The following is a 109,257-nucleotide window of genomic DNA, read 5'->3' as shown; positions in this document are numbered from 1 at the left end:
CAATCGTCAGCCTTGTCGGGATCGCCATATTCGTCGATCCAGCTCGCGCCCGCCAGGAGCTTGGTGTAGCGGCGCATATCGATAAGCGGAACCGTGCAGAACAGCGCGCCGAAATCCTCAGGATAGCGGGTAAGCATGTTGGCGATCAGCAGACCGCCGTTTGAGCCGCCCTCGGCGGCAATCCGCCTCGGCAGCGTAATGCCCCTTCGCACGAGGTCGGCGGCAACGGCGGCGAAATCGTCATGGGCGAGACGCTTGCCCTCCCTCCGCCCGGCATCGTGCCACCGGGTGCCGAACTCGCCGCCCCCGCGGATGTTCGCCACCACACACGTGCCGCCGCGCTCGAGCCACAGCTTGCCGAGCGAGGAGTTGTAGGAGGGCAGGAGCGATATGCCGAACCCGCCATAGGCGCTGAGATGAACCGGGGCATCCCCGTTCCCATCCGCCGGACCGACCTGTGTATAGGGAATCATCTCACCATCGATCGATACTGCCTCGTGGCGCGTGACCACCAGGCCGGATGCGTCGAAATTCTCCGGGCTGCGCTTCAGGATTACTGAAGCGCTGACAGGCGGGGCGGCATTGAGATCGAATAGGAAAAGCTGCGGCGGGGTGATTGGATCATGAGCCCCGACCAGAACCTCCCCATTGGTCTCGTGATCTGCGGCATCGAGTGACCAGAGGTGAACAGTCCCTTGCACGGGAACGGTGTCCAGGGCTCGGCGCGTCCATTCCTGCGGGCCCGGCGTGAACACCTCGAATCTCGGAACGAGGTTCGCCAGGTAGGCGATAATGAGCTTCCCGTCATTCCAGAAGAATGACTGCAGACAGCGCCTCTCGTCCGGTTCAAACAGGGTACTGAAACGGCGTTCGCCGGCCAGCAAAGAGGAAAGCGAGATGCCGATCAGCGCGTCGGCGTGATAGGTCGTCCCGGCTACCGTCCATGCTGTGCGCGGCTTTACCGCCAGCCAATCGCCGAAGTTACCCCACCAGGCGTCCTTAGGAAGGTCGATTTCAATCTTCGGCCCGCTTTCATCGCCAATGCGGACGATCTGCTCGAAGCAGGCCAGCTGCTCGATGAACCACACGCGCTCGCTCTCGGCGGTACGGTCCAGATGGCCAGACACACCCAGGGTTTCGGAACCGGTCTCGAAGATTACCGGCGCGGTGAGGGGATCCGCGCCACGCTTCCACAGTCGCACGGTGCGCGCGTAACCGGAGCGGGTGGCCATGCCATGACCAAGCGCACTGGAAAGCAGAAGCGTGTTGGGGTCGAGCCAATCAATGTCACCCTTGGCCTCGGGGAGATTGAAACCGTCGGCGACAAAGCTCAGAGAGCTCAGGTCGAATTCGCGATGCACGACCGCGTCGCTGCCGCCGCGCGACATGCGCAAGACGGCTCTTTCGCGCGTCTCCGGCTCGATCGACGCGCCGCCCCAGACCCAGTCTTCTCCGTCGCTCGCCGCGAGGGCGTCCAGATCGACCAGTAGCTCCCATTGGGGATCCGCCTTCATGTAGGCGGCAAGGGTGGTCCGGCGCCACTGTCCGCGCGGGTTTCCGGCATCTTGCCAGAAATTGTAGAGGTACTGACCACGGCGCCAGATGGTGGGAATCTTGTCAGGACGGTCGAAAATCGCTGTCAGGGCCGCCCGGTCGCGCTCGAACTGCGTTCCCGCGAAGTGCTTCAGGGTCTTTGCCGACTGGCTGGCGGTCCACGCAAGTGCCGGTTCGCCTTCTACATCTTCAAGCCAAAGATGGGGGTCATCGTCGGGCGCATTCAGCGTTGGGCGGAAATCGAATTCGCTCATGTCCGAAAGACCTGAGGAATGAAGGAGCAATGGCTCTCGCCTGCTCGAGAAGGATCAATGTTTGCGGCGGCGCCCGCATGTTCGAAAAGCGCGATCATGGATGAGTTCTTCCCAGTCGGTGCGGCGTCGCAGTGCTTTTGCGCATAGGACCGCAACCGTCGTGCCAACTGGGAAATCCTTACGGAACAATGGGATCGCTCTGGCAGCGCTGTGTCAGATGTCAGACATCGTCGCGAATGCGACAACGAGCGTACCCCGTAATCACCGGATCAACCTCCGGCGCGAGCGGTGACACCGTGCAGCACTCAAGCAGGAGTGGCTGGGCTGTGGTCCAGCGGCAAAAAACCGGAGATTCCAGGAAAAGGGCTGGGCGCCGCTTGGGCGACCTGATGGTGCCCAAGCCCTGCCGCAATCTTGGCCTGCACCGTTCCCTTGATTGCATTCTTGAAGTCTGTCGATCAAGTCACCAAGCTGCATTCGGGCGAACGCATGGGACTCGTCCCTATGGCAACCTGGGCTGATGTCGGGCCGCCGTCCGATATGCAAGGTATAAGGGTCAGGAACAGGGAAGCTCCGGCTCGGCATCCTATCTCGGTGAGACGGCCAACGATCGGCGGTCTTTGGCTGACGCTGCGAGTTGTGCGCCCGCACCAAAGGCAGCGTGGGGCAAGTCTGCTTGGAAGAATCAGCTGCAGCAGGCGCTAGTGGGCCCCGGCCGCGCTCGATCTCCATACCGTCCGCAAAGAAAGCTCGGCGTGAGCACCGGCAAAAAGCGATCTGCGCGCCTCGCCGGTTCGTTTTGCGGTCCACTGAGCTGTCGGCTTAACCTGTACAACTATACAGGCTGCCATAGCGCGGAACTTGGCCTCCAATGGCGGAAATTCCCCCGAGGAGACCTCCATGACTGAGCTTATAGCGCCGGCGCTACGACAACTTTCCCACAAGCAGCGTGCAATCCACCGCCACGCCACTACGTCTCCAAGGAACCTCTTGAACGGGACGGATGAGCCGATCACCGATACGAAACCGATATCCTTGGCGTGCTCAGGCCGCGCTGGCTGTCGCTGCGCGGGTTCGACGGTGTTCTTGCTGTTTGCGCGCGCCTTCTGCCCTCCAAGGTGCCAATGGCACACTCTTCGACCAAATGGCGTCATCGGGGTCTGGTGGCCCCGGCGCCGGTGCTTTGCCAAGTGGCATAAACTTTCGACCCCCCTGGGGGCGGGCAGGGGAGCACAGTCGTGCCTACAGTTCTCGTGACTGGCGCGGACGAGGCTGATTGGCGCGATGAAAGATCATATGATTACACCGCTGGTCTGACGCCGCGCGAGTGGGCCTGGGAGTTCTTGCGCCGCAACCCAGCATTCCAGCGTGATCTGGTCGCTGCGCGCCAGCAGGCCCATACTCTGTCTAACCAACCCTTTCTCGACGTGGTCGCGTTGGCCGGTGACCTGTCGCGCTGGGGTGTCCTGTTTCGCCGAGTCTTATGGGCGAAATTCGCTCGTATTCTGGTCTCCGCTCTGGTGCGTCCATGTGCTGCCGGTCATTGCAGAACAGCTGTCCGCATCCTCGGCGACATTGCCGCTCGAACTCTCGGCGTTGCCATGTCGTGCGACGGTCCTGCTGGCGCCCGACAAGGGCCAGCATGTTCTTCTTCGCAATGCGGAACATACGCTCCAGCTCGCCGTCTCTGGCGCGGATATCTTGCGCCCTGTTTGCCTCCGCACCGAGGCGATCTGGCCAGCGATGCTTTCGAAGCCCCGTCTGAGGGCGCTCGAGTGCCTCAATGCTCTAAGTCTGGGTCAACACCTGCCCGCCCGCTTGTTTCCGCCGGAAAGACGCGGTCCGCGTTTGACCTTCGTTCTTCGTGCGCTCGACGGCTCACTTGCTGGGGCGTCACATCGTGAGCTCGCCGAAGCGCTGGTTGGTCAACGGCGCGTCCATGCCGACTGGAGGGATCCTCGCGATCATCTGCGCGACCGCATTCGCCGCGCCGTCTCGCGTGGCCGCGCCCTCATGAATGGAGGGTACAGAGATTTCCTTCTTTAAAAAGTGACAGTCCGCCCTGTGCGTCAGCCGGCGAACAGTTCGCAGATAGCGTACCATGTCACCATCAGTTGGTCCGGTCGGACAGGGCAGCGAACGGCCTTGCGGGTGCGCTCTGGTCAGGCGTCGGTCCAAACCGAGAGGCATGTTCGGTATTGTCCGATAGCCGACAATGTCGAGTACGCAACGTAGAGGAAGCCGACTCTCGGGTGTTTATACGCTTTTTGCCTTGGCACAGTACATGCATGCTATTCATCAAAACAAGCGGACTGAGTGGTTCCCACCATCACGAGAGTCGCTGAATTACGCCACCTCCCAAGGCGTACCCGGCCCGGCAGCGAGCTCAGTCTCCTGCCGGGCATCCGTGTTCAGACCTACTCGCGTTCAGAACTTCAAATTAGAGGCGCAACCTTTCGCGTCCGGCTATGCGAACTGGTGCTGAAGAATTGTCAGACTTCGAGCGCGGTCGTTGTGGCTCCGTATTCACGGCAGCGACTATTTCGGCCATTGCCAACTCAAGATCCGCCTTTGGAGTAAATGTGGAAAGGCTCACTCGCAGCGTAGGCTTAGCATCTTCATAGCTGACCCCATCGTCGCAGCACATGCGACGGATCGGTGGCGCCAGCGCGGCAGGCGCAACCTGTGGAGAGACAGATTCCGCGCATCGCCAAGCGCTCGACAATCGCATCGGCGTCACACCACGCGATGGTCAAAGAGCACGTATTTGGAAAGCGCGGTGCTCGAATCCCAATAAAACGTACTTGCGGCAGGCGGATTGCCAGCTCCCGTTCAAAGTTGTTTCGAAGCGCTTCGATGCCACTCGCTACACGCAGCCGCCGAGCCGCCTGTTTCGCGGCAACGGCCAGTCAGGCGGCTGCTTCGCTGTTCAGCGTTCGCGCCGTCGCCCGTCCTCCTGTTCACCATAAAAAAGCGGTTCGAAGGGCAACCCCTCCCTAATGTACAACGCGCCCACGCGTTTCGGGGCTTGGAATTTATGCGCCGATAGGGAGAGCAGATCGACTTCGACGAACTCGTCTGTCAGATCGATGGGTATTCGACCAACAACCTGCGCGGCGTCCATGTGTAGGATTGCCTCCGGAGCGAGGCGGCGACGATATCGGTCAAAACTCCAATGGGTTGAACGACACCCGTCTCGTTGTTCGCAGCCATGACAGAAACGAAGGCGGTGTCGGGCGTGAGTGTCGCAGCGAACGCATCTGGCTGGTATCCAACGGCCACTGCCCCAGTCACCGGCGCCAAATAGAAAGAAGCGAAGACGAAGCCCCCATAGCCGACTGCCATCCATCAGTTCCCACGTCACACGGAATTGGGCCAGCCTGGCGTGAAGAAGATCATTGAGGATGCGCTGCGGGCGGCCGGCCTTATGCGCTAGGCGACTGCGCAAATCGCTTGCCATCGTCTATGCCGGCCTGCCGGTCTCTCCCTTCGGGTAGGTGGCATCATTGCGTCCCTCAGCCGGGGCAGCGGCAGCGGTATCTTAAATGGTTTTCACGTGACCTTTGGCTCTGCCAAGTCTCAGCCAAATTTTCACGTGTAGAATCTCGCATACGGGTTGCAAAATCGCGCTGTTTGTCGACAGTCCTACGGTGGGCCTGGTCAACCTTTGATGCTATCCCGACGTCTGGACCATGCAGTGGAATGCTAGAACAAGGGGGGCGTCGCTTTTGCGCCGTAGTCAACGTGCGCTCCTGGCGCCCGAAACAGCCATCGCGACACGTGTCATTTAACGGCGAGATGGGTTCACGCAAGCTGTCGGACTGCTTTTCAGCGGAAGGACTGGATAGCGGGCATTCGTGCCCAGCACCTAGTCTTCCAGCGCAAATTCGCGCCGGATTACAATGTGCAGGAGTCGCGTTGCACGACGGCACACGGCCTGGGCCGTATGTCTAAGCCGTGAGCGTCTTGCTAGTTGCCATCAGAATACGTTGTCATCACTGCGAAATGGTCAGATCCATAGACTGACTTTATGGCCACCTCGAATTTCGAGGAAACGGCGGCCGGAACGGTGATGTGGTCAATCGCTCTGTCAGCAAACGCGTCATCATCGTACGTCCTGCCAAGTTCCTTGGTCAGAACCTTCCACGGAGCGCCCCCGGTCAGACCCAGTTCAAGGATAGGCAGGGTGTCGTCATAACCATCACCAGCGACGCAGGCGTTGACTGGAAAGGGCATTTTGGCGCAGCCGTAGTTGGCGAGATTGGAGTCGTCGAATGTCCTGCCAACCTTCCCGGTCTCATACGAAGTGTTGAAATCGCCCGCTATGACAACAATGCGACCTTCGCTGGAGGCCGCTCGGGCTTGCTTCTCGACTGCAGCGATCCGACACAAAGTACATTGTGGTCGTTGCCAAAAACGACCGATAGACCAATCGCTCGGATCATGTGACATCCCTCTCAAAAACCTATAAGCAAGACTGCGCCCACCAGCCAGGGGTGGCAATAGCGCGTAAGCAGTAAGGTCTTTGCTTTCGCGATGACGCGCCGGTCTGACGACTTCAACCCTCCTGCTGCTCGATCTGGAACCGACGCAGGTCGTCGGCGGTCGCTGTGTCTGGTGAACGGCCGAGGAATGTCGCCAGGCGTCCGATATCGCGGAGATAGTTGCGCTGCGTCTCCCGTGAGAAACGCCGCATGTTCATGTCGTCGATCAGCCGCTGACGAAGTGGACTGATAGGTGCATCGAGAGCGGGATGGGTCATGGTCAGGCTCCTTGTTGAAGAAGCCCGTCATGCTCTGCCGCCGCCGAACAACGCTCAATGCAGGAGCGACGACCGGTCCCTGATCTCTACCTCAACCGCAGGCGCCCTCCCGCGCAGCGGGTTCGTTCTTCGGCCCGAAGCGGTCGCCATGTTATCACACGACCGGGTTCGCGATTTATCGAACAGCTATCAGATCAGGAATTTCGTTCTCCCAGATACGCCTTCACGATTTCCAATGCACAGACTGCGCTCGTATGGGCGGCATAGTCCTGGTAAGTATCGTTCTTCTCCGAATTGGCGAAGTCGCAGACGGACTTCACTACTAACGGGAGAGGCCTTGGTGCTGGCATCTCCGCCGCCGTTGCGTAGACGGCGTAAGCCTCCATCTCGACGGCCACCACTTTTCGCTTCGCGCTAGCGAGCTCTTCGAAAAATCCATCATCAGCCCGTACGGCCGCCCCTGACGCCATCGCCCCGATTTCGACGTTTAAGACGCTGTTGATCTTCTGCTTCGTGTATCCTCGGCGAATTTCGTCCAACCTCGCTTCATCCGCCTTGATAGCTTCAGCATGCTTACGAAGCATCGGATCCAAAGCGATTTGAACAGGATCGGGAGCGAAACGGAGCGCTTCCCCTTCCTTCTTGTGAAACTTGCCGCTCCCGTAGTCCCAGGAGATGTTGACCACGACGACGTCGCCGAGTTGAATATCACCTTCCCTACCTGCGCATATACCCGTCATGACGACGAGGCGCGGGCGGAAGGCGGCGGAGACTTTCGAGACCGCGGCCGACGTGGCCACCATCCCCATCTGAGCGGCGTGGCAGGCGACGCACCTGAATGTCCTTCCCTCCACGGTGAAGCTTCCCACCCAGTATCTAGTCGGGTCGGTGACACGTTGGAGCTCTTTCCAGCCGCAGTCGAGTGCCAATACCGCTTCGAGCTCCGGGTTGGCGAGCGCACAGACGAATGCAACGTCGTAGTCGTAATCTTGGCCCAACGTGGCCGCTTCGACCGAGGACTTGATATATCGCACCTTGCTGGTCAGTTGATCGATCCAATCGGCGGACTTGGTGTCGAATTTGAGGATGGACCAGAGGCCATTGTTGAAGTCCGCTTCGGATTGGTCGCGGGCATCGTCGTACGACGTAAGCCCGACAATGTACCGGGGCCTAAGGTAAGTGGCCCTAGCCAAGATGTCGCGGAGCAGTGTCTGGCCGCCATCTATCTCGGCCTCCGCCAGTCTGGCTTTAGGTATCATGAGGTCCAGAATGAGCAAATCGAACTGGGTTCTGCGCATTTCCGAGCTAGCGTCGTACGCGTTCGTCACATGCGCGATATCATCCGTAGACGGCACGCCCGCTTCAAGCAGCACCTTGGAAACCGCAGCAGCTTTCGCGATGTCATCATCAACAATCAGGACTTTCATTTCAATTCCAAGCCTTCGATCATCGTTTTCAAACTCTTCTCCCATTCGTTGATCGAAGCATGGTAGTAGACTGCTCCGACATAATGCTCAGGGAATTTCAGTTTGAGGTCGGCATCCAGGTCGTTCAGCCCCGTTACGTTGGGAGCTTCGCCGAAGCTCTCGAACTGAGTGAGGACGATAACTTTGCTCCTACCCGACATCCTGGCCATCTGACGCAGGAATTCCTTTCCGCCGAATGCATGCATACGCCCATCCGGGTCCGGCCCGCTGGAATCGTAGTTCGGCAACGTCATGTCGAGGATCACGAGATCGGGGGTCACGCGCTTGGCCTCACGCAACCCTGTGACAAGCGAGGCGCTGTGTATCACCTCGTCGTCCGCGAAATAGGAATTGAGGAAATCAAGGACCCTGCGCCGCTTGTTCTCGTCGTCTTCAACTACCAAAAACCGCATGATCTCGCTCCTCTGTGGGCTGGCGAATGAACCGGAAGCTGAATTTCAGTTTACAGAAAAATCGTCCGCTTTCCTCGTCAACTCCGAACACAACCGGATCGGGAGCAACCGAGAACGCCATGATTTTGGCGAGCTTGGGGAAGCCGGTACCGCCTTCTCCACTGACGTCCTTGGAGACATCGGCGCTCTTGAGCTTGGTCATCGCCTCCTCTATGGCCCGTCGATGGCGGGATATGTCACGGCATTCGCTCTGGAAAGTTAACTCCAAGACGCCAGGATCGATTTGCTCGAACTCGATGTTGACTGCGGGACGGTCCAGGTCCGCATGTTTCGCCACATTGCCGAAAAGTATGAAGAGCGCGTCAGTGAAAACGGTGAGAGCGTTCGTCATTGGCATATCGAGTTGGCCTGACAGCTCAACATCGGGGTCGAAATTGGGATTGAGGCGACGCACCATCTGCTTGCCGATTTCCACCAGGACGTCGATCCGCAGCGGGGCGCTCTCCACGGCCTGAGGCACGTCGAACCATTCCGCCATTTCGTTGAGTGCATCATGGACCCCGGTCCGCGCGCGGACGAGAGCATCGTTCAGCATGGGCAGGCTCGGAGCGTTCGTTGCTTCGATGAAGTGTTGCCCCAATTCGTCGAACAACAAATCGAATTCCTGCCTGAGATCAACGCGGATGTAAGTCTGTACGGTCCCGAGAACGTTGCCCAGGTGGGCCCAGTAGATTTCGAAAAAGGTATCTAGGAACTCGTCGAATTCGAGGATGCTTTGCGCTTCCGCAGAAAACCCCATGACGACCGCGTCGGCAAAACGGTAACTGATAAGTCCCTTTGGCTTCTCCACTCGCCGTATCTGCACGAAATCGGAGGAGAACCGCTCTACGAGCATGTCGTATTTCTTGGAGAAAGCGCCAAGACCTCTGGATACCCGGTCCGCATTGTCATGGCCTACCAATGGCTCGAGGAGTTCGTACCAATGGTCGTTCGCCGCGTAGGATCCCCCGGATGATACGCTGGTCAAAAGGTGCTGTTCCTGTGAAGGGCGTCTTAGCTGGCCCGAGATGGTGCCATGGCGTATCCTCAAGCTCAGATAGCTGTTGATGCCATGCCTGCTGTTGAGACTGCTTTCCCGGCAGAGCTGATCTAGGATTTCTGCGAACAACGCCGAGACCTCATTGTCGGGTATCTCATACGGCTTGGTATCCGAAGCCCCCGAAGCGAGACGATCGAGCATCTCCAGCAAATATTTATCCGAGACGGTCTCCATTCCCGCTTCGGTAAGGGCTCGGAAGCGATCGAACTTGCCTCTGAGATTTTTTCGGGCCCAGTCCCGTATCAGCTCCTCGTCCATGGAAATCTTGCTTCGATCCAGGGACTTGATTGCCTTAACCACCTCTTGGCGGCGCAGGATGAGCTTGATCTCTTCGTCGTAGACTTCAGTCCGTTCTGATGACAACGATTTGAGGGTTGCCAAGATTGCTAGCCGTTCCTCATCCAGCTCGAACTGGTTCCCGTAGGTGAGCGAAAGGCTCAGCATGTCCTCCGTGCAGATCGCCCACAGCAGAAAAATCAGTTTATCCACGTTGTCGACACGGCTCGGTTGCAATTCTGAAGGGCGGAGCACGCCACTGTCATCGAGGAACCGCTCGACCGCGTATGAAAGTGAAGACCTGAATTCACGGTCGAAATTCTCGGCCAGAAGCCAAGTTGCCAGCGCCATGTTCGTGGAGCCGGAATACCTTCCAACGGTCTGATCATCGAGGCGCGTGGCGAGGCGCTCGAGCGGCAGCCATTGCAGAAGGCCGTTGTCACGTCGATAGAGCTCGGCGACTAGGTCCACAGCCGAGTTGATCCTGCCCGACGCCAGAAGTCCCTCGATCTCGCACCACGTTGCGAGCCGGGTAGCCGGAAGACCTCCGGATCGAGCCGTTTTCAGCACTTCCACCATCGAAGGGTTATCCTTGGCCCGTGCCAGCACAGACATCGTCCACCAAGCTTGAGAGCGGTCTTCTATCGCGCCAGGTTGAAGGGATGGATCGAAGCGGTGAAAGTTGGCCACAAGGGCCGGGCATCCTGCCGAAGTCGTCAGCACCCCGGCGTAGTGAGGCACCAGCGGATCTGGAAGGTATGGGATTATGGTAGGGTCGTGGTCGTTGTTGGCCATGAACCTACGTCGTTGGGTGGAAGCGTCGGCCAGCGAAGACGGAGTGTCCGACAGCCTTGATATCGCTGTGGCGAATTCTCCGATATTGAAACGAGGAAAAAGAACCGCATGGCGCAGAATATGCTCTCGAGCAGTGTCCAGCTTTTCGGGGCGCAACTGTACATCCGCGATGGACGCCGCCAAGTCTTCGGAGACGTTTTCGACCTTGGGAGCAAACCCCAGGTTTGAGGCGAAATGAACCTGGTGCAGATTTCCTGCAGCCGGAAGTCCTTCGATGCCGAAGCCGATCAACCTCTCATCGAACTCGAAATCGACTGCGTCGAAATTGTCCACGGCTGCCAAATTGCCCATGAGATATGAAAGCTTGAGCACCCTGATGTCTCCAATTTCCGACATCAGCGGCACTACGTATTGATAGAGTAGGCCAGCGGTAGGGCGGCCCTCCGCAGCGCTCACGCGCGCCAGGTGGACCAGGCATTCATAAAGATCCAAAACCGACAATGTTTGAGCCTGCGCCAACATCTCGGCTTCGTCGCCGTCCTCGATGTCGCTGTTGGCGAGTTGGTAGTTGAGAAAGCGCTTGCCAGGGGCATCGGTCCACACCCGATGTATGTGTCCAGCGATCTCAGAAAGAAACCTGCTCGGATTCTGGTCGTTTTCAGAACGGACCCCAAACCAATAAGAATAGAAGAGGGCGGCGACCGATGCACCACCCGATGTCTGCGACGCGATCCATGACTTCTGCGCTTCAAGTCCATGGACCAGACTTGTTAAGGCGATGCGCGCCGAAAGCATTTCTAGCGACCAACAAACCTCGCCGTTGATCTCGTCAACCAACCCGATTGAGTCTTCGTAACGCGATTGCTGAAGGCAATTCTCAAGGTTCTGACGCAGCTCGACGTAGCGGCGTACCTTGTTCAGCACTGCCCGCAGAGTGCCGAGCGCCCAAGCCAATTCGCGTTCCAAGGACACGGCAGCCAGTGAAGGCACCGAGCTGATTTGTGTGAGCGCTCGGGGTACAAGCCCATCTAGGGGTGAACGATGACGCTGGCTGCGAACGACCCAGTAGGCAATGGTGGGCAAGGTGCCAATAGGTGACGAAGCCCTCAAGTGCGCGATGGAAATCTTCGGGTCGATCCCACCCCTGACCGCGTTCCGCCAACCGGAATGAGGGGGAGGAGGTCTTTTTCTGCTTAGCGGCAAATTGAAGTCCTCATCGAAAGAACTTCGATTACATTTCAAACTACATCAATCAAGTGTGCTGCACGATGTGCTCGCGCAATTCCACAGTGGAATTTGAATGATCAGAATTTCCAGATCATGCAAGTGGCTCAATATGCAAGAGGGGCAGTCCTGATGTCCGCTGCTGGCGCAGCATGCCAACTCACCAGAGGGGCTGAAGTCCGCTCGTGGGGAGCCGGTCGCCGTAGTCTCTGCGTCCAATAATCAGGATACACGTAGTTTGCGATGCCGACATTGATCTATGCAACCCGCACCGTCTCGACCGGCCCAAGCCTGCCATTGACCCGTCTTTCGCGGCGCGACGTGCGTACAGCGGGAATTGAGCGTATCTAAAAAACGCCGAGAGTGTTATTGCTTTTCACTATGAGCAGAGCCAGACCAACAAGAACAGCGAACCCAATCCGTTTCGAAGACCTTGACCCAAACGTTCGAGGACCTGGTCCGTGAGTTGATCTATGACATCCGGGAATGGCAAACGATAGAGGCCACGGGCAAGGGCGGGACGATGACGGCTTTGATATCAGAGCCTACGAACGCGCCACGACAACCACCATTGACGATGACGGTGACGAGGTTGTCCGCCCAATAGACGGCTACGCGTGGATGATCCAGTGCAAGCGCGAAAAAGCAATTCCCTAGCAAGATATAGAAAAGCTTGGAGGACATCGCTCCAGACAATCCGCCATACGGGTATATCCTGGCTGCCGCGACAAACTCCTCGAAGAAGGCTTACGATACCTTCCGCGATGAGCTCACCAAGTTAGGCGTCTTAGAATTCTATCTTTGGGGCAATGCGACGCTCGAAACCGAGCTCCATCAACCGAAGAACGATAGAATCCTATTCACATTCTTCGGGATATCGAACGTCCTGCGCAGAAGATCACGCGCTACAGAAATCAGGTCCGAAGTCACAAACAAGAACCGCGTTGTGCGAGTGCTTGGAAATAGCCCCGCGCTCTCTTGGATTCTAGCACGAGACTCGAAGGCAGGCGCTATCCGTATGAATCCAAGTATGCGGATTTCGCGAAAGACCCCGTTGGAAGGGCTTTGAGGTTGTCGAACTTCACCCACGTGGCGTGATCGTATTGATGAAACGGTGCTATGCGTACTTTGACGAGTCGGAGAAGACCTTTGATCTCGCTGAGCCACCTATAGTGCTTCGAAAACCCATACGATAGAACGCGCGACACAGGAAGCGACCGAGAAGAACGAGAGAAGCCTGATCTTGTCAGGAATTATTGGAAAGGCTGCGTCAGAAGAGCCAATAATGTTTCATCTAAAGGGCATCATTCGTTACGAGGATATGCTTGAGATCGATGATAAAGGCGATAGCTGGAATGAGGTTCCACACATATTTGTCGACTTCGTCGGTGGGTTTCCAGTGTCCGGTACGCTTGTGTGCTTAGAAAAGGGACAGCGGGAAATCGGGCTAGATGGTTTCTCCCGAGAGGCTGTCTTCCCCAAGTCTTTTCCCGAACCAGAGTTTGGAAAAATCTACGACGAGGAAGGGCTGGCGTTGCCCGAAGGGCTCTGTGAACGATGTGAACTTCCACGGCGGCGACCTGGATAAGCTGTTCGATGTTGACGGACGATTTGCGCACCTGAAACCAAGCGATGTTGCTGTCGTTCGGTTCGGACAAAAAGACGACCGTTTCGTCCAGATCACTCATCGGTACGAATTGTCGAGCGGCGATCTAATACGGATCACCCCCAGATGGTTTGGCAGGTGAAGCAACACATCGGTCGAGATCCATTGGCGGATGATGTGATCCAAATCCTGGAGTGCCGCAGCTGTTACAAGCAACAATGGGAAGGCAAGCATTAGCCTTGCCAAACCTTGGCGGGCATTAGATCAACGCGGTGAATGGCCGCTTTCGAGTAGAGGGTCTGGAGACGTGAGCGACCGGGATTGGGCGCAAAGCTGTCGCCCGTCGGACGTCGCTCTTGGGTCATGATTTTCCCTTGATCTCCCCTTTAGGAAAGGTCTGCAACAGGTCGGAACAGGTAATCGCGTCGGACGGCTTGAGCTGCCCCGTGATCTCAATCGCGAGCCCGGCTTAGCCACCACCTTGCCGGCGTTGCCCGCGTTTTGTTTCCGTGAGCGGCAACACCTTTCGGCGTTCTTTCATGTTATCCGATGACTCGCATCGTGACGCTGAAGGGCTGAGCGAACTCTTGCCGCCCGATGCTCAACATGCCCACCTCCTTCTTGAGAGGGTGTCCACGTATCGTCGACCCGTCACACTTCAGCGCGTTTGACATCCACGAGCATATTGCAACGCGTTGCACTTCATTTTGGTGTTGAAGATGCGCCGAGTTCTGAGGCGACACTCGAATAGCCCGCTACCTCGACCCAGCTTTTCGTTTTGCTGCTTCGCTTTCGATCCCAGAAGACAGCTCGCAATCTTCTCAGAAATATCCTCGATAGTGCGCTTGCAAAACCGGCAGAAACAGCAGCGTCGATGGTAGGTCGCACTCAGCCACTGAAAGCGGTTTTGCAACGGGTTGCACCAGGTTGGGGCGCTCGGCTAAGGTGCCAATTTGTGCCAAATGAACCCCCAATCCATCTACATGCAGCCCACAATTGTTCACATTGGCACCGATTTGCGAAATCTTAGGCGCGATCTCTAGCGTCTATCTCTTTGAAACTGTTACTATTTTCTCGCAGCCAGCCTGACCCATTCGCTGGTAGCCTACTTCGGCGCGCGAGACTCTTCGGTCGAAGACTCTTGCTCCATAGGGTCAAGACCCGCCTGCATTGGGCTACATGGGTGTACTTCGACTAAGTTGTCACGCTTATCACTTCTTTTCTGGATGCGGCAGCTGTTCCTCCCGATCATTGCTCAGGTTGACGGCCGCCATGCGGAACGTAGGGGGAGCGTTCGGTCTTCGTGTAGAGGTGCGTTCGGCTTATTGGTTCACTATGATCTGGTCCAGATCGGCAAGGCACTCGACCACGTGGTCCGGTCTGAATGGAAACCGCTCTATGTCAGCCAGTTTGGTGACCCCAGTAAGCACAAGGGCTGTCTTCAGGCCCGATTCCAGCCCGGCGAGCACGTCGGTGTCCATGCGGTCACCGACCATGATGGTATCGACAGCTCGCACTCCGAGCCGGTCGAGCGCGTTACGCATCATGAAGGGGTTCGGCTTCCCGACGAAATAGGGCTGGCGGCCGGTGGCCTTCTCGATTAGTGCTGCGACTGCACCGCATGCCGGATGGGAGCCCCGCTCGGTCGGGCCAGTCGCATCCGGATTGGTGGCGAGAAAGCGCGCGCCCTTCGCCACAAGCTCGGCGCCAGTTGCGATCTGCTCGTAGTGGTACGAAGTGGTGTCTCCGAGGACCACGAACTCGGGGGCAAACTCCGTTATCCGGCAGCCTGCCTGCCGCAAGGCCTCTACCAGACCGTGGTCGCCGATGACATAAGCAGATGATCCGTGCTTTTGCAGTTCCACGAACCGCGCAGTGGCGAGCGCCGATGTGTAGATGTGCTCTGGCTGCACGGTGAAGCCAACCGCTCTTAGACGCTCGGCGTGATCTTCGGGCGTGAAGCGCGAGTTATTGGTGAAGATCTGAAACGGCTCACCCTTGGCGACTAGCCCGGCGACATAGTTGACCGAGCCAGCAATCGGTTGGCCGCCGCGGACCAGGACCCCGTCCATGTCGAGCAGATGCGCTATAATCATTGGATCTCACCCCTCAATGTCTCTCGTGGATGCGCGGCCTGGGCACGTCTAATGTCACTGTATCTTCTCCAGGCCGGAATACCGGCGACTGTAGCGATTCAGAGCCATGCGCGAAGGGCGCTCAATTGCTTGTGCGGCAATAAGGAGGTTGCGGCGTAAAAAGTGTCCGCAACCGCTCGCCGTGCGGACGCGCTGCACCGTTGGGTTGACGACATTCGCTGTGTCAGCGCATCTGATGGACGATCGCGTTCTAGTTCGCGTGAACCACCTGGCGAGACGTTTCTCTGCAGAACCATCGTGATTGACGGCACCACAGTGATCCAGCATTGTCTCGCGCCGCGGACGCAAACACGCCGGAGTCTTGGCGAACTTTCCAATGGTCGGACAGCCTATCGAACGATTTCGAGAGTCGCTCCCGCGCCCAAGGTGTGATTCAGTACCGAATATTGACGCCGACCGCGAGTGGTTTACCCGTTCATTTGTTTTCGCGTTTCCGCCAAGTCAGGGTAACAGTCGGGCGCCTGCGATGTCCCTTCGCGAAGAGCCTGACCCGTTCAAAAGCGCTAGGCGCCGAGCTTGGGCCGCGGCAACAGAAGAGGAGTATTGCCACTTAGGGCATTTTTTGAGGCAGAGCCCGAGACACTTCATTTTGGGGGCGGCGGCCGGGTATTGATGCTTGGCAGGAGTGAAGATAGAAAATGGCAGCGGCCGGCGTTGCAAAGAAGGGAAGGCAACAGGGCAGCGCTATGACAAGGGCGAGCGTCGATTCAAGCACGTCGGAAAGGGCGCTCATCCCGTGTTTGAATTTCACGACAGCGAGCCGAAAACGTGGGTTGGAAAATGCCCCTCAACCCTATCTGAACGTGATCGGACAAAATTACTAAATGAGGCAATTGGGGCGCCGAACTGTGATCGGCACCTGCCCGTTCCGAAGAAGCTTTTAACAGGGGACATTTATGAGGCCCAAACGAGCGATTGCGGCCGAACCTATCAGGATATCCATATAAGGGTGAGCTGTCGGCGGAGTGGATCTCCGGGTACTTCTTGATGCTGTCGCCCCGCACAGATGAGATGCTTGCCGCGGTTGGATAGGATGAGCAACGTACCGTCAGGTACCGGCGCCTTGGCTCGTCGCCGCAGAGGCGGTTCAACGTACTGGGCTCCTAGATGCACACTTAAGGCGCGCAGGCCGGGGTCGCGATAGACGACCCGAACCAGCCGCAAGCAGGTTCGCCAAAGCGCTCGATCACCCCTTTGGTTCATTCTGAGCCGGAGGTGTCCATCCACACAGAGATCAGATTCCGCCTATGCAGAGATATTTCATTTCGAGGTAGTCTTCGAGCCCGTGGCGGGAACCCTCACGCCCGATGCCGGACTGCTTTATCCCGCCAAAGGGCGCCGCTTCCGAAGACATACGCCCCGTGTTGATGCCAACCATGCCATATTCCAATGCCTCGGCCACGCGCCAGACACGCTTCAGGTTCGAGGCATAGAAATAGGCGGCGAGGCCGTAGATCGTGTCGTTGGCCTCACGCACAACCTGATCCGCCTCGTGGAAGCGAATGATCGGCGCCAGCGGCCCGAAAGTCTCCTCTTGCGCAACCGCCATCATGCTGGAGATTTCGGTGAGGACTGTGGGTTTGAAGAAGGTGCCATCCTTGCCGATACGTTCGGCCCCGCATCGAATTGTCCCACCCTTGGCAACGGCATCTGCGATGTGGGACTCGATCTTGGCCAAAGCATTCAAGTCGATGAGCGGTCCGACGTCCACTCCGGGGGCGAAGCCGTCGCCAACCGACAAGCACCGGACTTTCTCCACGAACTTCTCAACGAACTCATCGTGAACGCTCGATTGGACGTAAAGGCGGTTCGCTGAAACGCAAGTCTGGCCGGCGTTGCGGAACTTCGCCTGGATCGCGCCGTCAACCGCAGCGTCGATGTCGGCGTCATCAAAGACAATGAAAGGGGCATTGCCGCCGAGCTCGAGGCTGACCTTCTTGATCTGGTCCGAGTACTGGCGCATGAGCAGCCGGCCAACCTCGGTCGAGCCTGTAAAGCTGATCTTGCGGATCTTGGGATTGGAGCAGAGTTCGCGTCCAACGCCAGCACCTTCGGACGCATAGATCAGGTTGACGACACCGTCTGGAAAGCCGGCTTGATGCGCGAGGGCGAACATTGCGCCTGCCACGAGCGGCGTCTGTTCAGCAGGTTTGAGCACGATCGCGCAGCCCGCCGCCAAGGCCGGCGAGATCTTGCGCGCCACCATCGACGCTGGGAAATTCCATGGCGTAATCGTGCCGACCACACCGATCGGCTGCTTGATCACCAGCATGCGACGGTCTGTCGAGGGTGCGGGGATCGTCTCGCCATAGATGCGATTGGCTTCTTCGGCGTACCATTGCAGATACGCGGCCGCATGCGAAACCTCCGACTTGGCTTCGGCAAACGGCTTGCCCATCTCTGCAGTGAGGATGGCGGCAAGATCACCGGCGTGGTCGATGATCAGCTCATGCCATCGCCACAGAACGTCACTGCGTTCTCGGGCGGTCAGAGCCGCCCATCCAGGCTGCGCTACGTAGGCCTTTTCGATCGCAGCGCGTGTCTCCTCCACACCCATGTCGGGAAGTACTGCCAGCACTTCGCCGCTCGACGGGTTGAGGACCTCGAATGTCCGCTCGCTAACCGGCGTGCCGAGCGCCGGCAGGCGATCGATGGCGCCAAACAGGTCCGGGGATTTCAGGTGGCGGACCATCGGCAGGCACAGGGGCAATACTGAATTCCTCTTAAACGCTGCGGATCGTATGTCGGCAGGCGTCGGTGCATATTCCGCGCCTAGGGTTGCTTATAGGGCCTCGGCCTGATGGCTGGTAGACCATTCCACTCAACTTGAAGGGGAGAATTCTTGAGGTGTTGTGGTCGATGGCTTGCGGTTCTCATTAAGTGACAACCTGAACAATGGACATCGGCTTCCGCCCGCGCACCCAGGAACGCGAACTGGGCTGCCGGGCTCATCCTTTGCCCCCAGCGTAGGGCCGACGACCATAATGGCGGGCTCGGCCGGAAGCAGCTCCGCCGTTGCCCTGACTTGATCGAGCATGACCAGATCGATCAGGCTGCGCGGCGCTGAGTGTTGTCGATGCCGAGCTTCTCGAGCTGCGATTCGACGAGCGGGGCTGCAATCGAGCTGGAGGGATCCAGTTTGTAGATAGCATAGGCGCCGATCGCATGTTTCTTGGTTGTCTCAAGCTCGGCCTCCATCCTTGAAGACCAGGAGACGACTTCCATGTTCTTGTATCCGGCCGTGTCCGATTGAAGACGTCTTAGGTTCGTAACCCGACACAACTGACGCGCCGGCATCCCGCCCGCGTGGCACGAATGCGTAGTTTTCTCCTTTTGATCGCGCTCGTCGGTGGTACGTCACTTGCACGGTGACAGTTAACGGCCGAGGCCTAGAGAGTTGTTCCTCTCGATCAACCAACTGCGGAACGTGACGGTGCGCAAACTCAGGGAGTAGCTGATGCGAGTAGTCGTCGTATAGATCCATGATCACACCGGCATGATCAATCGGTTCGGACAGCCGCGCCCGGAGGTCGACAACCGCGGCGAGGTCGAAAACATGACCGCGGTACTGCGAGATGGCGGCCACCAGACGCCGCGGTACTGCGAGATGGCGGCCACCAGACGCCGCGGTGCGACGGCGATAAAGAACTGCTCGCTTCGCTCGTGCGTTTTATGCCGCCCATCCGCAGGCCCGGCCCTCGGGAATCGCCTCCAACATGCGTACGGTATTCATGCGTACGGTATTCAGGGCGAGAAGTGGTCTCACCCACGTTCCCGCCATGCCCCGGCGGGCATCCCGTACACCGGATCCGGCCCGCCCCGGCATGGGCTAGCGCTCGACAAGATCATCGCCAAGAGACTAGCTCGCGATGCCGGCGTGCCGACGCCGCAGTTTCGCGTGATGGTTGCGGCACCGAGAGTGCCGGCGAGCTGCGATTCCGCCACGAAAGTAGGCAGCATTCTCGATCCGTGTTGATGGTGCAAGCACCTCCATCAGAACTCGCTCCAGCGCCAAATGGCATCAAAGTTAGAGCCTCGCCATCTCGACAAAGGTAGTCAAGGAGTTCGGACATGCAGCGCATTTCAGGGCTGGGCCACAACCGGGGAGAGGTCGTTGGGCCAAAATCTCGCGAGGAGTTTCAACGAGCGCTAAAGATCACGCCCGGCGGCAGCATGCGTGCTGCGCAGTTCTTCGCTCCCCACCCGCCCTATGCTGTGGCAGGAGCGGGCAGCTGGATCACTGACGCGGACGGCAGCAAGGTCTTCGACTGCGCAAACAACTCCTTCTCGCTCATTCACGGCCATGCCTTTCCGCCGGTGATCGAGGCGCTGCACAAGGTCCTGGACGACGGCACCGCATTCGGGCTTCCGACCACAAGCGAGACCAGGCTCGCGGAAGCAATCACGACGCGTTCGCCGAAGCTTGAGCAGGTCCGCTTTACGAGCTCCGGCACCGAGGCTGTTATGTTCGCTGTCAAGGCCGCTCGCGCTATTACAGGGCGCCCGATGGTTGCCAAGTTCGAGGGCGCATATCACGGCGCCTATGACTATGTGGAAGTGAGCCTTGATTCTGCACCAGACAACTGGGGCGATTCGTCGCCTAACAGTGTGCTCTATGCCAGTGGAACTCCCGCCTCCACCGCCGCGGATGTCCTTGTCCTTCCTTACAACGAGGCCAAGTCGTGCAGAGAGCTCATCCGTGCACACCATGAGCGCCTCGCCGCGATCCTTCTCGATCCAGTTGCTCCCCGCGTGGGCATGGTTCCGATAGAGGCGGATTTGCGGGAGGTCATCCAGGATTGCTGTAACCGCTACGGCATCCTGCTTGTGGTTGACGAGGTCGTTTCTTACCGCGTCGGTTTCCGTGGCGCCCATGACATCTTCGGCTTTGAGCCGGATCTGGTCGCTTTGGGCAAGATCATCGGCGGAGGTTTGCCCGTTGGAGCCGTAGCGGGGCCTGCGTCGCACATGGCGGTCTTCGATCACACCAGGGGCAAGCCAGCCGTGTCCCACGGCGGCACGTTCAGCGCAAACCCGCTCAGCATGACAGCTGGGCTGGTGGCACTGCAATCATACACGAAGGATGCCGTGGCCCGCCTTAACCAGATGGGCGAAACGCTTCGCAGTGAAGTCATCGAGCAACTCAGAAGGCGCGAACTCCCCGCGCACGTTACCGGCGCGAGCTCCCTCTTTCGGCTCCACCTGAAGACTGAAGTGATCCGAAACTACCGGACGTCGTTCCCGAGCGCGTTGCAGAAGGCGGCGCTCGCAAAGGTGCACCGTGCAATGCTGGAACGGGGTTTTCTGATGACGCCGAATTGCTCTGGCGCGCTGTCGACCCCGATGAGCGAGACCGATATCCAAGATTTAGCCGCAGCGCTCGTGGATGCCGTCCATGAAGTTTGGAAGCAATCTCCGTGGGACTGATCGAGCAATGGTGGAAGCGCAGCTTCGCGGCAGCGCTCGCGCGGCGGCTTCGCCGATACGCACGACAATAACGTCGAACGGCGCACCGACGACCGTTGCCATGTCGAGAACACGCTGCAATTCAAAGGGCGGTTATCGGAGCCGCTCGCACCCGGTTCGACAAACTAAATTCGACCGTTAGCTGCCAATTGCGCTTGGCGCAGTATGGCAGCGCCTGGCGCGGCTGGTCCGGGATCGACCGGTAATTGTCAGCTTGCCTGCCCGTGCACACGCGCAAATCGAGGGCCGCGCGCAACGACGCCCCATCGGCTTCGCGGTTTGACTGCAGTGAAGAGGGTTGCGTTCGTTTTTCACCGAACCTCCAGCATTCCTGCCGTTTTCTGAGATTTTGCAGGGTTGGTTTGCGGCGTTTCCGAGTCCTTCTACCCAGTGTGATTTGTTTTTGCTGGGAGCCCGCTTCCTGCACAATGGCCCGGACCTGCGCCATCAAGAAGGCTCCCATCGCGTCGTTGTAGAGGCCAAGCTCCTGCGTGGCCTTCAGCGAAACAGAGTCTTGGCCCATACGGGTGACGATCCTTCGCGCAGAAAGACTATGGGAACATCATCAAGAATTATGATTCCAATGTGAAATTTTGGATTATTGATAAAGAACTTGTTCTTTCACGACAGAGAAAAGTTGCAAGTCCGCAGCATCGATGACTTGTCACCTGTCCCCACGAGTCCTGGCGCTTCAAGAACCGCGCCTGATCACCCTTCAGCTGCCAAGCGCGATCCGCGCCCGCCCGGGCTGCGCAACCTTGACCAGCTCCGCCCGGGCGAACGCTGACGTCGCACAGTCCATAAGGGGGTCAAAAAATTGGACGCGGATGGGAGGCCGGATTGGGAAAAAGCGCAAGCTCAAACTCGAACGCTATATGGCTAGGCGGTTCAGCCAATAAGGTGTTTGGGTCTGAGAGCGGAAACCGTCGTATCAGTAGATCGATCATCTACGCAAACCCATCAATGCGTTCGTGGACAATCGCGCGCATTTGCTCGGCCATCTTTGCGCCTTGAGAGCCGTCTGATAGAGGCGGCGGCAATTCGAGGTGGTTGAGAGCGCGTGAGAGGGCTGCAACGAGATCGTCGATGCTGCTATCCGCATCGACTGCCTTGATGCCAGCCGTGCTCGCGAAAGCCTTGAAGTCGGCGCGCCGCAGACGATCGTCCTTGTCGTTCAGCTTGAGGGCCATCCGGTCTTTTTCGAGATGTGGAAACACGCGAGTCGTGACCGCGTCGTAGAGCGGAGCCATGCGGACTGATCTGAACTGCGCGCTGCCGGGCTCTGCGATTTTCAGCAGTGCCATGTTCTTCAGGTGCATGTCGCCATCGGCGATCAGCCAGGCGAATAAGGATCGCTTGAGGACAAGCAGGACGTCGTCTTCGGGGGAGGTCGATAGCGGTCTTAGTGCCCGCGCGATTCGCTCCATTGTGCCGTCGTATTTTGCTTCCGTGGGCACACCGAGCACTGAGCAAAAATCCTCAAGCGCCAAAAGGCGCTTGTCGTCAAGGCTCGTTCTGATGTCGAACCGCTCGACGAGGAGCGCCGGAGGCATCCCGTCAGGCATGGGGACGAGCGCCGTCGCGGGCGTCTTGAAACCGGCCGCGCTGCCCAAAGCGAGCGACTGCCATTCGATAACCGGCAGGGCCTCAAATCCACCTGTACCGGCAGGCTTGAGGATGTGGGTGAACGGTTTGCCGGTACTGGGGGAGAGAGTACCGTCGATATCGAGGAACATCGGCGCTTTGATCTGAACGCCCGATAAACGGGGCGTATCGGTACGCTCGAAAATCTGCGCCAGATTGCGCTCGAAGCTCTGCTCCAGATCGCCCCGACCCGGCCCTGCATACTGGCCAGTGAAGATAGAATTTCTAGTGAAGCCAGTGAGCCGGGTTAGCAGGAGGTCGGGCGGCAGGGCGGAGAGATCGCTCGCACGCTCGACGATGGTGATGTTGGACATGTAGCGTTTGCCCGAGCGCAGCGTCGCGCGCTCGTCGCGGTCATTCAACACCGACTCAAGCCAGCCTTCAGGCAGCAGCGACAGAATGAAAGGAGGGAGCTTGCCCGGCGTGGTCTGGCGAACAAGTGGCGGGCCATCCTGATCGTCTGGATTCCAGCGCCACTCAAAACCATCATGTTTGAGATTGCCGAGCGGAGCGCCGTGCCACGCTACGATCAGATCGAACGCGGCTTCATTGCGCGCAGGCTCTGCGGTCACTGGACGGCGGAGGAGGAAGCGCTCAGCGTGCTCGCCTTCGCGATACCACTGGTTTTCGCGGGCAAGCGCCCATGTCGCGTCGGCAGCGCCCTGGGCGCTGCCGTATTCTTCTATGAGGCGGTTCGCGATTGTCTCGCGCATCGTCTCATCGATGGATGCAGCGTGTTCGCTGCGCAGGCGGAAAGCTTCGAGGAAGCGCTGGCGCATCGAGGAGACGTCGATCCGGAATTCTCCCATGCCATCATCGACATTCGCTTGAGCGACTGATGGGTAGTCGGGAGCTGCGTTCTGAATGATTTCCAGCGAGCGCAAGCGCGTGCGCTGTATTCGTCGCCCGCTCAGGAACAGACGGCCATCGCGGGTCGGGCCGAGAAGGACAGCGCTCGCCGCCGAGAGGTAAGCGTTGGGATACAGGTATTTGGCGATGCGGACGGCGTGTTTGAGTATCGTGGCCTCGATATCCTCCCCGGCATCGACATAGATGCCGCGCATTAGCTGGACGAGCTTGCCCGTTTCAGCCTGATAGTGGCTGCGGGTTTTATCGATGTTTTCCCCGACGAGGTGAAGGGCCATTTTCTAACTTTCTCGCATGTGAAATACGGGAAAGTTAGCATGCCGAGCTCCAGATGTTAAGAGAATTGAACTTTCGCGTATTTCAAATACGCGAAAGTTAATACCTTCTCGGAACCTCGGCGGTCTCTTGCTCGGCAATCGAACCGCCGGGCGAGAACCTGGTCTACGAGGGCGAGCAGGCAGAAATCAAGGCGTGCATTCTGCCGCACCATAGTCGAATCAGCCAAACGTATGTGGGCGGAGTCCTTCAGCAACTATTCCTAGAGCGCGAGATTATTCGCTGTCACGGGCACCAGCTAGCCGCGGGCCAACGCCCATAATGGCGGGCTCGACCGAAAGCAGTTTCTTCGCCGCCGCCCTGACTTCGTCGAGCGTCACCTGCTCGATGAGGGCCGGGCGGTGCTGGATGTAGTCTATTCCGCGCTTGTCGAGCTGCAGCCTGAGAAGCGTGGCTGAAATCGCCCTGGAGGAACCAAGATTGCTCATAGCATAGGCCCCGATCAGATACTTTTTGCTCGCTTCGAGCTCGGCCGCTGTTGGCCCGGTGTCCACCAGCTCCTTGATTACTTGTCTAATCAGGTCGAGTGTCTCCGCCGCCCTGTCGGCGCGCGTCGACGTGGTCACGACAAGCGTGTTGGAATGCTGGTGGCCTTCCAAACTGGAGGACACACCGTAGGCCAGGCCACGCTTTTCCCGCACTTCCTGGAACAGACGTGAGGTGAATGGCGAGCCTCCGAGTATATCGTTTATCAGCTGCGCGGCATAGAATTCCGGGTCGCTGCGTCCGACCCCGGGAAACGCCAGCTGGAGCGAAGTCTGGGGCAGGGCGTATGCGACCAACGTCCACTGGCCGAGCTTCGGGGTGACATCAGGTACCTGGGCGAGCGCCTGCTTCTGAGGCAAATCGCCGAACAACTGGTCGAGCCTTGCACTCAGAGTTTTGGCATCGATGTCGCCGACAACCGCCACGTGCAGCCCCTCGCGGGCGAAAGCGGCCTTGTGGAAGGCGCTTAGATCGGCGGGCGTTATGCGGGCCAGGCTTTCCTTGGTGCCCTCGGGCGGCCTCGAATACGGATGCGCGCCGTAGAGCCTGCGCCGCCATGCATCCCTGCCGATCGCGTGAGGTTCGCGCTCGTTGGCAATAATGCCGGAGAGAAGCTGAGCGCGGATTCGGTCAAAGGGTTCCTGATCGAAGCGGGGCCTGTTCAACGCGAGCCTGATGAGATCGAAAGCGGCGTCCTGGCGCTGGGAAAGCATGCGCACTGAGCCATAGATGCCGTCAGGCCGTGCGTGGAAGCTCATCTCAGCGCCGGCATCATCGAGCCGCACCTGAAAGGTGTCGCCGCCGTGATCGCCTGCGCCCTCGTCGAACAAGCCGGTCATCAAATTGGCAAGCCCCTCCTTACCGGCCGGGTCTTGGCTGGTGCCGCCGTCAAACACGAACTGGAGCGTGACGATCGGCAGCTTATGGTCTTCCACCAGCCAGGCGGTGATCCCCTTTTCAGATTTCACCTCCTGGATGTTCGCCGCAGCACGGGCGGTACACGCTGGCAGGGTGAGGAAGAAAATAGCAAGGCAAAGGACGGCCAGCCAGGAGGCGAGGCGCCAGCCTTGTCCAAAAGGAGAGGGCAATGCTTGTGGAATGGCCCGGAATTGGTTCGTCATCATATCAATTTTCCTTGGGCAGGAGATAGCCGGTGGTCGAATGGTCGGACACGAGGTAGCGGGCGGCAACGGCCTTAACCTGATCGGCCGTGACCTTGCGGATGCGGTCCGGCCATTCCTCGACGTCTTTCACATTGCCGCCTGTGGCAAGCGTGGCGCCATACATGCCAGCGACGGCGGCCTGCTCGTCATGGGCGAAGATGAACGAGCGGATATAGCGGTTTTTCGTCTTCTCCAGTTCGTCGCTGGTGATGCCGTTCCTGGCGATGCGCGCTATCTCGGCGTCGACTGCGGCCTCGACATCCGCAAGCTTCGCCTTGCCGCGCGGCCAGCCACGGATGCTGAACTTGCCAGCATCCAGCATGGTGCCCTCGAAATCAGCGTCGGCCGCTGCGGCTATGCCCTGCTTCACAACGAGCTCCTGGTACAGCCGGCTGCGGTTGCCCCCGGCGAGAATCTGTGCCAGCAGGTCCAGCGCCTCGGCTTCGCCGGGCTCGGCGGTGCGATAGGACGGCACCACCCAATATCTGGAAAAGATGGGGACCGAAACGCGGCCATCCCTTAGCGTCAATGTGCGCCTGGTGTTCTGCACCGGCTCAGACGGGCGTTCGCGTGGCGGCAGATCTGGTCCACGCGGGACCTTGCCATAGGTCTTCTCGGCCAGCGCCTTCACGGCCTCGGGCTCGACGTCGCCTGCCACCACCAGCACGGCGTTGTTCGGCCAGTACTTGTCATAAAAAGCCACGGCGTCGTTGCGGTCCAGCTTCTCGATCTCGTGCATCCAGCCGATCACCGGGATCCGGTAGGGTTGGCTCTGCCAGAGCGTCGTGACGACCTCCTCATCGAGAAGCGCCTCCGGATTGTTGTCGACCCTCAAGCGACGCTCCTCGCGGACCACGTCCCGCTCGGTGTTGATGACGTCATCCGTGAGGGTGAGATTGCGCATGCGATCAGCCTCGAAGCTCATCATCTGCTCCACTGCCGAGGGCGCCACTCTTTCGTAGAAGGCAGTATAATCGTAAGAGGTGAAGGCGTTTAGCGAGCCCCCGATCTCCGCCACCGCGCGGTCCAGCTCGCCGGCGCCGTGATTGGCCGTCCCTTTGAACATCAGATGCTCGAAGAAATGCGCGATGCCGGATTTGCCCTGAGGCTCGTCGGCACTGCCGACCTTGTACCACAGCATATGGGTGACGATGGGCGCGCGGTGATCGGGTATGACGACCACCTCCATGCCGTTGTCGAGCAGGAAATTCGCTATGTCATAGGCGGCCGCCGGAGACGGCGCGGTCGTCAGAAATGCCAGCGCGGTCGCAAAAAGTGCGCCCCGCAGCCAAGCAGACGGTGGCTTCGGTTGTGGTGACCGGGCGATGGACAAAGTTCGCACGGAAGTGAGTTGTCCCTCAATTTGAAGGTGCCGCGTCCCTGTCGCCCCCACTGGGAGAAGGTGGATCGGTGGGCAGCGCCGGTCCAGACGAGCCCTCACAATGCTGCCAGGCCCGGCTCGGATGTCAGTTTTGAGTAGGTCGGCGAAAGGTGGGGCGGCATTTTTCTGGGTGGGGATCATGGGACGACTCTCCTGCGTGTTTTGCATGACCCCGCAGGAACCGTGCCAGATGAGAAAGCCGTTTCGGCGATGCGATTCAACGGTCTCTCTGTTGCGTACCTCCGACATTGTCCGACGTCTGACACCGCCGAATGGGGGGCGCTTGCCGCTTAAAGAGGTGGCTACGTGAACTACCCTTAGGACAGCGGCGAAGATGGTGGCGTCAGCGCGCGCCCGTAGTTGCTGGTCGTCCGCGTACTCTTGCTCACATCGGCCGATCGCAGGTCCCTAACAGGACTCCAAACCAGCGATAGACGCGGTTCTGGAATTTACCGGAGCGTTTCAGAACTTGTGTTTGCCATTCGGAGCGCCAGCGCGGGAGACGCTGTCCGCGACAGGCGGTCATGATGGAGCTTGCGAGCCGCTTTAGCGATTTGACCGGGCTTTTGCTATTTTAGCTTTTGCTGCCCTAAAGTCTCGGATATGAAGCGGACCTGGCTTATGGCCTGCCTACATTGAATTGTTACAAAGGAATACGCTATGGCGACTGGAACGGTGAAGTGGTTCAACAGCACCAAGGGATTCGGTTTTATCCAGCCTGACAACGGAGGTCAGGACGTTTTCGTCCACATTTCCGCTGTCGAACGAGCGGGCCTTTCGACCCTTAATGAGGGCCAGAAGATCAACTATGAGGTCGAACAGGACCGCCGTACTGGCAAATCATCCGCTGGCAGTCTCAGCAAAGCTGGCTGACCTTTTTCTGCTTCTGCCCGGCAAGAGCCGGGCAGAAGTGCCACTGACCGCGCCATAGGAGCGGGCAAGAACACGGATCCCCGCCGACTGGGGCAGCGGATTGTAGCAAGCTGCTAAGTTCTACTGCCACACGATGTTGCAAGCGAAGAGGGGCGGGTCCCAGCCCTCTTACTTTCCGCAGCAGATGTTTATCGCATTCTCGATCGAGCGTGCCGGGGAATGAACGAGCAATTCAGCCAGCCTCCAGCGATCGACACCTCCTGGATCAAGAGGGCAGGGTACATTGGCCCTGAGGGGACCTGGACCCATCAAGCCTCGCTGGACCTCTTTGGTGACCAAGTTGAACTCGTTCCGTTCAGCCACGGATTGTTCGAAGCATATGAGAATGGCTGCGTCGACGTTGCATGCGTCCCAGCTACGACCTCTCTGGTCGGAGCCACTCCCTACCTCGACCAAGTCTTGAGCTTGAGGTCTCCTACGATTATTGCCGAGTACCCGAAGGTCCTGAGCTACAGCCTCATGGCCAGCAAGGATGCGAGTTTCTCGAAGATCGCTAAGGTGGTGGGCCACCCCGTGGCTCTGCAGGAGGTGGCCGGGTGGCTCGACGAGAACATGCCCAATGTCGAGCGAGAGAGCCGTCGGGGATCGACGTCTTTCGTGGCAGAGCAAAAATCTCCCTCGATAGCAGCATTTGGTCCTGCGCTTGGTGCCAAGCTGTACAATCTGCAGATATTGCGAACAGGAATTGAAAAAGGGCTGCATAACGCTACGCGGTGGTGGGTGCTCGGGCGCAGGACCCCTGCGCCGACAGGTTTTGACCGGACAACACTTCACCTCCGCGTTTCAGAGCAAAATTTCAGTTGTGTCCTGAACAGGTTCTCGAATGACGATTTAGCCGTTCTCAATGTCTATCAGCGTCCGACCTGCGAGCGGCTAGACACCCATCAGTATGTCATGGATGTCGCTGGACACGTTTTGACGCACCCGGCGCTGGCCGCGTTGCCGGAGATTGATGGCCTGAGAATTCTCGGATCGTACCCACGTCGCTATTAGTTGTGGCTAGGCTAGGGTAGTTTCCGTCCATAACCCCAAAACTGTTGATCTTATCACTGACGAACAAGGGGCTGCCGCATCGAACCTGATGCGATGTACACGTAATACCGCGCGCCATGGACGAGATCATCGCGCCGACGACTTGTCGTTCCCGCCCAGTTTCTTGCCTGCGAAACGGTGGTACTCATGGGCACAGATGTCGATCGGCCGGACATCTCGCAAAACCAGTCACCGTTGTAAGGTTGTAATGCGTTATCGGCCGCACACTCCTCCATTCGGAAGGTCAAACACTTCAATCCGCCAAGGGGTGCCGTGACCGGGGCCTGCGGCAGTTTTACGAGCGTGCCGTTTGGCACGAGCTTATCGCGTTGGCTCCCCTCACGCTGCTTGGCTATGCTTATGGGACAACCCGGTCGACAAAAGCATCGAATGCGGCAGCAACAGCGCGAATTACGAAACGATGCTCATGCCGCACCCGGATGAGACCGTTTTCGATGTCCACGATCCCATCCTCGGCCAGCTTCACCAAGCGATCAGCAGCCGAATCGAGAAGGCGAGTTGGATCGAATCCATAGGCCGCACCAATTGCCGGCACATCGGCCTGCAAATCGCACATCAGCCGCTCGATGATTGCGGCTCGCACGCGGTCTTCGTCTGTCAGCCGGTAGCCTTTTGAAGTCGCCAGACGGCCAGCTGCTATGTGCCGGCTGTAGGACTCACGTGTCACCTCGTTCTGGACGTAACCCTCGCCGACCCGCCCTATAGCCGACGCGCCGAAACCAATCACAGTTTTGCATGTGTCGGCCGAGTAACCCAGCGAGTTACGCCGTAGCCGACCGCTGGTCTGCGCCAGCGTAAGTTCGTCGTCCGGCAAGGCGAAATGATCGAGGCCGATCGCACGGTAGCCGGCCGCAACCAGCGTCTCTGCCACGGCGGCAGCCTGTTCGGCGCAGGCGACGCTGTCCGGCAGCGCAGTCTTCTCGATCAGGCGCTGATTCCTTATCACCGATGGAATGTGGGAGTAGCCGAACACCGCGAGCCGGTTGGGACGCATGGCGACAGTCGCCGCCGCAGTCTGGACGCAGGACTCTACCGTCTGGTTCGGGAGACCGAAAATGAGATCGAAGTTGATGCCGCTTACGCCATGGCGGCGCAGCTCTTCGACGGCAGCGGCCGTCTGCGCCTCGCTCTGGACCCGGTTGATCGCTTTTTGGACGATCGGGTCAAAGCTCTGCACCCCGAGGCTCGCGCGGCTCACGTTCGCTGCTCCCAACGCTTCGGCGATCTCGACCGTGAAGGTGCGCGGATCAATTTCGACGGCGATCGTAGCGAGCTCCCTGAACGCGAAGCGGCGGCGCAGGAATTCTATGGTGTCCAGGAACTCGGCTGCCCCGATCAGGGTCGGGGTTCCACCGCCGAAATGCACGTCGTTCACGACGAGCCCCTGCTGCACTTTCTCCGAAACCAAACGGATCTCGTTGCGCAGAACGTCCAGATAGTTGAGGATCGGCCCCTGATTGCGGGCAATCGTGGTCGGGAAGCCGCAAAACCAGCAAATCGATCGGCAGAACGGAATGTGGAGATAGAGCGACACCGGATCGTCAGCCGGCAGACCTCTTAGCCATTCCTCATAGCTTTCGGCGCCGACCGCTGCGGAGAACTCCGGCACAGTCGGATAGATGGTGTACCAAGGCAGGAGAGCCTCGCGATGTTTTTTCAGGATAGAAGTCTGCAACAGTTTCCCTCCCAAGTTGATAACTGTCCTCCTTTTACCCCTGCGATCTCCTGTGTCTCTGCGCTATGTCAATTCCATTCCGCTTCGCGCCGTGTAATCACACCGTGCAAGGAAAAGGCGGGATTTGATCCCGCCTTTCGATGTTTCGCTCACATCATGCCGATCGAGCCGCCAGCCCCACAGCGGGTCTGGATGAGGAAGTCACGCTGGTACCTTCTTTCTGGACCGCTTCTCCGGCGCCGAGACTTCAGGCTCTTTCGGTTTGCGGCCGAGCCCCATCGTCTTGGCCAGGGCAGAGCGCGCAGCCGCGTAGTTCGGCGCGACCATGGGATAGTCCGCCGGCAGACCCCATTTGGCGCGATATTCATTAGGGCTCAGCCCGTAATGGGTCGACAGATGACGCTTTAGCGATTTGAATTTCTTCCCATCCTCAAGGGAGACAATGTAGTCCGGCGTCACCGATTTTCTGATCGGGACCGCCGGCGTCAACACCGTCGGCTCTTGTGCCGAGACGCGACCGGCCGCCGTGCCCTTCAAAGCTTCGTGCACTTGGCCGATCAGGGCTGAAAGGTCCGCCACCGGGACGGGATTGTTGGAAACATAGGCTGAGACAACATCTGTGGTAAGCTGGATGAGGTTGTCGATGTTTTTGAAGTCTTCTTCTGGCATGAAACTCTCCGGTGGATTGGTCTGCGGAGCGTCGCTTCTAGTGGTGATTTCCGGTGAAAGCAACAAATGTCACGACAGGATTGTTCGTTGCTCGTCCAAGATTGAGGTCTATAGCACCACATCACACGGTCGTGACACTGATCTGCCTGGTAGTCGCTGTCCCATAACTGCGCCAGTATCCGCCTTTCCGTTCCGATCTCGTCCGTTTGAATTGCAAAAGGAAGACGCAGAAAGCTTGTAAAGCACCATGAGCCGTGCACTCGCAGGGGGCAGAAAAGCTTGCGCGTATGAAACAGGTTGGCGTGGCGGCAGCATGTGGCGACGGGCCACGGAACCGACCAAACCCTCAGGCGAACAACAGCGATTGCGCGCGCTCACCATTGGAATCCGCCGTCGGGGCGATGAATCGCAGTTCCTGTTCCCGGCGCTCGATCGGCTTCGTCGGCAGGCACGATTCCCTCGATCCGCTGATCTAGCGCAGGGCGTTCGCAAGCCGCATGTGGAGAATGGTTTCCGTGCACATCGTAAGGACTCCATTTATGAAAATTCTGTTCCCTGCGGTGGCTGTTGCGCTTGTGGCAGCCACAGCTTTTGCTGCGCAGTCCATTCCGCCAGACCTCAGAGAAACGGCACTGGCCACCTTCAAGCCCTTGCCATTCACGCCGGCGCTCGCCAACAACCCGAGCACGCCCGAGAAGATTGCCCTCGGCAATGCACTGTTCTTCGATCCACGCCTCTCGTTCTCAGGCGTTTTCTCCTGCAACTCGTGCCACAACCTGGCCACCGGGGGCGACGACAATCGTGAAACTTCGATTGGCCATGGTTGGCAGAAGGGGCAGCGCAACGCCCCGACGGTGTTTAACTCTGTCTTCAACAAATCACAGTTTTGGGACGGTCGCGCCGAAGACCTGAAAGCTCAGGCCAAAGGGCCGATACAGGCCGGTGTCGAAATGGCCAACACATCGCATCGAGTGGTCGAGACGTTCAGATCGATGCCGCAATATGTGGAGTGGTTCCATTCAGCTTTCCCGGATGAAGCCGATCCCATCACCTTCGAAAACGTAGCCAATGCACTCGCAGACTATGAGACGACACTGGTCACGCCGGCCCCCTTCGACGCCTTCCTCAATGGCGATGAGACCGCCATCGGTCCCAAAGAGAAACAGGGCCTGGCCCTTTTTATCGAAAAGGGCTGCTCGTCCTGCCATTCCGGTGTCAATATTGGTGGGGAAGGCTATTATCCATTCGGCCTCGTTGAGAGGCCTAGCGCCGACGTTCTGCCGGAGAACGACAAGGGACGATTTGCCGTCACCAATGTACCAGAGGATTCCTATGTTTTCCGCGTGCCGCCGCTGCGCAACGTAGCAATCACCGCGCCATACTTTCATTCGGGCAAGGTCTGGGACCTGAGAGAGGCCGTCGCTATCATGGGCACCACCCAGCTTGGCGAACAGCTAACGCAAATCGAAATCGATAGGATCGTTGCCTTCCTTCATTCGCTGACCGGAAAACGACCGGAGATCACATATCCCATCTTACCGACTGAAACGCCCACAACACCTCGGCCTCGATCCTAGCCAGTGGGAAAGCAGACGATCGCGGCGGGCCTGTGAGCATTTCCTTGCCCGATCTGGGCGAATTGCCACGAGCGTCGCCGATTTGGCCGCGATACGACGCCGACGATTGAGCAGCGCACGTTGGGGGGAGGAGCCACTGCTTTTGCACAGCGATGCCCCTCGCGCGGAGATCGACGGCAGCCAGGGTGGCGTCCCGTCAGTACCTCCGCAAAGTCACATCGGCCAATCGCCCTGCCAGTCCATCACCACCTTGCCCGAGCTGCCGCCGCGCATCGCATCGAATCCCGTCTGAAAATCGTCCACGCCGATGCGGTGGGTGATCAGCCCACTGACATCGAGCGGACCCTGCACCAGCGCGATCATCTTGTACCAGGTCTCGAACATTTCGCGGCCGTAAATGCCCTTGAGATGCAGCATCTTGAAGATGACCTTGTTCCAGTCGATCTCGAAGCCGGTCGGCGCGATGCCCAGAATGGCGATCTTGCCGCCATTGTTCATGGCGTCGATCATGTCGCGGAAGGCGGGTGCCGCACCCGACATTTCGAGGCCGACGTCAAAACCTTCGGTCATGCCGAGCGCCGGCATGACATCGCGCAGCTTTTCCTTCGACGCGTCGACCACATGCTGGACGCGAAGCTTTTTCGCCAGCGCCAGCCGCACCGGGTTGATGTCGGTGATGACCACTTTTCGCGCGCCGACGCATTGAGCGACGAGTGCAGCCATGATGCCGATCGGCCCAGCGCCGGTGACCAGCACGTCCTCGCCGACCAGATCAAAGGACAGTGCGGTGTGAACCGCATTGCCCAAGGGATCGAAGACTGCGGCGATCTCGTCGGGCACGTCGTCGGGGATCGGCACGACATTGTGCTGCGGGATCGCCAGATATTCACCGAAGGCGCCGGGCCGGTTGACGCCGACGCCGAGCGTGTTGCGGCACAGATGCCCCCTGCCCGCCCGGCAATTGCGGCAATGGCCGCAGACGATGTGGCCTTCGCCCGAAACACGCTGGCCGATCTTGTATTCGGTGACCGCCGCGCCGAAGTCGGCGACCGTGCCGACGAATTCGTGGCCGGTCACCATCGGCACCGGCACGGTCTTCTGCGCCCACTGGTCCCAATTGTAGATGTGGACGTCGGTACCGCAGATCGCGGTCTTCTTGATCTTGATCAGAACGTCGTTCGGGCCGATTTCCGGCACCGGCACTTCTTCCATCCAGATGCCCGGCTCGGCCTTGGCCTTGACCAGCGCCTTCATCATGTTCGACATCAGATGCTCCTTACACCTTGGTTGGTTCTACTCCTCGCCGCTCCTCCGGTAGCCTAAACAACGGAAAGGTAGGCTCGGAGAGCACATCCTGAGATCTTTGGATCGATCGTAATGTTGGCGGCTGCCTTTGTGTCGAGCAACACTTCACCGCGACCCGTGCGCGTGAAAACCTGTTCCAGCGAACCTTAGCGGAAGCGGAGCAAGCGCCATGCCAGATGCAGCCAAGTTTCAATCAAGCGATGAGGAATGGTCGCAGCTTGCGGTTAGGCGGTATTGCTATTTTGTCGATGTCCGCCACATGCGACCGATGCTCTCGATGGTCGACCTCGCCGCCGATATCTCGATGTGCCGGTGCACCGGCGGCATCGTTCGCCCTCGGTGAAGTGTCTGTTGACCGCTGGCGGTGTGAGAGGCAGAAGCTCATGGACAAAGCCGCCTTCCTCCATTTCGTGGCGAAATCATCCGTCTTCGGACGACCAGAAGTGCTTCCAGATCCTGTCCGCCGCTGAGTCGTCGAGCGGACCTTCGGCTGGACGACAAGGGTGGGGGCCTCGCACGCGTCGACCGACTTGCGCGCGGCTTTCGATGGCGTCCTTTCTGCCTTAAATATCCGCAAAGCCCGCGGGTCACATGTTTGCCCGTCACAGTGGCCCAGCGGCCTGCGCCTGCACTTTCTCCCTTAGCGCGCGTGCTGCAGCGACCATGTTGATGAGGGCAGGGCGGACCTCCTCCCATTTCCTTGTTTTGAGGCCACAGTCCGGATTCACCCACAATTGGCCGTCCGACAGTCGCTCGCGGGCAAGTTGGGCGAGATGCAATATCTCGCCGATCTCCGGGACACGTGGTGAGTGAATGTCGTAGACGCCAGGACCGATTTCGTTCGGATATTTGGACTTGGTGAAGGCGTCCAGCAGTTCCATTTTGGAGCGCGACGTCTCTATCGAAATGACGTCCGCGTCCAGTTCATCGATCGAGTCGATGATCTCATTGAACTCTGAATAGCACACGTGGGTGAATTTGGGTCGCGTCCTCTACGCCCGTCGAAGCGATCCGGTAGCATTCGACAGCCCAGCCGAGATAATGTTTCCAGTCGGACTTCCGCAGGGGCAAGCCTTCGCGAAACGCGGCCTCATCGATCTGGATCACCCTTGCGGCAGCTCTTTCAAGGGCAGCCACTTCATCGCGGATGGCAAGTGCGATCTGGCAGCAGGCCTTGGCGCGGGGTACGTCGTCGCGAACAAAAGACCAGTTAAGAATCGTCACTGGGCCTGTGAGCATGCCCTTCATTGGCTTTTTCGTCAGCGACTGGGCAAATTGCCACCAGAGAACCGTCATCGGATTGGGCCGCGATACGTCGCCGAAGATGATGGGAGGGCGCACGAGCCGGGAGCCGTAACTTTGCACCCAGCCATGCTGGGTGAAGGCGAGGCCGGACAGCTGCTCGCCGAAATGCTGCACCATGTCGTTGCGTTCAAACTCGCCATGTACCAGCACGTCCAAACCCGATCTCCTCCTGCCAACGGACCGCCGCCTCGGTCTCCTTCTTCAGGAAGGCCTGGTAGTCGATATAGCTCAGCCGGCCCTTCGCATGGGCGGAGCGCGCCCTGCGCACCTCGGGCGTCTGCGGGAAGGACCCGATGGTCGTCGTGGGGAACGGCGGCAGGCCGAGCGTGTCGGCCTGGATGCTCGAGCGCTTGGCAAATGCGCTCTTTCGTTGCTTCATGACGCCGTCAATGCTGCTAACGCGCCCGTGGACGAGCGGATCATGGACCTTTGCAGACATTGCGCGCGCGGCGGTCGCCTCTTCAGAAGCCTTCAGCGCGCCTGCTACGGCCTCCCTGCCTTCGGACAAGGCTTGGGCCAGCACGAGCAGCTCTTCAGTCTTCTGGGCGGCGAATGCCAGCCACGAACGGAGGTCTACATCGAGCGCGGTCTCCATCCGCAGGTCCATCGGCACATGAAGCATCGAGCAGGAAGGCGCAATCTCGACGCGATCCAGCGGCCACCCGGCAACGACCGGCTTGATGCGGTCGAGAATGGCAGCCAAGGTTCGCGCGCCAGACGTTGCGGCCGTCGATCAGGCCAAGTGAGAGCACCAGATCCTTCGGTGCGAGCCGACCAACCGTCTCCAACTGCTCGGGAGCGCGCACGAGGTCGAGATGCAGGCCCGCCAGGCGCAGCGAAAGCGCGGTCTCGAGATTGTTTCCCAGCGGCCCGAAATAGGTAGCCAGCATAATTTTCAACTTGGGCGCGGCTTTCGACAGCTGCCCATAGGTGAATTCGAAGGCAGCTCGTTCGTTCGGGTTAAGATCGAGCACAAGGGCCGGCTCATCAATCTGCACCCAGTCGGCCCCCGAGAGCTCCAGCCTCTGCAGGAGTTGCTCGTAGACGGGCAGCAGGCGCGGTAGGAGCGCTATGGGATTGAAGCCCTGGTCGGGAGACTTCGCCAGCTTGAGGAAGGTCACCGGTCCAAGGATGACCGGGCGTGTATGGATGCCGAGCTCTTTTGCCTCCAGAAAGTGATCGACTGGTTTCGCCGGCGAGAGGGCGAATGTCTGATCGTCGCCCAGCTCCGGCACGATGTAGTGGTAGTTAGTGTCGAACCATTTGGTCATTTCCATCGCGGTTACGCGCTGCCCCTGAACTGCATGCCCGTGACTGGCGTGTCCACAACCCGCAGTATCGCCTTGCGTCCCGCGCGCCATCGCGAAGTAGATGTCAAGCGGGACCTCGCCGCCCGTCCAGCCGTAACGAGCTGGCACGGCGCCGACCATTGCTGCGGTGTCGAGCACATGGTCATACAGTGAGAAATCGTTCGACGGGATTTTCGACACGCCGCGGTCGTGCTGCTCGCTCCAGCTGGCGGCACGCAGTGCCTTGGCCGTCGACACTAGGTTGGCAGCAGACGATTTTCCGGACCAGTAGCTTTCGAGCGCGAATTTCAGTTCTCGCCGGCGACCGATACGCGGCACGCCAAGCGTTGCTATGGGAACTTGCTGGGAAACATTCATTCCATACCCCGATGGTTGGGGCGGGGACAAGGAAGGCGCTAGCAGGCCGGCATCAACGCCGAGCTGCCGCGGCCACCAGACACCCCGCCCGTGGACGTTGTTGGCCGTGGCAGGTCTCCTGACTCGCGGGTCACAGCCTCTGCCCCGTCTTCCCGGGGCAGTTCGCCCTAGTGACATTGATGGGTTTGGCTCGCCGCTTACATTTGCGGGGCAGCGCCGGCATTGCACCGGCTTCCCTCTTAGCTCCGCTACGGCAACGCCTTGCGGAGAACCACGACGCGCCGACAATCGCAGCAGCCCCCTTTGTCAATGACGTATAAAGAAATGTTTATGTGTTTATGTGAGCCGTTCACCTGCGGCGTGTTCCCAAGTCGCAGGTCGCGGGTAGAGCTGAGCCATTTGCGCCACTCTCCGGTTTGCGCAGGCTGTGCCTGGTCGCTCGGGCAATCTGTCAATTGTACGATCCCGGCTCAAAACGACCTTCGTCAAAAAGGGCGTGTTGGCCATCATGATCGGCCGGCAGTACTGGCCCGAAGTGTGACAACGTTCCTGAGCCTCAAGAAATCAGAAATTTGGAGAAAACCGCCATCCTTCACGGACGGGTACGCGACGTTTACCCGCGCTTGTCTGGACAGCCTGCAAAACGGGAAGGTGGGCAGCACTTCGCGGAAATGCCCCCTACAGCAACCCCGGCTGCTCAGCCTCTCGTCGCAGATTCTGCCGTGGCCTGGGGCCGATCTGCTGGATCACCAATCCGGCCGCCAGTGAGCCAAGGTCGCCGCAGGTCTGCAGGTCGCGGCCTTGCGTGTATCCATGCAGGAAGCCGGCGGCATAGAGATCGCCGGCACCCGTGGTGTCGACCAGTTCCTTGATGGCGGTCGCCTTGATGACCACGGTCTCGTCCCCGCGCACGATCACCGAACCTTTTTCCGAGCGGGTCACGGCGGCGATACGGCAATCCTTGCGGATCTGCGCCAGCGCCTCGTCAAACGACGATGTCTGATAGAGTGACTTGATCTCGTGGCTGTTGGCAAAGACGATATCGACCGTGCCCGAACGCATCAGTTCGAGGAACTCGTCTCGGTAGCGATCGACGCAAAACGAATCCGACAGGGTCATCGACACTTCGCGGCCTGCCGCGTGCGCCAGCATCGCCGTTTGGCGGATTGCTTCCTTGGCGCGCGGCGGATCCCACAGATAGCCTTCGAAATAGGTGACCTTGGCGCCAGAGGCCTTGTCGGCCTCGACATCCTCCGGCCCGAGCTCGACGCAGGCGCCGAGATAGGTGTTCATCGAGCGCTCGCCGTCAGGGGTGACGAAGATCATCGAGCGCGCCGTCGGCGGCTCACCCGTGAGCGGCCTGGTGTCGAAGGCAACTCCCTGGGCATGGATGTCGTGGGCGTAGATTACGCCGAGCGTGTCGTTCGAGACCTTGCCGAAGAAGGCGGCGCGGCCGCCGAAGCTGGCGACGCCCGCCGCCGTGTTGCCGGCGCTGCCGCCGGAGGCTTCGATAGCCGGGCCCATGCGGCTGTAGAGTAGCTCGGCGCGCCTCGTGTCGATCAGGTTCATCGCGCCCTTGATGATGCCGTTCGTCTCAAGGAATGCCTCGTCGCACTGGGCTATGATGTCGACAATGGCATTGCCGATGCAAAGCAGGTCATATTTCGACATCAGTGTCTCCGCCAAAAACCCGAGCCGGCTTCTCGCCACGCCGGGGCCGGCGTGTTTTTGGCGAGTGTGGAATGGGTCGCCCTACGCCGACGCATCCAATACCCGCGCATCACGCAGCTGCCGGTCCTGCCTCACGCAACAGGTCGTCAGCTCTGTCCGTCTTTTCCCAGGTGAACTCCGGCTCTTCGCGGCCGAAGTGTCCGTATGTCGCGGTCTTGCGGTAAATCGGCCGTAAGAGATCAAGCGCCTTGATGATGCCTTTCGGCCGGAGATCGAAAAGCTCAAGGACGGCGCGCTCGATCCTTTTTTCATCAATCTTTGCGGTTCCGAATGTATTGACGAGGATAGAGACCGGCGCGGCGACACCGATCGCGTAAGCAAGCTGAACCTCGCACACCTCCGCCAGTCCGCTGGCAACGACGTTTTTTGCGACGTACCGCGCCGCATAGGCGGCCGACCGATCAACCTTGGACGGGTCCTTGCCCGAAAAGGCACCGCCGCCGTGACGCCCCATACCGCCGTAGGAATCGACGATGATCTTGCGTCCGGTGAGACCGCAATCGCCGCGCGGCCCACCGACCACGAACCGGCCTGTTGGATTGACCAGGAACCTTATCCCCGTCGTATCCAAGTCGTGGGGCAAGACCGGCCTTATGATCTCCTCAATGACGCCTTCGCGGACCGTGGCTTGTGAGACCTCCTCGTCATGCTGCGTCGACAGGACTATGGTATCAAGCGCTACCGGGCGCAAACCCTCATAACGGACGGATACCTGTGATTTAACGTCCGGGCGAAGCCAGCCAAGGCGTCCGGTTTGGCGCACCTCTGCCTGTTTTTTTGTCAACTCGTGAGCAAGTTGGATTGGCAACGGCATCAATGTTTCGGTCTCGTTGCACGCGTACCCGAACATGAGGCCCTGATCCCCCGCTCCATGCTCGAGATCTTGCCCTCGTCCCTCGTCGACGCCCTGGCTGATGTCAGGCGACTGCTCGGTCAAGGCCAAGATCACGACGCAACGCCGGCCGTCAAAGCCGATCGCATCGTCGTCATATCCAATGTCCAAAATGATATCGCGGGCAACTTGGCTGTAGTCGATCTGCGCGTGGCTGGTGATCTCGCCAGCCAGAACGACCATCCCTGATTTCACCAACGCTTCACAAGCAACGCGAGCCTTGGGATCCTTGAGAAGGATCGCATCGAGCACGCCATCTGAGATATTGTCGGCCATCTTGTCGGGGTGTCCAGCGCCGACGGATTCGGAAGAGAACACGAATTTTCTGGTCATGGGATTTCCTCGCTTCAAACGTTGGAAATAGATGTGACAGTTGATCAGGCCGTCTTACCTGTCGGAGATGCCCGGCACGTCGAACGCAGCGCAGAAGTCGGCAACGTCTCTGCGCACGCGGGCATGGACGTCCGAATCATCGGGCTGGCGGCAAACCAGGTCGATGAAAGCGGCAATCTGCAGCATTTCCGCCTCGCGCATGCCCACAGACGTCACTGCTGGCGTGCCTAACCGAATGCCGCTGGTGAGCGCGGGATGGCGCCGGTCCCCCGGCACCATGTTGAAATTCGTAATGATACCTGCTTGCGACAAGCGCTCGGCATAGGCTTTCCCGGACAGCGGCCGGTCCCTAAGATCAAGGATCAGCATGTGATTGTCAGTGCCCCCCGTGACGAGTTCATAACCTCGCTCCAGAAGGGCCTGGGCCAGAGCCTTGGCGTTGTTGACGATCTGCTGACCGTACACACGGAAGGTTGCATTCCCTGCTTCGTGCAGAGCGACAGCTAGCGCGGCAATCGTATTCATATGCGGTCCGCCCTGGAGGAGAGGGAACACGGCACGGTCTATGCGTTTGGCCAGATTGTGTTTGCTTTTGGAATGGTAGAGCGCCTGATGGCGGTCTTCATTCCTTGACAAGATGAAGCCACCGCGGGGGCCGCGGATCGATTTGTGAGAGGTGCTGGTGACAACATCGCAATGGCTAACGGGATTCGGATGCACTCCTGCGACAACGAGACCGCTGATGTGGGCGATGTCGGCCACCAGATAGGAGTTCACCTCCGAAGCAATTTCGGCCATTGCCTCATAGTCAAAGATACGCGGATAAGCAGTTCCGCCGACCCAAATGAGCTTCGGTCGTTCCCGTTTGGCCGTCTCGCGCAAACGGTCATGGTCAATCTGCTGCGTCTTTTCGTGCAGCCCGTACGGAACTCGCTGATAGTCAGTGCCAGAGAAGTTGACGGCCCAACCGTGCGTCAGATGCCCGCCGCCGGGGAGGGTCAAGCCCATCATCTTGTCTCCCGGACACAACAGCGCTCGACAGACAGCCTGATTGGCCGGCGAGCCGGAATAAGGCTGCACGTTGGCGTGTTCACAGCCGAATAGCGCCTTCAATCGCTCGATGGCGAGGTTCTCAAGCTCATCGACAATCTCGTTTCCGGCGTAGTAGCGCGCGCCGGGATATCCCTCGGCATACTTGTTGGTGAAAATAGACCCGGTCGCTTCCAACACCGCCGAGGACGCGAAGTTCTCGGAGGCGATAAGTTTGAGGGTCGTCCGCTCCTGGCGCTCCTGTCTTAAAAGCAGCTCGTGAACGCGAGAATCTGCGACAGCCAGGTGAGGCCACTCGCAAGTGTCAAGCTCCGCGATGGCGCCGCCAGTCGAATTGTTCATATCAGCTTCGCGCTCCATTGGGACTAAGTTTCAGGACAAGCAGGCGGCCACCTTGGACCGCGCGCCCTGTATCGCCTCCAGGCGCTGTAGGTCTTGTCTGTGATGGCCATCGCCGTGGGGCAGGAGATCAACTAACAATGAACCAAGCCGCCGTCCGAGCCTCCTGCTTCGAGGTGGTACGAAGGCCAGGGGCGATGTTCGTTGCCGAGAAGAAAGCCGGCTCTGGCGAGCTGGCGCACGTGTGCGACCACGTGCTCGCGAGACAGACTCAGAACTTCTGCTAGCTCGCAGACGGTCAGGTCCGCATGCGCACAAAGTCCCAGGATTCGAAGTCGATCAAGATGAGCCGCGGCCTTTAGGCGCCTGACCAGTGTCATCATCGGCCGGCACTCCTTGTATTGACTTCCTCCATTTGGCGTCCTCCCACTCTTTCAGAGGCAATCTTGCCGTCCGACGAGGTCAATACGCCCGACCGCATCGCAGATCGTTTCCGATACGTCACGGTCTCGACCCGCAGCCCAAATGATAGGCTCAACGTACATATTCTCAGCGGTTTAGAGTGCTAAAAGTCCGCGATTTTCTTTGAAGGATCTGTTGCGACACGTGCATACCGGATACGCCCCAGCACAACGGCGGCTGCGCGGTAAGGCCGGCTTGCGAAGATGCGGCGTACGGCCGAGGCCTTCATGCGCCGGTCGCCGCGCGATGGGACGCTCAGCATCGACGGGGATGAAATCCATCTTGTCCATGGCTCCGATCTCTATCCCGATGGACCACGTCCCAAGGAAACCGATATCCTGCTCGAAGGCGTCGCCGTCCACGGCGAGCTCAAAGCATGGCTGCGGCGCAAGGCTCAATGCGGCTGACGATTGGCTTCCATTGATTCTCAACAAGTGATACAAATCCTCGGACTGTAACCCTTTAGTTCCTAGATTTCGTATCAATGCCAGAGCCCGCTCCCCAGCGCCAAATCGCCCACGCACTTCTGACAGTGCGCGGAATCGCGCGTCTCGCGGAGCTTCGCAACGCCGGCGTAACAGCGGCCACGATGAGTCGCATGGAACGGGATGGGGAGGTGCTCCGGCTCGCACGCGGGCTCTACCAGCTCTCCGATGCGCCGCTCGACGCTAATCATAGCCTAGCCGAGGCTGCCAAGCGCGTACCCAAAGGCGTTGTCTGCCTTGTGTCAGCCCTGGCATTCCACCAGCTGACGGATCAGCTTCCGAGACAGGTATGGCTGGCCATCGGCCAGAAAGACTGGGCTCCCAAACCCGACGGCACACCCATTCGCATCGTGCGTTTTACCGAAAGTCTGCTCAACGACAGCGTCGAAACTCATGTTGTCGAGGGCGTGACCGTAAAGGTCTTTGGGGTTGTCAAAACAATCGCGGACTGTTTTCGATATCGCAACAAGATCGGCCTGTCGGTGGCGATCGAGGGCCTCCAGGAAGCGCTTCGCCAGCGCAAGGCCACGCCCGGCGAAATTGCCAGGCAGGCTGAGCGTGGCGGTGTCGCCACGGTCATCCGGCCGTATATCGAGGCGCTGACTGCCAATGGCTAAAGAGATCAAGAACATCGGCGCCTCAGTGCGCGCACGTCTGCTGCAACTCGCCAAGGTAAGTGGCCAGACCCTCGATCTGGTTCTGACCCGCTTCGCCCTCGAGCGGCTGCTTTTCCGGCTTAGCCAGTCACCCCACGCCGACCGCTTCGTGCTGAAGGGCGCGATGCTGATGATGAGCTGGTTCGATGATCCGCACCGCGGCACCCGCGACCTTGACCTGCTGGGTTTTGGCGATCCGAGCGCGGAGCCGATGCTGGCGACGTTTCGGGAGGTCCTGGCGCAGGACGCTGGCGATGGCGTCGAGTTCGACGCTGACCGACTCCGGGTCGACCGCATTCGCGAGGAGCTGGAGTATGGTGGGCTCAGGCTGCGGACGACGGCCTCGATCAGCGGCGCCCGGGTCAGCCTGACGATCGACATCGGCTTTGGCGATGCGCTGGAGCCTGGTGCCGAAGAGCTGGACTATCCTTCCATGCTCGACTTTCCCATGCCCCGGCTGCGGGCTTATGCGCGGGAAACCGTCATTGCCGAGAAATTTCAGGCGATGGTGGCGCTGGGGCGGGCGAATAGCAGGATGAAGGACTTCTACGACATCTGGATTCTTAGCCGGTCCTTCACCTTCGACGACGACAGGTTGCCACGAGCGATCGCCGCCACCTTCGCGCGGCGCGGAACGGCGATACCTCAAGACCTGCCCGATGCGCTGACGTCGGCCTTTGCCGAGGATGCGCAAAAGCAGCGACAGTGGCGCGCGTTTGTTGGAGAAGTCGCTCACGATCCGGGTGATCTTGGGAACGTCATTAGAGATGTAGCTGCATTCCTTATGCCCCAGGCAGCCTCAGCAGCGAGCTTGGGCCAATGAGCAGCTTGATTTCCACTGTCGGATTGTGGGGAGCGGACAAGGCGTTCGCGCTGAGTGGATGTACGCCCCATCAGCACGTCCCTAGTCCGATCGAGCTCACTTCTCTGCTCCAGAGCGCGTATCGGGTCCAACGTTCAGGCCAGTATCGCTCGCGGCGGCCGTAGCGAGAGCCACTACGACCCGAGACGATGGGCCGGTCGCAAATGAACCGGTCGAACTGTCTGGGCGATACTCATTGAGATCCCTCCCTGGGATGCACGCCACTGGCCAGGATTCTCACAGCAGATTGTCCGATTGCTGCGCATACGTAGGGCCGGGCGGGGGCACAAACCGGTAGACGTTTTTCAAAATGCAATGTGTGTCGCTATTTCTCGGCTTCAGACCGATCGCCTCCCAATCGCAGATCGGCGGTGTCCTCGGAGTCTTTTGGGATCTGGAGGGAGATGCGCCAATCGTTCGTTTTTCGCCGGCGCGAGGCGAATTCGACGCGCTGGATCGCGGCCATCTCGTCGGATGCGTATTCGACCTTGTGCCCCTCATCGAGAGTGATCTGCTCGGCCTCTGTCCAAAGTGCGACGGTGAGGAGGACGTCACCGAGCACGCAGGGGCCGTTGGTGGTTGTGAGGGTGACTGAGCCAGGATAAGGAAAGCATGCCGTCCGGAACGCAGGCGGTTGCGCCTTATGAATGCCGTCAAACGGATCTGCGGCCTCTTGAATTTGGTCCCACAGATCGTTTAGAGACCAAGTTGTATCGGACTCAGTGTTGCGAAAGATCGGTGCGAGCGGGTCAGTATCCTCCGGTAAAATGAAATCGACGTCCTGGGGACTGGGAACTTTCCAATCGAGCGAACGAAATCTCCGGATGCCGACCTGTGCAATGGCACAGGCCCGATGCCAAAAGAGCACAAAGTCCAGTCGCAAGTCGAGTTGATTTCCGCAACCGTAATTTCCGAAAGTTTCCGCAGCGAAATGCCCGCATGAGACGCGACAATCTGAGCCTCTGGGGAAAAGCCAGATACACTGACGGCAATGGTTCGATCCGCGCCAATCGAAGACTTCTTTGTGGCTAGCTGCTCGATCCAAGTTACGTCCTGGGTCTTTCGCCAGCCTCGACATTCGATTGTAACAAGCATTTCGGTGCTGCCGACCCGAGCACGAATGCTTGCATCCACTTCTCTCATCCGACCGGTGAGTTTGCAGCGAAGACGATCCGGCGACGTAACGACCAGGCCCTGAGGTCCGGCGTCGGCCTCAATCCGCGCGACTAGGCATTCGAACTCGCGCGATTCCGGGTCCCGACGCCGCGCGGTCATCCTTTGGCACCGCCCTTTGTCCCGGCGTTCAAGAACATTGGGAAGAAGCTGATCTGCTTCTTGATCTTGATCACGTCATCGACGCCAATTGTATTGGCCTTCCTCCGCTCACCTCCAGCGGGGGTTATGACCTCAAGGTCCGGATTCTCTATGATCGCCGCGTGCACATCGTCCGCATGTGCAGGTGTGATGTTGTGGATGCTCTCATGGAAGTCCATGACGGACATGGCGTCCCCGGATTCCGTGATCAGGCGTGGAATATCCCCGAGAAGCTGATTCTTCGCCGAAGCTCGACCGCTGATATCGAAGAGATAGAGCATGCCTTCATGATGCTTTGGATCATAGGACAGCATGTTAAGGCCAGACCGACCGAAATGTGCCTGTAAGCTGGCGTTGTCGTGGAGGACATTGTTGTAGACCTGCCTAGCCCGATAGGCGACTTCGAAGAACTCGTTCAGATACTCGACGCGTAAATGCAATTTTGGGCAGGCTTGGTTTGCCTCCGCTTGCATGGCGCGACGTGCGTCCTCAAAAGCTCGATGACTTCGCGGCTGGCGTCGTTGAATACGAGGAGGCATTCAACTTCGACAGCGCCAAGCCCTTGGACGGCGCGCTCGTGTTCACCGCCTCGAGGGCTCGTTTCAGTTCCTCGATGAAAATCAACGGCGATCCAGGTGAGCCGCACTGGTAGCGCCCGCCGCCAGCGAAACCGTCGACGATAGCAAGGCGAAAGCGCTCCTGCTGAGGCAGCCTGCAGCGAACCGTCAGGTAGTCGAAGACATATTCGCGCAATATTTTATGCTTGCGGCGAGAGTGTTCCTCCAGCTTTGCTCCGTCGACCCATTCATATCGTTTTTCGACCACCTAAACTTCCCCCCGCCGGATGTTATTCTACATTGCTACCGCGTCCTGCGGGGTAGTCGGCATCTCGTCCCAAGTCTGGCCCCGATACTCACGCCCGTTGGCTTTCTTTGAACGCTTTTTATTGTCCTTGCCCCAGGTTCCCCACTGCTTGAAGAAGAAGGCGGTACCGGCCGTCAGGCATTGGCCGTAAATTTCATCGATCCATTCTTCCCTGATCGGTCGAGCGAATTTGCCGCTTTCACCTCCTACGATTGCCCAATGGATGTCACGGAGATCGACGGTGCCAACCGATCCAATCAGAGGCTCAAAGGAGATGAAGCGAATGGTCGCGGGTGCCTGGCGGAGATAGTCGACTCGGCTCACGACGTCCGCGTTTTCAATGCTCGTGCCCAGCCAGACATTGGGCAGGATGTCGCCCATCTCCACGTCAGCACGCCATCGGGCGTGACGACATCAAAGAGGAGGCTGGGTCCTCCGAAATTTCAGCGCCCACAATGAGTTCGATATCATCGGGCTGCACACGCGTTCCCTACGCAAATTGCTTATAGAAAGTATGTCAGGTGCTGGCGAGGGTCAAGGCCGCACCGGTCTTCGAATTGGCGCGGTGCTAGCACTCCCGAATCGTGCCAACTTGGCGCTGCCGGGCCGCTCGGACGAGGTGAAAACTCCCGCTGCGAGCTTGGCCCGGGAGCGCCTACGACCTGGTGCTCCGAGTGGACCCCGCCAACGGGTCGGTTGCAGCCGTGGCATCCCTCCCTTCGGAGAGCTTCAGCAACGCAACTCCGGGGCTGCCAACACCCGTTTTATTTTTGGGTATTTGAAAAAACACCTTGCCTGCTATATTGCTAAAATCGATTTTTGTTAAACGGGACCTGCGGAAATCCCGATGACGAAGACAGCTGTACGTATGCGTCGCGGCCAAGAATCCGTGGGCAAGCGAACGAGAACCCTTCCCAAACTGGCTGAGAAATTGCAGATGCGTCGCTTGGCCAGGATTAACGCCGTCCTGCAGAGGGCGGAAGAATCCGGCCTGCGCGCTGAGAAGGACGGCAGAATTACGGGGCGGTGAGTGCTGATCTAATTAAGAAGGCCAAAGCTCGAACCGGATTGACATCTGATGCCGAGCTCGTCGAATTTGCGTTGGCCAATGTGGCTCTGGAAGACGACTTCGGCGAGACCTTCAGGAAAACACGGGGAACTGTGGATCCGACGCTGAAGCTCGAATTGGCCGATTTCGACTTTGGTGCGGCCGTAAGATGGTCGCGATTTGATTCCCAAAAACCTTGAGCCGCGGCCCCGACATGGAGCTGCCGATCATCGGCAACCTCGTCGGGCCTGAAGTTCAGGGCGAAGGCGGCAATGACTCGGGCCATCTTCCGCAGTCGCCCGACCCGGGATGCCTCATTCGTCCACGCAGGACGGCCCCAAGACCTGCGGCAGCCTTGATCCCGTTCCAAAAAAGCTCAATTCAGACTTCCGGTTATGCACAGGCAGGCCGCGTCATAATTTGGATGGGATATAGCGTCCAGATTTGGCCATAGCCGATCTTGAACTGTTCTTTCTAATCAATACGATAAGAGACAATTCGGTCAGAACTCGAATCTTCTCTCTGACAGGAGCTAATGCCATGGAAGGGGTCACGCGGGCGGTTCAAATGCGTACGAAAAGAGCCAAGGAACGTGCTTTGCTCACTTCGAAGGAATTCGTTGGCTCTGGAAACCCTGCGGCAGCCGATCAAGCTCTGAGCAGACTTGCCAAAAAGGGCGAACTGGCGCGCGTCTACAGGGGAATGTACACGCCCTACAGGAAGACGCCGTATGGATATGTGCTGCCGGAAGTGGAAGCCGTCGTGAAGTCGTACGCTTCCTTGTCAGGTGAGAAGGTCGTCAATACCGGTGCTACGGCGGCGAACCAGCTCGGCCTGACGACACAAGTTCCGGTTCAAACAGTCTTTCTCACGACCGGAAAGTCGAAGAACCTGAAACTTGACCGCTGCACAATACGCCTCAAGCACGCGCCCGCCTGGATCACGAGCCTGCCAAAGAACAGGTCGGGCGAAGCCATCCGGGCAATCGCGCACCTTGGCCGAGCTAACGGTGTCCACTACGCGAAGTTGCTCAAGAACAGACTGACACCCGAGGAATGGACTCGCGTAGTCGCCCTCAAGGGGAAAGTGCCAGCTTGGGTCCATGCGGCGATCTCGAAAGCAGAAAATGAGCGGTGAACCGTTCTTCGATTTGAAACGGGGCCAAGAAAGAGACGCTCTTCTGGACCGCTTCGGCAACATTGGGACGCGAGCCGCATATTCTTGCGAGGCGTGCCGCGCAAGCGCAGGCACGGACGAGAACTATTTGACCGTACCGCGGCAAGCAAAAGGGACACGCCCAGGTGCCGGAAACAGAAACGCCCGTATTGGCTGCACGTCGACCTGATGCGTGCCGCAGGCCAAATATCCAGGAACGCCTCATCGCCGGACCTCAGCCATGTACCAGGCCGGGCCTGCTCAGGATCACGTGACGGACCGCCTCATAATAACGGACATAACGGCAGCCTTCAGGCGCCATACCGGCGGATAGAAGACCTGGCGCCGGTCGAGAAAATGGAAGCCGCCGGAGGTCATCAGCGCCTTCAAACCAGCTGTGGCGCTTTGGCCATAGCAGACCGAAAGCGCGTCGACCGGCAAGCGGACGGCGCCGACGTTCGGCACATCGAACACCGCCTCGGCCCATTGCCAGCGGTTGAAAACATGGACGCTGACCCCGTGACTAGGCCGAGCCTGTGCGCCGACGCCGCGAGTTGTTCCAGTGCGAGCGGCTCCATCCCTCCAGCCGTCAATTTGCCGTCGGCGATCCGCAGATCCGCCATATCGATAGCGAGCGGCCCCGCCCGCCCGCCGCCCGGTCCACTGGACCAGAGCGCGACCGCAGCCGGCCGGAGCGACAGGCGCAGCAGCGCGCGCGCCGCCATCAGCGTGGCGTGGCCGACGAAATAGGCGCTGTTTGAGGCGCTCATCGGGGAAATAAACGAGGGCGTCCAGCGCGGATGCGTGCCAGCGCGTCCTCCCTGTCCTGCGGCGTCGTATAGGGCTCCTCGGTCGAGACGAGAGGCATCTCGGGCCAGTCGACGATCCCGAAGGCGCAGTCGTCCGGCACCCGGCCGATGATGTCCGCGACCATCACCGCCTGCGAGGTGGTCAGGCCCGTGCCGATATCATTGCCGTTCTGGCGCATGGTGAGCCGACCGGACGGATCGAGCGACAGAGTGGTCACCGCTGCCTCGGCTCCGGTGCCGTAATCCTTCTGCACCTGCGCGAAACCGATGCCATAGCACTTACCCGGATTGGCGGTATCGAACGCCGCTTTGTTCGCAGCGCGATCCCTCCACAACGGATGGGCACGGGCCCGCTCCAGGATCTCCTCGGTCCTTAGCGCCTCACCGGCAATGGCGCCCTGCCAGTTTTTCATGCCGGTCTTGAACGCGTTCTTGAGGCGAAGCTCGATCGGGTCGATGCCAAGCAGTTCTGCCGCCTCATCGACCATCATCTCGGTCGCGGCCATGGTCTGCAGCGTTCCGTACCCGCGCGTCGAGCCGGCATCGACAGCGCGCGAAGCGCGGACCTCGACCGAGAAATCGCTCTTCGGCAGATAATAGATGCTCTGCGCCGCGCCGGCCCCGACCTTGCCAACGTCCAGCGAGAAATTGCGCCGTCCTCCGGCATCCGTGCGATGGTTGCCTTTCATGATGCGGAAAGCGTGCGTGGAGCGATCCACGACAAGCGTGTTCTCCATCCAGAAGGCATGGCGCTTCAACCCCATCTGGAACTGCTCGAACCGATCGTTGGCAAGACGCACCGGCCGCCCGTCGCCATAGAGGCCTGCCAGGATGGCGTAGTAGGGAAAGATCGAATGATCCTTGGTACCGTATCCGACCGTGTAACCGATCGAAAGGTCGAGCGCCTTCACCGCGAACCGCGATTTCGACAGCATTTCCAAGGTCGAGGTCGCCACCTCATAGGGCGATTGGGTCGCGATGATTGCGTGCAGCGTCGAACTGCCCGGCTCGAACCAGGCATTGCCATTGTCGGGTTCCATCGCGGAGGCGTCGATCGACTGCGAGAAATAGCTTCGCTTCAGGACCAATGCGTCGTCGCCGGCAGCCGTGATCTCACGCTCGATCTCGCCCGCCGCCCACATGGCGCGGGCCGCCGCATCGCCGCTCTGATCCGGCTTCGGCCAGACGACCTGATCGCCGTCGAAACTGCCGTAGATCGTGGTGCCTTCGAGCGGAGCATAAATGTCGGTTTCATCCGATGCCGCGCCGCCGATGCGCACGAACCGGCTGGCGCCGTAATGCGGTGGCGTGTCGTAGCCGGCGGCCGCCCCCCAGCGCACGATGCCCTTCGCGGAACGGACCAGCCGCTTGGCCGCGTCGAACCGCGCGAAATCGTTGTAGATCAAGAGCGCGACCGGCTGACCGAGCAGGCGCGGAATGCGTCCCTTCGGCACCAGGAACATGTCGCCATAGAAGCCGGGAGCCGTCGTTTCCGGCGGCGCAAGACCATCGCGGACAAGGTTTTCGCCGGCTATCAGTCGGTCGGGCTTGAGATCTTCGCCCAGCACCGAGAGGTCCAGCCCGTCGAACGGGGCGTCGACCCGGGTGCCGCGGATCAGGAAGGCGTGGCTCTGTTCCTGCGGCCAGCCCGCTATGTCACGGGCGCGAAAATCGCGGGTGAAGGTCTTGTCCCCGGTGACCTTGGCCACGGCGTCCATCCGAAAACGCGGCCGACCGTCCGGTCCGATCCAGTTTGGCGAACGGCCGGGCGAATTGGCAATGAGCGCAGCCGATGCGGGCCGACCCAGAAATCCGATCTTGACCGCGATCCCCGCGCCAGCCGCCGCTGCGATGAACTGGCGCCGCGAAAAGCTGCCGCTCATGCCGTCTCCCCGAACGGCCCATAGCCCGACCCCACACCCGGCCGGCTCGTCTCACCTGTATATTCCCGACTCGGGGCCGTTCCGCCATTCCGGCATCGCTGACAAACGGAACGGCCTTGCCAGATCATGAAAATCGCCGGGCCTCTTGTACAAGTCCGCAAAATTGAAGCGCATGACTTCTGCTTCGGGTCCGAGTGTCCTGATAGACATGTCCTCTGTTGTGAGCCCTTCCGAAGGATATGGTCGAGCTCAATGTGGTCGGGCGACGCAGGCTGGCTTGTGGTGGTGTGTCGCCAGGCCTCAGGGCTCCCGTCAATCCCAGCAGCGTTGGGCGGTTTCCGGGATGTCCAGTCACGTTTGCAACGCGCGTGTTGGAATCGGTGAATCTGCGACACATTATCGCCACGGTTTGGCCGCGGAGTTGCCGCAATATCCCACGACATAGCCGGCGTTGCCTGAGACGGTTCGGTCCGGCAGCGGCCCAATCAAGCCCCCCGCCCTAGGGTCAGTGCCGGATCGAACCACTCTCTTCTTGAGGGACCCAGGTCCGAGCCCCGAAATGCGCTCAGCAGAAGCAAGCTGATCCGCTTCATTGATGCGTGGTCTCCCAAATTGCACAGGGCGGCAAAGACCTGCACAGCAACAATGGCTTGAGGCGCGCCTCGGCTTCAGGTGAGAGGCAACTCTGGCCGGCTCTACGATGCCTTCGTTGTGAGAGGCTCCTTCAAAGTAGCAAACTGATGCCGGTCGCTAAGCGGCCCTGCATACCCGTCGCCGCTGTCGATGCTCCCATCATAGTTGGTGTCCTCAACCGTGCCTGATGATCCAACGATCTCGTCGATGTTGCAGTGATCGTGGTAGATCTCGGTCTCTGTGCCTTGGCTCTGGCTGTAGGTCGGCTCCCCATTCGCCAGGTCGTGATGGAATTCAATATTGGAACCGTGGACAGCCGCGTCTCAGGCTTTCCCACGCGAAAACACGCTGACCGTCTAAGTTGCTCTCCGCATCGGGTTCAGGACGTGAGATGCCACTTTGTAGGATTGACCTCTAACGATATCCGGCCTGCGTCCCTCCGTTCCAACCTCTGGCAGCCAGAAAAAGTCGACAGCGCGACCGACGCAATGATGCCTGTCATGTTCATTCCTGGGTTCCCCTCTCAGCGGTTCCGTGCAACATTTGAGGACCATGTTGCACTGAGCGTGCCAAAAGAAAAAAGCTTTCAACTACACGGTTGTGACCACCAATGTTCAGTCAGACCTCTGACATTGTTGCTCAGTCGACACTGACGTACTGGCGGGCCCCAGGGCTTGGGATCTTCGGTCGGGACGACGCAAGCCCAGAGACGACTCGGCTACGAGGCGCGGGGGCATCGGCAAAAAACGTCACAAGTACCGTACACATGCTTTTTGAGAATACATCATTGCGGTCGGATCCACTCGAGATCTGGAGTGACAGTTAGCCTGCATCGTTTGCCTTGGCGGCGCAGAAATGTGGGTGGTAATCGCGTGCTAATGCCGACCGCGACGGTAAGCTGAAGCGTCTTTGAGCCTTGATAGTGCGTCAATTCAGGCTGTGCCCATGAACAGGATTGATATCGGCCAGGATGGATGTCTGCATTCCCACGGTAATGCCAATCGCGTCTGCAAACAGAGCGCGACGGCGCCACTTAGACCCTCATCCGTCGAACTCTTTGGACCCGACCGTGTAGGACCATGCACAGTTGGCCCCGGACAGGAGCGCGAGAAACTGACCGTCTTTGGGGAATTGAAATTTTCTGTGAGTCCTGCACCGTCCAGGGGCGCGGAAGGCGAGGGGATGTTGCAGCAAAGGAAGTTAGTCGATGGCGCCTGCATCAATGCGGTTGGGGCGCAAAGCTGCGCGGCAGTTGCAGCCTGTCAAGGTGGCGCTGAAGTATGCCGTCCGTTCCGAGGTGGCTGCGCCAGGCGACTCCCGTTGAGAAAACCCGGGCACAAAGGGATTACAGATGTCGCGATCGCCCAGCCGGCGGTTGGCTCGCCAGCGGCTGGTGCTGACGACCGCGGCACTCACGGTCGATAGGCGGCGGTCGAGGACGGGGTGGGATTGCGCGATGCCGCGCTATCCGCCCGCGCGATTTTTCCCCATCGGACCTTTGCTCCTCGCCTGGCGCCGGTTGGGTCGGGAAGCCACCGACCTGCAGCAGGAATGCCTTGGTGGTGGCATGGTACAGCGATGCTATTAGCGCGGCCCTGCTCAAATTGCCGATCAGGTCGCGACTGATTTCCTTGCCAAGCAAGCAGGACAGCTCGGCCGCGGCTGATCGAGCCGGAGTGGGCGATGGCCGTCATCGAAACCCTCTCGAGCATGCAAGCCTGCATTCAAAGGAGAAGCTGCTGCGGGGGACATCATGCCGGCGTCTTGCAAGTAGGCGAAAGAGTCGGCGACGGCGCCCTCAGGCAGAACCCCACTCATCGCATTTGATGCCAGCCTCATCGTATTTTCTTTGGCTTAGACGGGCTCTTGGGGACCCTCTGCGAGACTACAACTGTAACACCATATTGGTTTAGCAGATCAAGCTTCGGTGGTAACCTCATGGGGTAGAGAAACGACTTTGGAGGCCGAGGAATGGATCGCGATAATGAACGGGCACGCGCAGCTGCAAGTTCATCCCAAGGAGTGGGGAAACGCAGTACCCTCCGTGACGTTCCAGAGGGGCCATTGAGCGATGTTGCAGAACGGCTAGTAACCGCTAACCCGCGCGACACAGCGCGAAATCTTGGGGGCTTCAAAGCCCTCGGGACGCACGAGCGAACAGCCGTTCGGGGCACTCAACCCGGGCCAGAAACTGACCTCGCGACATTTGAACGGCGGGCCAATCAGCTCGGACGATCAGCCATCGATCTGGCCGAGAAATTGACAGCCGAATTGGGGTACCAGCCGGATAACGTAGCATTGGAGCAAGTCCAAGCGGCTAGTAATGTAGGCCATTTTCTAGGGCCCCAGAAGCAGAGTGCTCTTGTTAATCGCATTGGCAACATGGACCCAATGGAGCAAGCTCTAGGGGTTATGTTTGTGGCGCAAAACTTCAGTAAGTTTAATGACCAAAATAAATCTCGTATTTTTGAGCAGGCCATTGAATTGGCTGCTGATCCTCATCAGCACCACATGGTCAAGGCGACCGCCCAAAATGCTATTGTCACCGCGTATCACCAGTTAGACGCAAATCAACAAGCGCAAGCTAACTCACTTCCCGACCTGCATGGCCTGTTGCAGAACATGCCTCCGCCGCAGCATGCAGCAGAGGAACGGAGTGCGAATTTGGACGGCCACATTGCAGCTATTGCGGCTTCAGTCCGTGATACAGTAGGCCCGCAAACCTCCTTTGAACAGCTGCGGCGGGGTGGTCAAGTCGGGCAGTCCATAAGCCACGCCTACAATCACGCTCGCGAGGATCTAATGGCTGCCTCCAGAAGCAGAGATCGCTCCGGCCGTTGAGGTCTCGGCCATGGTACAGTAACGCTTTCTCCCCGAATTCCGTTCACGGCCTTGCCATCTCCAATTCGCTGGCCGTTGATGTACCTGCCTTAGGGGTACTTTCAGAAAACACGTCTGCCGGGTGGTGCATGCAAGCATCGCACCACCCGCTCCGGCATCGATCTGTCGAGCGGCGACATCGCGCGACGTCGCTCCGGTGTCTGAAGCAAGCGCAGCATTAGCTACGCTAATCCGGCAATGGAACAATGCCTTCAACAAAAACGACGCCCCCCAGCATAGCCATTAGCATCGCGTGCTCACTCACCTTGGGCTTCTGCGCGGCAAGTCTGTACGCAACGTTCCGCCATGGGGGTAGCGGCGAGGCTTTGATGACGTTTGACGTCCGTGCCTTTTGGTTCGAGACGCCCTTCTATCTGGGTTTCGCAACTCCCGTCTTCTATCGGGGCGTAGCTATCGTGCTCGCCACGTCGGCGGTCGTCTTACTGATTCAGCAGATCGTATTGCGGCGCAAACTCGAACATCACGGGACGGCGCGCTGGGCGCGAGTGGATGAAATGCGACGCACCGGATATCTGCGACGATACCGTAGCGTGACAGGGCCGGTATTTGGGAAGACGAGTGGCCCTTTCTGGCCTGGCTACTACCTGACCAATGGCGAGCAGCCTCACAGCCTCATCGTTGCACCGACCCGCGCCGGCAAGGGCGTCGGCATAGTCATTCCAACGCTCCTTACATTCAAAGGCTCGGTGATAGCTCTCGACGTCAAGGGGGAGCTCTTTGAGCTTACCTCGAGGGCGCGCAAAGCCGCAGGCGACAACGTGTTCAAATTCGCGCCGCTGGATTCGGAGCGGCGCACCAACTGCTACAATCCGCTGTTGGATCTTATAGCGCTGCCTCCACAGCTGCAATTCACCGAAGCCCGCCGCTTGGCCGCAAACCTGATCACGGCCAAGGGGGAGGGCGCGGAAGGTTTCGTCAGCGGCGCGCGAGATATCTTTGTCGCGGGGATCCTTGCCTGCATCGAGCGGGGCACGCCAACAATCGGCGCCGTCTATGACCTCTTCGCCCAGCCGGGGGAGAAGTTCAAGCTCTTCGCGCAACTCGCCATGGAGACCCGGAACAAAGAGGCACAACGCATCTTCGACGACATGGCGGGGAACGATACAAAAATCCTGACCTCCTACACGTCCGTCCTCGGCGATGGCGGGCTCAATTTGTGGGCGGATCCCGCTGTAAAGGCGGCGACAAGTCGCTCAGATTTTTCGGTCTACGATCTTCGCCGTCGCAGAACGTGCATCTATCTTTGCGTCGGTCCGAACGACCTTGAGGTGATCGCGCCTTTGATACGCCTGTTCTTTCAGCAAATCGTTTCAATTCTACAGCGGTCGCTGCCCCGCCAAGATGAAAAGAACGAGGTTCTCTTTCTGCTCGACGAGTTCAAGCACTTGGGTAAGCTGGAGGCGATCGAGACCGCAATTACGACTATCGCGGGCTACAAGGGGCGTTTCATGCTCATCATCCAAAGCCTTTCGGCACTGACGGGGGCTTATGGAGAGGCTGGCAAGCAGAATTTTCTGAGCAATACCGGCCTGCAAGTGTTCATGGCCACTGCCGATGACGAGACTCCAACCTACATTTCCAAAGCCATCGGTGAATACACGTTTGAAGCCAAGTCGATTTCCTACAGCCAGGCGCGAACGTTCGATTGGAACATTCAGAATTCGCATCAAGGTGCACCGCTGTTGCGTCCCGAACAGGTTCGGCTGCTCGATGAAGACTACGAGATTGTTCTCATCAAAGGCCTGCCACCATTGCAATTGAGGAAGGTGCGATATTTTTCGGACCGCATCCTTAAACGCATCTTCGAAAGCCAGACAGGCGCCCTCCCGGAGCCGGCACCCTTGATGGAAGCTCATCCAGATGACACTGACGGTTAAGCGCCAGTCTCGCGTATCCCGTCCCTCGGCGATCAGAAACTCCACTACAGGTGAACGGCTATGGGAATTTGCATCTCCAAATCCTCCGGATCGACTCGACATGCGGAAGAGTCGCCGCGAGAATCCACGGCAGCGCTGAGGGTCTCCCTGGGCACGCCTGCCGACAGGTTGCGACGGGGCGGAGATGCGCCTCTGGAGCCACATCAGATCCAGCAGGCCGCCTATCATACGGGAGCGTGTGTCGTCGGTGACGACGTCACCAGCCCGATAAGACTCGCGACAGCGGGGCAAACAGTTCACGACGTTCGCCTGCTGCTCAAGCATGGCCGGGGAAACGTTAAGGTGGACGACATTCCCTCTCACGGCCACAACAGCATCGGATCGTCGGTTGCAATGATGGGAGCAGACCACAACATTAAGGTTGCAGTGGCCGTAGTCATGGGAGCGGCGTGCTGCAATCAGACCGCTCCCCTTTCCGCTATCGTCCACGCCCCACACATGGCGGCCGACGAGCAGAGTATGACCTCTAGTGCTTCCGTGTCAATGAAAGAGATAAACGACCAAGGTGATGAGATCCCAGTCAAGACGGGTCACATTTGGAACGAACTGCGGCGCGGAAGCCGCGACCCGAGGTCGACCGTGGTTATGGATGCCTGGGCCAACGGTCCCGCTGTTCGGTTGAAGGACAGCGTATGGAGCGGAGTGCCGGTCAAGGAAGGTCATTGGTCGATGGACAAAAGCACCGCCGAATTCCTGAAAAACCGTGTTGAGGGGTTAATTCCGTTCGTGCATCCGGACGCAAATGAACAAACTGCCAACGATTTGCGCCGCAAGCAAAACGCACCCGTATCGTGGGAGAAATATGCAGAAGTACAGGTGATCTCACCCGAGTTCGCCGATAGTGTACGCAACGCATTGTCCCGTATTCCTGAAGGCCAACAAAGGGAAATCGCATCACTGATGATTCAGGAAGCCTACGGAATGGATCCTTCCTCGCGCACGCACCAAGACGCAGTGGGATCAGTTCTGGTGGCCGCCAACCAACTGGACTCGCTGCCCCGGCCTCCTGTCGAGCCGCCGGAATTGGCGGCGTATCACCAGTTCGACGCAAATCAACAGGCCCAAGCTCACGCAGTTCCCGGCATGCAAGATATCTTGCCGCACATGCCTCCGCCGCAGCATGCAGCAGAGGAACGGAATGTGAATCTGGACGGCCACATAGCAGGTCTTGCGGCTGAAGTCCGTGCGACAGGTGCACAAATCTCCTATGAACAGCTGCGGCGGGGTGGTCAAGTCGGGCAGTCCATAAGCCACGCCTACAATCACGCCCGCGAGGATCTAATGGCTGCCTCCAGAAGCAGAGATCGCTCCGGCCGTTGAGGTCTCGGCCATGGTAAGTGACGCCTTCTCCCGAATTCCGTTCACGGCCTTGCCATTTCCGAACGTTCGATTGGAACATTCAGATTTCGCATCAAGGTGCACCGCTGTTGCGTCCCGAACAGGTTCGGCTGCTCGATGAAGACTACGAGATTGTTCTCATCAAAGGCCTGCCACCATTGCAATTGAGGAAGGTGCGATATTTTTCGGACCGCATCCTTAAACGCATCTTCGAAAGCCAGACAGGCGCCATCCCGGAGCCGGCACCCTTGATGGAAGCAGACGAGGGGCTTTTGGCAGAATCTCAACCCGATGAGCAGCTGCGCGGATTGGCGTAGAACTTTGACGATACAGTTTGATGTGAGGCTAGTATGAACCCGCGAAATAGTAACCCATCCCGTGTAACAGCTTTGTCGCAGGTGCAGGGCGCCGGCTTGGAAGAGGGGCAAGCGGACCAGGCCCGGCAAGTGGGCTATAACCAGCACCTTGCCGAGGCCCGCAGGCTGTTGGATCAAGCTGACGAGTCGCCAACGAATCCAGAAGAGGTTCTGCGACTTGAACAGGGGTTCCGCGAAGTGCTTCAGCGACGGCAGGATGATCAAGCCGCCTCGTCTTTTTTTCAGCGACCCAGGAATGCCCGCTCGACCGGGTGACCTCAACAGCATCGTTGCCGACGCTTTCGCAGCCACCGGCTCTGGGCACGCCGGAGTTGAGGCCGCCGCCCCGCCGCGGTTAGCTGCCAGCCAACAGCAGATTCGGCCCTGGCCGGAAGCGCTTGACCAGGGCAACCAGTTGCCACCCGAGCGGGTCATCATCAACAATGAACATTCCACAGCGCTGTTGCGGCCAGCGGAGAGGCAGAGGGCCCTGAATACGCCGCAAGCCGCCGCCATTCAGCAGCCGCTGATGCCATTGGAGGAGGTACCCGTTCAAGGGACAAGGTCCGAACACATCGGAAGGCCGCATGCGGAGGCCGCGCCCTCCGCAAGGTCTGAGAAGCCCCCCGCTGCGATCGAGGACTCTATAAACGTTTCATTCGCCGTCCCCAAAGGCTTCTCCCATGGGACTCAACGCGTCCCAGAGGCGATGCTCTCTTTCCGCCATGGCCCCTTGCCGGATGCGGGCCAGGCCCGGCAAGTGAGTTTTGAGCAGCACGTGGCCCAGCCGCGCCGAGCCGATCCGGCTCCTGTCGCGAGTGGCGCCCGTGCTACCCGCTATCCCCATCTGTCCGACGAACACCGGGACGTTATTGATAAGGCGATCACTCACGCTGCGGTTCAGCAAAAATATAGCGAGAGCACGGTCCGAAAATACACGTATTCACTTCGCCAATTGGCGAATGATCTCGGCGCTCGTGGCCAAGCGACGGATCTAAAAAATCACCAGTCCCTGGTCGATCACGTCGATGCTTTCTATCCGAAAAACGACGGCATAAAGAGGGCGTTGAACGTCCTGCGTGCGTATCATGAGCCGGGCTATTCAGCGACTGTCGGGCGGCCAGCGCCGGTGCCCTCAAAAGCAGACGCGCATGTCTTTGAACAAGTGACCAGTGACAGCAGGTTGGCCCCAAGCAGCCGTGCTGAGTACGGTCGTAGTCTTCGCAGATTTTCTAAGGCGCTTGAGAGTTGGGGCCTGACGATCTCTGGGCTGGATCATGATTCGCGGATCGAATTCGCCGAGACGTTGTTTCCAGACAAACGCAATCTCATCTTCGCGTTGCAACGGGTTCGCGATGCGCGGCACCCGTGCTACCCGCTATCCCCATCTGTCCGACGAACACCGGGACGTTATTGATAAGGCGATCGCCCACGCTGCGGTTCAGCAAAAATATAGCGAGAGCACGGTCCGAAAATACACGTATTCACTTCGCCAATTGGCAAATGATCTCGGCGCTCGTGGCCAAGCGACTGATCTAAAAAATCACCAATCCCTGGTCGATCACCTCGATACTTTCTTTCCGAAAAACGATGATATAAAGACGGCGTTGAACGTCCTCCGTGCGTATCATGAGCCGGGCTATTCAGCGACTGTCGGGCGGCCAGCGCCGGTGCCCTCAAAAGCAGACGCGCATGTCTTTGAACAAGTGACCAGTGACAGCAGGTTGGCCCCAAGCAGCCGTGCTGAGTACGGTCGTAGTCTTCGCAGATTTTCTAAGGCGCTTGAGAGTCGGGGCCTGACGATCTCTGGGCTGGATCACGATTCGCGGATCAAATTCGCCGAGACGTTGTTTCCAGACAAACGCAATCTCATCTGCGCGTTGCAACGGGTTCGCGATGCGGAGTCCGCGTCAGCCGGGGGTCTCGAGACGGCCCGGAGGCTGTTCGATCAAGCTGACGAGTCGCCAACCAATCCAGAGGAGGTTCTGCGACTGGAACAGGGGTTGAGCGAAGTGCTTCAGCGACGGCAGGATGATCAAGCCTCCTCGTCTTTTTTCAGCGACCCAGGGATGCCCGCTCGACCGGGTGACCTCAACAGCAGCGTGGCCGACGCTTTCGCAGCGGCCGGCTCTCGGCACGCCAGAGTTGAGGCAGCCGCCCCGCCAGATCGGGCTGTTCCTATCGCCGGCGCATGGACACGTTCCTGGCGGCGTGTGGGTAACGCATGTCCGCTGGATGGAACTCGGAACAATGGACGGGATCATCGGCTGCGTCGCCGCCGGGGTAGGGATGGCCATGCTACCTCGGGGGGTCGTTCAGGATGCGGCAGCCGACGGACTGGTCATCATACACCAGCTACCTGACAATCTGCGGTCGGCGCCGACTGTTTTTGTGACGCGGAGCGACGAGTATCTCTCCGCGGCACTTCAGGCTTTCATGGCGGTGGCGTCTGAGGCGCATTCACGGCCTCAGCCGGAAGGACCAGAGCCGGCCCGACAATTGCAGCGGGCTTAAGAAAGGTGGAGCAAAAACAAGGGGTCAGTCAGACCCAATCGTCGGCGGATCTTGATGGCAGATCGTAGGGGTCCGTTTGCCCAGAGATCGCCTACGATGCTGGAAAGGCGCTGCATGCTGCTGCAAAAGCAAGGAATGAGCACGGATTGGAGCACAATGGCTGGCCAGGGTGCGCCGCTTGCGCGTGCCATGCCCGCGGCCAAACTCATTTCGACATCGGTTAAGGAGCTTGAGGTCAGCACTGCTGCTCTTAAGACCGAGGTTCAACAATTATATCGAGATCAGTAAGTGTGACTGTCGTCGACGGTGACCCGCAGCAGCCGAGTGCCCCATCTGTGGGATGCCTGCGTTTTGGGAAAACTTGGACAGTCACACGATCTTCGCATGATCGCTGAGGGTACACCCGCCGTGGGTCAATAGCCTATCAATCGATCGTGGAAGTTTACGGCACCCAAGGCTGGCGGAGGAGCTGTTCACAGCCCACTGAACCAGTTGGAGCCCTTGTCTTCCCAGTAGCCGCCCGGATAATCATTGGCGACGAACACCTCTAGGATATGCTTGGGTTCTTGAAGCCGAGCTTAGTCGACACCCTAAGCTTCATCGGTGAACGATATTTGAGCGGCAAGAATCCTTCCCGAAATCGAGCGACAGGATGGTTTGCGGGTGCAGTGCTGTCGGCACATCGATACTGGAATAATAGCGGTCCGCATTTGAAGCCGACATATTTGGCTGTCATGTCCGCGCCAACATGCTGGAGGAAGACGCTCAGAGGAATACCCCTCCACTCACCGATCGCGCTCCAGCCCTCGCAGGCTCCTTGATCCCGCGCACAATTCGGTTGGCAGCATTCTCGACTGTCTCCGTTCGGCTACACGGCTCAGGATGCAGGAACTGCTGCTCGAGCAGTTCAAAACGACGGTCGTCTTCGTCACGACATCGACGAAGCCTTCCTGCTTTCGGATCGAATCATCGTCATGCAGGGCACAGCCAGGTCGCATCCACGAAGAAATCAATATGGCCTTCGAGAGGCCGAGGACCACGGACATCATCGCGTCCGGCGAGTTCTTGCGTTTGAAGCAGCGTTGCCTACAGCAGCTTCGTAGCGACAGGCGGAGAGATACCCTGGCGCGGCTTTCACCTCTTGGTTAATTGGAGCTGTGCTTCGCGGATTCCCTTCTCGGCTAAGCCCAACCACGAGCGCGCCTCGGCTGATTCCAGCGTGCGTTTGGCGCCGCATCCCGCTCCTAAACCGTCAACTCCTTTTCCATGCAGCTAACGCAATGTATTTCATAATTATGGCCCGTCGCCCGATTCCTCTCACGGCGTTACCAGAACCGCGCTCGGCGGGCTTCGGGCTCGAGAGCCGCAATACGCGAGGGCCGCGTCGCGCAACAGCCCTTGAAGCCTTCGGCGGCGAAGCGCTATGCCAACGCCATATGCAGCTCTTGGACTTGCCGGTCTGCCGGATCATGTCGACGGTGCCGACGTCATCGTCGGTCCAGCCGGTTCGGAGCCGCCTCAAGAACATGGAAACCTCTCAGCGGGCTATCTGTTCGACGGGAGCAGTGTGTCGCGCGGCCCTGCCCGACCACCGACCCACGACGGCATCACACGCTTCTCGCTGCCGCAGATTCCGGAAGGTCCCGACACAAGGCGGGTGATCGCGATGGATTACATCTTTATGTCAGGCATTCCGGCGGCTTCGAGCGGCCGAGCAAGGCGCACGACGACCGGACAGACGCCTTCCGCATCGCCTTCGATATGCAGTACCAGGGCAAACGCATTCCGCTGGAACTCGGTTCAATTTCACGCTGATGAATGACGGCGCCTACTGGCATGCGCTGGAGCGCTTTGCCGCGAGGTCTGCACCAAGCCCGATGTCGAGTGCATCAGCTATTGCGACTATGTTTCACGGCGACGTGACGGCGAAAAGCAGACGTCGGTGGGCGGCTGACTAGAAGCGCTCGCCGCCCGCCACGCTCAGCTTACCGGCTGATCCTCAAGGCGCAAGCCGGCTCGCTCCCGCTCCAGATAGGCCTGGTCGATTTCCGGCAGCGGCGCCCCTTCAAGCGTCGCCTCGAAGGCGCGCAGGCGTTTGTAGATGGATATCAACTCGACGATGGTCGGCCAGGAATTCACGAGATATTGGAACGAACTGGCGACTTGGGAAAACGCGGTGACAATTTGCTGGAAAACGCCAAATGTTATCTTGCCAAGAGCTAAGGTCGGAACAAGAAGGAAGGTAGCAAAAACCTTGTCGACTTGGAGATAGAGATAGCGGACCATGTCGAAGTAGACATAATGAGCGTATAACGTGAAATAGTTCTTGCGAACATTTCTGAAAAGCTCGGCCAGCGTTGGTGGCTGCGCGCGTGCCTTATCGTCCTCGCCGAGGACAAGTTCCTTGCGCAGCGCGGCTTCAACCCGCTGATTGCGAAATTCCAACCCGGGCAGCCTGACGCCGACGACTGCCAGCAAGCCGGTGCCAAACAGCGACCAGGCGATCGCCGCAATGACCAGCGGATAAGGGATTGCGCCGACGATTGGAAGCGTTGAGACATGGAGAGAAAGGGAGGCCAGCAAGGGCAGGAATGCGATCAGGGTCATGATGGAGTCGACGAAGTTAACTCCGAGCCCCTGCATTGTGCCGGAGAAGCGCATCGTGTCGTCCTGAACGCGCTGCGACGCCCCTTCGATATGGCGCAGCCGCGGCCAGTAAGCGGAAAAATAATCGTTCATCGCGGTGCGCCAGCGAAACACATAGTGCCTGACGAAAAAGCCGTTCAGAACGGCAATGCTCATATAGACCAGGGCCAAGGACAGAAACTGCCATACGCCGTAGTAAAGCTCGGCAGGGGAAACGGAGCCCTGCGTGGTGAGTGCCCTCTGCACCATGTCGTAAAACATGCCGCGCCAGTCATTGAGCGCCACGCTGAGCTGGACGATGAAATTGGTGACCAAAATGATCAAACCAGAGCCAAGGATCGACCAGTTCTGCCAGCGATGCGGGGAATACAGCGCCCAGAAAAGGTAGAATACGCCCATACCGGCGAAGACATATCCGTAAAACCAGAGAAATGCCGGCGTCAGGAATCTTATCGGGCTGATAACTGGTGCTGCCTGCGGGTCGACCGGCGGCATGCCGAGCATCGTGCCAAGGTGCTCGCCGCCGAAAAACCACAGGAGGACGAGCAGAAGGCTCCAGACGGCGGCCGAGACGAAAAAAGGCTTCGGCTGCGGGAAGAAGGATACGAACACGTTGGGGAAACTCCTCGGTTGATGCGCAAATCAGCGGCGTTGCTGTCAGCGGGCGGTGACATACGCCAGCTTCGCCATTTTGCTAAAATCGTCGTGTCAGTAGTAGACGATGATGTCGCCGACGGCCTCGCCGGAGATCTTACGCGCTGCGTCGGAGGCAGTCTCAAAAGAATCGTCAGTGATCACCACCACATGCTCGCCCTTCGCACCCGCAGACGGACCGCTGTAGAAGCTGCTCACCGGGCTGCCAGACTTTGCGGCGGCGTTGTTGACGAAGTTCGCGCCAAAACCGTCGTCGCGGCGGCCCACCGCATCGAAGGCGAAAGTGTCCTCCTTCGCGTTGAAATCGCTGATAGTGGTAATGTCCGCCGTCCCCTCGACTACTCCGTGGATCGAATTGTGGAACTGGAGCAGAAACGTGTCATTGCCGGCCCCCCCGTCGTCACCCACGTAGAGGAGATCGTCGCCGGGACCGCCGAAGAGCTTGTCATGATCCTCGCCGACGAGGCGCGGTTGGAAGCGGCCGTTGTCGCCGCGAAGGTAGTCGTCGCCCGTTCCGCCCCAGATTCGGTCATTTCCCTCGCCGCCGATGCCGTGATCATCGCCATCGCCACCTTCGATCTGTCATTGCCGCGACGACCCTCAAGCCGGTCATTGCCCTCGTCACCCGCCATCCAATCCTCGAGATCGGTGCCGATGAGCCATTCGGGACGCGAGGACCTACCCTCAATGATGTTTGCCATCGCAAATACTCCTTATGATGCAACCCACCACGCCACCTGGCGCCCTCATATTCCTCATCAGATAATCGGGGAAATCGAATTGTTAGATAGAAAGATTTACGGGATGGATGATGTGTGGCATCGGCTTCGTCCTTCTGCGTAGCAGTTGCCGGTCTCGGTGGCGGCGGGCGACGCTGGCTACTCAGCCGACGGCGCTCGTGCGCCAACAGGAGGCCCAAGGATGCGGTCGTGGCCGCCCTCGCAGCAGGCAACACGCGGTACACGCCCGTGAACGCTGCGCCGGCGCTGCGCCAGGCCATCATCGCAAAGCTCCGTTGCGACCTCGATCAGGTGACGGTTGGGACCGAAGCAGGTCATCTACAATGCCTTGGTGGCACCGTCGGCGAAAGCGACGAGGTCATCCTCCCAGCACCTACTGGGTCTCGTATCCCGACATGGTGTTGGCCTGCGGCTGAACCCCGGTGGTCATCCGATCCCGGCGCCCTCCGGAAAGTGCTCATCCGGATCGTCGGCTTGACGCCCAACGACTACCGGCGGCGCTTTCGAAGCCGCCCGTTGACGATCTCCTGAACGACCGCTTTTAGGCCGTGCAGGAAATCAGCATATGTGCCCCGACCCCGAGTGAGGGATGGGTGGCACGCTCCGTCGCCAAAATGCAAGATCAGATCAGATTTCGATCAGGATCTTGCCGACTGCCTTGCCCCTCTCCTGTGCCTCATGCGCTTCGGCAATGCGGTCGAGCGGCAGCTTCATCGCGATCTGCGGCCAGTAGGCCCCAGCCGCCACGCAGGCGGAGACCTCTTCGACTGCCTGGCGGAACGCATCCTCAGGGATCGTGTAGAAGAACACGAAGCGGAAGGCATAGCCCCCGAACATCGTCGATAGGAACGGCATCGACAACCTGACCGTCGGATCCTCCGTCGCGTAGGCCGTCGCGACGCCGCTCGGAGCGAGGCAGGCGATATCGGCCTCGACGTTGGCTGCCAAATCGACGTCGACGATACGCTCGACGCCACGGCCGCCGGTCGCGGCCCTGATCCGTTCAGCGATGTCTTCCTGATGACGGTTGATCACGAGATCGGCGCCCGCCGCCGCTGCAACCGTGGCTTGCTCCTCGCGGCTCACGGTCGCCGCGACCCAGGCGCCCGCCCATTTGGCGAGGAGGATGGCCGCCGTGCCGACGGCTCCCGCGCCGCCCTGGACGAGAACGCGCTTTCCGCGCAGATCACCATCGGCGAAGAGGCAGCGATGGGCGGTGATGGCCGCGATGCCCAGTGAAGCCCCGACATCAAACGACGCATTCTCGGCAAGAGGGGCCGCATGGGAGGAAGGAACCACCACGAACTCGGCCGCGGATCCGAACGCCTGGCCTGTCTGAGCCTTGAAAACCCAGACCCGTTCACCGATCCGCTCCTCGGACACGCCCGGCCCAACCTTGTCGATGATCCCGGCCGCATCCTGATGGGGAACGACACGGGGAAAGGGCATCGGCCTGCCGCCGAAGCCCGTTCTCGTCTTGATATCCGAGGGGTTCAGGCCGGAGACGGCCACCTTGACCCGGACCTCGCCGAACTGGGGCTCGGGATCAGGAAGAGAACCTATCTGGAGGACGTCCTTCGCGGCGCCCTGCCGGTCGTAGAAAGCAGCTCTCATTCTCGGTCTCCTGACATTTGCCAATGACCAAAGGGATGTCGATGCCACAAGTGTTCTTGCAAGTAGGCAATATTTTTGCCTATAGGTGTATAAAGTACATCATTGGAGCTTCGCCTACAACTGTGCGGTGGAGGTGACGGTCGACGTGGCCGGCGGAAAGTGGAAACCGCTGATCATCTACGAACTCCTCAACGGCCCCCGACGTGGTGAACTCCGGCGCATGGTGGGCGAGCCGAGCCAGCGCTCCATCACGATGCTACTCCGACAGCTCGAGACCGACGGCGTGGTCGAACGCCAGGTCTTTGCCGAAGTGCCGCCCCGCGTGGAGTACTCCCTCACAGAGTTCGGGAAGACGCTCGCGCCGGTCCTGAACGCGATGAAGGAGTGGGGCGAGACGTTTGCCGCCCGAAACGGCCTTGTTTGCGGGCCTGACGGCGAGGCACTTGAGGTCGCCCGACCGCGTGCATCCGCCGATCGGGATCACACATCGTCAAGGCGCTCGTAGAGGGCCGACAGGATCGAGGCCAAGTGCCATTGTCGGTTCGGGTGCATCTCCCAAGGCCAGCTTCGTGCCTCCGCCACCCTAAGAGCGCGGCACCGCCTGAGGGGTGGTCTGCCCGCGTTATATCGTCTCTGAGCGTGAGTTGATCGGCTCACCCATCACGGTTCATCAAAGAGGGCACCACTGCCAACGTGATTGCGTTTTCTGGAACATCGAATGGTTCAACAAACGTTGGCTAGCCGATCGAGATCCTGATCCTCGCCGTTGTAGGCATCGACGACCCGCTCCATACCGCTGTCGTTCTGGACAACCGCGCGACCGAGGGTGCCGAAGAACCCGGCCAGTTCATCCGTGCCGGTGAAAAGCTCAAAAAGCCGCGCCGCATCTGCGTTGCCGGTTTGCGCCTCCAGTTCCAGAGCAGCGGCGATCGCCTAGAACTTGATGCCTTCGTTCGACTTGTCTTCTTTCGCCGCATGGTGAAGCGCTACGAGCTCCCAACCGTCATTCATTACCGGCGCGCCCGAACTGCCCGCCTCGGTGTCCGACCGATATTGGACGACCTGGGTGGCTTCGAAGGCGTCGGGTTTTCTGGACATCACCGGCAGGATGGCCAGACCCTTGATGCCCCAGTCCGCAGCGCTCTTAGGCACGGGGCCGGCGTCGGCCGTTCCACCGCCATTTGCTGCTCGTACGAAAGATTTGCTTGCGCTAATCCGCCATCTGGTCCCCCGAATCAGAAGTGATGCGCAACCTATAATCGTCGGAAACGACGGAAATGTTACCGTTGTGCAGATGGTCGGCCAAACCGCTACGTCGGCTTGGACTATCCCCAGGTGGCGCCGGCTGCGGCAACGTCATCGCCGTTCCTTTCGCGGTTCATGGGCGTGTCTCGCAGACCTGGCCGTGGCCTTCAACGCGTCGATGGCGATGATCTGGCGCCGCGAGAGGAGACCCGTGACCTGCGCCATGGCAGCGATTGGCATTGAGCTTGCCGGCAAGAACGACGATGGGTTTGTCCTCGCCGAAGGACTCACGGTAAATGCCCTTCGGCCGACAGGGCTCACGCTCATCCGACATCGCGTCCCAAGTTAAGTTAGAGTACCGCGTCGGACCCATCAGCGGTCTGTATCTTGTCTTGGACTCCGTAGAATTTGAGCGGAGCCTTTGTAGTGTTGTTTGGTGTTTGTTCGCCCAAAAGTCGCATAAGATTTCAGTGAGGGAACGTCGGTCTACAGATTTGTTCCCCAGAGGGGCGCGAACCTTGTGCTCACCTGTTCATCGACGGCTCTCGGCGTGACCCAGAGAGCTGGGAGAAGCCTATGCGAGACTACAAGTGTAACACCATATTGGTTTAGCGGATCAAGCTTCGGTGGTAACCTCATGGGGTAGAGATACGACTCTGGAAGCCGAGCAATGGATCGCGATAGTAAATGGAAACGTGCAGCTGGAAGTTCATCCCGCGACGGGAGGAGGGGCCGAGGAACGGCGTAACCACCTTGACCTTCCGGACGGGCCACTGACCAATGTTGCAGAGCGGGTAATAACCGCTAACCCGCGCGGTACAGCACGCGATCTTGGGAGCTTCAAATCCGCCGAGAGGCAAGCGCGACGTGCAGTTCAGGACGTTGCACTTCTTTCTGCTCGATGAATTCAAGCACTTGGGTAAGCTGGAGGCGATCGAGACCGCAATTACGACCATCGCGGGCTACAAGGGTCGCTTCATGTTCATCATCCAAAGCCTTTCGGCTCTGACGGGGGCTTATGGCGAGGCTGGCAAGCAGAATTTTCTCAGCAATACCGGACTGCAAGTGTTCATGGCCACTGCCGATGACGAGACTCCGAACTACATTTCCAAAGCTATCGGTGAATACACATTTCAAGCCCAATCGATTTCCTACAGCCAGGCGCGACGTTCCATTGGAACATCCAGAATTCACATCAAGGTGCACCGCTGTTGCGTCCCGAACAGGTGCGGCTGCTCAACGACGAGTACGAGATCGTTCTCATCAAAGGTCTGCCACCATTGCAATTGAGGAAGGTGCGATATTTTTCGGATCGCATTCTGAAACGCATCTTTGAAAACCAGACAGGCGCTCTCCCGGAGCCGGCGCCCTTGATGAAAGCAGACGAGGGGCTCTCGGCAGAATCTCAACCCGATGAGCCGCTGCGTGGATTGGCGCAGGACTTTGACGATACAATTTGATGTGAGGCTAGTGTGGACCCGCGAAATAGTAATCCATCCCGTGTAACAGCTTCGTCGCAGGTGCAGGACTCCGGCTTGGAAGAGGGGCAAGCGGGCCAGGCCCGGCAAGTGGGCGATGAGCAGCACCTTGCCGAGGCCCGGAGGCTGTTCAATCAAGCTGACGAGTCGCCAACCAATCCAGAAGAGGTTCTGCGACTTGAACAATTGAGCGCAGGGCTTGAGCGAGGGCAGGATCAAGCCGCCTCGTCTCTTTTCAGCGAGCCAGGGATGCCCGCTGGACCGGGTGACCTCAACAGCATCGTGGCGGACGCTTTCGCAGCGGCCGGCTCTGGGCACGCCGGAGTTGAGGTCGCCGGCCCGCCGTCGTTAGCTGCCAGCCAACAGCAGATCCGGCCCTGGCCGGAAGCGCTTGGCCAGGGCAACCACCTGCTACCCGAGTGGGTGATCATCAACGACGAACATTACACAGCGCTGGTGCGGCCAGCCGAGAGGCAGAGGGCCCTGAATACGCCGCAAGCCGCCGCCATTCAGCCGCCGCTGAGCGAAATCGGCAATTCAGGCGGCCGCGTGCCGATGCAGCCCCTCGTGCAGCAATTGGGTGAATTGCCATTGGAAGGGGTACCCGTTCAAGGGAAAGGGTCCGAACACACCCGAAGGCTGCATGCGGAGGCTGCGCCGTCCGCATGGTCTGAGAAGCACCTCGCTGCGATCGAGAACTCCATAAACGTCTCATTTGCGGTCCCCAAAGGCTTCTCCCATGGGACTCACCGCGTCCCAGACGCGATGCTCCCTTTCGTGGACCGCCACGACCCCTTGCCGAATGCGGGCCAGGCCCGGCAAGCGGGCTTTGAGCCGCACGTGGCCGAGCCGCGCCGAGCCGATCCTGTCGCGAGTGGCGCCCGTGCTACCGGCTATCCCCATTTGTCCGACGGACACCGGGACCTTATTGATAAAGCGATCGCCCACGCTGCGGCTCAGAAAAAATATGACGAGAGCACGGTTCGAAAATACACGTCTGCACTTCGCCGATTGGCAAATGATCTCGGCGCTCGTGGCCAAGCGACTGACCTAAAAAATCACCAATCCTTGGTCGATCACGCCGATGCTTTCTTTCCGAAAAAGGAGGAAATAAAGAGGGCGTTGAACGTCCTCCGTGCCTATCATGAGCCGGGCTATTCAGCGGCTGTTGGTGCCTCTGCTACCCGCTATCCCCATCTGTCCAACGAACACCGGGACGTGATTGACAAGGCGATCGCCCACGCTGCGGCTCAGCAACACTATAGCGCGCAGACGCTCGGAATATACACGTCTGCGCTTCGCCGATTAGCGAATGATCTCGGTGCTCGTGGCCAAGCGACTGATCTAAAAAATCACCAATCCCTGGTCGATCACCTCGATACTTTCTTTCCGAAAAACAGGGACATAAAGCCGGCGTTGAACGTCCTGCGTGCGTATCATGAGCCGGGCTATTCAGCGACTGGCCGGTGGCCAGTGACGGCGCCCCCAAAGGCAGACGCGCATGTCCTGGAACAAGTGGCCAGTGACAGCAGCTTGGCCTTAACCACCCGTCTTATCTATGGTCGTAATCTTCGCAATTTTTCTAAGGCGCTTGAGAGTCAGGGCCAGACGATCTCTGGGCTGGATCATGATTCGCGGATCAAACTCGCCGAGGGGTTGTTTCCAGGCAATCGTTATCTCCGCTTGGCGTTGGGACGGGTTCGCGATGCGAAGCGCGCGTCAGACAACAGCGTGGCGGACGCTTTGGCAGCGGCCGGCTCTGGGCACGCCGGAGTGGAGGCCGCCGCCCCGCCAGCGTTAGCTGCCAGCCAACAGCAGATCCGGCCCTCGCCGGATGCGCTTGACCAGGGCAACCTCCTGCCACCCGAGCGGTTCATCATTAACAATGAACATTCGAGGGCGCCGTTGCGGCCGGCGGAGAGGCAGGGGACTGATAATCCGCAAAGCATCGCCATTCAGCAGCCGCTGAGCGAAGGCGGCCGCGTGCCGATGCAGCCCCCCATGCAGCAGTTGGGTGAATTGCCATTGGCAGGGGTACCCGTTCAAGGCCCAGGGTCCGAACACATTGGAAGCCTGCATGCGGAGGCCGCGCCCTTTGCAAGGTCTGAGGCGACCCCCGCTGCGGTCGAGGACTTCATAAGCATCTCATTCGCCGTCCCTGAAGGCTTCTCCCATGGGACTCAACGCGTCCCAGACGCGATGCTCTCTTCCTTGTACCATTATGGCCTGTTGCCGGACGCGGACCAGCCGGAATGGAACTACGAGATTAAAGGTCACGGCTACACCGCCCGGAGGCCAGAGGGAGGCAACGACGTTTGGCTTGTCGATCGCGGTGCGATGAGGGAAGCTGCAGTGGCGGCAGTATCGGCAAGGGCTCCAGGACACGCCTTGCCTGCGACCGCGAGGCTGTCAGACACCTATCGCGGTGTTCCGTTGGTCGATCTGACCACCTCTTCCGATGCACGGATCGGAGCTTTTCCGTCAGGCTCGTCCAACCTCCCCGAGGGGGCGGTGCTCGGCGCCGACCTGCTGGGCGACGCCCATATCCACAGGGATTACCGGTTGCTGGAGCAGGACCTGCAGGAGGCCCACCCAGCGCTCGCCGCCCGAACGCGGCTGGTGGATCCTTTGGTCTCCCAGCAACTGCGCCGTCACGACCGGGACCCGCAACTTACATTGCTGTCCATCTATCATCAAAACGACGTCGCAGCCGACTTCGTGTTCCTGCCGGTGAACAGTGGCAATCCCATGGCTATGGTGGAGAATGATGGACGCAACGAGCATTGGTCGCTGCTGCTCGTTGATCGCCGCGACCCGGAAAGAGCGGTCGCCTATCACTACGACTCCATCCATCAGAGCTATGGACGGGGATACAACAACGCGCCTGCACTAGAGCTCGCAGCAAGACTGGACGCGACCGCCCTGGTGACACCCGAAATGGCCCGGCAGAATAACGGTGTTGATTGCGGCGTCTTCGTGGTGGACGGCACGCGCGCGCTGGTTCAGAGATTGGCGAACCAAGAGTGGCCAGTCCCGCAGCTGCCGCTGGACCTCAACGACCTCGTTGCCGATCGGCAGGCGCTGCAAAACCGACTGAGGGAGGAGCGCTTGCCGCACGAGCTTGCCGCAATCCCCGCGGACGCTTTTGCAACAGCTGGGTCGCAGGTGCAACACGCCGTCTTGCAAGAGCAGCAAGCCCGACAAGTCGCGCCAGCGCCGTTTGAAAGGCACTTGGGCAAGTCGCGCGAGGCCCAGGACGAGCTGACGCGTACACTTGACAGGAACAACCTCGTGAACAGCGGCGGCGTCATCATCAACAATGAACATTCCACGGCGCTGTTGCGGCCAGCCGAGAGGCAGAGGGCTCTGAATACGCCGCAAGCCGCCGCCATTCAGCCGCCGCTGAGCGAAATCGGCAATTCAGGCGGCCGCGTGCCGATGCAGCCCCTCGTGCAGCAATTGGGTGAATTGCCATTGGAAGGGGTACCCGTTCAAGGGACATGGTCCGAACACATCGGAAGGCTGCATGCGGAGGCCGCGCCCTTCGCAAGGTCTGAGGCACCCCCCGCTGCGATCGAGAACTCTAACGTCTCATTCGCCCTCCCCAAAGGCTTCTCCTATGGGACTCAACGCGTCCCAGACGCGATGCTCTCTTCCGTGGACCGCCATGACCCCTTGCCGGATGCGGGCCAGGCCCGGCAAGTGGGCCTTGAGCAGCACGTGGCCGAGCCGCGCCGAGCCGAACCTGTCGCGAGTGGCGCCCGATATCCCCATCTGTCCGACGAACACCGGGACACTATTGATAAGGCGATCGCCCACGCTGCGGCTCAGCAAAAATTGAGCGTGAGAACGCTCCAAAATTACAGGCGTACACTTCGCCGATTGGCGAATGATCTCGGCGCTCGTGGCCAAGCGACTGATCTAAAAAATCACCAATCCCTGGTCGATCACGTCGATGCTGTCTTTCCGAAAAACGAGGATATAAAGGCGGCGTTGAACGTCCTGCGTGCGTATCATGAGCCGGGCTATTCAGCTACTCGCGGGTGGCGAGTGCCGGTGCCCTCAAAGGCAGACGCGCATGTCTTGGAACAAGTGACCAGTGACAGCAGCTTGGCCTTAACCACCCGTGCTGCCTATGTTAGTAGTCTTCGCAGATTTTCTGAGGCGCTTGAGAATCGGGGCCTGACGATCTCTGGGCTGGATCATGATTGGCGGACCGAATTCGCCGAGGCGTTGTTTCCAGGCAACCGCAATCTCCTCTCCGCTCTGCAACGGGTTCGCGATGCGGAGCCCGCGTCAGACAGCATCGTGGCAGACACTTTCGCGGCGGCCGGCTCTGGGCACGGAGTTGAGGCCGCAGCCCCGCCAGCGTTAGCTGCCAGCCAACAGCAGATCCGGCCCTGGCCGGATGCGCTTGACCAGGGCAACCACCTGCCACCCGAGCGGGTGAACAATGAACATCCCACGGCTTGGCGGCCAGCGCAGAGGCAGAGGACTGATAATCCGCAAAGCATCGCCATTCAGCAGCCGCTGAGCGAAATCGGCAATTCAGGCGGCCGCGTGCCGATGCAGCCCCCCATGCAGCAGTTGGGTGAATTGCCATTGGAAGGGGTACCCGTTCAAGGGACATGGTCCGAACACATGGGAAGGCTGCATGCGGCGGCCGCGCCCTCCGCAAGGTCTGAGCCCCACGCTGCGATCGAGAACTCAATAAACGTCTCATTCGCCCTCCCCAAAGGCTTCTCCCATGGGATTCAACGCGACGCGATGCTCTCTTCCTTGGACCATTATGGCCTCTTGCCGGATGCGGAAAAGCCGGAATGGAACTACGAGATTAAAGGTCGCGGCTACACCGCCGAGAGGCCAGAAGGGCGCAACGACTTTTGGCTCGTCCATCGCGGTGCGATGAGTGAAGCTGCAGCGGCAGCAGTACCGGCAAGAGCTCCAGGACCCGCCTCGCCAGCGACCGCCAGGCTGTCAGACACCTATCGCGGTGTTCCGTTAGTCGATCTGACCACCACCTCCTCCGATGCACAGATCGGAGCCCTTCCGTCAGGCTCGTCCAATCTCCCCCGGGGGGCGGTGCTCGGCCCCGACCTGCTGGATGACGCCCATATCCACAGGGATTACCGGTTGCTGGAGCAGGACCTGCAGGTGGCCCACCCGGCGCTCGCCGCCCGAACGCGGCTGGTGGATCCCTTGGTCTCCCAGCAACTGCGCCGTCACGACCGGGACCCGCAACTTACATTGCTGTCCATCTATCATCAAAACGACGTCGCAGCCGACTTCGTGTTCCTGCCGGTGAACAGTGGCAATCCTTTGGCTACGGTGGCGACTGATGGACGCAACGAGCATTGGTCGCTGCTGCTCGTTGATCGCCGCGACCCGGAAAGAGAGGTCGCCTATCACTACGACTCCATCCATCAGCGCGATGGACGGGGATACAATGACGCGCCTGCACGAGAGCTCGCAGCAAGACTGGACGCAACCGCCCTGGTGACACCCGAAATGGCCCGGCAGAATAACGGTGTTGATTGCGGCGTCTTCGTGGTGGACGGCACGCGCGCGCTGGTTCAGAGATTGGCGAACCAAGAGTGGCCGGAACGGCAGCGGCCGCTGCACCTCGACAACCTCGTCGCCGATCGGCAGGCCCTGCAAAACCGACTGAGGCAGGGCCGCTTGCCGCACGAGCTTGCCGCAATCCCCGCGGACGCATTTGCAGCAGCCGGGTCGCAGGTGCAACACGCCGTCTTGCAAGAGCAGCAAGCCCGACAAGTCGCGCCAGCGCCGTTTGAACGGCACTTGGGCAAGAAGCGCGAGGCCCAGGACGAACTGACGAGTACACTTGACAGGAGCAACCTCGTGAACAGCGGAGGCGTCATCATAAACAATGAACATTACACAGCGCTGTTGATACCGGCGAAGAGGCAGAGGACCGATAATCCGCAAACCCTCGCCACGGGGCGGCAGGCGAGCGACGCAACCACGACGCCCATCAAGCAAGCCTCCGATCAAGCCCGAGCGGACCTCATGGCTTCCTCCAGAAGCAGAGAGCGCTCCGACGCGGGGCGTTGAGCTCGATGTCCGGGGAAGCAGAACAGCTCTTTGGCGACGGAGAGGCTGATGCGATCTCCGGACCGGTAGCTCTCGCCGTAATTGATCAGGCTGGCACTGTTGGCAGGCGATTGTAGGCCTGGAACTCGCCGATCGCCAGCCAGGCGCTGAGACGATCGCCGACCTCAAGATCGAGGACGATGTCCGCGGCCGATCGGCCAATGAACGCCGTGCGATGCGTCAGGAAAATAGCCGCGCTATTGTCGCCGATCTTGAACCTTGACTGCGCGAAAAGCTCGGCCTGATCAGTCAGAAGATCAGGCTCGCCGAGGCAATCCGCTACACGCTCTCACGCTGGGAAGGCCTCTCGCGCTTCCTTGACGACGGCCGTATCGAGATCGACAGCAACACCGTCGAGCGCTCAATCCCGCAAGAACGCGCTCTTCGCTGGCTCGACGGCGGTGCCGAACACTGGGCAGTCATTGCGTGCTGATCGAAACCTGCAAGCTCAATGGTGTCGAGCCACTCAGCTATCTCGCCGACGTCCTCACCAGGATCGTCAACAGCCATCCGAACAGCCAGATCAACGACCTGCTGCCTTTGGCCGACATCCGGGCGCCCGAGCTAAAGGCGTGGCCTGAGAACACCGCTTACGCTTGATCAGCCTCGGCCAATCTCAAGAATAGCTGCTGTCACGCGGCCAAGGTACCTCCGTAGCTAACGTCTACGTCAGCGTTGAAGAAGTACCCTGCACCACGGCATGTCTTGACTAGGCGAGGATTGGCCGCATCAGCCTCCAGCTTTCGGCGCAAGCGCATGATTAGGACATCGATACTTCGATCGTACACCTCTTCTCCACGCACACGGCTCGCGAGCAAAAGCCGTTCTCTGGATAGTACGTTGCGGGGGTTCTCCAGAAATGCGATCAAGAGATTGAACTCACATGCGGTAAGCTTCACCTCGCCACGCTCCGCACAGATCAGTCGCCGCTGCTTCACGCTGAGCTTCCAGGCCCCAAAGCGAAATGAGCGCTGATCTCTGGTTCGCGGACTAGACATGCGCTCGCGTAGCGCTACTCGAATGCGGGCCAAGAATTCGCGCATCCCGAAAGGCTTGGGAATGAAATCGGTTGCGCCGAGCTCCAGTGCAACCACTTTTTCCGCCTCATCAAGCCGGTCGCCGCTGATCACTATGATAGGAACATCCGATTTTGTCGCCAGATTGCGGACGATCGCAAGTCCATCCTCCCGGCCTAGGTTAAGGTCAACAACCACGAGATCGACTGGCTCATGTGAAAGAACATAGTCAAACTGCTTGCTATCGTGGACTGCGGTTACCTTCAGGGCATGCATCGTGAGATACTCGGCGATGAGGCGCCGCATTGCGGCATCATCGTCAACGACAAGAACATGTTTCAACGGCTCACCTTCAATTTTGAATCCCCTTGTCTAAACCTGATGCCGAGCAACCCTGGGGCACCGACGCAGAACAGCTGCCCCTGATACCACTCGCCGTTGCGTGAGGCCAATGTGAGGCCGTGCTCGTCCTGGTCTTTTCATCCATAGCGAATTGCCCGCATCCAGGCAGCCCGTGGCCACCAGACAGGTCCAAGCACCGACATGACCCTGCCGTGTGGTCCTTCCGCTTTTTCGCTTCGAGCTCCCCGTTGGTGCAGACCTGCCAATACCACTCGAGTTCGACCTCATGGATGCCAAGTTTTCCTGCTATGCCCTTGCATCCTCGTCATCCTGAAGTTTGCGGACCTGGATCATCTCGACATCCTCCGGCTCGTGGATCCGGCTCGGACATGGTTGAGCAGCGCGGCGTTGGTTGATCGGAGAGGCGGTCGGCGGAAGAAGACCGTGATTCGCTGCAGCGGGCTTGTGCCAAATAGTATGTCTCCTGCCAAGCCGGCTTCGTCCAAGGTGGCCAGCGGCCTCAAAGCTGTTTCGGGCGGCCGGCAGGTCGCCGGTTGCGGTGAACGTCCGGGCTTACATTTCTCAGTTACTGCAGCTCCTCCATCTTGAGCGTGTCACTATGCTTGTCCATTGCGCCGTCGGACTCCGTTAATGGCGTGCGGTTTTCTGCCGATGGGACTGTGCATGATCCACCCGTTGCCGGCGGCGACCGAACAGCTGAACCAGGCTCGCACCAGGATGGGCTGCGCCGCCACGTATTCCCAGTTGAGCCTCGCCCCCGCGGATTTGCGCCTTCGAGCCAGCTTCGCGGACCAGCTCGCGTCTCAAGCAATGATTTGAGTGTGCAGGGCCGCGCATGGCTGCTCTTAAAGCACCGGCAGCATACCGGCACAGTTGGGCTGCTTTATCGCCTTCGTCGATTCCCCACGGTGATCCCGAGCCTGAACAAACCCGCCAAGCTTCCCATTTTGTCCTTGGCTTGGCGCTGACAGAAGATCCCATCACCATCCATGACGACGAAGTCGCGGGCCCCAGTCCAGGAGCAACGGACGGCGGGGACGAGCAATCCTGCACAGGAGTCATCATACCAAGATGCTCCGGATGTCGCTGGCTGATCGGGCCCGCGCCACCCACGCATGCGCAAGATGCTCACCCATGCTGACACGAACACGGTCTTTGCTTCAGTTGAAACCGAAAAGCTGAAATTGAACATCACACAGTAACAAACCTCCCTGATAAGCGCGTGCCGGACAGGGCCAGAACTCGTCCGGCGGCTTGGAAAGGTAGGTGATAGGGAATGTTTATTGCAGCTTGGCCGCTGGCCATCGTCCTGTTGACATCCATGTCACTCCCAGCCGATCCCGCGCCACTTTCTCCCCGTGAGTTCCACAGCCTGTCGCGCAAATGCGCTCCATGGGTTGCGCCGTCCACCCTCGCCGCGATTGCCAAGATTGAAAGTGGCTTTGAACCACTGGTGGCTCATGACAACACCACAGGTGAGCAGCTTCGCTGGATGGATCACCTGGAAGCCACGCGAGGCATCAAGCACCGCCTCGAAGCACAACATTCTGTCGACGTTGGATTGATGCAGATAAACAGCAACAACTTTCCCATGCTCAACCTCACGCCGGAAAAGGCTTTCGAGCCCTGTGCCTCGCTTTCGGCTGCCGCCCACTTGCTTGAAAGCCGGTATGCCGGCGGCACGAGTGCTCCGGCGCAGCAACTTGCGCTTCGCCGTGCCATCTCGGCCTATAACACGGGCGACGTCACGCGTGGCTTCACCAACGGTTATGTACGCAAGGTCGAGTCGGCCGCAAAGGACATCTCAAGTCTCCTCGAGCGAACGCTGGAGCCGACCGCTCAAGATGTGCCAGACCTTGAGGCAGCCGGTCCGAAAACCGTGCCCCCTCTGCTCGAACAGAGCCAACAGACTAATGAAAAGCAGCCCGCACAAGAATCGTGGGACGTTTGGGGCTCCTATCGGCGAAACCGCTCCGGGGCCGATCCCTCCGGTCCGACAGGCAGCCAGGCTGCGGAAGAGCCGGAACCCTCGAACCCGAACAAACTCGTATTCGATTGAATCATGGAGATGCAATGATGAAGCCACTCAAAATACTTCGTACGTTTAAAACGCGTGTTCCTTCGCCTTTTTCCATGCTGCGCATGGCGGCTGAATATATACCGGCCGCTGCTGCAGGCGCGGCGTGGACGGTCTTCTCCAGCGGGCCAGCCGCGGCTCAGGTGACCGGAGGGACGGATCCCGCCAAGATGGTCCAGAATATCTGCACCTTCATACTTGGCCCCTTCGGACAATCACTGGCCGTGCTCGGACTCGTGGCCATCGGTATTTCTTGGATGTTCGGTCGTGCTTCACTTGGCCTGGTTGCGGGTGTCGTTGGAGGGATCGTCATCATGTTCGGCGCCAGCTTCCTGGGCAAGGCGCTCATAGGCGGTGGCTGATGAGCGACCGGTTGGAAGTGAGCACCCTCTATGTGGCGGCGACACGCCCCGCACTGTTCCTGGGGGTGCCGCTGACGCTGGCCGGATTGCTCATGATGTTGGCTGGGCTCGTCATCATTATCCTTCAGAATCCACTCTACGAAATCGTGCTCGTGCCACTCTGGTTCGGAGCACGGCTGGTTGTTGAGCGTGACTATAACGCCGCAAGCGTCGCGCTTCTCTATTTGCAGACTGCCGGCAGAAGCGTGGACGGGCCGGTCTGGGGCGGCGCGAGCGTCAGCGCCAATCCGATCAGAGTGCCGAAACGCGGAAGAGGAATGGTGTAATGTTTGGCGCCAGTGGCAGGACCGAGAGATCTGGCGAGATCTACCTTCCGTATGTTGGTCATCTAAGCGATCAGGTCGTCCTTATGGAGGACGGATCGATCATGGCCATGGCACATGTGAACGGGCTGCCGTTTGATTTGGAAGACGCTGAGATGCGCAACTCGCGCTGCCGCGCGTTCAACACTCTCTTGCGCAACATCGCCGATGACAATGTCACGCTATACGCGCATCTTGTGCGAAACAACGATGTGCCAGAGCCGGCATTGCGTCAGTTTCAAAGTGCATTCGCTGGCAGTCTGAGCGAGGTCTACGAGAGCCGTGTGCTGTCGGGCAAGCTCTTTCGCAACGATCACTTCCTCACTGTCATCGTGTTCCCCCGCACCGCAATCGGCAAGATCGGCTGGCGCATTGCCAAATCCCCCAGGCGCAATGACAACGATCTGGCCACACAAATACGAACCCTGGAGGACCTCTGGCAGATCATTGCTGGGTCACTCGGCAGTTACGGTCTGCGCCGGTTGGGTGTTCGTGAGAAAGGCGACGTGCTCTTCACGGAAATCGGTGAGGCGCTTCGGCTGATAATGACTTGCCGGTTTCTCCCGGTTCCGATGGTTTCCGGCTCACTTGGCGCTTCGATCTACACTGACCAGGTCATATGCGGGAAGCGGGCGCTGGAGATTCGAAGACCCGGGGATAGCTCCGTGGGGTCATTGTTTTCGTTCCGTGAATATCCGGCGACGACGCGGCCAGGCATGCTAAATCCGTTGCTGTCCGCCAACTTCCCGCTTGTCCTCAGCCAGAGCTTTTCCTTCCTCACTCGGCCACAAGCTCATGCGAAGCTTAGCCTTAAGTCCAGCCAGATGACGAGCGCCGGCGACAAGGCTCTCACCCAGATCAATGAACTTGCCGAAGCAGAGGACGCACTGGCTAGCAACGAGTTCGTCATGGGTTCACATCATTTGAGCCTGTGCGTCTATGCCGACAGCCTCAACAGCCTTGGAGATCGCGCAGCAAATGCCCGCGCAAGGCTGGCCGACACGGGTGCCGTTATCGTCCAAGAGGGTATCGGCATGGAGGCCGCGTACTGGTCCCAACTTCCGGGGAACAAGAAGTGGCGCACGCGCCCCGGGGCGATCACCTCGCACAATTTTGCCGGGCTTGTCTCTTTTGAGAACTTCCCAAGTGGTTCCACTTCCGGCCACTGGGGCAAAGCGGTTGCGCGCTTTCGCACGAACGGTGGAACTTCTTTCGACTACATCCCGCATGAGAATGACGTCGGTATGACGGCGATATTCGGACCCGTCGGCAAAGGCAAGACGACGCTGATGACGTTTATCCTCGCGATGCTTGAGCAAAGCGTGGTGGATCGCGATGGTGCCATCGTCTTTTTCGATAAGGACCGGGGTGGTGAACTGCTGGTGCGAGCCACCGGAGGGACATATCTAGCGTTGCGCAGAGGCGCTCCGAGCGGCTTGGCCCCTCTGCGTGGACTGGACAACACCTCCGCCTCGTTGGACTTTCTGCGCGAATGGTTGATGGCTCTAATCGAGAGTGACGGCCGTGGCCCGATCTCGCCGGAGGAAAGCCGTCGACTGGAGCGTGGCATTGTTCGTCAACTTTCGTTCGAACCCGTCATGCGCTCAATTGCGGGCCTGCGCGAATTCCTGCTGCACGGCCCCTCCGAGGGCGCTGGAGCGCGGCTGCAGCGGTGGTGTAGAGGGAATGCACTTGGATGGGCCTTTGACGGCGATGTCGACGAAGTAAGGCTGGATGCCTGCATTACCGGCTTCGACATGACGCAGCTCCTGGAATTTGAGGAGGTCTGTGCGCCCGCCGCCGCGTATCTTCTGCATCGCGTGGGCGCTGTTGTCGATGGGCGTCGGTTCGTCATGAGCTGCGACGAATTTCGCTTCTATCTGCTCAACCCCCAGTTCTCGGCTGTTATCGACAAGTTCTTGCTCACCGTCCGCAAGAATAATGGGATGTTGATACTCGCAACGCAGCAGCCTGAACACGTGCTTGAATCGCCTCTCGGAGCCAGTCTCGTTGCGCAATGCATGACGAAGATTTTCTACCCATCACCGACGGCGGACCGGGGTGCGTATGTCGATGGCTTGAAGTGCACCACGCAGGAGTTCGAGGCAATCCGCCAGGGAATGGCAATTGGCAGCCGCAAGTTTTTGCTCAAGCGCGACAGCGGGAGTGTTGTTTGCGAATTCGATCTCGGCCAGATGCGCGAGCATGTAGCCGTACTCTCGGGGCGGGCCAACACCGTGCGCTTTGCCGACCAGCTTCGTGACCAGCACGGAGATGCCCCAAGTGCGTGGCTCGACGAGTTCATGGCTCGTTACCACGAAGTTCAAGACTGACGGAGGAATATTCATGAGATTTGCCAAGCTTGCAGCAACAACGCTCGCTACTTCCTTTCTGCTTAGCACACAGGCCCGGTCGCAATTTATTGTCAGCGACCCAGTAACAGAAACACAATCGGCCTTAACAGCGGCTTCCACTGCGGCGATCCTTATAAAGTCAGCCGAGACGCTCGCTACCACGATCGAAATGGTGGAGATGCTAACGTCGTCATTCGGTGTCACGGGACTGCTGGGCGCACTGAATCAAGGAAATCACTACCCGTCGAGCAACAAGCTGGAGGGGCAGATGTTTGATGCTCGGGCGCCAGCTTCGATTATGGCGCGTAACATTGCGCAGGACTCAGATCGGAGAGTCACCGGCACCGATGCGGAAGGGAAACTGTTAGAGGAGCAAATCGCTGGTGCCGCCAATGCCGCAGGTCTTGCAGCCGACACTCTGGACGTAATGGACAAGCGCCTTAAGGCTAACGACAACACGCTTGGTCAGCTTTCCAGCTCGAGAAATATTGTGCAGGCCACGGTGACCAATGGTCTGGTCCTCAAGCAGATTCACGATGCGATCATCCAAAATGCCCAGGCCACGAGTCTGCTGACGATGGCCACTGCACAAGCAAGCCTTCACGCCGCAGAGGAGGCCGCGATGCAGCGTCGCGAACGCCAGAAGACCGCTCGCATTTTTGGCGTCCTCCCGTAAACGACGCTGAGTTCATCCGGCTCAGCTGCGCTGATCAGCGACAAATCAGGCTCACGCCATGACTTTCAAAATTCACGCGCCATTCACGGCTATAGACACGATCTTTCATCAGGCCTTTACGTTAGGGCTGCACAACGTGCTTGAAAAAATCCAAGAGGCGGTCAGCGCGCCTCTGGTTGCGTGTGTCACGCTTTGGATAATAATCCAAGGCTGTCTGCTCATGCGTGGTCAAGTCGATGCGCGCGGGGGTATCTCGCGCGTAATCATGGTATCGATTGTCGTTGCCCTTATCTTAAGCCAGGCCAACTACCAGCAGTACATTGAAGCGGTCTTCGACAAGACGATTCCAAGGCTTGCTCACCAGATCAGTGGCAGCGACTTGCCCTTCATCGGTATCCCCCAGAAGCTCGACATGATGTTTGCTTTAACTCAGTATTCCCTTCAGGTGATTGCTTCCGAAATTGGGCCTATGAATGGCCAGGACATACTTGCTTTCCAGGGAGCGGAATGGATTTTCTACGGCGCGCTGTGGACAGCATTCGAGATCTATGATGCCGTCGGAATTCTGACGAAGGTGCTTTTGGCGATCGGCCCCCTGGTTCTTGTAGGCTACCTTTTTGATCACACTCGAGACATGGCTACCAAATGGATCGGCCAACTGCTCTCGTATGGGCTGCTGCTTCTCCTCCTCAACATCGTTGCAACGATAGTTATCGCTGCCGAAGCAGCCTCGCTGGGAGTCATGCTTTTGGTGATCAAAAACTCCGGTACGACAGCAGCCAAGATCATCGGGCTTTACGAACTCGACATGCTTTTCCTGGCTGGCGACGCTCTGATCGTCGCGCTTCCGGCGATCGCCAGCAGCATCGCCGGCGGCTCTTGGGCAGGTACGAACCAACTGCCTAGCAGCCTCACTCGCCCCCCTGCCAAAACGGCGGGTCGTTAATCAATCACTAGCGCGGTGCCAAAATGAAATATTGCCTAATTTTATCAATCCTAGCTCTGGCCGCCTGCAAGACAACCAATGGGCTTGCGACCTGTGCGGGTACGCCATTCCAACTGAACGTGGGACAATGGGAAATCACCCCTGAGGATCTTCAGGTCGATTGCGCGGAAGAGCCCAAGTGAAGTTTCCTGAACATGCCCTTCTGGTGGAGAGAGAAACGCTAGCCGCCCACTACAAGGAGGTGGAAGCGTTTCAAACGTCACGAGCGAAGTCTGCGCGGCGCCTGTCAAAGACCCTTATAGCCTTTGCGGCGGCGGCGGTCCTAGGAAACGTTGCGCAGGCATTTACCATCGCTGCCATGGTCCCGTTGGCCAAGCTCGTGCCTGTGTTCCTTTGGGTACGGCCGGATGGGACAGTTGACAGCGAAGTGTCAGTCTCTCAACTGCCGGCAACCCAAGACCGGGCCGTCGTAAATGCTTCGCTGTGGGAATATGTACGCCTGCGCGAGGGCTACACAGCAGATACAGCCCAATACGGCTATGATCTCGTATCCAGTTTCAGCGCACCGGCTGTGCGACAGGAATATCAAGATTACTTCAACTATCCGAATCCCACCTCGCCGCAAGTCACGGTCGGCAAGCGCGGCAAGCTCGAGGTTGAGCACATTTCCTCAAATGACATCAGTCCGGACGTTCAACAGATCCGCTACAAACGCACTCTTATCGTTGATGGGCAGATGCCGATGGTGACCACCTGGACAGCAACCATCCGCTACGAGCGCTTGACGGGTCTGCCTGGGCAATCGAGGCTGACCAATCCGGGAGGACTACTCGTTACCTCCTATCAAGCCTCGGAAGATAGTGTATCAATCCCGGGGCCCGTACAGCCATGACAAAACGAGCGTTTCTCGCGCTGGCCTGTTCACTTTTCTTAACGATCGAGGCGTCCGCGGAAGACACACCACTTGCCGGCAAGCATGATGCACGGATGCGCTACCTGGCTTACCGTCCCGACGAAGTGGTGCGTCTATCGACCGCAGTAGGGGCAACGCTGGTTGTCACATTCGCGACCAACGAGACCGTCGCAGCCGTGGCCGTTTCCAATAGCAAAGACCTGGCTGCGCTCCCGCGCGCCAACTATCTCTTTTTTAAGGCTAGCCGGATGCTCCCGCCGCAGCCGGTCATCGTGCTGGCCGAGAGTGAGTCCGGTACACGGAGATACGTATTCAGTATTTCAACGAGAGCGATGCCAAAACTCGATGAGCAGCAACCTGACCTATACTACAGTGTGCAGTTCACCTACCCTGCTGATGAGGCTGCTGCTCAGAGAAAGGAAGCAGAAAGGCGCTCGATTCTTGGTCAGGCCCGGGCGAAAGTGCTGCAAGAAGACAGAGTTCAGGATTTGTTGAATCGGCCCGCCGCAACCGCCAGTCCGGACGAAAGCAATTTCCACTACGTCGCAAAGGGCGACCGATCGCTGGCGCCGCTGGAAGTCTTCGATAATGGCTTTACGACCGTATTTGGCTTCGCAAGCAATTCCCGCATACCCTCCCTCTACGTTATCAATCCCGACGGCAAGGAAGCCGCTGCCAATTACACAGTCAAAGGGGACTATGTTGAAGTATCCGCAGTCGCCCGGGAATGGCGTCTGAGAGATGGCAATACGGTCTTGTCCATTTTCAACAGGGCTTATGATCCTGTGGGACGAGCGCCAAAGACCGGTACAGTGAGACCCGACGTGTGGCGCGTTTTGAAAGGCTCGGGCCGATGAATGAAACCGGCCCACAGTCGGCACACGATGTCGATGCATCCAGATCGATCGTCTCGGAGCCGGCCCGCCGGCATCTATCGGGATCGCAGAAGTTGGCCGTCGCTGGTCTTGTTCTCATCTCATCTCTATCGCTCATCTGGCTCGGGGGTCGTCCCAGCACACAAGATGAACCATCTCAGCCAAAACCGCCAATTTTCCCCAACGCTGAGCCATACCGCCCTGTGCCAATCGAGATTGCTCCCGAACCTCCAGCACCCGTACAGGCGCCGCAGGCGGCAGATCCTGCGCCATCCACGCCGCCAGCGGCGCCAGCTGATCCGCCGCCGGAGGAAACACCAATTTTCGCCTACAGTAGCAGCAGTCAAATGCCCGACGACGGTCAGCGGAGCGAAGACCACCATAAGGATGCTCCCGCGACCGAGGATGAGTTTTCAATTGGTGGCGATCTGTCAGGGCGATTGAAGCCAGAAATACAGGAGCCAAGCCGGGCTACACTTTTGCCGCACCCTGATCTCGTGATCACTCAAGGAACTATCATTCCCTGCATTTTGCAAACGGCAGTCGACACAAATCTACCGGGTTATGTGAAGTGCGTGTTACCTAAAGACGTCCGCGGCGCCACCAACAATGTCGTGCTCCTGGATCGCGGGACGACCGTGATTGGGGAGATCCAGCGGGGTCTCCAACAGGGGGATGCGCGTGTCTTCGTGCTGTGGACGCGCATCGAAACGCCTGACCATGCCCTCGTGTCGATAGCATCGCCGGGCGCTGACGAACTCGGCCGCTCCGGTATGCCTGGCACGGTGGATAATCACGTCTGGCAGCGCTTTGGCGGAGCAATGCTCATGAGCGTCCTTCAAGGCGCGTTTCAGGCGGCCGGTCAATATGCGGCTAGCTCTGGCGAAGGAAGCGGCATCAACAGCTTCCAGAGCAATGGTGGACAAGCCGTCGAGACGACACTGAGAGCGACGATCAACCTTCCGCCAACTCTGAAGAAAAACCAGGGAGATGCTGTATCCATCTTTGTGGCTCGGGACCTCGATTTCTCAGATGTATACGATCTTAGAGCGACCGCCGTGGCGCCAGCCCCCCAACATCGCGAACGCCGGAGAGACAAAAATGCGATCGGAGGCTGATCCTCAATTGCGTTTGCTTCTCGACCCCGTTCTGAAATGGCTTGAGGAGCCAAGGACCGAAGAGGTCGCTATCAACCGGCCTGGGGAAGCCTTTGTCCGACAGGCCGGCGTTTTCACGAAACATCCGCTACCGCTATCTTATGACGATCTGGAGGACATCGCGATCCTCGCTGGAGCGCTGCGCAAGCAAGATGTCGGACCGCAAAGCCCCCTCTGTGCGACTGAGCTGCCGAACGGAGAGCGGCTGCAGATCTGTTTGCCGCCCGCTGTTCCCTCAGGAACAATAAGCCTGACCATACGGCGTCCCTCAAGTCGTGTGACCGAGCTTAAGGAAGTTTCTTCTCGCTACGAATACTCGCGTTGGAATCAATGGCGGTCACGAAAGGAGCGCCAAGAGCGGCAGGACGAAACGATTCTTCAGCACTACGACCATGGTGACTTGGAGCAATTTTTGCGAGCGTGCGTTTGCGGGCGGCTCACGATGCTGCTTTGCGGACCTACTGGAAGCGGCAAAACGACAATGAGCAAGACTTTGATCAACGCTATACCCCCGCAAGAGAGACTGATAAGTATCGAGGACACGCTCGAACTTGCAATCCCGCATGAGAACCATGTCCGGTTACTCTATCCAAAAGACCAGGCAGGCATAGGTGCGGTGACGGCAGAGCAACTGTTGCAAGCCAGCTTGCGCATGCGCCCTGATCGAATATTGCTGGGTGAGATGCGCGACGATGCTGCATGGGCCTACCTCAGCGAAGTCGTCTCCGGCCATGCGGGATCAATATCAACGATTCACGGGGCAGATCCGGTCCAAGGCTTTAAAAAGCTCTTTTCACTCGTCAAGAGCAGCCCGCAAGGAGCCGCTGTGGAAGACCGCACGCTTCTTGACATGCTGTCGGCTGCCATTGACGTCATTGTACCGTTCCGTACCCAAGGCGAAGTATATGAGGTGGGAGAGGTATGGCTCGCCGCCGATGCCCGGCGACGGGGAGAGACAGTAGCCGACCTTCTTAACAAGCACTAAGGCTAGAACAAAGTCTCGGGCTCGATAGGTCGATTGTGATGTGACGCGTCATTTTGTTCTGCTTCGATGCCTCTTTGACGGGCTTTCTCAGATTGCTTGGGTAGCCTGAGCGAGTCAGCGGCATCATGCCATCATCATTGTACGAATTGCATGCTCCATTGTCCTGGACGAGACCGGCTTCGCTAGCCAAAGGACGAAGGCCTGATTAGCAGATGTGACCGGCATGAGGTCGATTTCACCGACGACTATGACAGGCACCGTCATGAGGGTGGGGCATGCGGATTCTGCCTGTTCTCGCTCGAGGAAAGGCATTTTACCCAAGATCAGCAGGTCGGCTGCTTTCCCGCTCTCGATCCAGCCGCAAAGGCTTTCGAAGGTCGCGAAGCCGACCGGCTTATAACCCAGCGCGGCGATATTCTTCTTGTAGATCTCCAACTCTGCTGGGTCGGGCTCCACGACTGCAATGATTTCTCCGTTGCCAAGTGATCCGTCGTATGGGCCGACAGCGATGTCAGCGCTGACTGGCTCCTCCTCGGAGGCCGGTAAGTAGATATCAAAGCGGGTACCTCGGCCAACAGCCGAGGTGACGTCAAGGCATCCTGCGAGCGCGCTCACGTGCCTGTCAACCGCAGCAAGACCCAGCCCGGTCCCGCCGAGGCGAGAGCGGGTGGTAAAAAAGGGCTCAAAGACATGCGGAAGTATCGAAGTTGCAATTCCCGGGCCATCGTCGCTGATGGAGAGGAGAACGTAGTGTCCAGGTCTCAAGGTGCCCCGAGCCAGTGGCTTTGTTTGGCACACTTGGGCGCGGGAAACGCTAATCTCGACACGGCCCTGGTTCAAGACAGCCTCCGACGCGTTCTTGCACAAATTCATAAGGATTTGCTGTATCTCGGTTGGGCTGCCCTCGACCACCGTTTGCCACTCATTGATCTTGAAATTCAACTGAACACCCGCACGAACTGTAACCCGCAGCAATGGCGCAAGATCCATAACAATCTCGGAGACGCTGATAGGCACTGCCACGCGCTTCCGGTTTCGGCTGAGTGACAAGATCTGGTCAACGATCAGCTTGGCTCGGTGTCCAGCTAAGATGATTTGGTCGATGTGGTTCCGAATCCTAGAGGGTCGACGCACCAGCCCTTGGGCAATCTCTGAATATCCGATTATTGCGCCTAAAATATTGTTGAATTCATGTGTGGCGCCGCTTGCGATCGTGCCGACGGTCCTCAGCCTTTCCACATGCTCCCATCGACTCACCAGAAGGTCGCGTTCGGCATTTACTCGTTGCATTTCAAGATGGTTGCTCAAACGCACAATGGCACTGGCAAGAACCCGCAGGTCGTCTGCTGAGGGGAGTGAGCGATCTCGTTCAAAAACAAGGATGCAAACCACAGCCTGCTGATCGGAGGCCCTGCAAGCAACAATTTGACAAACACCGGAAGTGCCTAGGGCGGTCCGAACCATTTCCGCCGCCGGAACGACGCGAAACACTGGTCGTCCGGCACGGACAAGTGAAACGACTTCATCAATAAGCGCGACGTTCCAGACGGGTATGCACGTGTTCGCCACAAAGCACTCAGTCTGCCTGCTGAGACTCGGATCCACCAGAGCAAGCGCGCATTGATGCGCATCGAAAACGCGTTGCACGACTCTAAGCGCTCCTTCGGTGGAAAAGCACGCCGAGGCGTTCTTTGCTTTGCTATCGTTGAAGCGAGATTCGATCTCACGCATTGCCTCTTCAAGCTGCAACCGCCTTTTCAGCCGGTTCATCCGCAGATGCTGCCTGGAGGACCGAATGATCGCAAACAAGCAGAGGCATATGGACAGCAAGCCAAAGAAAAATCGCGTACGCTGCGCTTGCGCGCTGGCCAAGCTGTAGCCTTTCAGATGCTCTCGCTCCAGTTCGGCGGCCCTGGAGGACGTGTCGAGGGATGCGATCTGATTGGCAGCTTGGTCCAACCTCCATAAACAAGACAGGAGACTGCGGAAAATGCCCAAAGCATCCGCGGCAGCCCGGGCCTGGCTCGGAGCAAATCGGTCGGGAGGCTGATCCATCTGTGATGCAAGGGTGAGCCCCGGTTCGGCCGAAAACGCGATCAGCTTAGACAGTGCAACTCTGCGCGACGATGCCCCCCCAAGGCGACCAAGCGAGCGAGCAAGATCTGCGAGACAGTTTTGCACAAGCTGATCTTGCTTGACCAAGGCTGAGACGGCAGCCTCTTTGTTTTCGATCGAGTTTATGAGCTGCGCGCGCAATCTGGATTGCCCGGAGCTCTCATCGGGCGAAGTCTCGGGAGGGCGTTGCAAGTTTTCACGATTCCTTTGCAATGCCTGTCCGGTAGAAGCAACCGATCGGGAGTCCAATACCATATCCGTCCGAGCGCGGGCGACGTCGCGCCGGAGCAATGCATCGTTGATCTGAATCGTTCGCAGTTGGCTTAGGATCGCGTCGTTGATCTGCGGGGGCTGCCGCTGCGTCCCGACCAAGAGCGCAATCGAGGCGGCTAGGGCGATTACAATTGCTTTGTCGGAACTGAGCCGTGTTTCCCAAGGAAACGGCGTTTGATCCGCGGTGCACGCCTTGCGAAGATCGAACCTGAAGTCCAGCTCGCCACGGGTTCGGTATGCGGCCGGATGCTGCTGGAATAGGAAAGCCACGCCTACCTCTCCCCTTATGAGGACGGTTCAACACCGTTGCCAAACTTGGTTTTGGCCCGCTTCCAGAACGAGAATGAGCGCCCAAAGGACCCCCGCGATGCGGAGCACATCGTTGCGATCTTGGAAGCAGATGAATACAACGCGCACGCGATGCTTCGACCCCTCGCGGCTTCAGGGACCCTCAGCTGAGGCCCAGGATGAAGCGCCGATTGGGTGAACGGATAGGGCGCGCGTTCCGGGGATATAGCGAGGTAAATCGCTCGATGTCTGCTGGGTCGACCTCAACCGGTTCCGTCGCCACCATCCAGTCGACGTTTTCGGTGCATGGTGGTGTCGTCAAAGATCCTTCATATGTCCAGTAGCCAAGCGAAGCCGGCAGAAGCCCGTTCGGGTCGACGTCGTCGACCGCTGCCTCTTCGCCTGACGTTGCCGGAAATGCTGCAGCAAGCCTGGCAAAACTGGCATTTGTCGCGCCTGGCGTCAGAAACACGCCCAGCACACCCAGAGTATCGCTGTTGCGGTCCTTATGGACAAAATGCGCTTCAATCGGGAAACTCTTGCCTGCAACGTGGTGCTCGCTTGGCGCATGGAAATGGAACTGTAGCAGCTCATAGACACGATCCCCCAGAGTGAGCGTGCTGCCTTGCGGCAGGTTGATCTGAATGGTGTGGCCGTTGTTCACCATCCTGCCGCCGCCCTTGTGCCAGCCTATGGCGATATGCGGAATATCCGCTTTGACCGCGCCCCGGATATCGACCGGCGATTGCTGCATGCCCGCCGAGCAGACCAAATTTGTCTTGTCCAAATGCCCCCATTGTTCGGGTCCGACCAGGCCGGCATATCCCCATTCGGTGCTGGCCGCCCGCGCGGCTTCAGCGCAAATAGGACACGCGCCGAGTGCAACAAATCCTTTGATCAGATTACGACGGTGCATATTGCTTTGGCTCCTACTGAACACTTCAATTTAGCGCTGGCATGAGAAACTGCAGTCGCAGCTGTGATGTGGGCGACATCGTCGCAATTTGCGGCCGAACAGTTCGGTACGCCACCATCGCGGCTTCAGGTCGACCGACATAGGACATTCCCGCGCGCGGCCGTGCTCGCCGACCACATGCGGTTTGTAGCAGCTATTATCAGGTAGATAGTCCCAGCTATTGGCCGAATCCGTGCTCATTGTCTCCACGACCGCCGATTGCCGTTCGATTGCTGATCACATGGTCGACCTCACCGAACGCCTCGGCACCCGGGCCACACTGGACAAACTTCCATGCAACTACTCCGATGGCGCCCACCACGCCAAGTGACGCTTCATATTCATCATCGGACAGCCAGAGAAATCGATTGCTTCGATAAAGAACATCCACGACATGGATGCAATCACGCGCAATTTGCGGTGCTGCTGAGGACGCCGGCTCGATCCGCCATATCCCGGCGACAAATCACGCGCCGGAGAACTAGGCAAGGTAGCACCACCGTGGACTAAAGATCGAGCTTATGCTGTCACGCGTTCGATCAGGACCAAAGGCTTGCGCGCCTCTGGGCGGTCCGCTGCGACTCAGACACGGAGTAGTTCTTCAAGATGACCCAAACAGAACAAGAATCTTACTGAACCGAACTAATTTTGCAATGACGGTCGCCGAAGATGATTCTGAACCACTGAGGAAACTTGACGAGTGCTTGGACGAAGCGTCCAGGCATTTCTCAGCCGTTCTTGCCGTGCCTCCGAAGCTCTCGATCTCGAGCGCTCATCGCAATGAGGGTAGCACAACAGGGATGCAGATGGGGCCGAGAGACATGTCTTGGACGAGTTATTCAGTGGCATTGCTAAGCGCTCTATGGAAGCCTCGCTGATCAGGCTATGAAGTCCGGCAACCAATGTCCGGGCATGATCGTCCGGGACCACATCTTGAACATCGTAAAGCCAGACACCGAGGCCTCCAGTCGGGCCTCCGACATTCAGATTCGCTTCGTTAGAACGAGCTTTGGAATCGCAGCACGCCGCCGAGGCTGTTCCTTTTGCCGACGTGAGCCGGGTTCGTTCCGGAACGGTCGACGGCAGCGAACTTGGCGTAATGGGCATAATCGACTTCGGCTGTGACTGTGAAACCTGGAATGACCATATAGGCGACGTTTGCAGCCAGTCCGGAGTTCCTGAGCTGATCACCCGAGACCTGAAGGTTGAACGAAGTTTTCTCGTTTAACGTGTAAGTGGCGCCCGTCCAGAAAGCCCAGTTGCCGCTCCAAATTTTGTAGAAGCCGCGACCGTGAGCGGCGAGCGCGTTGGTTGGGTCATCGTTGAGATTGCCAATGGAGCCATAGCCGAACATTCCGAATAGCGACAGGTCATCTGTGACATTGACATCGACTCGGAGCTTGCCGGCCAAAGCTTCGTAGTCGCTGTCACGAGCCATTACGCCGGTGATCGCGCCCCAGCCCTGCGTCTGTTTCACGCCGAAGACGACGTGCGGAACATAGCTGTCGATAGTACCGACTACACCCGACCCTTGTTCAAGTGAAACCAGAGCCGAAAAGCCATTATCGGCATCGAAGTAATACTGAGCCACGTTGGTATCGAAGTCGCCGTACGGAACGAGTACGTTATTGAGTACGTTTCCGGCGTAGCCTGTAAACGTGTCGAAGGCCGACTCGTCCTTGCCAACTCGGAGGCCACCAAGCTGGATCCAGGCGGAAGTCAACTTGACGCCGCTGTTGAAGCTATAGTTGTGAGGGCTTTCCGGACCCGGATAAGCGTTGTGGTTGCCGAAGTTCACGCGAGTCTCAGTATAGGTCTTCAGTGCGCCTAGTTCGGTCTCCTGGCGCGTCCAAGTTTTGAACGTGAAACGCGTGTTGTTTCGCCAGGTGCCCTGAGCCTCGCCAGTTCTCACATCGGAGGTTCTTATCCCGTCATACGATCGGACATCGCTGAGGCCGACGTCGTAACGGATGTAGCCGCCGATGCGCACACAGGTCTCGGTGTCGGGGATATGGAAGTAGCCCGAACCGTAGACGTCGCAGATCTTGACGTATTCGGTCGGACCCGGCGCGGAGACTTCGTCCGTCGCGCGAGCGACGGAAACGGAGATCAGGGCCGCAACTGAGCCGAGAAGAAGCCTGCTTACGTTCATTCTGGATCTCCAGTTCAAAGAATAAAAGGCGGACGCGTCAAAGGGCGAACCGGCGGCCTATCCCAGGACCAAAAACATGTGCATCTCGCTCCTCTTTCGTACCTGAGGAATGCGCGATACTAAGTTGACTAGAGTAGTCATGGTGTGAGTAAGCCAAGTTATACTTGTACATTTCTTTATCGCAGTTCGACTTATGGAAGAAAACAACTGTGGTTGGCTATCAACTGCCCGAAGGAGGTGAGATTCGACTTCCGTCCGGATCCAAGAAAAGGCAAAATCGCCTGTTGCCCTGCCGCGCTTCCCACAAGCGTTCCTCATTCTTTCAGTACATCGGGGATTCAGCATTTCTGAACCAATATTCATCTCCGTTATTTGTGAGTTGGCCGTCGGCGTTCGATGCGGAGCAGCAAGCGACGTGCCATCCTGAAGAGGTAGCTCCGCGCTGACACTTAAATTGGCCGGCGCAACTTCGTCGCGCTCTTTTCTTTTTGCTTTTTGGGGGTCAGGCTGAGCACCGAGCAGACGTTTTGGGACACGGTTCGTATGTTCGATATATGACACTTTCGTTCGATACCGACAGCACCTGTTTGCTGTGAAGCTCGGGTCGAGACAGCATGCGGCGGCGCCGCTCGGTACACGTCAGGCGGGAGCCTCGCTGCAGCGCACAACTGGATCGTGCTAAGGATGGCCCGTTTCGTTTTGCAGCGGCGCAATCGTTCACACCCCCGTGCGACTCACCTAGCGCCCATTGCGGATCGGATGGATGCATGCTCACGAGAGTAGTGTGGTTGGTTGCAGGGCCACCGCCTTGTTCGGTCAAACAGGCCAACTCTCGACAGATCACGGCTTAGGTCTTATATAAGCGCCCTAGAGAGAGTTAAGGTCGTTTCTATGAGACAAACATGCGCTCAACAGTGACAGATACATTGCCTCCCAGAGTCAAGAGGGCGCTTGGCAAGCTCGGCGCCGACATTGCGGTCGCCCGTAAGAAGCGCAGCCTGACCGTGATGATGATGGCGGAACGACTGGGTGTCGCAAAGAGCACCTATCTGAAGATCGAAAAAGGAGACCCGACCGTCGCTATGGGGGCCTACGCCATGACCTTTTTCGTTTTGGGCTTTGATGAGGCTTTGGCGCAGATCATCGACGCGCATCGCGATGAGCAAGGCCTGCTCCTCGACGCTGAACGTTTGCCCAAGAGGGTAAGGGTGCGGAAGCCACCGGGTGCAATATGAGACGTTCTATTGCTGTTCACATTGGCGAAGAAGCGATGCTACGGGGTACGTTGCGCTATGATCAGCAGGGTGCGCGCGAGAGCGCTGCCTTTGAATATGATGCAGGTTGGCTGAGAGCAGCGGAAGGCTTCTCGATCGAACCCGGTCTGCCACTCGTTACTGGCCCTCAATTCCATCGAAAGACCGGCGATGGATCCGTGTTCCACAACGCCATCGCGGACACGGAGCCGGACGGATGGGGCCGGCGTGTAATCCAGCGCGACCACGCCAAGCGTCGCCAAGAGGCGCGCCGGGCGGGAAATGTCGCCGAAACGCGGCCTCTGAACGCGATGGATTACCTCTTGGCAGTGGACGACATGAGCCGCATTGGTGCGCTCCGGTTGAAGGACGAAGAAGGGCGTTACCAAAGAACGACCTAGGAGGGTCGACGCACCACGCCGCCGCTCATTGAAATCGGTCAACTCCTCGCAGCCACGCACGCCGTCGAGACGAACACCGAGACGGCAACGGATCTCGCCTATTTGCGTGGACGTGGCACGTCCCTTGGGGGCCTTCGTCCGAAATGCTCTGTCGTCGACGATGACGGACGCCTCGCTATCGGTAAGTTTCCGAGCGTTGCCGATGATCGATCTGTCACAAAAGGCGAAGTGCTCGCTATGAATTTGGCCAGAAAAGCCGGCGTGGATGCTGCTGAGACACGTCTGCTCGACAAAGACGGCGCCCCTGTCGCGCTCATACGGCGTTTCGATAGGACTCCGAACGGCAATCGACTCATGTATATCTCGGCCGCCACGATGATCGGCGCAGAGTCAGGGGACGTTGGCGAGCATAGCTATACTGAACTTGTGGATGTGCTTCGTCAGCACGGCAGCCAGCCAGCGGCCAACATCGAAGAGCTTTGGCGGCGCATCGCGTTCTCGATCCTTATCACCAATGTCGAGGACCACCTCCACAATCACGGCTTTCTCCATGTGCATCACGGGCAATGGCGCCTGGCGCCTGCATTCGACATCAACCCGTTCCCTGAGCGCGTGCGAGAGCTGAAAACCTGGATATCCGAGGAAATTGGGCCCGAAGCGACTGTCGACGCACTGATGTCGGTAATCGCTTATTTCCGGATCAGGAGTGATCGAGCGAAGACGATACTCGCAGAAGTCGAAAAGGCGGTCGCGTCATGGCGGGAGGAGGGGCGGGCGCTTGGGATGACCCCCCAAGAACTCGATAGCTTCACCGACGCGTTCGAACATCGGGAACGGCAAGCCGCCCAACGGCGCAGAAATGATCCCTGAAAGCTTGCCGTTCGCGGTTAAGATGGCGTCCTGCAAGGGCGTCAAGGCGACTGGTTCTCCGTTTCGCCTACCCTCACTCCATGTCCGGCGCCGAAAGGTCGAGCGCCAGCGCCGTCTTCGAACAGGCCTGGTTCCGGCTGGCCCAGCGCCAGCCGCTAACGAGTCAGATACTCTTCTGCCAGTCTCTGAGCCGCACAGCGCTGCTGAAGCGCACGTCGAACGTGATGCTGATCGGCTTGTGCGCAGGGCGACCACCAGCGCTCGAAACCCATACCCTCCTTCTTGCCGTCGCGCGCCGCATCGAAGATGGCCCAGAACGGACTCGCGGCGGCATGGGTATTCGCGAGAGAGCGCCGGACGCATAGGCTCCGCGTACTGGCGATGCGGCCTGCGCGCTGCTTGAAATCGACCGGCGCGGCAGAATGCGATCGCTTTCGTGATCACGTCACCTGGGAGGACGAGAAAAGATTGTTGAGGCACGGGTACGAGCTGCCTCAGTCGTTCGTTCGATCGACAGCACTGTGTGCGGAGGACGCTCTCCATCATGCAGTGCCAGGAGACGCTGGCCGATTTCCTTATCCGCTGCCGTGAGCCGATGATTCAGGCGCAGAAAATCCATCCAGGTTGGCGTGCGGAATGTCTCTGTCCAAATCGAAGGCTTTCGAAGATTTCGCTGCAGCGTCCAGTTTCGCGCACCGGCACGGCTCTGAACATGGCGCCTTGCGCGCATGTAGCCCAGAAAGGTCTCGATATTCTCTTCGGATATAAGATACTCGACCTTGACGACTATGGGGCCACTCCTGGGCTTCAACTCGAGTGCCAGCTCCGGCGCGTGAAAATCCGAACTTTCCTGATCCGTTTCTTCCCATGGACGGACCGGCAACAGTATCCCCGCAGCTGCAACCAGCAACAGAGCGCCTGCGGCGCCCTCCAGAGCCCAGGCTAAGGAGTAGTCCTGTGCGACAGTACCCCAGATCCAGCTGCCGGCCGCCATACCCCCTGCGCTCAGGGCGTAGTATATCGACAGTGTGCGGCCGACGACCCACCTTGGGCTTGCCAGCTGCACCGACACGTCGATGCCCGTCCAGGTGATAAGCCAACCCGCGCCACCAAGTGCCAGCGAAACGGCCGCCACGGCGACCGATGATGTGAGTGCAAGGGAAAGGCAACATGCTGCACAAGCAACAGAGGCGAACGATACCAGCCTGTTTTGAGACGTGATCCGCCTTAGAAAGCTATTGCTCATGCCCGCGACGAAAGCACCCATGCCGAAGCCGGCCAGCAAGATGCCGTAGACCATTGGGCCGCTTTTCAGCTGATCCCGGACGACTAGTGGGAGTAGCGCAAGGATGGAGATGCTTGCCAGCCCGAAAAAGGTCGCACGGGCAATCGCTGCCCTGATCTCCAAGGACAATACCGTGAAGCGCACTCCGTCATGAATTGCCATCGTCATTCGCTCACGAGGGAGAGGTGAAGTGCGAACATTCCATCTAGTGCGCCATAATGCGCCTAGAGGCGCCAGATCACTCAGCGCGGCCAAGGCGAAAGCGGTCAGCGGTCCAAAGAAGGCCAGGATCACGCCCCCCAAAGCCGGTCCTATGCTGCGGACCGTGTTGTACCCGACAGACATCAGCGTCACCGCGGCCGGAATGTCACGTTTGTCGAGGATATCGCCGACCGAGGCATGCCATGCCGGATCCGTAAGCGCAAAGCCGCAGCCGGCCAGGAAACCTAATCCGAGAATTAGCCAGGGACCGGCAAATCCCAGACCCACAGAAATCATCAGCGTCGTTGATGCCAATGCTATCAGGCAGTGTCCCGCAAACATCACCCATCGGCGGCTGAAGTTGTCGGCAATGGCTCCGGCCAGGATTGAAAGGAGGAATACCGGCAAGGTGGATGCAGCCTGCACGAGTGCAACCATCAGATCCGAAGCGGAAATCGTGGCCATCAGCCAACTGATGGCCACCGTTTGCACCAGCCAGCCCAGGCTGGATATTTGTGTGGCCGTCCATATCGAGCGAAACACCCGGTTTCGGAAGGGAGCGAGCGTTGTTGAGGCAGGCAGATGGGTATTTTTTTCGGACTGCATGATGATGCCTTCGAGGGCCGCTTGTTCAATTCTCGGCTGCACTGCTGCCGCTACAATGTTGATCTCTGGATCGGAAGGGCCGACCAATCGACCGGGATGACTTCGTCGAACGACGAGGCTGTGCATGAGCTCTGTCGGCTGCGCTCTCCCAGGCTGGCGCCGACAACCCCTTGCGGCAAGACAGCATTGCCGATCGTGCTGATCGACAGAATCGCCTGCAACTTTGATCGCTCTCGCGTCACCGCGCCAGCGCCCATGAAGCTTGCCGGCGACCACTTTTTCGCGGACCCGTTTGCTCTTGTCATCCGTGACCACTCCTGTGCATGGCCGCCGTGCGGCTAAATTCCTATGATCAGGGCGCCTCCGCTGAGACCGGCGCCGGCTGCCGCAAGAAGAATCTTTTCGCCGGGCCGAAACGGCTGTGCCCGATGCGAAAGCGAGAGCGAGAGCGGGATGGTCGCGGCGGAAGAGTTGCCGTACTCGGCGATCGTCTTGACGATTGCCTGATCCGCTATTCCGAGGTTCCTCCCGACCACATCGAAAATCCGAGCATTGGCCTGGTGTGGCACGAACCGGTCGATGTCTTGCGATCCCATTCGGGCAGCAGAGAGGGCATCCTGCGAGCAGCGAGACATCATCTCCACGGCCTTGGCGAACACTTCGCGGCCGTCGGCGATCGTCATCCAGGTCTGCTCGAGGTCCAGGCCGCCGTGGAATGGTGCATTGCTTCCTCCGGCGGGAATCTGGATCAGTCCATAGCGCGAGCCATCCGAGGCCAGCGCGGCGCCGAGGATCCCTCGATCCGGCTCTTCGCACGGGGCAACCACCACGGCGCCGGCGGCATCGGCAAACAGCACCGCGCTTGCGCGCTCGGCTGGATTGATGCGGCGGCTGAGGATGTTGGCGGCAATGACCAGGCTCGCTTTGCCATGCAGGCGGGTGAATCCGTCCGCGAACAGCAGGGCATAGATGAAGCCGGCGCAGGCGCCTGTCAGGTCAACCGCACCGGCGCGGTCGAGTCCCAGCCGGTGTGCCACCAGCGGCGCGCTCGGCGGCAGAAGATGGTCGGGCGTAGACGTCGCGAGCAACAGCAGGCCGATATCGCCACGGTCGACACCGGCATTCGCCAGCGCCATGTCGCCGGCACGCGCGGCAAGGCCCGATAACGTGTCTTCGCCCGTTGCCCAGAAGCGCGAACGGATTCCGGTGCGTCGCTCGATCCAGCCGGGTTCGAGCCCGAGACGATCTTCGATTTCCGGGTTCTCAACCTTGCGCGCCGGCGCATGATGACCGAACCCGAGTATGCGCGACGACCGGTTCATGACCGCGAACCGAAGCGTTCGCCGGCCTCCTCGATGGCGTCATAGAGCCGGTCGAGCTCCTCGCCGGTGATGCAATAGGGCGGAAGGAGATAGAGCACATTGCCGAGCGGGCGCACCAGCATGCCACGCTCGAGGAAAAAAGCGCGCAGTTTCGGCCCGATCTCCGCCAGATAGCCGGCCGAGCCGGTGCGCAGATCGAGAGCGAGGATCGTGCCGTTCGCTCGGCTGTCGGCGAAGAAGGGATTGTCGCGGAAGCGTTGCAGGCCAGTGGCCTGTTTCGCGCTCAAGGCCGCAATCCGCTCGGCGACCGGCTCGTTCCGCCAGACCTCGACATTGGCAAATGCGGCCGCGCAGGCGATCGGATTGGCGGTGTAGGAACTTGAGTGGAAAAAAGTCTTCTTCCGGTCTTCGGAACAATGGGCCTGGAAGATGGCATCGGTGGCGAGCGTGGCGGCCAGCGGGATGGCACCACCGGTCAAGCCTTTCGAGGTGCACAGGATATCTGGAGAGATGTTCGCCTGCTCGCAGGCGAACATGGTGCCGGTGCGCCCCCAGCCCGTCATCACCTCGTCGGCGATCAGCAGCGTGCCGGAGGCCTCAGTGATCTTCCTCAATTCGGTCAGAACCCAGGCCGGATACATCAGCATGCCGCCGGCGCCGAGCACGAGCGGCTCGACGATCAGCGCGGCGGCGCGCCGGTCGCGGCTTACGGCCTCGAACCAATCCAGCGTTTCCTGCTCACGCCCTGCTGCCGGGAAGGGGATGGTGTCGACCTCGAACAGCAAGGGCTCGTAGGCGGCGTTGAACACGCCACGGGCGCCGACGCTCATCGTGCCGATGGTGTCGCCGTGGTAGCTGTGCTCCATGACGACGATGCGCGAGCGCGGCACACCGATGTTGCGGAAATAGCCGAGCGCCATCTTCAGCGCGACTTCGACGGACGTGGATCCACTGTCGGAATAGAAGACCCAGTCGAGGCCTGCCGGCACTATTTCGATCAGCGCCGAGGCCAATTGCTCTGCCGGCTGATGGGTGAGACCGGCGAAGATCACCTGGTCGAGCATCTCAGTCGCATTCCGGATTGCTTCCATGATCCGTGGATGGCGGTGCCCGTGGGTGACCACCCACCAGGAGGAGATTGCATCGAGGATATGCCTTCCGTCATTCGTCTCTAGCCAAACCCCTTCCGTGCGGACAACGGACGGCATGGCCGGCTCGATCGCGTGCTGGGTGAATGGATGCCAGACCGGCGACCGCGACATCATTCGCCTCCGGCTATCTTGGCGAGGTCGAAGCCGGCAAACATCGCCTTCCTCAGAGTTTCGCGCGTCAACGGAACGAGGTGTGGCAGCCTGCCGAGCTGACGCACCGCGCCGAATTCGGTGATTGTCCTTTGCGTATCGGCTACCTCTTCGCCGATGAAGGCGATGCCGATCAGCGGGATGGAGCGAGCCCGCAGGGCTTCGATCGACAGCAGAGTGTGGTTGATCGTGCCGAGCTCGGTGCGGGCGCACAGAATGACCGGCAGCCGCCATTCAGCGAAGATGTCAATAAATCTTGTCTGTCGGTTGATCGGCACCATCAGTCCGCCAGCGCCTTCGATGACGAGCGGTGTCGGCAGGACCGGAAATGCAAGATCGGCAGCCTCAATCGAGACGCCGTCGATTTCGGCTGAACGATGCGGCGACAGCGGGCTCTTCAAGCGGTGAGCTTCCGGCAGCACGCGCCCTGACGGCAGGCCGGCGAGCCGTTCAACCGCCTCACTGTCGGTCTCCTCATCGAGACCAGATTGCACCGGCTTCCAGTAAAAGCCGTCGAGCAGCCCGGCCAGCCCAGCCGAAAACACGGTCTTGCCTATTCCGGTGTCTGTTCCGGTGACGACGATACGCGTGGTCATGCCGTGGCCAACACCTCGACGAGCGTCTCGACCATGGCCGAAATGTCAGGCTTGCCGACATTCAGCGTCAGCGAAATGCGCAGCCGCGACGTGCCCTCCGGCACGGTCGGCGGGCGAATGCCGCGTATGTCGAAGCCGCGGGCCTGCAATGCCGCCGCCATCAACATGGTGCGGCTGACGTCGCCAATGACAAGTGGCTGGATCTGCGAGCCGCTGCGCGCCACGCCACAGCGCTCGGCCAGTTGGCGGCCCGCGAAGGCAACGTACTCGTGCAGCTGAACGCGGCGCATCGGCTCGTCGACCAGGATTGCGAGCGCTTCGCGCGCCGCCACCGCCATTAGCGGCGATGGCGCGGTGGCGTAGATAAAGGGCCGGCAGCGGTTGACAATATAGTCGCACAGCACTCCCGGCCCAGTGACGAGTGCGCCGGATGCGCCGAGCGCCTTGCCGCATGTGTGGAGCGCGACAATGTTGTCGCGGCCCTCGAAAGCGGCGGCCAGCCCCCGGCCGTCCGGTCCCCAGACGCCGGTGGCATGCGCCTCGTCGACCACTATGAATGCCTCGTACCGATCGGCAAGCGCGACCAGGCTCTCCATCGGCGCGCAGTCGCCATCCATGCTGTACAGGCCTTCGACTGCGATCCAGATATGCCCCATGCCACCTTCGGCGCGCCAGCGCCTGATCGCGTCCTCAAAAGCATCTATGTCGTTGTGCGTGGCCGGCCTGAACTCGGCGCGTCCAGCCCGCGCCCCTTCATGCATGCTGGCATGCGCGAGTTCGTCGAGGATCAGCAGGTCACCCTTTCGCGGCAGGGCGCTCAGCAGGGCGAAGTTGGCGATGTAGCCGCTGCCGAAGAACAGCGCCCGCTCGGCCCCGAAGAACGCCGCCGCATCTGCCTCCAATGCCTCATGCTCCGGCGCGTTGCCGCGCAGGAGCCGCGATCCGGTAGCGCCGACCGGGGTGCCCCCCTCGATTGCCGCCGCGACTGCATCGCCAAGTCTCTTCGAGGCAGCAAGCCCGAGATAATCGTTGGACGAGAAGTCGAGCCCGGCGCGCGGCGCCAGTGTCCGCAGCCGGCCCTTGCGTGCCAGACCCTGCAAGGTTGCTTCATAGCGGGCAAGCGGCGGCTCGTTCATCTTGCCTCGCGTGGCATCGGCTCAATGCCGAGACGCCTGAATAGACGATTATCCTTGTCCTCGCCGGGATTGTCCGCCGTCAGCAGCATGTCGCCGACAAAGATCGAATTGGCGCCGGCAAAGAAGCACAGCGCCTGCGTTTCGTCGCTCATCGCCGTCCTGCCGGCGGAGAGCCTTACATAGGACTTCGGCATCATGATGCGGGCGAGCGCAATGGTGCGGACGAAATCGATCGGATCGATGGGCTCGGCCTCGGCAAGCGGCGTGCCTTCGATGGGGATGAGCATGTTGATCGGCACGCTTTCCGGCGGCTCGGGCAGGTTCGCCAGTGTGACCAGCATGTCGATGCGATCGGCCTTTTCCTCTCCCATCCCGACAATGCCGCCGCAGCAGACCTTCATGCCAACCTCGCGCACGTGCCCAAGTGTTTCCAGCCGGTCGGCAAAGGTCCTGGTTGAAACAACCTCGCCGTAATAGCGCTCGGACGTGTCGATGTTGTGGTTGTAGTAGTCGAGACCGGCCGCCTTCAGGCGCTGCGCCTGACTGAGGTCCAGCATTCCGAGCGTCATGCACGTCTCCATGCCGAGCGCCTTCACGCCCTCGATCATGGCGACCACGGAGCCCATGTCGCGTTCCTTCGGACTGCGCCATGCGGCGCCCATGCAATAGCGGGTGGCGCCGGCGTCCCGCGCCTTGATCGCTTCGGCAATGACACGCTCCACCTCCATCAGCTTGGACGCCCTCAGGCCGGTTTCGTAATGCGTAGACTGGCTGCAATAGCCGCAATCCTCCGGGCATCCGCCGGTCTTGATGCTGAGCAGCCGCGACAGCTGCACCCGGTTGCGATCGAAGTTCTGGCGGTGGATTGTCTGAGCCAGGAAGAGCAGGTCATTGAACGGCATCCCGTGGATAGCCTCGGCCTCTTTGCGGTTCCATCGGGATAGTGCCCCCTCGATCGATTGCATGGCTTGCTTCACGTCGCACTCCGAGTTCGTTCCAATCGTCATCATCAAAAGCTTTGTCGCTGGTCCGACAGCGCGTGCAGGAGTCTGTCGACCCTCCTCGGGTTCGCTATGATCGTCGATCAGCCCGATGAGCCTGAACCAGTTGGAGGGTGCGCCGCACAAAGATGCAGGGTCGCATGGAGCAGTTCCTGCGTCGGCGCGCTCCAGCGGAGGTGGGAATGCCTTTCATTCCATCTCCATCAGTTCAAGCGCGCGCTGATGCGCCGGCATATCCAGGCCGATGTCGAGGATGGGCGCGCTGTGTGTCAGCCATCCGACTGAGATGAGGTCGACCCCCGTCGCAGCAATCAACGGAGCCGTTTTCGGCGTCACCCGACCGGAAGCCTCGGTGATGGCGCGGCCACCGACGATTGCCACGGCGCGCGCAAGGTCCTCAACCGACATATTGTCGAGCAGCACTGCGTCGACTCCCAGCGTGAGCGCTACATCGAGCTGCTCCAGCGTGTCGACCTCGACCTCGATCTTCACCATGTGGCCTGCGGCGGCGCGCGCCCGCTCTATTGCCGTGCGAATGTCGCCGGCGATCGCGATGTGGTTGTCCTTGATCAGCACGGCGTCGTCGAGCCCGAAGCGGTGATTGGCGCCGCCGCCGACGCGTACCGCATATTTCTCCAGCGCGCGCAGGCCGGGCGTGGTCTTTCGCGTGCACACGATCTTCGCCTTGTGGCCACGCACGGCCTCGACCATCGCCGCTGTGGCAGTGGCGATGCCGCTCAGGCGGCACAGAAAATTGAGCGCCGTGCGCTCGGCCGTGAGCAGGCCTCGCGCCGGTCCGCACAGCTTGGCGATAGTCTCGCCCGCCGCGACATCGCTGCCGTCAGCTCGCCAGATGTGCATGTCGATCGCAGGCTCGACCAGCATGAAGGCGAAGGCGGCCAGATCGAGACCGGCAACGATGCCCATCTGTCGCGACTTGAGCACCAAGGTGGCCGTGCGATCACGCGGGATCACGGCGTCGCTGGTCAGATCACCGCATCTGCCCAGGTCTTCGAGAAGAGCACCGCGCACGATCGGCTCGATCAGGGTTGAGGGAAGGGGTGAGAACGAATTCATGTCAGGGTGCTCCGTATCGGCGCCCGCCAGCTGAGTGCGACGGCGGTCTGTATTGCGCTGGGCAGTGTCAGCCGTGACTGGCGCGCATCTGCATCGCGCCCGGGGAAATCGGAACGACAGTGCGATCCGCGGCTCTCTTCGCGCCGCAGAGCCGCAATGGCGATCATCAGCGCGACCAAGGCGGGGCCGGAGGCCGCGCTGTCGTGAGCTGCGATCGGCAACAGGGTCGCCACCCCTTCACGTAGTGTCTCGCCATCGCGGATGATGCCGAGCGCGGCCGAGACGATTGGGCGGATGCCGGAGGCGTCTGGCCGTTGAGGCACGAATGCGGAACACACGCGTGGTCGCCGGGTGTGTGTTACGTCGGCGACGCTTTCAGCAACCCAGCTCGCTGTGACCGCCGCTTCGATAAGCGAGTTGCTGGCGAGTCGGTTCGCGCCGTGCAGACCGGTGCATGCGACCTCGCCACATGCCCACAATCCCTCGATGGAGCTGCGGCCGGCAGCGTCTACAGCGACACCCCCCATGTGATAATGTGCCGCCGGGCGCACCGGGATCGGGTCGGTCGCGGGATCGATGCCGGCCTGGCGGCACAAATCGGCGATCGCCGGAAAGCGCTTGTCAAATCTGAGGCCGAGACATTGCCTTGCGTCCAGGAACACACGGCGTCCGACAGCGAGCTGGTGCCAAACCGCGCGCGCAACCACGTCGCGAGGCGCAAGCTCGCCCCCGGGGGTTTCAGCGAGGAAACGCTCTCCTTGCTCGTCGACGAGCACAGCACCCTCGCCGCGCACCGCTTCGCTCACCAGCGGCATCGGCCGCCGCGGACCGTCGAGGGCGGTCGGGTGGAATTGCACGAATTCCAGGTCGGCGAACTCCGCCCCGGCACAGGCGGCGAGCGCGAGCCCCTGTCCACATGAGCCAGGCGGGTTTGTCGTATCGCTAAACAAGCCGCCGATGCCGCCGGTCGCCAGGACCGCGCGGCGCGTTGGCAAGGCGATTGCGCCGGTGCACCCGGCCGCGACCACGGCGATAATCGCCCCGTCTTCCACGACAAGCCGGCGGGCCTCCACGTTTTCCAGGATAGTGATGGAGGCTGTGCGCCGTGCCGCGGCGATCAGCGCGCGGACCAGCTCGCGACCGGTGGCATCGCCCGCCGCATGCACGATCCGCCGCTGCGAGTGCGCCGCCTCAAGCCCGAGCCGCAACGCGCCGTCAGCGCGTCGATCGAATGCGACACCGAACCGCTCTAGAGTCCTGATCGCTTCAGGTGCAGCTCGGACCGTTCGCCGCACAGTCGTCACGTCGCAGAGACCGTCGCCGGCCGCGACGGTGTCACAAAGATGAAGTTCGGGACTGTCCTCGCCGCCGACACTTGCCGCAAGACCGCCTTGGGCGAGCTCGCTGCAGGCTCCGGTACCCAGCCCCGCATTGGACAGAAGCACAACCGGTTCCGGCGCCAGATGAAGCGCCGTCATCAGGCCTGCCACACCGGCGCCGATGATGACCGGCGCCCCGCCGATGTCATGAACGTCGAGGCTCATATGGAAAGCATACGCTCGACCGAGCGGCGCGCGCGCCCTGCAATCCCGGGATCGATCCGAACCTCATGCCGGTTCTCCTCGAGTGCGACGCGAATGTTAGCCAGCGTGATGCGCTTCATGTGCGGACAGAGATTGCAGGGGCGGACGAACTCGACGTCGGGATGCGCGATTGCGATATTGTCGCTCATCGAACATTCCGTCATCAACACTACGCGGGGTGGTTTTTCCCGCTCGACATAATCCGACATGGCCGCGGTGGAACCCGAAAAATCCGCCTCTGTGACAACGTCCGGGGGGCATTCGGGATGGGCCAGCACGATGACACCCGGATGTGCGGCGCGCAGTTCGCGAATATCGGCCGGGGTGAAGCGCTCATGCACCTCGCACCGACCCTTCCAGGCGATGATCCCAACCTTCGTCTCGGCGGCGACGTTCTTGGCGAGATATTCGTCGGGCAGCATGATCACACGCGGCGCGCCGAGCGATTCCACCACCGCCTTTGCGTTGCCCGAGGTGCAGCAGATGTCGGACTCGGCTTTCACAGCGGCGGAGGTGTTGACATAGGTGACAATGGGCACGCCGGGATAACTCTGTCGCATCAGCCGCACGTCTTGTGCCGTGATCGAATCGGCCAGCGAGCAACCTGCGCCGAGGTCGGGGATAAGCACGGTCTTTTTCGGATTAAGCAGCTTGGCCGTCTCGGCCATGAAATGCACGCCGGCAACGACGATGACTTGCGCCTCGACTGTCACAGCCTTGCGGGCCAGCGCCAGGCTGTCGCCGACAATGTCTGCGACGCAATGGTAGATCTCGGGCGTCTGATAGTTGTGCGCCAGGATGATGGCATTGCGCTCGCGCTTGAGCGCAAGGATGGCTTCGATATCGTCCACGAAAGACGGCCATTCAATCGGCGGGATCACGCGCCGGACGCGCTCGTAGAGGAACGCGGCCGTAGGCAGCACGGCGCTCATTGATGCCCCCGCTTATACTCTAGTTGAAGATAACCGGCATATACTTGCCGTGAGTATAAGGGATGTCAACCCCGCGCCAGCGGCAATTTTGTCCCGGCGACGGCCCTTTCGTCGAGAACGGCGTGGCGGAAGCGGTAGAGCTTCGCCGGCCGACCACCGGTCTCCGCAGTGGTCTCGCCGGTCTCCTCGACCAGTTCCTGTTGCTCGATCAGGCGGCGAAAGTTCGGCTTGTGGATGAGCCTGCCGGCGAGCGCCTCCACGGTTCGCTGCAGCTGCAGTAGCGTAAAGGTCGGTCGCATAAGCTCAAAGACGACGGGCCGGTATTTGATCTTGGAGCGCAGCCGCGCAATGCCCGTTGCCACGATACGGCGATGATCAGCGACCATGGATTTGCTCGGCACCAGGGGAAGCGGCGTCTCCCGTCCTCTTCCGGCCTCTTGGACCAGGCCTGCTTCATAAAGTAACTCATATCGCTGAAGCACGAGCTCCTCATTCCAATAACGGTCGTCGAAGCCAAAGGCGATCGCCGCCCGCTGCCGGCGTTCGCGTCGCGTGCCCGCGTCGCTCGCTCCGTCTGCCCAACCGATCAAGCGTGGTCGCACAACATCCAGCACCACCGGCGGGGTGCCGGAGCGGTGGTCTTCCCATGGAAAATAGTCGTACCAGCTTTGCCAGCCGCACTTGCATGAGCCCGTTGCCTGTTCTTTGCTGGTCAAAGCGAGATAGCTGATGGAGATGACGCGCTGCTGGCGTTCGGCGCCGATTCGGTCCCGATCGGCGAAGGTGTAAAGCTGCTCGATGTACCCCAAGGGCTGGCCGGTCTGCTGCTCGACCCACCCCCTCAAACCGGATTGCGGCGACCGGTGCTCAAGCGCAAAAGGTCCGGACGGCAGGGTGTCAGCCTGGCCGATGGTTAGGAGACAGGGGTCACTTTCATTTACGGCCACGACGACGGCGATCAGGTCCACTTTGACTTGGTCCGCCTTGCCGGCTTTGTCTTTCCTGGTTCCTGTTGCCTGATCGTCCATGTTCGTGAAAGTGGTTGACCCGAGCCCGGGAGCCTTAATCGATTTAATGTAAGCGAGGCTGTCCGCACGTCAACACCGCACAGCTGCATCCCCATTTTTAGCTCTTCGCACTTGCACAAAAATGTGCCAAACGCGACACCCGCGGCGGGTAACGCAAGGGAAGGAGGGATGGGTTGAGCGCAGCTGGTGATCAAAAGGGAATTGCACCGCTGGGTGTTCGGATGCGGAAAGGCCAGACTCCACTCGTCTGCCTGACGGCATATACCACGCCGATCGCCAGTTTGGCCGATCGACACTGCGACATCGTTCTCGTCGGCGACAGCGTCGGCATGGTCCTGCACGGCCTCTCGTCGACGCTGAGCGTCACCCTCGACATGATGATCATGCACGGCCAGGCGGTGCGCCGCGGTCTGGTGCGAGCATTGATGGTCGTAGACCTGCCATTCGGTTCCTATGAACAAAGCCCCGAGCAGGCCTTCCGCAACGCTGCGCGCCTGATGGCGGAGACCGGTTGTGCAGCGGTGAAGCTCGAGGGGGGCCAGACCATGGCCGAGACGATCCGCTTCCTCGCCGCGCGCGGCGTGCCTGTCATGGCCCATGTCGGCTTGACGCCGCAGGCGGTCAATACTCTCGGCGGCTACCGCGTCCAGGGGCGGGGAGACGATGCCGAGCGCATCAGGCGCGACGCCAGTGCGGTCACGGAAGCCGGCGCTTTCTCGGTGGTGCTGGAGAAAGTGCCCGAGCCGCTCGCACGGCGCATCACTGCGGAGATCGCCGTCCCCACAATCGGCATCGGCGCCTCGCCCGCCTGCGACGGCCAGATTTTGGTCAGCGATGATATGCTTGGGCTTTTCGGCTCTTTCCGGCCGAAATTCGTCAAACGCTACGCCGAACTAGGCAACCAGGCCGATGCGGCGATTGCGGCTTATGCCGCCGACGTGAGGGAACGGCGCTTTCCGGCGGCCGAACATCTCTACGCCAACGAGACGAAGGCCGGAGACGTCACATGAGCGTGCCGATCGTTCGAACCGTTGCCGAACTCCGCGCTGTTGCCGCGGGATGGCGTCGCTCAGGCGCCCGTGTCGCCGTTGTGCCGACCATGGGAGCCTTGCATGAAGGCCATCTGAGCCTCGTGCGGGCCGCGCTTCAGAAGGCCGAGCGGGTAGTCGTGACGCTGTTCGTCAATCCCAAGCAGTTCAACAGTGCCGCCGACCTTGCCGCCTATCCTCGGACGGAAAACGAAGATGCTGCCAAGCTCGTGCCGACAGGCGCACATCTGCTCTATGTACCGGATGCAGACGAGATGTATCCAGCGGGCTTCGCCACGGCCGTTTCGGTGTCCACTCTCAGTGAGGGCCTGTGCGGCGCCTTCCGGCCCGGCCATTTCGATGGCGTGGCGACGGTCGTGGCCAAGCTCTTCCTGCAGACCGGCGCTGACTTCGCCTTCTTTGGCGAAAAGGATTTCCAGCAGCTTCAGCTTGTCAGGCGCTTGGTCCGGGACCTTGACATCCCGATCACGGTGGTCGCATGTCCGACAGTCCGCGAAACCGATGGTCTTGCACTATCGTCGCGCAATAGCCGGCTCTCGCCAGCAGAACGCGCCATTGCCCC

The 109,257-nt window shown here is 59.5% G+C and carries 79 protein-coding genes, 9 pseudogenes and 1 riboswitch (1 of these 89 cut by a window edge); of the genes and pseudogenes, 40 read left to right on the top strand and 48 right to left on the bottom strand.

The annotated features are described in order from the left end of the window. Positions 1 to 1,808, bottom strand: a 1,808-nt coding sequence (locus AC0L2C_RS17020) for a prolyl oligopeptidase family serine peptidase (protein WP_473523931.1), incomplete at its 3' end; no start/stop codon positions are given. A gap of 1,238 nt (positions 1,809 to 3,046) precedes the next feature. Between AC0L2C_RS17020 and AC0L2C_RS17015 the strand changes: the two are divergent. Then, positions 3,047 to 3,223: pseudogene (locus AC0L2C_RS17015) on the top strand (transcriptional regulator domain-containing protein); the annotation flags it as partial. Between the two features lie 115 nt (positions 3,224 to 3,338). Continuing rightward, positions 3,339 to 3,854: a DUF2285 domain-containing protein gene (locus tag AC0L2C_RS17010; protein ID WP_473459462.1), complete on the top strand. Its 516-nt coding sequence runs from the start codon at positions 3,339 to 3,341 to the stop codon at positions 3,852 to 3,854. A gap of 883 nt (positions 3,855 to 4,737) precedes the next feature. Here the strand turns inward: AC0L2C_RS17010 and AC0L2C_RS17005 are convergent. The 6 genes from AC0L2C_RS17005 to AC0L2C_RS16980 form a co-directional block, all read right to left on the bottom strand. Further along, entirely contained in the window at positions 4,738 to 5,157 is a 420-nt protein-coding gene (locus tag AC0L2C_RS17005) for an aminotransferase class V-fold PLP-dependent enzyme (RefSeq protein ID WP_473523939.1), read from the bottom strand. Between the two features lie 620 nt (positions 5,158 to 5,777). Beyond that, positions 5,778 to 6,260: a hypothetical protein gene (locus tag AC0L2C_RS17000; RefSeq protein WP_473523930.1), complete on the bottom strand. Its 483-nt coding sequence runs from the start codon at positions 6,258 to 6,260 to the stop codon at positions 5,778 to 5,780. 106 nt (positions 6,261 to 6,366) lie between these two features. Then, the gene (locus AC0L2C_RS16995; protein WP_473458640.1) at positions 6,367 to 6,570 is read right to left on the bottom strand and encodes a phage integrase N-terminal SAM-like domain-containing protein; all 204 of its coding nucleotides are present in this window, start codon (positions 6,568 to 6,570) and stop codon (positions 6,367 to 6,369) included. A 194-nt stretch (positions 6,571 to 6,764) separates the two neighbouring features. After that, the gene (locus tag AC0L2C_RS16990) at positions 6,765 to 7,997 is read right to left on the bottom strand and encodes a phosphorylase family protein (RefSeq protein WP_473518287.1); all 1,233 of its coding nucleotides are present in this window, start codon (positions 7,995 to 7,997) and stop codon (positions 6,765 to 6,767) included. After that, entirely contained in the window at positions 7,994 to 8,449 is a 456-nt protein-coding gene (locus tag AC0L2C_RS16985) for a response regulator (RefSeq protein ID WP_473458636.1), read from the bottom strand. Before AC0L2C_RS16985 ends, AC0L2C_RS16990 begins: the two co-directional genes overlap by 4 nt. Then, positions 8,430 to 11,585, bottom strand: coding sequence for a hypothetical protein (locus AC0L2C_RS16980; RefSeq protein WP_473458634.1), 3,156 nt, complete (start codon positions 11,583 to 11,585; stop codon positions 8,430 to 8,432). Before AC0L2C_RS16980 ends, AC0L2C_RS16985 begins: the two co-directional genes overlap by 20 nt. A gap of 1,501 nt (positions 11,586 to 13,086) precedes the next feature. Between AC0L2C_RS16980 and AC0L2C_RS16975 the strand changes: the two genes are divergently transcribed. Then, positions 13,087 to 13,431, top strand: a complete 345-nt coding sequence (locus AC0L2C_RS16975) for a hypothetical protein (protein WP_473523929.1) — start codon at positions 13,087 to 13,089, stop codon at positions 13,429 to 13,431. A gap of 1,340 nt (positions 13,432 to 14,771) precedes the next feature. On the opposite strand, the gene AC0L2C_RS16970 is transcribed toward AC0L2C_RS16975, so the two are convergent. From AC0L2C_RS16970 to AC0L2C_RS16960, 3 genes are all read right to left on the bottom strand, one after another. Further along, positions 14,772 to 15,545, bottom strand: a complete 774-nt coding sequence (locus AC0L2C_RS16970) for an HAD-IIA family hydrolase (protein WP_473523928.1) — start codon at positions 15,543 to 15,545, stop codon at positions 14,772 to 14,774. Between the two features lie 1,294 nt (positions 15,546 to 16,839). Then, the gene (locus tag AC0L2C_RS16965) at positions 16,840 to 18,297 is read right to left on the bottom strand and encodes an NAD-dependent succinate-semialdehyde dehydrogenase (RefSeq protein WP_473523938.1); all 1,458 of its coding nucleotides are present in this window, start codon (positions 18,295 to 18,297) and stop codon (positions 16,840 to 16,842) included. 356 nt (positions 18,298 to 18,653) lie between these two features. Continuing rightward, the gene (locus tag AC0L2C_RS16960; RefSeq protein WP_473523927.1) at positions 18,654 to 18,830 is read right to left on the bottom strand and encodes a hypothetical protein; all 177 of its coding nucleotides are present in this window, start codon (positions 18,828 to 18,830) and stop codon (positions 18,654 to 18,656) included. A gap of 846 nt (positions 18,831 to 19,676) precedes the next feature. Between AC0L2C_RS16960 and AC0L2C_RS16955 the strand changes: the two genes are divergently transcribed. Continuing rightward, positions 19,677 to 21,032 (top strand): aspartate aminotransferase family protein, encoded by a 1,356-nt coding sequence (locus tag AC0L2C_RS16955; RefSeq protein ID WP_473523926.1) that lies wholly within the window; start codon positions 19,677 to 19,679, stop codon positions 21,030 to 21,032. Between the two features lie 121 nt (positions 21,033 to 21,153). On the opposite strand, the gene AC0L2C_RS16950 is transcribed toward AC0L2C_RS16955, so the two are convergent. The 4 genes from AC0L2C_RS16950 to AC0L2C_RS16935 form a co-directional block, all read right to left on the bottom strand. Continuing rightward, positions 21,154 to 21,594, bottom strand: coding sequence for a hypothetical protein (locus AC0L2C_RS16950; protein WP_473518281.1), 441 nt, complete (start codon positions 21,592 to 21,594; stop codon positions 21,154 to 21,156). Between the two features lie 424 nt (positions 21,595 to 22,018). Further along, positions 22,019 to 23,860 (bottom strand): type II toxin-antitoxin system HipA family toxin, encoded by a 1,842-nt coding sequence (locus tag AC0L2C_RS16945; RefSeq protein WP_473523925.1) that lies wholly within the window; start codon positions 23,858 to 23,860, stop codon positions 22,019 to 22,021. 273 nt (positions 23,861 to 24,133) lie between these two features. Further along, positions 24,134 to 25,528 (bottom strand): M16 family metallopeptidase, encoded by a 1,395-nt coding sequence (locus AC0L2C_RS16940; protein WP_473523937.1) that lies wholly within the window; start codon positions 25,526 to 25,528, stop codon positions 24,134 to 24,136. Between the two features lies 1 nt (position 25,529). After that, the gene (locus AC0L2C_RS16935) at positions 25,530 to 27,089 is read right to left on the bottom strand and encodes a M16 family metallopeptidase (protein WP_473523924.1); all 1,560 of its coding nucleotides are present in this window, start codon (positions 27,087 to 27,089) and stop codon (positions 25,530 to 25,532) included. A gap of 519 nt (positions 27,090 to 27,608) precedes the next feature. On the opposite strand from AC0L2C_RS16935, the gene AC0L2C_RS16930 reads away from it, so the two are divergent. Beyond that, positions 27,609 to 27,821 carry a cold-shock protein gene (locus AC0L2C_RS16930; protein ID WP_008874821.1) on the top strand — a complete coding sequence of 71 codons (213 nt, stop codon included), beginning with the start codon at positions 27,609 to 27,611 and terminating at the stop codon, positions 27,819 to 27,821. A gap of 219 nt (positions 27,822 to 28,040) precedes the next feature. Beyond that, entirely contained in the window at positions 28,041 to 28,874 is an 834-nt protein-coding gene (locus AC0L2C_RS16925) for a prephenate dehydratase (RefSeq protein ID WP_473523923.1), read from the top strand. 397 nt (positions 28,875 to 29,271) lie between these two features. On the opposite strand, the gene hemN is transcribed toward AC0L2C_RS16925, so the two are convergent. Both hemN and AC0L2C_RS16915 read right to left on the bottom strand, forming a co-directional pair. Next, positions 29,272 to 30,609 (bottom strand): oxygen-independent coproporphyrinogen III oxidase, encoded by a 1,338-nt coding sequence (hemN, locus tag AC0L2C_RS16920; RefSeq protein ID WP_473523922.1) that lies wholly within the window; start codon positions 30,607 to 30,609, stop codon positions 29,272 to 29,274. Positions 30,610 to 30,810: 201 nt separating this feature from the next. Beyond that, positions 30,811 to 31,278, bottom strand: coding sequence for a Ros/MucR family transcriptional regulator (locus AC0L2C_RS16915; protein WP_473523921.1), 468 nt, complete (start codon positions 31,276 to 31,278; stop codon positions 30,811 to 30,813). 539 nt (positions 31,279 to 31,817) lie between these two features. On the opposite strand from AC0L2C_RS16915, the gene AC0L2C_RS16910 reads away from it, so the two are divergent. Further along, positions 31,818 to 32,855 (top strand): cytochrome-c peroxidase, encoded by a 1,038-nt coding sequence (locus AC0L2C_RS16910; RefSeq protein WP_473523920.1) that lies wholly within the window; start codon positions 31,818 to 31,820, stop codon positions 32,853 to 32,855. Positions 32,856 to 33,068: 213 nt separating this feature from the next. Here the strand turns inward: AC0L2C_RS16910 and tdh are convergent, their stop codons facing one another. From tdh to AC0L2C_RS16880, 6 genes and pseudogenes are all read right to left on the bottom strand, one after another. After that, a complete protein-coding gene (gene tdh, locus AC0L2C_RS16905) occupies positions 33,069 to 34,121 on the bottom strand; it encodes an L-threonine 3-dehydrogenase (RefSeq protein ID WP_473523919.1) in 1,053 nt (350 codons plus the stop codon). Between the two features lie 641 nt (positions 34,122 to 34,762). Then, positions 34,763 to 37,132, bottom strand: a pseudogene (metE, locus tag AC0L2C_RS16900) (5-methyltetrahydropteroyltriglutamate--homocysteine S-methyltransferase). 91 nt (positions 37,133 to 37,223) lie between these two features. Continuing rightward, positions 37,224 to 37,423, bottom strand: a riboswitch (cobalamin riboswitch). Positions 37,424 to 37,810: 387 nt separating this feature from the next. Then, a complete protein-coding gene (locus AC0L2C_RS16895; RefSeq protein ID WP_473523918.1) occupies positions 37,811 to 38,803 on the bottom strand; it encodes an adenosine kinase in 993 nt (330 codons plus the stop codon). A 109-nt stretch (positions 38,804 to 38,912) separates the two neighbouring features. Next, positions 38,913 to 40,088 (bottom strand): methionine adenosyltransferase, encoded by a 1,176-nt coding sequence (metK, locus tag AC0L2C_RS16890; protein ID WP_473523917.1) that lies wholly within the window; start codon positions 40,086 to 40,088, stop codon positions 38,913 to 38,915. 54 nt (positions 40,089 to 40,142) lie between these two features. After that, positions 40,143 to 41,480 (bottom strand): serine hydroxymethyltransferase, encoded by a 1,338-nt coding sequence (locus tag AC0L2C_RS16885; RefSeq protein WP_473523916.1) that lies wholly within the window; start codon positions 41,478 to 41,480, stop codon positions 40,143 to 40,145. A gap of 131 nt (positions 41,481 to 41,611) precedes the next feature. Continuing rightward, positions 41,612 to 41,857, bottom strand: a complete 246-nt coding sequence (locus AC0L2C_RS16880; protein ID WP_473523936.1) for an ArsR/SmtB family transcription factor — start codon at positions 41,855 to 41,857, stop codon at positions 41,612 to 41,614. Between the two features lie 285 nt (positions 41,858 to 42,142). On the opposite strand from AC0L2C_RS16880, the gene AC0L2C_RS16875 reads away from it, so the two are divergent. The 3 genes from AC0L2C_RS16875 to AC0L2C_RS16865 all read left to right on the top strand — a co-directional run bounded on the left by AC0L2C_RS16875 (position 42,143) and on the right by AC0L2C_RS16865 (position 43,903). Continuing rightward, a complete protein-coding gene (locus AC0L2C_RS16875) occupies positions 42,143 to 42,346 on the top strand; it encodes a hypothetical protein (protein WP_473523915.1) in 204 nt (67 codons plus the stop codon). A 77-nt stretch (positions 42,347 to 42,423) separates the two neighbouring features. Then, positions 42,424 to 43,041, top strand: coding sequence for a type IV toxin-antitoxin system AbiEi family antitoxin domain-containing protein (locus AC0L2C_RS16870; protein WP_473479302.1), 618 nt, complete (start codon positions 42,424 to 42,426; stop codon positions 43,039 to 43,041). Next, entirely contained in the window at positions 43,034 to 43,903 is an 870-nt protein-coding gene (locus AC0L2C_RS16865) for a nucleotidyl transferase AbiEii/AbiGii toxin family protein (protein WP_473523914.1), read from the top strand. Before AC0L2C_RS16870 ends, AC0L2C_RS16865 begins: the two co-directional genes overlap by 8 nt. 364 nt (positions 43,904 to 44,267) lie before the next feature. Here AC0L2C_RS16865 and AC0L2C_RS16860 read toward each other — a convergent pair whose 3' ends face one another. From AC0L2C_RS16860 to AC0L2C_RS16840, 5 genes and pseudogenes are all read right to left on the bottom strand, one after another. Next, on the bottom strand, positions 44,268 to 44,825 hold the full coding sequence (locus AC0L2C_RS16860) for a hypothetical protein (RefSeq protein WP_473523940.1): 558 nt from the start codon (positions 44,823 to 44,825) through the stop codon (positions 44,268 to 44,270). Positions 44,826 to 44,920: 95 nt separating this feature from the next. Beyond that, positions 44,921 to 45,217: pseudogene (locus AC0L2C_RS16855) on the bottom strand (restriction endonuclease); the annotation flags it as partial. Then, the gene (locus AC0L2C_RS16850) at positions 45,214 to 45,729 is read right to left on the bottom strand and encodes a hypothetical protein (protein WP_473523913.1); all 516 of its coding nucleotides are present in this window, start codon (positions 45,727 to 45,729) and stop codon (positions 45,214 to 45,216) included. The pseudogene AC0L2C_RS16855 and the gene AC0L2C_RS16850, both read right to left, overlap by 4 nt. Before the next feature lie 16 nt (positions 45,730 to 45,745). Then, a complete protein-coding gene (gene tcmP, locus AC0L2C_RS16845; RefSeq protein WP_473523912.1) occupies positions 45,746 to 46,081 on the bottom strand; it encodes a three-Cys-motif partner protein TcmP in 336 nt (111 codons plus the stop codon). 27 nt (positions 46,082 to 46,108) lie between these two features. Further along, positions 46,109 to 46,495 (bottom strand): annotated as a pseudogene (locus AC0L2C_RS16840) (DUF5131 family protein); the annotation flags it as partial. A 651-nt stretch (positions 46,496 to 47,146) separates the two neighbouring features. Here AC0L2C_RS16840 and AC0L2C_RS16835 point away from each other — a divergent pair. After that, positions 47,147 to 47,368: a hypothetical protein gene (locus tag AC0L2C_RS16835; RefSeq protein WP_473523911.1), complete on the top strand. Its 222-nt coding sequence runs from the start codon at positions 47,147 to 47,149 to the stop codon at positions 47,366 to 47,368. Positions 47,369 to 47,708: 340 nt separating this feature from the next. Further along, the gene (locus AC0L2C_RS16830) at positions 47,709 to 48,305 is read left to right on the top strand and encodes a DUF6088 family protein (protein WP_473523910.1); all 597 of its coding nucleotides are present in this window, start codon (positions 47,709 to 47,711) and stop codon (positions 48,303 to 48,305) included. A 285-nt stretch (positions 48,306 to 48,590) separates the two neighbouring features. On the opposite strand, the gene AC0L2C_RS16825 is transcribed toward AC0L2C_RS16830, so the two are convergent. Together AC0L2C_RS16825 and AC0L2C_RS16820 are read right to left on the bottom strand one after the other, a co-directional pair. Next, positions 48,591 to 48,788, bottom strand: coding sequence for a hypothetical protein (locus AC0L2C_RS16825; protein WP_473523909.1), 198 nt, complete (start codon positions 48,786 to 48,788; stop codon positions 48,591 to 48,593). A gap of 301 nt (positions 48,789 to 49,089) precedes the next feature. Further along, on the bottom strand, positions 49,090 to 51,015 hold the full coding sequence (locus AC0L2C_RS16820) for a molybdopterin cofactor-binding domain-containing protein (RefSeq protein WP_473523908.1): 1,926 nt from the start codon (positions 51,013 to 51,015) through the stop codon (positions 49,090 to 49,092). Between the two features lie 2,604 nt (positions 51,016 to 53,619). Between AC0L2C_RS16820 and AC0L2C_RS16815 the strand changes: the two genes are divergently transcribed. From AC0L2C_RS16815 to AC0L2C_RS16785, 7 genes and pseudogenes are all read left to right on the top strand, one after another. After that, a complete protein-coding gene (locus AC0L2C_RS16815) occupies positions 53,620 to 54,489 on the top strand; it encodes a hypothetical protein (RefSeq protein WP_473498320.1) in 870 nt (289 codons plus the stop codon). A gap of 245 nt (positions 54,490 to 54,734) precedes the next feature. After that, positions 54,735 to 56,426, top strand: coding sequence for a type IV secretion system ATPase VirD4 (gene virD4, locus AC0L2C_RS16810; RefSeq protein ID WP_473523907.1), 1,692 nt, complete (start codon positions 54,735 to 54,737; stop codon positions 56,424 to 56,426). 342 nt (positions 56,427 to 56,768) lie between these two features. Next, on the top strand, positions 56,769 to 57,806 hold the full coding sequence (locus tag AC0L2C_RS16805; protein WP_473523906.1) for a type III secretion protein: 1,038 nt from the start codon (positions 56,769 to 56,771) through the stop codon (positions 57,804 to 57,806). A 59-nt stretch (positions 57,807 to 57,865) separates the two neighbouring features. Beyond that, a pseudogene (locus AC0L2C_RS16800) lies at positions 57,866 to 58,141 on the top strand (type IV secretory system conjugative DNA transfer family protein); the annotation flags it as partial. A 256-nt stretch (positions 58,142 to 58,397) separates the two neighbouring features. Next, positions 58,398 to 59,597, top strand: coding sequence for a hypothetical protein (locus AC0L2C_RS16795; protein WP_473523905.1), 1,200 nt, complete (start codon positions 58,398 to 58,400; stop codon positions 59,595 to 59,597). Positions 59,598 to 60,211: 614 nt separating this feature from the next. Further along, positions 60,212 to 60,694, top strand: coding sequence for a LysR substrate-binding domain-containing protein (locus AC0L2C_RS16790; RefSeq protein ID WP_473523904.1), 483 nt, complete (start codon positions 60,212 to 60,214; stop codon positions 60,692 to 60,694). Between the two features lie 114 nt (positions 60,695 to 60,808). Next, positions 60,809 to 60,982, top strand: coding sequence for a hypothetical protein (locus AC0L2C_RS16785; RefSeq protein WP_473523903.1), 174 nt, complete (start codon positions 60,809 to 60,811; stop codon positions 60,980 to 60,982). A 185-nt stretch (positions 60,983 to 61,167) separates the two neighbouring features. On the opposite strand, the pseudogene AC0L2C_RS16780 reads toward AC0L2C_RS16785, so the two are convergent. Then, positions 61,168 to 61,502, bottom strand: a pseudogene (locus AC0L2C_RS16780) (molybdopterin-dependent oxidoreductase); the annotation flags it as partial. Positions 61,503 to 62,231: 729 nt separating this feature from the next. Between AC0L2C_RS16780 and AC0L2C_RS16775 the strand changes: the two are divergent. Continuing rightward, a pseudogene (locus AC0L2C_RS16775) lies at positions 62,232 to 62,648 on the top strand (polysaccharide deacetylase family protein); the annotation flags it as partial. 26 nt (positions 62,649 to 62,674) lie between these two features. Here AC0L2C_RS16775 and sbmA read toward each other — a convergent pair. From sbmA to AC0L2C_RS16760, 3 genes are all read right to left on the bottom strand, one after another. Beyond that, the gene (gene sbmA / locus AC0L2C_RS16770; RefSeq protein WP_473523902.1) at positions 62,675 to 63,952 is read right to left on the bottom strand and encodes a peptide antibiotic transporter SbmA; all 1,278 of its coding nucleotides are present in this window, start codon (positions 63,950 to 63,952) and stop codon (positions 62,675 to 62,677) included. A 96-nt stretch (positions 63,953 to 64,048) separates the two neighbouring features. After that, positions 64,049 to 64,402, bottom strand: coding sequence for a hypothetical protein (locus tag AC0L2C_RS16765; protein WP_473523901.1), 354 nt, complete (start codon positions 64,400 to 64,402; stop codon positions 64,049 to 64,051). Positions 64,403 to 65,361: 959 nt separating this feature from the next. Continuing rightward, the gene (locus tag AC0L2C_RS16760) at positions 65,362 to 66,348 is read right to left on the bottom strand and encodes an NADPH:quinone reductase (protein ID WP_473523900.1); all 987 of its coding nucleotides are present in this window, start codon (positions 66,346 to 66,348) and stop codon (positions 65,362 to 65,364) included. A gap of 85 nt (positions 66,349 to 66,433) precedes the next feature. Here AC0L2C_RS16760 and AC0L2C_RS16755 point away from each other — a divergent pair, with 85 nt between their 5' ends. Next, positions 66,434 to 66,853 (top strand): winged helix-turn-helix transcriptional regulator, encoded by a 420-nt coding sequence (locus AC0L2C_RS16755; RefSeq protein WP_473523899.1) that lies wholly within the window; start codon positions 66,434 to 66,436, stop codon positions 66,851 to 66,853. Between the two features lie 428 nt (positions 66,854 to 67,281). On the opposite strand, the gene AC0L2C_RS16750 is transcribed toward AC0L2C_RS16755, so the two are convergent. Continuing rightward, a complete protein-coding gene (locus AC0L2C_RS16750) occupies positions 67,282 to 67,500 on the bottom strand; it encodes a trypsin-like serine peptidase (protein ID WP_473523898.1) in 219 nt (72 codons plus the stop codon). 984 nt (positions 67,501 to 68,484) lie between these two features. On the opposite strand from AC0L2C_RS16750, the pseudogene AC0L2C_RS16745 reads away from it, so the two are divergent. From AC0L2C_RS16745 to AC0L2C_RS16735, 3 genes and pseudogenes are all read left to right on the top strand, one after another. Beyond that, positions 68,485 to 69,053, top strand: a pseudogene (locus AC0L2C_RS16745) (type IV secretory system conjugative DNA transfer family protein); the annotation flags it as partial. A gap of 75 nt (positions 69,054 to 69,128) precedes the next feature. After that, positions 69,129 to 75,146, top strand: a complete 6,018-nt coding sequence (locus AC0L2C_RS16740; protein ID WP_473523897.1) for a Ulp1 family isopeptidase — start codon at positions 69,129 to 69,131, stop codon at positions 75,144 to 75,146. Between the two features lie 125 nt (positions 75,147 to 75,271). After that, a pseudogene (locus tag AC0L2C_RS16735) lies at positions 75,272 to 75,785 on the top strand (IS66 family transposase); the annotation flags it as partial. Between the two features lie 32 nt (positions 75,786 to 75,817). Here the strand turns inward: AC0L2C_RS16735 and virG are convergent. Continuing rightward, complete coding sequence (virG, locus tag AC0L2C_RS16730; RefSeq protein ID WP_473523896.1) at positions 75,818 to 76,543, bottom strand: two-component system response regulator VirG; 726 nt, start codon at positions 76,541 to 76,543, stop codon at positions 75,818 to 75,820. A gap of 1,297 nt (positions 76,544 to 77,840) precedes the next feature. Here virG and AC0L2C_RS16725 point away from each other — a divergent pair. The 11 genes from AC0L2C_RS16725 to virB11 are packed head-to-tail and all read left to right on the top strand — an operon-like array spanning position 77,841 to position 87,271. Further along, on the top strand, positions 77,841 to 78,623 hold the full coding sequence (locus AC0L2C_RS16725; RefSeq protein ID WP_473523895.1) for a type IV secretion system lytic transglycosylase VirB1: 783 nt from the start codon (positions 77,841 to 77,843) through the stop codon (positions 78,621 to 78,623). 14 nt (positions 78,624 to 78,637) lie between these two features. Continuing rightward, positions 78,638 to 79,003 carry a pilin major subunit VirB2 gene (virB2, locus tag AC0L2C_RS16720; protein ID WP_473523894.1) on the top strand — a complete coding sequence of 122 codons (366 nt, stop codon included), beginning with the start codon at positions 78,638 to 78,640 and terminating at the stop codon, positions 79,001 to 79,003. Next, complete coding sequence (locus AC0L2C_RS16715; protein ID WP_473491954.1) at positions 79,003 to 79,329, top strand: type IV secretion system protein VirB3; 327 nt, start codon at positions 79,003 to 79,005, stop codon at positions 79,327 to 79,329. The genes virB2 and AC0L2C_RS16715 overlap by 1 nt, the downstream gene beginning before the upstream one ends. Further along, complete coding sequence (gene virB4 / locus AC0L2C_RS16710) at positions 79,329 to 81,698, top strand: type IV secretion/conjugal transfer ATPase VirB4 (protein WP_473523893.1); 2,370 nt, start codon at positions 79,329 to 79,331, stop codon at positions 81,696 to 81,698. The genes AC0L2C_RS16715 and virB4 overlap by 1 nt, the downstream gene beginning before the upstream one ends. Before the next feature lie 13 nt (positions 81,699 to 81,711). After that, positions 81,712 to 82,395 carry a TrbJ/VirB5 family protein gene (locus AC0L2C_RS16705; protein ID WP_473523892.1) on the top strand — a complete coding sequence of 228 codons (684 nt, stop codon included), beginning with the start codon at positions 81,712 to 81,714 and terminating at the stop codon, positions 82,393 to 82,395. 58 nt (positions 82,396 to 82,453) lie between these two features. Then, on the top strand, positions 82,454 to 83,341 hold the full coding sequence (locus AC0L2C_RS16700; protein ID WP_473523891.1) for a type IV secretion system protein: 888 nt from the start codon (positions 82,454 to 82,456) through the stop codon (positions 83,339 to 83,341). A gap of 23 nt (positions 83,342 to 83,364) precedes the next feature. After that, the gene (locus AC0L2C_RS16695) at positions 83,365 to 83,523 is read left to right on the top strand and encodes a type IV secretion system lipoprotein VirB7 (protein ID WP_473523890.1); all 159 of its coding nucleotides are present in this window, start codon (positions 83,365 to 83,367) and stop codon (positions 83,521 to 83,523) included. Beyond that, positions 83,520 to 84,233: a type IV secretion system protein VirB8 gene (locus tag AC0L2C_RS16690; protein WP_473523889.1), complete on the top strand. Its 714-nt coding sequence runs from the start codon at positions 83,520 to 83,522 to the stop codon at positions 84,231 to 84,233. The genes AC0L2C_RS16695 and AC0L2C_RS16690 overlap by 4 nt, the downstream gene beginning before the upstream one ends. Beyond that, positions 84,230 to 85,111, top strand: coding sequence for a P-type conjugative transfer protein VirB9 (locus tag AC0L2C_RS16685; RefSeq protein ID WP_473491948.1), 882 nt, complete (start codon positions 84,230 to 84,232; stop codon positions 85,109 to 85,111). Before AC0L2C_RS16690 ends, AC0L2C_RS16685 begins: the two co-directional genes overlap by 4 nt. Continuing rightward, positions 85,108 to 86,247: a type IV secretion system protein VirB10 gene (gene virB10 / locus AC0L2C_RS16680; protein WP_473523888.1), complete on the top strand. Its 1,140-nt coding sequence runs from the start codon at positions 85,108 to 85,110 to the stop codon at positions 86,245 to 86,247. Before AC0L2C_RS16685 ends, virB10 begins: the two co-directional genes overlap by 4 nt. Next, positions 86,231 to 87,271 carry a P-type DNA transfer ATPase VirB11 gene (gene virB11, locus AC0L2C_RS16675; RefSeq protein ID WP_473491945.1) on the top strand — a complete coding sequence of 347 codons (1,041 nt, stop codon included), beginning with the start codon at positions 86,231 to 86,233 and terminating at the stop codon, positions 87,269 to 87,271. The genes virB10 and virB11 overlap by 17 nt, the downstream gene beginning before the upstream one ends. Positions 87,272 to 87,394: 123 nt before the next feature. On the opposite strand, the gene AC0L2C_RS16670 is transcribed toward virB11, so the two are convergent. The 3 genes from AC0L2C_RS16670 to AC0L2C_RS16660 all read right to left on the bottom strand — a co-directional run bounded on the left by AC0L2C_RS16670 (position 87,395) and on the right by AC0L2C_RS16660 (position 93,054). Next, entirely contained in the window at positions 87,395 to 89,929 is a 2,535-nt protein-coding gene (locus AC0L2C_RS16670; protein ID WP_473523887.1) for a two-component system VirA-like sensor kinase, read from the bottom strand. Positions 89,930 to 90,110: 181 nt separating this feature from the next. Continuing rightward, complete coding sequence (locus AC0L2C_RS16665; RefSeq protein ID WP_473523886.1) at positions 90,111 to 90,863, bottom strand: carbonic anhydrase; 753 nt, start codon at positions 90,861 to 90,863, stop codon at positions 90,111 to 90,113. A gap of 1,036 nt (positions 90,864 to 91,899) precedes the next feature. Further along, positions 91,900 to 93,054, bottom strand: a complete 1,155-nt coding sequence (locus AC0L2C_RS16660) for a porin (protein WP_473523885.1) — start codon at positions 93,052 to 93,054, stop codon at positions 91,900 to 91,902. Between the two features lie 902 nt (positions 93,055 to 93,956). On the opposite strand from AC0L2C_RS16660, the gene AC0L2C_RS16655 reads away from it, so the two are divergent. From AC0L2C_RS16655 to AC0L2C_RS16645, 3 genes are all read left to right on the top strand, one after another. Then, the gene (locus AC0L2C_RS16655) at positions 93,957 to 94,289 is read left to right on the top strand and encodes a hypothetical protein (protein ID WP_473491940.1); all 333 of its coding nucleotides are present in this window, start codon (positions 93,957 to 93,959) and stop codon (positions 94,287 to 94,289) included. Further along, positions 94,286 to 94,708: a HipA N-terminal domain-containing protein gene (locus tag AC0L2C_RS16650; RefSeq protein ID WP_473523884.1), complete on the top strand. Its 423-nt coding sequence runs from the start codon at positions 94,286 to 94,288 to the stop codon at positions 94,706 to 94,708. The genes AC0L2C_RS16655 and AC0L2C_RS16650 overlap by 4 nt, the downstream gene beginning before the upstream one ends. Before the next feature lie 102 nt (positions 94,709 to 94,810). Further along, positions 94,811 to 95,578 (top strand): type II toxin-antitoxin system HipA family toxin, encoded by a 768-nt coding sequence (locus AC0L2C_RS16645; protein WP_473523883.1) that lies wholly within the window; start codon positions 94,811 to 94,813, stop codon positions 95,576 to 95,578. Positions 95,579 to 96,023: 445 nt separating this feature from the next. Here the strand turns inward: AC0L2C_RS16645 and AC0L2C_RS16640 are convergent, their stop codons facing one another. The 10 genes from AC0L2C_RS16640 to AC0L2C_RS16595 all read right to left on the bottom strand — a co-directional run bounded on the left by AC0L2C_RS16640 (position 96,024) and on the right by AC0L2C_RS16595 (position 107,646). After that, positions 96,024 to 97,670 carry an MFS transporter gene (locus AC0L2C_RS16640; RefSeq protein ID WP_473523935.1) on the bottom strand — a complete coding sequence of 549 codons (1,647 nt, stop codon included), beginning with the start codon at positions 97,668 to 97,670 and terminating at the stop codon, positions 96,024 to 96,026. 338 nt (positions 97,671 to 98,008) lie between these two features. Next, entirely contained in the window at positions 98,009 to 98,992 is a 984-nt protein-coding gene (locus AC0L2C_RS16635; RefSeq protein WP_473523882.1) for a beta-ketoacyl-ACP synthase III, read from the bottom strand. Further along, the gene (locus tag AC0L2C_RS16630; RefSeq protein ID WP_473523881.1) at positions 98,989 to 100,254 is read right to left on the bottom strand and encodes an adenosylmethionine--8-amino-7-oxononanoate transaminase; all 1,266 of its coding nucleotides are present in this window, start codon (positions 100,252 to 100,254) and stop codon (positions 98,989 to 98,991) included. The genes AC0L2C_RS16635 and AC0L2C_RS16630 overlap by 4 nt, the downstream gene beginning before the upstream one ends. Further along, positions 100,254 to 100,889, bottom strand: coding sequence for a dethiobiotin synthase (gene bioD / locus AC0L2C_RS16625; protein WP_008874741.1), 636 nt, complete (start codon positions 100,887 to 100,889; stop codon positions 100,254 to 100,256). Before bioD ends, AC0L2C_RS16630 begins: the two co-directional genes overlap by 1 nt. Continuing rightward, the gene (locus AC0L2C_RS16620) at positions 100,886 to 102,025 is read right to left on the bottom strand and encodes an 8-amino-7-oxononanoate synthase (protein ID WP_473491934.1); all 1,140 of its coding nucleotides are present in this window, start codon (positions 102,023 to 102,025) and stop codon (positions 100,886 to 100,888) included. The genes bioD and AC0L2C_RS16620 overlap by 4 nt, the downstream gene beginning before the upstream one ends. Then, complete coding sequence (bioB, locus tag AC0L2C_RS16615) at positions 102,022 to 102,990, bottom strand: biotin synthase BioB (protein ID WP_473492065.1); 969 nt, start codon at positions 102,988 to 102,990, stop codon at positions 102,022 to 102,024. Before bioB ends, AC0L2C_RS16620 begins: the two co-directional genes overlap by 4 nt. Positions 102,991 to 103,215: 225 nt before the next feature. After that, positions 103,216 to 104,103, bottom strand: coding sequence for a carboxylating nicotinate-nucleotide diphosphorylase (gene nadC / locus AC0L2C_RS16610; RefSeq protein ID WP_473491933.1), 888 nt, complete (start codon positions 104,101 to 104,103; stop codon positions 103,216 to 103,218). After that, positions 104,100 to 105,647 (bottom strand): L-aspartate oxidase, encoded by a 1,548-nt coding sequence (locus AC0L2C_RS16605; RefSeq protein WP_473523880.1) that lies wholly within the window; start codon positions 105,645 to 105,647, stop codon positions 104,100 to 104,102. The genes nadC and AC0L2C_RS16605 overlap by 4 nt, the downstream gene beginning before the upstream one ends. Continuing rightward, positions 105,644 to 106,618, bottom strand: a complete 975-nt coding sequence (gene nadA / locus AC0L2C_RS16600; protein WP_473491930.1) for a quinolinate synthase NadA — start codon at positions 106,616 to 106,618, stop codon at positions 105,644 to 105,646. The genes AC0L2C_RS16605 and nadA overlap by 4 nt, the downstream gene beginning before the upstream one ends. 65 nt (positions 106,619 to 106,683) lie before the next feature. Continuing rightward, the gene (locus AC0L2C_RS16595; protein ID WP_473523879.1) at positions 106,684 to 107,646 is read right to left on the bottom strand and encodes an NUDIX hydrolase; all 963 of its coding nucleotides are present in this window, start codon (positions 107,644 to 107,646) and stop codon (positions 106,684 to 106,686) included. Between the two features lie 221 nt (positions 107,647 to 107,867). Between AC0L2C_RS16595 and panB the strand changes: the two genes are divergently transcribed. Both panB and panC read left to right on the top strand, forming a co-directional pair. After that, entirely contained in the window at positions 107,868 to 108,656 is a 789-nt protein-coding gene (gene panB, locus AC0L2C_RS16590) for a 3-methyl-2-oxobutanoate hydroxymethyltransferase (protein ID WP_473523878.1), read from the top strand. Beyond that, positions 108,653 to 109,257, top strand: partial view of a pantoate--beta-alanine ligase gene (gene panC / locus AC0L2C_RS16585; protein WP_473523877.1) — the 5' portion only. It continues 295 nt past the right edge of the window; the window shows 605 of its 900 coding nt (coding positions 1-605); it begins with the start codon at positions 108,653 to 108,655; its stop codon lies off the right edge, out of view. Before panB ends, panC begins: the two co-directional genes overlap by 4 nt.

This window comes from Mesorhizobium sp. WSM4845, from assembly GCF_055811455.1.
The sequence above is the reverse complement of the archived record's forward strand: the minus strand, read 5'-3'. Positions and strand labels throughout refer to the sequence as shown.

Excerpts from the sequence above, each read along its gene's own strand:
- AC0L2C_RS17005 (WP_473523939.1), bottom strand. The coding sequence starts at position 5,157 with ATGGATGGCAGTCGGCTATGGGGGCTTCGTCTTCGCTTCTTTCTATTT.
- AC0L2C_RS17000 (WP_473523930.1), bottom strand. The coding sequence starts at position 6,260 with ATGTCACATGATCCGAGCGATTGGTCTATCGGTCGTTTTTGGCAACGA.
- AC0L2C_RS16995 (WP_473458640.1), bottom strand. The coding sequence starts at position 6,570 with ATGACCCATCCCGCTCTCGATGCACCTATCAGTCCACTTCGTCAGCGG.
- AC0L2C_RS16990 (WP_473518287.1), bottom strand. The coding sequence starts at position 7,997 with ATGAAAGTCCTGATTGTTGATGATGACATCGCGAAAGCTGCTGCGGTT.
- AC0L2C_RS16985 (WP_473458636.1), bottom strand. The coding sequence starts at position 8,449 with ATGCGGTTTTTGGTAGTTGAAGACGACGAGAACAAGCGGCGCAGGGTC.
- AC0L2C_RS16970 (WP_473523928.1), bottom strand. The coding sequence starts at position 15,545 with ATGATTATAGCGCATCTGCTCGACATGGACGGGGTCCTGGTCCGCGGC.
- AC0L2C_RS16965 (WP_473523938.1), bottom strand. The coding sequence starts at position 18,297 with ATGGTCCGCCACCTGAAATCCCCGGACCTGTTTGGCGCCATCGATCGC.
- AC0L2C_RS16960 (WP_473523927.1), bottom strand. The coding sequence starts at position 18,830 with ATGGAAGTCGTCTCCTGGTCTTCAAGGATGGAGGCCGAGCTTGAGACA.
- AC0L2C_RS16955 (WP_473523926.1), top strand. The coding sequence starts at position 19,677 with ATGCAGCGCATTTCAGGGCTGGGCCACAACCGGGGAGAGGTCGTTGGG.
- AC0L2C_RS16950 (WP_473518281.1), bottom strand. The coding sequence starts at position 21,594 with ATGGGCCAAGACTCTGTTTCGCTGAAGGCCACGCAGGAGCTTGGCCTC.
- AC0L2C_RS16945 (WP_473523925.1), bottom strand. The coding sequence starts at position 23,860 with ATGGCCCTTCACCTCGTCGGGGAAAACATCGATAAAACCCGCAGCCAC.
- AC0L2C_RS16940 (WP_473523937.1), bottom strand. The coding sequence starts at position 25,528 with ATGATGACGAACCAATTCCGGGCCATTCCACAAGCATTGCCCTCTCCT.
- AC0L2C_RS16935 (WP_473523924.1), bottom strand. The coding sequence starts at position 27,089 with ATGATCCCCACCCAGAAAAATGCCGCCCCACCTTTCGCCGACCTACTC.
- AC0L2C_RS16930 (WP_008874821.1), top strand. The coding sequence starts at position 27,609 with ATGGCGACTGGAACGGTGAAGTGGTTCAACAGCACCAAGGGATTCGGT.
- AC0L2C_RS16925 (WP_473523923.1), top strand. The coding sequence starts at position 28,041 with ATGAACGAGCAATTCAGCCAGCCTCCAGCGATCGACACCTCCTGGATC.
- AC0L2C_RS16915 (WP_473523921.1), bottom strand. The coding sequence starts at position 31,278 with ATGCCAGAAGAAGACTTCAAAAACATCGACAACCTCATCCAGCTTACC.
- AC0L2C_RS16910 (WP_473523920.1), top strand. The coding sequence starts at position 31,818 with ATGAAAATTCTGTTCCCTGCGGTGGCTGTTGCGCTTGTGGCAGCCACA.
- tdh (WP_473523919.1), bottom strand. The coding sequence starts at position 34,121 with ATGTCGAACATGATGAAGGCGCTGGTCAAGGCCAAGGCCGAGCCGGGC.
- AC0L2C_RS16895 (WP_473523918.1), bottom strand. The coding sequence starts at position 38,803 with ATGTCGAAATATGACCTGCTTTGCATCGGCAATGCCATTGTCGACATC.
- metK (WP_473523917.1), bottom strand. The coding sequence starts at position 40,088 with ATGACCAGAAAATTCGTGTTCTCTTCCGAATCCGTCGGCGCTGGACAC.
- AC0L2C_RS16885 (WP_473523916.1), bottom strand. The coding sequence starts at position 41,480 with ATGAACAATTCGACTGGCGGCGCCATCGCGGAGCTTGACACTTGCGAG.
- AC0L2C_RS16880 (WP_473523936.1), bottom strand. The coding sequence starts at position 41,857 with ATGACACTGGTCAGGCGCCTAAAGGCCGCGGCTCATCTTGATCGACTT.
- AC0L2C_RS16875 (WP_473523915.1), top strand. The coding sequence starts at position 42,143 with ATGCGGCGTACGGCCGAGGCCTTCATGCGCCGGTCGCCGCGCGATGGG.
- AC0L2C_RS16870 (WP_473479302.1), top strand. The coding sequence starts at position 42,424 with ATGCCAGAGCCCGCTCCCCAGCGCCAAATCGCCCACGCACTTCTGACA.
- AC0L2C_RS16865 (WP_473523914.1), top strand. The coding sequence starts at position 43,034 with ATGGCTAAAGAGATCAAGAACATCGGCGCCTCAGTGCGCGCACGTCTG.
- AC0L2C_RS16850 (WP_473523913.1), bottom strand. The coding sequence starts at position 45,729 with ATGCAAGCGGAGGCAAACCAAGCCTGCCCAAAATTGCATTTACGCGTC.
- AC0L2C_RS16830 (WP_473523910.1), top strand. The coding sequence starts at position 47,709 with ATGGAAGGGGTCACGCGGGCGGTTCAAATGCGTACGAAAAGAGCCAAG.
- AC0L2C_RS16820 (WP_473523908.1), bottom strand. The coding sequence starts at position 51,015 with ATGAGCGGCAGCTTTTCGCGGCGCCAGTTCATCGCAGCGGCGGCTGGC.
- AC0L2C_RS16815 (WP_473498320.1), top strand. The coding sequence starts at position 53,620 with ATGGATCGCGATAATGAACGGGCACGCGCAGCTGCAAGTTCATCCCAA.
- virD4 (WP_473523907.1), top strand. The coding sequence starts at position 54,735 with ATGCCTTCAACAAAAACGACGCCCCCCAGCATAGCCATTAGCATCGCG.
- AC0L2C_RS16795 (WP_473523905.1), top strand. The coding sequence starts at position 58,398 with ATGATCAAGCCGCCTCGTCTTTTTTTCAGCGACCCAGGAATGCCCGCT.
- AC0L2C_RS16790 (WP_473523904.1), top strand. The coding sequence starts at position 60,212 with ATGATCAAGCCTCCTCGTCTTTTTTCAGCGACCCAGGGATGCCCGCTC.
- AC0L2C_RS16785 (WP_473523903.1), top strand. The coding sequence starts at position 60,809 with ATGCTGCTGCAAAAGCAAGGAATGAGCACGGATTGGAGCACAATGGCT.
- AC0L2C_RS16760 (WP_473523900.1), bottom strand. The coding sequence starts at position 66,348 with ATGAGAGCTGCTTTCTACGACCGGCAGGGCGCCGCGAAGGACGTCCTC.
- AC0L2C_RS16725 (WP_473523895.1), top strand. The coding sequence starts at position 77,841 with ATGTTTATTGCAGCTTGGCCGCTGGCCATCGTCCTGTTGACATCCATG.
- virB2 (WP_473523894.1), top strand. The coding sequence starts at position 78,638 with ATGATGAAGCCACTCAAAATACTTCGTACGTTTAAAACGCGTGTTCCT.
- AC0L2C_RS16715 (WP_473491954.1), top strand. The coding sequence starts at position 79,003 with ATGAGCGACCGGTTGGAAGTGAGCACCCTCTATGTGGCGGCGACACGC.
- virB4 (WP_473523893.1), top strand. The coding sequence starts at position 79,329 with ATGTTTGGCGCCAGTGGCAGGACCGAGAGATCTGGCGAGATCTACCTT.
- AC0L2C_RS16705 (WP_473523892.1), top strand. The coding sequence starts at position 81,712 with ATGAGATTTGCCAAGCTTGCAGCAACAACGCTCGCTACTTCCTTTCTG.
- AC0L2C_RS16700 (WP_473523891.1), top strand. The coding sequence starts at position 82,454 with ATGACTTTCAAAATTCACGCGCCATTCACGGCTATAGACACGATCTTT.
- AC0L2C_RS16695 (WP_473523890.1), top strand. The coding sequence starts at position 83,365 with ATGAAATATTGCCTAATTTTATCAATCCTAGCTCTGGCCGCCTGCAAG.
- AC0L2C_RS16685 (WP_473491948.1), top strand. The coding sequence starts at position 84,230 with ATGACAAAACGAGCGTTTCTCGCGCTGGCCTGTTCACTTTTCTTAACG.
- virB10 (WP_473523888.1), top strand. The coding sequence starts at position 85,108 with ATGAATGAAACCGGCCCACAGTCGGCACACGATGTCGATGCATCCAGA.
- virB11 (WP_473491945.1), top strand. The coding sequence starts at position 86,231 with ATGCGATCGGAGGCTGATCCTCAATTGCGTTTGCTTCTCGACCCCGTT.
- AC0L2C_RS16665 (WP_473523886.1), bottom strand. The coding sequence starts at position 90,863 with ATGCACCGTCGTAATCTGATCAAAGGATTTGTTGCACTCGGCGCGTGT.
- AC0L2C_RS16660 (WP_473523885.1), bottom strand. The coding sequence starts at position 93,054 with ATGAACGTAAGCAGGCTTCTTCTCGGCTCAGTTGCGGCCCTGATCTCC.
- AC0L2C_RS16655 (WP_473491940.1), top strand. The coding sequence starts at position 93,957 with ATGCGCTCAACAGTGACAGATACATTGCCTCCCAGAGTCAAGAGGGCG.
- AC0L2C_RS16650 (WP_473523884.1), top strand. The coding sequence starts at position 94,286 with ATGAGACGTTCTATTGCTGTTCACATTGGCGAAGAAGCGATGCTACGG.
- AC0L2C_RS16640 (WP_473523935.1), bottom strand. The coding sequence starts at position 97,670 with ATGCAGTCCGAAAAAAATACCCATCTGCCTGCCTCAACAACGCTCGCT.
- AC0L2C_RS16635 (WP_473523882.1), bottom strand. The coding sequence starts at position 98,992 with ATGAACCGGTCGTCGCGCATACTCGGGTTCGGTCATCATGCGCCGGCG.
- AC0L2C_RS16630 (WP_473523881.1), bottom strand. The coding sequence starts at position 100,254 with ATGTCGCGGTCGCCGGTCTGGCATCCATTCACCCAGCACGCGATCGAG.
- bioD (WP_008874741.1), bottom strand. The coding sequence starts at position 100,889 with ATGACCACGCGTATCGTCGTCACCGGAACAGACACCGGAATAGGCAAG.
- AC0L2C_RS16620 (WP_473491934.1), bottom strand. The coding sequence starts at position 102,025 with ATGAACGAGCCGCCGCTTGCCCGCTATGAAGCAACCTTGCAGGGTCTG.
- bioB (WP_473492065.1), bottom strand. The coding sequence starts at position 102,990 with ATGCAATCGATCGAGGGGGCACTATCCCGATGGAACCGCAAAGAGGCC.
- nadC (WP_473491933.1), bottom strand. The coding sequence starts at position 104,103 with ATGAATTCGTTCTCACCCCTTCCCTCAACCCTGATCGAGCCGATCGTG.
- AC0L2C_RS16605 (WP_473523880.1), bottom strand. The coding sequence starts at position 105,647 with ATGAGCCTCGACGTTCATGACATCGGCGGGGCGCCGGTCATCATCGGC.
- nadA (WP_473491930.1), bottom strand. The coding sequence starts at position 106,618 with ATGAGCGCCGTGCTGCCTACGGCCGCGTTCCTCTACGAGCGCGTCCGG.
- AC0L2C_RS16595 (WP_473523879.1), bottom strand. The coding sequence starts at position 107,646 with ATGGACGATCAGGCAACAGGAACCAGGAAAGACAAAGCCGGCAAGGCG.
- panB (WP_473523878.1), top strand. The coding sequence starts at position 107,868 with ATGCGGAAAGGCCAGACTCCACTCGTCTGCCTGACGGCATATACCACG.